Genomic DNA, 111,592 nt, shown 5'->3' on the forward strand with positions numbered 1-111,592 from the left:
GCCGGCCTCCGCCGCGGCGCGCATCACCGAGGTGCCCTCGGGCACGGTCACCGGTAGGCCGTCGATCTCGACGGAGACCGTGGCCGGGCCCGGTCGCTCCGGTGTTCCGAAGTCGGGTTCCTTGAGGAGCGTCATACCGTGCCCTCCGTCCTCGTGTTCACGGGGTGGATGTCCAGGAGCGTGCGCCCGCCCAGGAAGTCGTCGGGGAAGTGGGTGAGGGCGCTGCGCACGGGCATCGGGGTGAGCCCGCCCATCGCGCACAGCGAGCCGTCGGTCATCAGGTCGCAGAGGTCTTCGAGCAGGGCGAGGTTCTCGTCGCGGTGCGTACCGGCGACGATCTTGTCGATCACCTCGACACCGCGTACGGCCCCGACCCGGCAGGGCGTGCACTTGCCGCAGGACTCCTCCGCGCAGAACTCCATCGCGAAGCGGGCCTGCGCCGCCATGTCCACGGTGTCGTCGAAGACGACGACCCCGCCGTGCCCGAGCATGGCGCCGGCCTCGGCGAACGCCTCGTAGTCCATGGGCAGGTCGAACTGCGACTCGGGCAGATACGCGCCGAGCGGCCCGCCGACCTGGACGGTCCGCACGGGGCGCCCGGTGCGGGTGCCGCCGCCGTAGTCCTCGATCAGCTCGCGCAGGGTGATGCCGAACGCCGTCTCGACGATGCCGCCGCGGGCGATGTTGCCGCCGAGCTGGAAGACCTGGGTGCCGCGGGAGCGGCCGACGCCGAGGTCCTGGTAAGCCCTCGGGCCGTCGGCGAGGACGACCGGGACGGTGGTGAGCGTCAGGACGTTGTTCACCACGGTCGGTTTGCCGAACAGGCCCTCGATCGCCGGGATCGGCGGCTTCGCGCGCACCATGCCGCGCTTGCCCTCCAGGCTCTCCAGCATGGAGGTCTCCTCGCCGCAGATGTACGCGCCGGCGCCGACGCGGACGTGCAGGTCGAAGTCGAGCGGCGAGCCCAGGATGCCCTGCCCCAACCAGCCCTGTTCGCGGGCGAGTTCGATGGCCTCGCGCATCGTGGCGACGGCGTCCGGGTACTCCGAGCGGATGTAGACGTAGCCCTCGCTCGCGCCGACCGCGTGCGCCGCGATGGTCATGCCCTCGATGAGCAGGAACGGGTCGCTCTCCATGACCATCCGGTCGGCGAAGGTCCCGCTGTCGCCCTCGTCCGCGTTGCAGCACACGAACTTCAGCTCGTCGGCGCAGTCCAGCACCGTCTTCCACTTGATGCCGGCCGGGAATCCGGCGCCGCCTCGGCCTCGCAGCCCCGACTCGGTGACGGCGGCGACGACATCCGCGGGGGCCATGGCGAGGGCGGCGCGGAGTCCCTTGAGGCCGCCGTGCTCCACGTAGTCCTGCGGGGAGAGCGGGTCGGTGACGCCGACTCTGGCGAAGGTGACCCTCGTCTGCCGTGCCAGCCAAGGGAGTTCGTCGACGAGGCCGAGCCGCAGCGGGTGCCGCGCGCCGTCGAGCAGGCCGGCCGCGAGGAGGCCGTCGACGTCCTCGGGGGCCACGGGGCCGTAGCCGACGCGGCCCTGTGGGGTGACCACCTCGATCATCGGCTCCAGCCACAGCATGCCGCGCGATCCGTTGCGTACGACGTCGATCGCGAAGTCCCCACGAGTGGCGGCGCGTTGGAGAGCGGCGGCCACCTCGTCCGCGCCGACGGAGCGGGCCGCCGAGTCGCGGGGAACGTAGACCGTCGCGGCGACGTGGGATGCGCTGTTGCCCGCGGGGGAAGCGTTGTTGGCGGCGGGGGAAGCGCTGTCGGTGGAGTGGGAAGCGCTGTCGGTGGCGCGGGAAGCACTGTCGGTGGAGTGGGAAGCGTTGTTCATGATCAGACCGTCCCGTCGAGGATCGAGCCCAGGCGGGCCGGGCCCACTCGTCCGTACAGCCGTCCGTTCGCCTCCACGGACGGTCCCAGCGCGCAGTTGCCCAGACAGAAGACCTGCTCGACGGTGACCGAGCCGTCGGCCGCGGTCTCCCCCAGGGGGAGTCCGGCTTCGCGCGCGTAGCTCACCAGGCGGTCGGCGCCCAGGGCTTGGCAGGCCTCGGCGCGGCAGATGCGCACCGTGATGCGGCCCGCCGGTTCGCGGCGGAAGTCGTGGTAGAAGGTCACCACTCCGTGGACGTCCGCCCGGGAGAGGTTCAGTTCGTCGGCCAGCACCGGGATCGCCTCCTGCGGCACATGGCCCAACTCGGCCTGTACGGCGTGCAGTACGGGGAGCAGCGCGCCACGGTGTCCCCGGTGGTCGGCCACCGCCTTCCGGACCACGCTCTCGACCGTCACGTCACTCCCGCTGGTCGTCATGATCGCTTCGCCTTCCGTGACACGGGTCCCCGGCGAGGGTTGCAGGAGACTGAGACAATACCCCATACAGGCTTCTGTATACAGACGACAGTCGCGGTGAACCGTCTGCTGCAGGCCTGGCGGACCTCCAATCCACAGGTCACGCCATGTTGCATACCAAAACCTGTATCCTGAAGCCGCTGTCGGCCCTCCCCGGCGGCCGATCCTCTCGGCGGCAGAACAGGACAACCATGCGCGAGGCACTCACAGCCGCTGCGACCCGGCGCGTCGCCCGCCCGGCGCCCCTGCGCCAGGCCGTGTACGACGCCCTGACCGAGCTGATCGTCAACGGCTCCCTCAAGCCCGGCCAGCATCTGGTCGAGGCCGAACTCGCCGAGCACCTCGGGGTCAGCCGCCAGCCGGTGCGCGAGGCCCTCCAGCGGCTCCAGACCGCCGGCTGGGTCGACCTGCGTCCCGCGCAGGGCGCCTTCGTGCACTCCCCCACCGAGGAGGAGGCCGCCCAACTCCTCGGCGTCCGCGCGGTCCTGGAGACCTACTCGGCGCAGCTCGCCGCACAGAACGCCAAGCCCGAGGACGTCGAGCGCCTCTGGGAGTTCCACCAGGAGGGCGTCGACGCCCTCGCCGAGGGTGACGTCGAGCGGCTGGTCGCCGCCAACACGGCCCTGCATTCCTTCATCACCTCCGTGGCCGCCAACGACGTACTGGCGGAAATGCTCGGGCAGGTGGGCCAGAAGGTGCGCTGGTACTACACCCCCATCGCCAAGCCCCGCGGCAAGGAGGCCTGGAACGAGCACGCCCAGCTCATCAAGGCCCTCGCCAAGGGAGACGCGGACCGGGCTGGCGAGGTGATGCGCAAGCACGCCGAGCGCACGGCCGACTTCTACCGCAGGCAGTCCGCCGCCAAGTCCGGGCGGGACTGACACAACTCACCGCTTCCCTCGGGAAGTTCAGGACGGCGCCAAGGAGGCGGCCGGTCGGGGGGTCGTGACGCCGACGACCTGCGGAGCCTGAACGCCGGCGCTCCCGGCGGCCCGTAGCTCGCGCAGCCACGGCAGGACCGTACGCCTCAGGATGTCGAGCCCGGCGCCGTCCGCGCCGAGCATCGCGTCGGCGGGGACGAGGACCGGGTCGGCGAACACCGTCGACGTCCCGCTCCCGCACGGACCCGCACCGCCCGGCCGGGCCGGCACGAACAGGTCCGGGGCGTGCGCCGGAACCCCCCACAGCGTGAGCCCGTCGAGCCTGTCCCGCGCGGCGAGCGGCCGGGAGGACCACACATAGCTGTCGGCCTCCCCTGCCGCCACCACCCGGTACTTACGGGCCCGCAGCGCGACGACATCACCGGAGCGGACGGCAGTGGAGTGCGGCGCGAGAAGGCCGCCCTCCCCGAACGCATCCGTCTCCCCGAACGCATCCGTCTCCCCGAGCGCATCCGTCTCCGCGAGCGCTCCCGTCTTCACGAGCGCATCCGCCTCCCCGAGCACATCCGTCTCCCCGAACGCTTCGGTCTCCGTGAGGGCGAGACTGCTCAGATGACGGCCCGCCGCGATCTCCGCGCGCACCCAGGAGCCGCCGTACGCCTCGATGACGGCGACCGCCGCGTAGTGGGACTGGAGGACGGCCGCCGTGGCCGGGCAGACGCGTGCCGTACGGGCCACCACGTCCGCGGCCTCCGGCAACCCCTCTCCCCCGCCGCCGTACGCGGTGGAGACGGTGAGCCCCAGCAGTCCGGCGCGGCCGAGGGCCGTCACCGCACCGCGGGGGAACCTGCCCCGCACACCGGTCAGTTCGGCGGCGGGGGCGATGACACTGGTCAGGATTTCGGAGAGAGCGGTGCGGTAGGACACGGGGCGACCCCCTTGGGTGGCCAGTGGGTGATCGTGACGATTGTATACAGTATTCTGGATGCGTGAGCGGGTCAACGGGCCGAGGCGGCCTGACCGTCGATCTCCCGTAGCAATCCCGTCCGCACGTCGAAGACGAAGCCGCGCACGTCGTCCGTGTGCCGCAGGAACGGCGAGGTCCGCACCCGTTGCATGGACTGGCGTACGTCCTGGTCGACGTCCCGGAAGGACTCCACGGCCCAGGCCGGGCGCTGGCCGACCTCCATCTCCAGCTCGGTGCGGAAGTCCTCGGTGATCGCCTCCAGACCGCAGCCGGTGTGGTGGATCAGCACGATGCTGCGGGTGCCCAGCTTGTGCTGGCTGATGGTGAGGGACCGGATCACGTCGTCGGTGACCACACCGCCCGCGTTGCGGATGGTGTGACAGTCACCGAGCTCCAGGCCCAGCGCGGCATGCAGGTCGAGACGGGCGTCCATGCACGCCACGACGGCCACGCCCAGGACGGGGCGGGCGTCCATGCCGGGATCGGTGAACCCGTCGGCGTAGTCCCGGTTCGACTTCACGAGCCGGTCGGTGACCGCCATCAGATCACTCCCTGCGACTTGAGCAGCGGCAACTCGTCCCGGGTCAGGCCTAGTTCACGGACGTAGACGTCTTCGTTGTGTTGGCCGAGGAGGGGGGAGGGGGTGATGCGGGTGGGTGAGTCGGAGAGTTTGAGGGGGTTGCCCACGGTGGTGTAGGCGCCGCGTTCGGGATGCTCGACGGTGACGATCATGTCGTTCGCGGCGAGTGAGGCGTCCTCGATGATCTCCCTGGTGGACAGGATCGGCCCGCACGGAATGTTGTGGCCGTTCAGCTCCTCCAGCACCTGCCACTTCGGCAGCGTGCTCGTCCATTCCTCGATCAGCTGGAACATCTTCGCCAGCTTCGGCAGCCGCGCCTGCGGCGTCGCCCACTCAGGATCATCCGCCAGCTCCGGCCGGCCGATCAGCTCGGCGATCGGCTTCCAGCCGACCGGCTGGACGATGACATACACGTAGTCGTTGGGCCCGCCCGGCGCACACCTGACCGCCCACCCCGGCTGACCCCCACCCGAGGCGTTCCCGGAACGCGGCACCTCGTCACCGAAGTCCTCATTCGGATACTCCGCCAGCGGACCGTGCGCCAGACGCTGCTGATCGCGCAGCTTGACCCGGCACAGGTTCAGCACCGCATGCTGCATCGCCACATTCACCCGCTGACCCCGCCCGGTGCGCTCCCGCTGCAACAACGCGGCCAAAATCCCCGCGACCGCGTGGATGCCGGTCCCGGAATCCCCGATCTGCGCCCCCGTCGCCATCGGCGGCCCGTCCGCATCACCGGTCGTCGCCATCGACCCGCCCATCGCCTGCGCCACCACCTCATACGCCTTGAAGTCCACATACGGACCGGCCCCGAAGCCCTTGATCGACGCGTACACGATCCGCGGATTGATGCTCTTGATCCGGTCCCACGTGAACCCCATCCGGTCCACCGCCCCCGGCCCGAAGTTCTCCACCAGCACATCCGACCCACGGATCAGCTCGGTCAGGATCTCCCTGCCCCGCTCGGTCTTCGCGTTCAGCGTGATGCTGCGCTTGTTGCAGTTGAGCATCGTGAAATACAGGGAGTCCACATCCGGCAGATCCCGCAACTGGCCCCGGGTGACGTCCCCGCCCGGCGCCTCCACCTTCACCACGTCCGCTCCCAGCCACGCCAGCAGCTGCGTCGCCGACGGACCCGACTGCACATGCGTCATGTCCAGGACCCGGACGCCCTCAAGAGCCATCGTCATGCTCGCCACCCATCCCTCTTCGTTTTGCATATTGCATACCGGCAGAGTGTTGTGTGTGCCGCTGGCGGGGGGGGCCCGGGGGGGGGGGGCGCCCGCCGCCGCCGGCATTCGGCGACAGCGGGTCATCCGGGGCGTGTACGGGGTGGGGCGCGCCCCCCCCCCGCTTCTGTTTGCCTTTGGCCAGCGGGGGGGGGGGGGGGGGGGGGGGGGGGGGGGGGGGCCGGGGGGGGGGCCCCCCCCCGCCGCGTCGGCCTTACGGCATCAGCTGGTACTCCGGGAAGTTTCCGGGCAGGCGCTCGTCCGCCGGGCCCTGGGTCACCGCGCGCACCAGCAGCTCACCGCCGACGAACGCGCCGCGCCAGGACGCGCCGAAGCCGCCGAACAGCTCGTCGCGGTCGCCACGGGAGCGTGGCTTGCCGTGGCCGATCTTGAAGGCGCGGATCTGGGGTGCGAGCCGGTCGAAGGTCGACTGGTCGTCCGTGGACAGGGTGGCGACCAGGGCGCCGTTGGAGGCGTTCATGGCGGCCAGCAGCTCGGCCTCCGTGTCGACCAGGACGATGGTGTCGACCGGGCCGAAGGGTTCCGCGTGGTGCAGCGGGGAGGACGGGGGCGGGTTGAGGAGGGTGACGGGCTGGACGTACGCCGAGGTGTCCTGGCCGGGCAGGAAGCGGGCGTCGGCATGCGAGCCGCGGTGCAGCGGGACGGCGCCGCGGCTGATGGCCTCGGCGATCTGGTCGTGCAGCTCCTTGGCCTTGGCCGCGTTGATGACCGGGCCGAAGTCCAGGGCCGGGTACGGGTCGTCGGCGTGGGCGACCGCCAGCGGGTGCCCGACGCTGAGCGAGCGCACGGCCGGGAGGTACGCGGCGAGGAACGCGTCGAACAGCTCGCGCTGGACGACGAAGCGCGGGTATGCCGTGCAGCGCTGCTTGCCGTAGTCGAAGAGCTTCGGGATGACGGCTGTCAGCGTGTCCCAGTCCGAGTAGTTCCAGATGCCCCAGGTGTTGAGTCCCTCCTGTTCGAGGATGTGCCGCTTGCCGAGGTCGGCGACGGCCGTGGCGACTGCGGCGCCCGTGTCCCGGCCGCCGACGAAGGAGACGCAGCCGATCTCGGGCGCCTTGACCAGTGCCTCCGACAGCTCACCGCCGCTGCCGCTGACGAGGGTGACGGGGATGCCCTCGCGGGCGGCGAGGGCGCAGGCCAGGGTGAGGCAGGCGACGCCGCCGTCGGTCGGGGTCTTGGCGATGACCGCGTTGCCCGCCAGTGCTTGGACCAGCAATGCGTGAACGAGCACGCTCATCGGGTAGTTCCAGCTCGCGATGTTGGACACCGGGCCGTCCAGGGGTGCCCGGCCCGCGACCATCGGCTCGATGCCGTCGACGTACCAGCGCACCCCGTCGATGGCCCGGTCGACGTCTGCTTGGGCGAGCCGCCAGGGCTTGCCGATCTCCCAGACGAGGAGGAGCGCGAGCAGTTCGCGGTGCTGGGTGAGGGCGTCGAGGGTGGCCGCGACGCGGACGCGGCGCTCGACAAGCGGGACGTGCCGCCAGGCGCGGTGCTGGTCCAGGGAGGCGCGGACGGCTTGGTGGGCGGCGTCGCGGTCGAGGCGGGGCGGGCCGGCGATGGGGCTGCCGTCAACCGGGCTGGTGCCGGGCAGGGCCCGGCCGTCCGCCTGCCAGCCGGCGTTCCAGAGGTTGAGGACGCGGTCGTCGCGGAACGCCTCGGGGGCGACGGCGAGGCAGCGCTGCCAGGCGTCGTCCCAGGTCGTGCCGGACTTCACCACGAGGGGGGTGGAGTTGAGGGTGGGTGTCATGCGGTGTCTCCGCTCTCGGTGCACAGTCGGGGGCGGGGGGGTGATGCCTGCCGGATCGCGTGGGAACGCGTGTCCGCGCGGCCGACGGCCGCTGGTGCGGGGAGATTGCGGTGGCGCCGGATGTGCGCCCCGCGGTTACTCCGTTGTTCCCGGCAGGGTCTCCGTGTCAACCACTGAGTGGTGCCAGGTTCCAGCGTGGGTGGTGTCAGGCGCCGGTTTCCAGCCGGGCGAGCACAAGGCGGGCCGTCTCGGTCGGGGTGTTTCCGACCTTGACACCGACCGCCTCCAGGGCCTCCTTCTTCGCCTGCGCGGTGCCGGAGGAGCCGGACACGATGGCGCCCGCGTGGCCCATGGTCTTGCCTTCGGGCGCGGTGAAGCCGGCGATGTAGCCGACGACCGGCTTGGTGACGTGGTCGCGGATGTAGGCCGCGGCCCGTTCCTCGGCGTCTCCGCCGATCTCCCCGATGAGTACGACGAGTTCGGTGTCGGGGTCGTCCTGGAAGGCGGCCAGGCAGTCGATGTGGGTGGTGCCGACGACGGGGTCGCCGCCGATGCCGACACAGGTCGTGAAGCCGATGTCGCGCAGCTCGTACATGAGTTGGTAGGTGAGCGTGCCCGACTTGGACACCAGGCCGACGCGGCCGGACCTGGTGATGTCCGCGGGGATGATGCCCGCGTTGGACTGGCCCGGAGTGATCAGACCAGGGCAGTTGGGACCGATGATCCGGGTCCCCTTCTCCTTCGCATACGAGATGAAGGCGACGGAGTCGTGGACGGGGATGCCCTCGGTGATGACGACGGCCAGCCCGATGCCGGCGTCGGCGGCCTCGGTGACGGCCGACTTGGCGAAGGCGGGCGGCACGAAGACGACGGTGACGTCGGCCCCGGTCGCGCGCATGCCCTCGGCGACCGACCCGAAGACAGGGACGGCCCGCTCGTCGAAGTCGACGGTCCGCCCGGCCTTGCGCGGGTTGACACCGCCGACGATGTTCGTGCCGGCGGCGAGCATGCGCCGGGTGTGCTTCATGCCCTCGCCGCCCGTCATGCCCTGGACGAGGACCTTGGACTCCTTGGTGAGAAAGACGGCCATGTCCCGCTCCTTCAACTGGTGTTGGCGAGTTGGGCGGCGCGGCGGGCGGCACCGTCCATGGTGGTGGCCTGCTGGACGAGAGGGTGGGCGCGGCCGTCGAGGATCGCACGGCCACGGGCGGCGTTGTTGCCGTCGAGGCGCACCACGAGCGGCTTGGTCAACTCGACCGCGTCGAGGGCCTGCACGATGCCGTCGGCCACCGTGTCGCAGGCGGTGATCCCGCCGAAGACGTTGACGAACACCGACTTCACGGCGGGGTCGGAGAGGATGACGGACAGCCCGTCGGCCATGATGCGGGCCGAGGCACCGCCCCCGATGTCGAGGAAGTTGGCGGGCCGGGCACCGCAGCCGGCGACCACGTCGAGCGTCGACATGACCAGGCCCGCGCCGTTGCCGATGATGCCGACCTCGCCGTCCAGCTTGACGTAGTTGAGGCCCTTCGCGGCGGCGGCAGCCTCCAGCGGATCGTCGTGCGCGATGCTCTCGTCGCCCCAACGGGCCTGCCGGAAGCGTGCGTTGTCGTCGAGCGTGACCTTGCCGTCGAGGGCGAGGATCTGTCCCTGCCGGGTGCGCACGAGCGGGTTGACCTCGACGAGGAGGGCGTCCTCGCGGACCAGAACCTGCCACAGCCGTACGAGAACGTCGACGGTCCGGTCCGGCAGCCCGGCCGCGTCGGCGATCTCCTGCGCCTTCGCCGAAGTCACGCCCTCCACAGGGTCGATGTGGATGCGCGCTACCGCCTCCGGCCGGTCGGCGGCCACCTCCTCGATGTCCATGCCGCCCTCGGCGGAGGCGATGGCGAGGAATCGCCCGACGGCGCGGTCGAGGACGTACGAGACGTAGAACTCCGCCTCGATGTCGACGGGTTGGGCCAGCATGACCTTGCCGACCGTGTGCCCCTTGATGTCCATGCCGAGGATCTGACGGGCCGTCTGCTCCGCCGCGGGCGGATCGGCGGCGAGCCGCACTCCTCCCGCCTTGCCCCGGCCCCCCGTCCTCACCTGCGCTTTGACGACCACGCGGCCACCGAGTCCGCGGGCGATCTCGCGGGCCTCCTGCGGCGAGTCGGTGACCTCCGCCCGCGGCACCGCAATGCCGTGCTCTTGGAAGAGTCCCCGCGCCTGATGCTCGTACAGGTCCATGATTCGGCTCCCGTCTTAAAAGTGGTGCACGACCCCTGGACATCACCCATCGGATGCGGGATAACAATCTTCATACAGTATTCGTCGACTGTATGCAATGTGCCAAGCGAGGTGACCGTGACAGCGAAGGCTCTTGAAGGCGTCCGCGTCCTGGACATGACGCACGTGCAGTCAGGCCCGTCGGCGACGCAGTTGCTGGCGTGGCTGGGAGCGGACGTGGTCAAGCTCGAAGCACCGGGCGGCGACATCACCCGCCGGCAACTTCGCGACCTCCCGGATGTCGACTCCCTCTACTTCACCATGCTCAACTGCAACAAGCGCAGCATCACGCTCAACACCAAGACCGAGCGCGGCAAGGAGATCCTGACCGAGCTGATCCGGCGCTCCGATGTGCTGGTGGAGAACTTCGGGCCGGGGGCGGTGGACCGGATGGGGTTCACGTGGGACCGGATCAAGAGCATCAATCCGCGGATCGTGTACGCGTCGATCAAGGGCTTCGGGGAGGGGCCGTACACCGGGTTCAAGGCGTATGAGGTGGTGGCGCAGGCGATGGGCGGGTCGATGGCGACGACCGGTGATGCGGACGGGCCGCCGATGGCGACGGGGGCGCAGATCGGGGACTCCGGGACCGGCATCCACGCGGTCGCGGGGATTTTGGCCGCGTTGTTGCAGCGGGAGCGTACCGGGCGGGGTCAGCGGGTGAATGTGGCGATGCAGCATGCGGTGCTGAACCTGTGCCGGGTCAAGCTGCGGGATCAGCAGCGCCTGGCGCACGGACCGCTGCCGGAGTATCCGAATGAGGACTTCGGTGACGAGGTGCCGCGCTCCGGGAACGCCTCCGGTGGGGGTCAGCCGGGGTGGGCGGTCAGGTGTGCGCCGGGCGGGCCCAACGACTACGTGTATGTCATCGTCCAGCCGGTCGGCTGGAAGCCGATCGCCGAGCTGATCGGCCGGCCGGAGCTGGCCGATGATCCTGAGTGGGCGACGCCGCAGGCGCGGCTGCCGAAGCTGGCGAAGATGTTCCAGCTGATCGAGGAATGGACGAGCACGCTGCCGAAGTGGCAGGTGCTGGAGGAGCTGAACGGCCACAACATTCCGTGCGGGCCGATCCTGTCCACCAGGGAGATCATCGAGGACGCCTCACTCGCCGCGAACGACATGATCGTCACCGTCGAGCATCCCGAACGCGGCGCCTACACCACCGTGGGCAACCCCCTCAAACTCTCCGACTCACCCACCCGCATCACCCCCTCCCCCCTCCTCGGCCAACACAACGAGGAGATCTACATAGGTGAACTCGGCCTGGGTGACGAGGAATTGCGTCTGCTGAAGACGGGCGGGGTGATCTGACGTGACGTGAGTGAGCGAGGGGCCGACCGACGGTGCGCGTCGGCGAGGCCCCGGGACCCGTGTGCGCACGAAAGGCATTTGGACAGGGGGCGCTGGCCAGATCTTTCGACGCAAGGAGTCTTGACCAAGATGACAACCATCGACTATTCGGCGTCCGTCCCGTATCGGGAGGTGACGGACCGCAACGGCCGCGTGTACCGCATCGGGGAGACCGATGTGGACATCATGGGCCGCAAGCGCAGGTGGATGGTCATCCTGCCGTGGGTGGGCATGATGGGCATCAGCTCCGCCGAGTACGCGTTCACGTCGGCGGAGGACACCCTCCACGACGCGCATCTGTGGAGCAGCGGCCACATCTTCTGGCTGATGGGCGTCTGGGTGTTCTTCCAGGCTGCCGTGGCCTTCCCCGCCGGCCAGCTGCGCGAGAGCGGCAGACTCCCGGCCCGTACGGCGATGATGCTCGGCGCGGTCGGCACGATGCTCGGCTATCTGTCGCTGGCGTTCGCGCCGAACGTGCTCGTGGCCTACTTCGGCTTCGGCATGTGCAGCGGTATCGGCGCCGGTCTCGTCTACGCGACCTGCGTGAACATGGTCGGCAAGTGGTATCCGGAGCGCAAGGGCGGCAAGACAGGCTTCGTCAACGGCGGTTTCGCGTACGGCTCGGTGCCCTTCGTGTTCCTGTTCACCTCGTACATGGACCTGAGCAACTACCAGACCGTGCTCGCCAGCGTGGGCGTCGGACTGTGCCTGGTCGTGGCGTCGGCCGGCTGGTTCTTCAAGGACCCGCCGAAGAACTGGTGGCCCGCGCACGTCGACCCGCTGAAGGTCACCGACGACCCGAAGATCCGCCGGGCGCTGGAGAAGAACCCGCCGTCCCCCAAGCAGTACACCCCGAAGGAGGCCTCTCGTCAGCCCGTTCTGTGGATGATGTGGTTCTGCCTGCTGTGCACGGCCGGCATCAACATCTTCGGTATCGCCTTCCAGGTGCCGTTCGGCAAGGACATGGGCTTCGCGGGCGGGATCGTGGCCACCGCCATGTCGCTGAAGGCGATCGTCAACGGCACCGGCCGTGGCGTCATCGGCTGGATCTCCGACCGGTACGGGCGCCGCAACACGTTGATCATCGTGTGTCTGGTGCTGGGCACCGCCCAGTTCGGTGTGCTGGTCTCGGGCCAGATGGGCAGCATGCCGTTCTTCCTGTTCTGCTCCATGGTCTCCGGCTTCGGCGGCGGCGCGATCTTCCCGCTGTTCGCGGCCATGACGGCGGACTACTTCGGTGAGAACAACAACGCGTCCAACTACGGCATGGTCTACAGCTCGAAGCTCATCTCCGGTCTCGTGGGCTCCGGAATGGGTGCGGTGGTCGTCGACGCATGGGACTACGAGGGCGCGTTCGTCCTGGCCGGCTCCATCGGCCTGTGCTCCGCCGTGCTCGCCGTGTTCCTGAAGGCGCCCGGCACGCCGAGGACCAGCCGCGGTATCGCCCCCAACCCCCAGCCGCTCGGCGAGGAAATGGCCTGACACGCGTCCTCTGAAACGAATGGCCTGACACGGAGGAATTGCCCAGCAATGACGGCGGACCCCATCGCATCGAACGACTCGACCACCTCCCCCGACGCCGCACACCGTCCCTACCGAGAAGTGACCGACGCGCACGGACGGGTTTTCCGCGTCGGTGAGACCGACCGGGACATCCTCGGTCACTCCCGCAAGCTCATGGTGTATCTGCCGTGGATCGCCATGATGGCCATCAGTGTCTTCGAGTACGCGTACGGCTCGGCGGAGGACACCCTGTCCCACGCCCACGGCTGGACGCAGAGCAACACCTTCTGGATCCTCAGCGTCTGGATCTTCTTCCAGGCCGGCGTCGCCTTCCCGGCGGGCTGGCTGCGCGAGAAGGGCCTGCTGACGGCTCGCAAGGCCATGTACGCCGGTTCAGGGCTGTGTCTGGTCGGGTTCCTCGCCCTGTCGCACCTGAGCAACGTCTGGCTGGCGATCCTGGGCTTCGGCGTCGTCGGGGGCATCGGCGCCGGGCTCGTCTACGCGACCTGCATCAACATGGTCGGCAAGTGGTTCCCCGAACGCCGGGGAGCGAGGACGGGGTTCGTCAACGGCGGCTTCGCGTACGGGTCGCTGCCGTTCATCTTCATCTTCAACTACGGCTTCGACACCGCGAACTACCACCGGGTCCTGGACCTGATCGGCTGCTACATCATGATCGTGGTCTTCGGGAGCGCCTTCTTCTTCAAGGACCCGCCGAAGAACTGGTGGCCCGCGGACATCGACCCGCTGACCTACGCGGGCAACGGGAAGAACGCCACGAGTCTTGCCAAGAACCCTCCGGCGGCACGGCAGTACGCGCCCAAGGAGGCCATCAGGACCGGCATGCTCCCGCTGATGTGGGTCCTCATCGTGATGACCGCGGGAGTGTCGATCTTCGGCATCTCCTTCCAGGTCGACTACGCGAAGGAGGTGGGCTTCGGCCCGCTGGTGGCGGCGTCCTCGATGGGTGTCATGGCGGTCATCAACGGCATCGGCCGCGGTGTCGTGGGCTGGCTGTCCGACAAGTGGGGCCGCAAGCAGGCCCTGGTGTTCGTGATCGTCGTGCTGGGCCTGGCCCAGTTCGGCGTGATCTGGGCCGGCGACATCAGGAGCGAGTCGCTGTTCCTGTTCTTCGCGTTCCTCTCCGGCTTCGGCGGCGGCGCCTTCTATCCGCTCTTCGCGGCGCTGACGCCGGACTACTTCGGGGAGAACTTCAACGCCACCAACTACGGTCTGGTGTACAGCGGCAAGCTGATCAGCGGCCTGTTCGGCGGCGGCCTCGGCTCCATGGTCGTCGCGGCCTGGGGGTACGACGGGGCGTACGCCCTGGCCGGCGCCGTGTCCATGGTGGCGGCGGTGCTCGCCCTGCTGCTGCGGCAGCCGGGCCGGACGCCGGTGCCACAGCCGACACCCGTGGCATAGCGGCAGCGGCACGCGCGCGTGAGGAGGCCCTCCCCGGATCGGACATCGGGGAGGGCCTCCTCATGCACCGCCGTCGTCCCTCAGCACTTCTCGCGCAGGGAGTGCAGATAGGCGCTGGAGCGGCGGGCGAAGGTGAACGACTCGGTGGGCTGGTCGTGTTCGGCCTGCCAGTGGTGGGCCAGGCGCTCGCCGCGCAGCCGGGTCACGGCGGAGATGAAACGCTGGTAGTCGATGTCGCCGTCGCCGACGTCGGTCATGCGGTAGCCGTAGGTGTCGGCCGGATCGCTGACACCGTCCTTGACGTGGAACAGCGGGTAGCGGTGCGGCTGCTTGAGGACGTAGTCCAGCGGCTCGAAGGGGGCGGGGCTGCCGTCGGGGCGCTTGGAGAAGCGGAACTGGCCCGAGTAGGCCCAGAAGATGTCCATCTCCAGGAACACCAGGTCCGGATCGGTCTCGGCGAGCAGCACGTCGTAGAGACGGACCTTGGGGTTGTCGGTGGCGAAGGAGAACTCCTCGGAGTGGTTGTGCTGGTAGAACTTCATGCCGCGCGCCCTGGCCGCCGCGCCGTAGGTGTTGAACTCCTCCGCCGCCCGCTTCCAGGCGTCCACGGTCGAGCCGTAGCGGAACGGGCCGGAGGCGGTGCCTATGTGCTTCAGGCCGAGGGCCTGGGCGTCGTCGAGGACCTTGGTGAGGTTCTGGGCGAAGGTGTAGGCGTTCGGGTCGTCGGAGTAATAGCCGACGTGGCTGCCGATCGGGTTCAGGCCGTGGTCCCTGGCCAGCCGCCTGAGCTGGGCGAGGGTGATGGGACCGGCCGAGCCCTGGGTGTATCCGGCGAACTCGACCTCGTCGTAGCCGTACTTCTCGAGTTCGGCGAAGACGGGGGCGAAGCCGAGGGTGGAGACCTTGTCGCGGAGGCTGTAGAGCTGGATGCCCAGCCGGCCGGGCGGCAGGACGGGACGGCCACGGCCGGCGGCCCCGAGTTCGGCTGCGGCTGCGGTCGCCGGGGTCGCGGCGGCGCCGAGCAGTGCGGCGGCTGTGGCGCCCGCGGCCACACCGAGCATGCCTCGTCTGCTGAGGCGGTGGCCGAGCTCGGGGTCGGGCTGGGACATGCGGCTCATGTCTGGGTCTCCTCGGGGTCGGAGGGCGTTGTCAGTGGCGGGTGCTTCACTGGTGACCAGTCAGGAAAGTCCGGCCAGTCGCAGCAGGAGTGACTTCACGTCGGTGGCCGCGACGCGGTCGTCGACGGCTCGGGGGGTGGAGCAGATGAGGAGCGGACCTTCGTCGTCGCTCGCCGGAAGGCGGCCGTGGCTGCCGCGAATAGGCGAGGGGTCCAGGGGCACGACCGCCATGCGGTAGCGCAGGCCGAGTTTCTTGCGGGCCAGTGCCCCGGCCGCCTTGACCTTGACGTACGGGTCGAGGGGATCCATGAAGAGTTCGACCGGGTCGTAGCCGGGTTTGCGGTGGATCTCGACGAGTCGCGCGAAGTCGGGCGCGTGGTCGTCGTCGAGCCAGTAGTAGTACGTGAACCAGGCGTCCGGCTCCGCGACGGCGACGAGCTCGCCCGCGCGCGGATGGTCGAGGTGATGGGTCTTCTTGCCCTCGTCGTCGAGGAGCTGCTCGATGCCGGGGAGGTCCGCGAGGGCGGCCCGGGTCGCCTCCAGGTCCTCGGCTCGTCGTACGTAGACATGGGCGATCTGATGGTCGGCGACCGCGAAGGCGCGGGAGGCCATCGGGTCCAGGTACTCCATGCCGTCCTGGGTGTGCACCTCCAGCAGTCCGGCGCGGCGCAGGGCGCGGTTGATGTCGACGGGCCGGTCCGCGCGTGTGATCCCGTACTCGGACAGCGCGACGACGGTACGGCCCTGCGCGCGGGCGTCGTCCAGGAGCGGGGCCATGGCACGGTCCAGGTCGGCGGCCGCCTTCAGGGAGCGTGGGTCGTCCGGGCCGAAGCGCTGCAGGTCGTAGTCGAGGTGCGGGAGGTAGCAGAGGGTCAGGTCCGGGTCGCGGGTGGCCATGATGTGGCGGGTCGCGTCGATGATCCACTGGCTGGAGACCAGGTCGGCGCCGGGTCCCCAGAAGTGGAAGAGCGGGAAGGTGCCGAGTTTCTCGGTGAGTTCGTCGTGCAGGGCCGGGGGCCGGGTGTAGCAGTCGGGTTCCTTGCGGCCGTCGGAGTAGTAGATCGGCCGGGGGGTGACGGTGAAGTCGGTGTCGGCGCCCATGGCGTACCACCAGCAGATGTTGGCGACGGTGTAGCCGGGGTGGGCGCGGCGGGCGGCGTCCCAGAGCTTGTCGCCGGTGACCAGCCCGTTGTGCTGACGCCACAGGAGTACGTCGCCGAGGTCGCGGAAGTACCAGCCGTTGCCGACGATGCCGTGCTCGGCGGGGTGGGTGCCGGTGAGGAACGTGGACTGGGCGGCGCAGGTGACGGCGGGCAGGACCGTGCCGAGGGCGGCGTGGGAGCCCGCCTGGGCGAGCCGTTTGAGGTGGGGCATGTGGTCGAGGAGGCGAGGGGTGAGGCCTACGACGTCCAGGACGAGGAGGGGGGTGGGAGCCGGGTCGGTCCGCTCGGTGCTCCGGGTGCTCATGGCAGCTCCTTCAGGCCGAGGCCGGTCAACAGGTCGCGGGCGAGGGTGAGTTCGGCGGCGATGCCGTCGGCGAGCTGGGTGCGGGCGCGGGGGCGCAGCTCGGGCGGGAGTGCCTGCCAGGTGTAGGTCTCGACCTCCAGGTGGCGGGTGAGCGGGTGCGGGCCGCCCACCAGCCGGGTCAGCGTGTCCTTCAGGACGGGGAGGGTGGAGGTGAGGGGCGCGGCGGGGGCCGCGTGCAGCGGGACGTGGAAGTGGGCACGCCAGGGTGCGCCGTCGGGGAGCGCCTCACCGGCGAGGGCTTCGCCGAGGTCGTCGGTGCCGCGCAGGCCGGCGGCGGTGGCGGTGCGGGTCTGGTGCAGGAAGCGGGGTTCGTCGAAGGCGGCGAGGGCGGCGCGGACCTCGGGGAGATGGGGGTGCTCGGCGTGCAGGGCGGCCGACAGCTGGGACTTGACGATGGTGACGCCGGCCGTGGTGAGGGCGTCGACGGCGGTGTGCGGGTCCTCGAAGGAGGTGGCGAGGTGACAGGTGTCCACGCAGATGCCGATGCGGGGGTGGGCGATCGCGGTGAGCGGGGCGAGGGCGTCCCGGGTGGTCTCGACCACGCAGCCGGGTTCGGGTTCGAGGCCGACGCGGAGGGAGCGGCCGGTCAGCTCCTGGAGGGCGTCGAGGCGTTCGGCGAGGGTGCGCAGGGCCTTCTCGGTGCGGCCGGCGTCGTGGGCGGTGCGCCAGGCGAGCGGCAGGGTGGAGATGCTGCCCTCGGTGACGTCGTCGGGGAGGAGTCCAGCGAGGACCCGGGCGAGGGCGGTGGTGTGCTCCAGGCGTTCGGGGTCGGCCCAGTCCGGTTTGTAGACGCGGTACTTGACCTCCCCGGCGCCGAACCCTTCGTACGGGAAGCCGTTGAGGGTGACGACCTCCAGGCCGCGCCGGTCGAGTTGGGCGCGCAGGGTGCGCAGGGCGGCCGGGTCGGAGTCGAGGGTGCGGGCGGCGTCCGCGGCCAGCCACAGCCCGATGCCGAGCCGGTCGCGGCCGAGGCGGCGGCGGACGGGTTCGCAGTGGTCGCGGAGCTGGGTGAGGACGCCGTCGAGGGTCTCGGCGGGGTGGACGTTGGTGCAGTAGGTGAGATGGACGGTGGAGCCGTCGGGGTGGCGGAAGCGCATGCCCTACTCGCCCCCACGCAGGATGGAGTTGCCCTCATGGGTGGCACCGGCGGCCGGGGTGCCCTCGGAATCGAGGGCGAGGCGGCCGCTGATCCCGTAGAAGGCGACCGGGTTGCGCCACAGCACCAGGTCCACGTCGTCCTCGGTGAAGCCGTTCGCGAGCATGGCGTCGCCGACCCTGCGGGTCTTGAGCGGGTCGCTTCTCCCCCAGTCGGCGGCGGAGTTCACGAGCACCTTCTCGGAGCCGTACCGCTTGAGGATCGCGACCATCCGCTCCTCGTCCATCTTGGTGTCGGGATAGACGGAGAACCCGAGCCAGCCGCCGCTGTCCTTGGCCTCTTTGACGGTGGTCTCGTTGAGGTGGTCGAGCAGGACGTGCTCCGGGGGCAGCGCGGACTCCCGGACGACGTCGAGGGTGCGGCGCAGACCGGCCAGCTTGTCGCGGTGCGGGGTGTGCACGAGGGCGGGCAGCGCGTGGTCGGCGGCGAGCTGGAGCTGGGCGGCGAGCGCGGTGTCCTCCGCGGGGGTCATGGAGTCGTAGCCGATCTCGCCGACGGCGACGACCTGGTCCTTGACGAGATACCGGGGCAGTTCGTCGAGGACGGGCACGCAGCGCGGGTCGTTGGCCTCCTTGGGGTTGAGGGCGAGCGTGCAGTGGTGGGCGATGCCGTACTGGGCGGCGCGGAAGGGCTCCCAGCCGAGGAGGGCGTCGAAGTAGTCGAGGAAGGAAGCGGGCGAGGTGCGGGGCTGGCCGAGCCAGAAGGACGGTTCGACGACGGCGCGGACGCCTGCGGCGTGCATGGCCTCGTAGTCGTCGGTGGTGCGGGAGGTCATGTGGATGTGGGGGTCGAAGATGCGCATCAGGACTCCTCGCCGTCGGTGCCGCGCGGGCCGGGGGCGGTGGCCGGTGCGGGTGGGGTGGCCGTGGGGTCGGTCAGGGTCAGCACCCGGTGCAGGTCCGCGGGCACGGATCGGCCCGCGGCGGTGCGTTCGGCGGCGTAGTCGCCGAGCATGCGGGCGAGTTCGGCGTCGGCGTGGGCGCGCCGCTCCAGGTCGGCCACCGCCGCGACGGGAACGCCGGTGAACAGGCACTTCAGTACGGCGTGCCGCCACTGGTGGGGGTCGAGGTGCCGGGCGGTGTAGGGGCCGACGGCGGCGGCGACGAGCCGGGTGTCGTTGGTGCGCAGGGCGTCCTCGACGAGCGGGAGCGCGTCCGGGCCCGGCACGAGGTGGGGCAGGGCGTGCAGGACGGCGCGGCGTTCGGCGGCGGTGCCCTGCTGGTAGACGCGGGTCAGGGCGGCGGCGTCGGCGCGGGCCGCGTGCAGGATCAGGACGCGGGCGGCGTCGGCGTGCTCGGCACCGCAGCGCCGCCCCGCCTCGGCCAGCCGCAGCTCCCACACGGAGATGGGGCCGTGCGTGCCGGGATGGGTGCCGGCCTCGTCGAGGGCCTGGTCGAGCCAGGCGCGGGCGCCTCCGGTGAGCTGGGAGTCGAGGCGGCGGTGGAGGTCGGCGGGGTGGATGCGGGCGAGGTCGTCGCCGTCGACGGCATGCACGGGGCTGTCGTTGTCGACGCCGTGTGTGGGGCTGTCGGTGTCGCCCACGGAGCTGTCGCTGGTGGCGGTGTCCGCAGGGTTCATGGGGCTGATGCGGCTCATGGGGTGCTCCCTTCTGGGGTGGCGGAGGGATCGCCGGGACGTGGTGCGCGATCGGGGGACGCGGTGGGGCGGGCTGCCGCGCGGAGGAACGGGAGGGACTGTTCGGCGTAGTGGGGGCCGGCGTGGGAGTGGCGGGGCAGTTCGACGACGGTGAGGCCTCGGTAGCCGGTGTCGGCCAGGGCGGCGAGGACGGGCGGGAAGTCGATCTCCCCGTCCCCGAAGGGGAGGTGTTCGTGGACGCCCCGGCGCATGTCCTCGATCTGGACGTGGCGCAGCCAGGGGGCGGCGGCGCGTACGCAGGCCTCGGGAGGGAGGGGTTCGAGGCACTGGCAGTGACCGATGTCGAGGGTCAGGCCCAGCGGCTCCGGGTCGTCGAGCAGCCGGCGGAGCCGGTGGAAGTCGGCGAGGGTGGCGAGGAGATGGCCGGGTTCGGGTTCGACGGCGAGCGGCATGCCGGCGGCGGTCGCGGCGTCCAGTACCGGGGTCAGCGCCTCGGCGAGCCGCTTCCATGCCAGGTCGGTGTCGGTGCCGGCCGGGGTGATCCCGCTGAAGCAGTGCACGGCGTGGGCGCCCAGGTCGGCGGCGACCTGTACGGCACGGACGAGGAGGTCGACACGGCGGGCGCGGTCGTCGGGGTCCGGGTCCAGGAGGGACGGGCCGTGCTTGCGGCGCGGGTCGAGGACGTAGCGGGCCCCGGTCTCCACGGTGACGCCCAGACCGAGTGCCCCGAGGCGCCGGGCGACGCTTCGGGTGCGGGCGGCCAGGTCGGGGGCGAGCGGGTCCAGGTGCATGTGGTCGAGGGTCAGACCGACGCCGTCGTAGCCGAGGTCGGCGAGCAGACCGAGGGCGTCGTCGAGACGGAGGTCGGTCAGGCCGTTGGTGCCGTAGCCGAAACGGAGAGGGGTGCGGGGCCGGTGGGCGCCGGGGGCGGGGCGGGTCATGTGACGCTCACTTTCCTCGCGAACTTCCTTCCGAGCGGGGCGAGTGCGGCGACGAGGAGGGCACCGGTCCGGGCTCCGGAGCGGGCGGCGAGAGCGGCCTGGAGGGGAATGGTGGCGCGGATGCCGCTGCCGACGGCGCGTTGGGTGAGTGGGGGTGAGGGGTTGAGGGCGGCGTGGAAGTAGGGGCGGACTACGGTCGCGGCGTACGCGGCGGAGAGGGCGGTGCGCAGGGCGGTGGTGCCAAAGGTGCTTAGGGCAGTGGCTGGAGTGGCGGTCCCTGGGGCGGTGGCGGGTGGGACATGGAGGGCGGCTTGGACGACGCGAGCGGGTACGCGGCGGGCCGGCGCCGCGCGCATGCCACGCAGGGCGCCCCCGCCCCCGCGCGGGACAGCGACGTCGGCCGCGGCACCGAGCAGTCGACGGCCGGCGGCCAGGGCGGTGTCGGTGAGGGTTGATGTCGTGCGGGGGATCAGGTCGGCGTCGATCGCACCCGAGGCCGTGGTGCCCGGCAGGCCGAGGGTGGTTGCTCTCCCTCGGTCTGCCGGGAGACGCGGGGTGATCAGTCGGGTGAGAAGGGCGGTTGCGGCCAGGGCGGCCAAGGGCGGCAAGGGTGAGCCGTCTCGGGTCTCCTGGCGGGAGACGGTGGTCACCGCGAGGGTGTGGGTGCCGAGCAGGGCCGCTGAAGGGACGGCCTCGCGGGTGTGGCCGGTCGTGGCCGCGGCGCCCAGGAGCAGGTCGAGGCCGCGGGCCGTGGCCATGGCGGCCGGGCCCGCGGGGGTGTGCTTCAGGGCGAGGTCGTAGGCCCACACGGTGGTGGCCAGGGGTGCGGCCACCGCGAGGGCGGGGCGGCCGGCGCGGGCGGCGAGGGTCAGGCCGGCCGCCGTGAGGACGCAGGCGGCCGTCAGTGCCTCGGCCGGTCGGATGCGACCGGAGGGGATCGGCCGGTGGGGGCGTTCGACGGCGTCCTCCGTCCGGTCCGCCCAGTCGTTGAGGGCCATGCCGGCCTCGTACAGACAGAGGGAGGAGCCGATGGCGAGCAGGGTGCGGGAGTTGGCGTGCGCCGAGGTGGCCGCCGCGCCGGCGAGGACGTCGCCGGGGACGGTGAACAGGGCGGGCAGCCGCAGGAGTTCGGCCCAGGCACGGGCACGCCCCGACCGCCGGGAACGCACGGCTCGCCCCGGCTTCACTGCGCCCCTCCCCGCAGCCCGGCTCGGCCCGGACCGTCCTGTCCGTACGCATCACCGGGTCTGCCGAGGCTGCCGGAACCGCCCGGCTCACCCTGTCCGCCGGAACCGGCCGACCTCTTCTGTGCGTCAGAGCCCTCGGCCCGTCCCAACCGTCTCGCCCACCCCACCAACGCCTCGTACTGCTGCGCCAGCGCCGCCGGCCCCTCGCCCACCGGGTCCTTGAAATAGAAGCCGAGGTCGGTCAGGGGGCCCGACAGGCCCGCCTCGTGGGCTCGGGCCGTGAGGCGGGCCAGGTCCAGGACGAGGGGGGCCGCGAGGGCGGAGTCGCAGCCCTGCCAGATGGTCTGGAGGACCATGCGGGTGCCCAGGAAGCCGTCGAAGGCGATGTGGTCCCAGGCCGTCTTCCAGTCGCCGAGCGCCGGGACATCGTCGATGTGGACCTCGCCCTCCGGGGCCGTGCCCAGGGTGTCGGCGAGGACCCGTTCCTTGCCGGCGTTCTTCGCCGCCGCGGCGGCCGGGTCGGCGAGGGCGGCGCCGTCGGCGCCGCCGAGCAGGTTCGTCCCGGACCAGGCCCGTACGTCCAGCGCCCGCTGGGTGAACATCGGCCCGAGGACGGAGCGCAGCAGCGTCTGTCCGGTCTTGCCGTCGCGGCCCGCGTACGGGAGTCCGCTTGTCGCCGCCAAGGTGGCAAGTGCCGCGTGGTGCAGGCCCGTTGAGGGAGTGAAGTTGACGTAGGGGCAGCCCGCGCGGAGCGCTGCGGCCGCGTAGAGGGAGCTGGGCGGCAGCTCGTGGTCCGCCGGTGCCGGCTCCGTGGACGCCACGTTCACCACCACGGCGCGCGTCAGCCCACACCGTCGTACGAAGTCCTGGATGTCCGCGGCGAAGGCGGCGATCAGCTGGGCATCGGTCCGGTGGTCGCCCGGGACCGGTCCGCCCGGCCTGATCTCCGCGTCGGCGGTGGCGAGTTCGGTGGCCACGGCGGCGGGGAGGCCCGGCGGGAGGACCCCTCCGGTCGCGAGTGCCTCGGCCCGCTTCGGGAGCGGGCAGTCCACCGTGTCGTGGCCGCCGAAGACGAGGGCGGACAGCGGCGGCAGGCCGCTGCCGGCGAAGGCGGGTGTCTCGGTGACCAGCCCGGTCGGCGGGTGCAGGCCCGCGGTCACGGCGGCGGCCCCGGCCACGACGGTGGTGGCGACGGAGCCGCGCGCACCGATCAGCCAGACGCCGACCCGGGATGAGGAAAGGGGCGCGGACATGGGCAGCCTCCTTGTCGTACGCGTCACCGGTGAAACCCCCGACGGGGAAGCCCGGTCCGGAGGGTGGGAAGACGGCGGGCGGGGGTCCGGCGTCCCCCGCCCGCCGCCGCTCAGTCGCCCGGCGCGGCCTGCGCGGCCTTCACGGGCAGTTCCTTGATCCGGACGTTCCGGAAGGACACCTGGTCGTCGGCTCCGTGGTTCTGGATGCCGATGTGTCCGTCACGCAGGCTCCGGGCCGGGTCGGTGTTGGTGAAATCGTTGATCCTCACGCCGTTGAGCCAGACGCGGAGCCGTTCGCCCTCCACGCGGATCTCGTACGTGTTCCACTCCCCCGGCGGGTTCAGGGCGCGGTCGCGCTTCTTTAGGTCGGCGGACCGGAAGCCGTAGACGGAGCCCGTCGTCTTCTCGGGGACGTCCGTGGCGTCGATCTGGATCTCGTAGCCGTTGTTCACGGCGGACCACGGGTCGTCCGAGGGCGGGAAGCCCACGAACACACCGGAGTTGTCGTCGCCGGCCATCTTCCAGTCGAGCTTCAGGGAGTACGAGGTGAAGCCCGACGCGGCGTACCAGAGCATCCCCATCCCGCCCGACGAGGTGAGCGTGCCGTCGTCGGAGAGGGTGAAGGAGCCCGGACCCGCCTGCTGCCAACCGTCCAGCGAGGTGCCGTCGAACAGCGGCCGGTAGCCGTTCTCCGGGCGGCAGTCGGCATGGGCGGCGCCGATCGCGTAGCGGATTCCTCCCGCGAGGTGTTGGCGGAACAGCGGGTCGGCGTACGACTCCTTGGTGTGGCCGCCGCCCGTGTAGAAGGCGCGTCCGCCTTGGTAGTTCTGGCACCAGGCGATCGGATGGTCGCCGTTCATGGTGCCGCCGGTGTACGAGGACTCGTCGAGGGAGGCGAGGACGTGGGCCTTCTCCCGGGGGTTGGAGCGGTAGTTGTACCACTCGTCGGTCCGGTTCCAGGTCCGTGCCAGGCCCGAGGTGGCGGGGTGGGCGCGGTCCTCGACGGTGACCGTCGCGGGCTGGATCGCGGGGTGCGACTGGAAGTAGGCGCCGGCGAGCCCGCCGTAGAACTCCCAGTCGTACTCGGTGTCGGCGGCGGCGTGGATGCCGACGTAGCCGCCGCCGTGCCGGATGTAGCGCTCGAACGCGGTCTGCTGGGCGGCGTCGAGGACGTCGCCGGTGGTGGACAGGAAGACGACCGCGTCGTAACGGCGCAGGTTGCGGGAGGTGAAGGCGGCGGCGTCCTCGGTGGCGTCGACGGTGAAGCCGTTGGTCTCGCCGAGCTGCCGCACGGCCGCTATGCCTTCGGGGATGGAGTCGTGCCGGAAGCCGGCGGTCTTGGAGAAGACCAGGACTCGCTTGCCGTCGTGGCCGCCCTGTGAGGCGGCCGGTCCTGAGACACAGCCCAGGAGCACCGCGGCCCCCGCAACTGCCGTCGCCGTACGTGTGGTTGCGCGCATCGCGTGTTCCTCCTCAGGCGTGCCGGGATACACCTTCATCCCGGGCCGAGTTGACGAGCAGTCAGTTGCCGAAGGCCGCGTCGAAGGAGGTGGTCGGGGGCTCGAAGTCGTACGCCTTGAGACTGCGCAGCGCTTCGGGGGCGCCCTGGAGGCGGTCCATGCCGGCGTCCTCCCACTCCACCGAGATCGGCCCGTCGTAGCCGATGGAGCGCAGCATCCGGAAGACGTCCTCCCAGGGCACGTCGCCGTGTCCGGCGGAGACGAAGTCCCAGCCTCGGCGCGGGTCGCCCCAGGGCAGGTGCGAGCCCAGCCGGCCGTTGCGGCCGTCGAGGCGCTTGCGGGCCTCCTTGCAGTCGACGTGGTAGATCCGGTCGCGGAAGTCGTACAGGAAGCCGACCGGGTCCAGGTCCTGCCACACGAAGTGCGAGGGGTCGAAGTTCAGCCCGAACGCGGGCCGTTGGTCGACGGCTTCCAGGGCGCGCCGGGTGGTCCAGTAGTCGTAGGCGATCTCGCTGGGATGCACCTCGTGGGCGAAGCGCACGCCCTCGGCGTCGAAGACGTCCAGGATCGGGTTCCAGCGGGTGGCGAAGTCCTCGTAGCCGCGCTCGATCATCGCCTCCGGGGCGGGCGGGAACATCGCCACCAGATGCCAGATCGCCGACCCGGTGAACCCGATGACGGTGTCCACCCCGAACGCGGCCGCGGCCCGTGCGGTGTCCGCGATGCGGGCCGCCGCCCGCTGCCGCACCCCCTCCGGATCGCCGTCGCCCCAGATGTCGCCCGGCAGGATCGCCTGGTGCCGTTCGTCGATGATGGCGTCACAGACCGCTTGACCGACCAGGTGGTTGGAGATCGCCCAGCACTTCAGACCGTATTTCTCGAGGAGTTGGTGGCGGGACTTCACATAGCCGGGATCGGCGAGCGCCTTGTCGACCTCGAAGTGGTCGCCCCAGCAGGCGAGTTCGAGGCCGTCGTAGCCGAAGTCACGGGCCAGACGGCAGACCTCCTCCAGGGGGAGGTCCGCCCACTGGCCGGTGAAGAGCGTGAACTGGCGCGGCATAGGGGAAAACCCTCCTCAGACGGTGATGGGCGTGTAGACGGAGTTCTTCTGCGCGCTCTCCTCCACGGCGGCGAGGACCCGCTGCACCTGGAGGCCGTCCGCGAAGGACGGGTCGGGGCGGCGGCCCTCGGCGACCGCGTGGACGAGGTCGCGGGCCTGGTGGACGAAGCTGTGCTCGTAGCCGAGGCCGTGGCCCGGCGGCCACCAGCCCTCCAGGTAGGGGTGGTCGGGCTCGGTGACGAGGATGCGGCGGAAGCCGGCGTGCGCGCCGGGTTCGGTGCCGTCGTGGTACGAGAGTTCGTTGAGGCGTTCCAGGTCGAAGGCCAACGCGCCTTTGTCCCCGTTGAGTTCGATGCGCAGGGCGTTCTTGCGACCGGTGGCGTAGCGGGTGGCCTCGAAGGTGGCGAGGGCGCCGGAGGTGAAGCGGCCGGTGAACAGGGCGGCGTCGTCGACGGTGACCGGGGCGGTGCCTCCGGCCGACACGGCCGACAGTCCCTTCACTGCGCCGGCCGGCAGGGGCCGTTCGTGCACGAAGGTCTCGGTGATCGCGGACACCCCGGCCAGCCGCTCCCCCGCCAGGTACTGGGCGAGGTCGACGATGTGCGCGCCGAGGTCGCCGAGCGCGCCGGAGCCGGCGTACTCCTTGCGCAGCCGCCAGGTGAGCGGGAACTCCGGGTCCACGAGCCAGTCCTGGAGGTACACCACGCGCACGTGCCGCAGTTTTCCGACGCGGCCCTCGGCGATCATGTTCCGGGCGAGCGCGGTGGCGGGGACCCGGCGGTAGTTGAAGCCGACCATGGCCAACTGGCCGCGCCCATAGGCCTCTTCGGCCGCCCGCGTCATGGTCTCGGCCTCCTCGACGGAGTTCGCCAAGGGCTTCTCGCACAGCACGTGCTTGCCTGCGGCGAGGGCGGCGACGGCGATCTCGGCGTGACTGTCGCCGGGGGTGCAGATGTCGACGAGGTCGACGTCGTCGCGGGCGATCAGCGCCCGCCAGTCGGTCTCGGCCGCCGCCCAGCCGTGTTTGTCGGCCGCCGCCCGCACGGCGTCCGGGTCGCGCCCGCAGATCGCGGACAGGACCGGCTGCCGGGGCAGGTCGAAGACGTGTCCCGCGGTGCGCCAGCCCTGGGAATGGGCGGCGCCCATGAAGGCGTAACCGACCATGCCCACGCGGAGCGGCGGCTTGTCGGCGCCTTCTCCTTCTGACTGCTGCGGCTGTGCCATGCGCAATGTCCTCCTCGTCGTCGTGGCGCGGTGGGGGGTGCGGTCCGCCCGGCGGAGTCGTCCGGTCCGCCGGGCGGAGCGGCTCACTTGAAACCGGTGGACATGTACTGGTCGACGTTGGACTTGTCGACGACGGCCGAGTAGAGCGTGATCGACGCCGGGATCTCGAACTCGGCGAGGCCGCCGACGCCCTTGCTCTGGCCGAGGGCGCGGGCGAGGTCGATCGCGGAGGCGGCCATGGTCGGCGGGTACAGGACGGTCGCCTTGAGGACGCCGTCGTCCTTCTTGATGGCCTGGAAGGCGGACAGGGCGCCCGCGCCGCCGACCATCAGGAAGTCGTCGCGGCCGGCCTGCTCGATGGCGCGCAGCGCGCCGACGCCCTGATCGTCGTCGTGATTCCACAGCGCGTCGAACTTCGACTGGGCCTGGAGGAGTTGGGCCATCTTCGCCTGCCCGGACTCCACCGTGAACTCGGCGGCCTGGCGGGCCACCTTCTTGACGTTGGGGTAGTTCTTCAGGGCGTCGTCGAAGCCCTTGGTGCGCTGCTGGGTGAGCTCCAGGTTGTCGAGCCCGGCCAGCTCGATCACCCGGGCGTCCGACTTCCCCTTGAGCTTCTCGCCGATGTAGTGCCCGGCGTTGAGGCCCATGCCGTAGTTGTCGCCGCCGATCCAGCAGCGGTAGGCCTGGGGGGAGTTGAAGATGCGGTCGAGGTTGATGACGGGTATCCCGGCGCGCATCGCCTTCAGGCCGACCTGGGTGAGGGCCTTGCCGTCGGCGGGCAGGATCACCAGGACGTCGACCTTCTTGTTGATGAGGGTCTCGATCTGGCCGATCTGGGCGGCGGTGTCGTTGGAGCCCTCGGTGATCTCCAGCGTCACGTCGGAGTACTTCTTCGCCCGGCTCTTGGCGTTGTCGTTGATGGCGTTGAGCCAGCCGTGGTCGGCCTGCGGGCCGGCGAAGCCGATGGTGACGGCCTTGCCGGGCTTGTCGTCGGCGGCCGGCTGGTCGTTCGCGGCCGGTTCGTCGCCGGAGTCGTTACTCGTGCAACCTGCGAGGACGGCACCCGCGGATACGGCGGCGGCCCCGAAGAGCAGTCCTCTGCGTGTGGGGAGCTGTGTCATGGCGGTGAACCCTTTCCTCAGGTCGTGCTTGCGGTACGGCGCTGGACCAGCACGGCGGCGACGATGATCGCGCCCTTGGCGATCTGCTGGACGTCGCTCTGCAGGTTGTTCAGGGCGAAGATGTTGGTGATCGTGGTGAAGATCAGGACCCCGAGCACGGAGCCGGTGATGGTGCCGCGGCCGCCGCTGAGCAGCGTGCCGCCGATGATCGCGGCGGCGATCGCGTCGAGCTCGTAGAGGTTGCCGTTGGTGTTCTGGCCGGAGCCGGACAGGATGATCAGCAGGAAGGCGGCGATGCCGCAGCACAGTCCGGACAGCAGGTAGAGGTAGAGGCGCTGGCGGCGGACGTCGATGCCGGCGAGGCGGGCGGCCTCCGCGTTGCCGCCGACGGCGACCGTGCGGCGGCCGAAGGTGGTGCGGTTGAGGACCAGCCAGCCGATGACGGTGACGACGGCGAAGACCATGACGAGCGGCGGGATGCCGAGCACGTACGCGTCGCGCAGACCGAGGTCGAGGACGGAGTCGACGGTGACGATCTGGGTCTTGCCGTCGGTGATCTGCAGGGCGAGGCCGCGTGCCGAGGCGAGCATGGCGAGGGTGGCGATGAACGGGACCATCCCGCCGTACGCGATGAGCAGTCCGTTGACGAGGCCGCAGCCGAGGCCGACGAGCACGGCGGTGAGGAGGATGCCGCCGAAGCCGTACTCCTGGGTGGCGACCGTGGTGGCCCACACCGAGGCGAGGGCGACGATCGCGCCGACGGACAGGTCGATGCCGCCCGACATGATCACGAAGGTCATGCCGACGGTGACGACGCCGATCACGGAGGCCTGGGTGAGGACGAGCTGGAGGTTGCGGGTGTCCAGGAACTCGTCCGGCTTGGTGATGCCGCCGACCAGGATCAGCGCGGCGAGCACTCCGAGGAGGGACAGGGTACGGACGTCGGCGTGGGCGAACAGGCCACGCCAGACGGGGGGTTGACCGGCCGACGGCACCTTGCCGGTGTCGTCCCGGGGCGGGGAGGCATGCTGCGTCATGACGCCGGACTTCCTTCCATGACGAGGTCGAGTACGCGGTGTTCGTCGAGCTCGCGGGCGGGGGCGCTGTGGACGACGCGCCCCTCGCGCAGCACCAGGACACGGTCGGCCAGGCCGAGCACCTCGGGGACCTCGCTGGAGACCAGCAGCACGGCCAGGCCCTCGTCGGCCAGCCGGCGGATCACGGCGTACAGCTCGGCGCGGGCGCCGACGTCGACGCCCCGGGTCGGCTCGTCCAGCAGCAGGACCTTGCAGCCGCGCAGCAGCCAGCGGGCCAGGACGGCCTTCTGCTGGTTGCCGCCGGACAGGGTGCGCACCGGCACGGCGGGGTTGTCGGGTCGCAGCGACAGTTCCCGGGTGGCGGCCCGGGCCGCGCCCCGCTCGGCGCTCCGGTCGAGCCAACCGCCGCGCGAGAAGCGGGACATGGAGGAGACCGAGACGTTGCGGGTGACGGACTCCAGCATCAGCAGCGCCTGCGCCTTGCGTTCCTCGGGGGCGAGCCCGAGTCCGGCGCGGACGGCGGCGCGCACGCTGCCGGTCTTCAACGGCCGCCCGCCGACGCTCACTTGCCCGGCCGAGGGCTTGCGCGCCCCGTAGATCGTCTCCAGGATCTCGGAGCGTCCGGAGCCGACCAGTCCGGCGAGTCCGACGATCTCCCCGGGATGCACGGTGAGGTCGAGCGGCTCGAACTCGCCCTCCCGGGCGAGCCCGCGCACCTCGAGGACGGGGGTGCCCTCGGGGGCGGCGGCGGGCCGGTCCGGGAAGACGTACTCGACGTTGCGGCCCGTCATCAGGGCCACGACCTCGCTGGTCGGGGTCGTCTTCGCGGGCAGCCCGCCCGCGACGGCCCGGCCGTCCTTCAGCACGGTCACCCGGTCGCCGATGCGCCGGATCTCCTCCAGCCGGTGGGAGATGTAGACGACGGCGACGCCGTCGGCGGTGAGGTCGCCGACGATGCGGAACAGGTTGTCGACCTCGTCCGGGTCGAGGGCCGCGGACGGCTCGTCCATGACGATCAGCCGTACGTCGTGGGAGAGGGCGCGGGCCATGGAGACGATCTGTTGCTGGGCCGCCGACAACTCGCCGACCAGGCGCCCGGGATCGATCTCCGCGTGCCCGAGCCGCTTCAGGAGCTGGGCCGTCGAGGCTCGCGCGCTCCTCCTTCGCACGACGAAGCCGGCGGCCGTCGGCTCATGGCCGAGGTGGACGTTCTCGGCCACGGACAGGTGCTCCACCAGGTCGAGTTCCTGGTAGATGGTGGCGATGCCGAGGCGCATGGCGGCGATCGGCGAGCGCAGGGTGACCGGCTCGCCGCGCCAGCTGATCACGCCGTCGTCGGGCTGGTGGGCACCGGCCAGCACCTTGATGAGGGTGGACTTCCCGGCCCCGTTCTGACCGAGGAGGCAGTGCACTTCACCGGCCTGGACGTCGAGGTCGACGCCGTCGAGGGCCCGGACTCCGGGGAAGGACTTGGTGATGCCGGACATGGTGAGCAGCGGAGGTTCTGGTGCCATGCGGATTCCCCTTGGCGGGCGTGCGGGCCGGTTTCAGGGCAGGGCGAAGCAGCGGGTGCGAGGGCAGGGCGAGGCAGCGAGTCGTACGGAGTGACGCGCGACGAGGTGGATGGCGAGTCGTACGGAGTGACGCGCGACGAGGTGGATGGCGAGTCGTACGGAGTGACGCGTGACGAGGTGGGTTACGCGGGCGAGAACAGGTGGTCGCTGATCAGCCGGGCCGCGCCGATGACTCCGGCGGTGGGGCCCAACTCCCCGAGAACGATGGGCAGGTTGCCGGTCGCGAGCGGCAGCGACTGGCGGTAGACCTGGGTGCGGATGGCGGCCAGCAGGGTGTGGCCGAGGCCGGTCACGCCGCCGCCGATCACCACCAGGCCGGGGTTGAAGAAGCTGACCAGGCCGGCGATGACCTGGCCGGTGTGGTTGCCGCCCTCACGGATCAGGTCGAGGGCGGTGGCGTCACCGGCGGCGGCCGCCGCGGCGACGTCGACGGCGGTCAGGGTGCCGTTGGTCTCCAGCCGGCCGGCGAGTTCCGCCGACCGCCCCTGCTGGGCCGCCTCCACGGCGTCCCGGGCGAGCGCGGCGCCGCTGAAGTGGGCTTCCAGGCAGCCCCGGTTGCCGCAGGCGCAGGGCCGCCCGTCGGGCACGGCCTGAATGTGCCCGATGTCGCCCGCGCTACCGGTGACACCCCGGTGGACACCCCCGCCCACCACGATGCCGCACCCGATACCGGTACCGATCTTCACGCACAGGAAGTCACCCACGGAACGCGCGACACCCGCATGCTGCTCCCCCATCGCCATCAGGTTCACGTCGTTGTCGACCATCACCGGACAGCCCAGCTCCTGACTGAGCGCCTCCCGCACCGGGAAACCGTCCCAGCCCGGCATGATCGGCGGCGCCACCGGCACACCCTCCGGGAAACGCACCGGCCCCGGAACACCGATACCGGCCCCGTCGAAACCCTCCGCAAGCCCGGTGGCCTTCAACTTCGCCGCCATGGACAGGACCTGCTCGAACACCGCGACCGGACCCTCACGGACATCCATCGGCTGGTTGAGATGACCGAGGATCTCCAGCTCCGCATTGGTGACGGCCACGTCGACCGAGGTCGCACCGATGTCGACACCGAGGAAACGCAGCCCCGGGTTGAGCCGGATGTTGTGGGAACGGCGGCCACCGCGCGAGGCGGCGAGCCCATCGGCCACCACCAGGCCCGTCTCCAGCAGCCGGTCCACCTCCACGGCCAGCTTCGACCGCGACAGATCCACCAGGTCGCCCAACTGCGCCCGGGAGTTGGGACCCCCGTCGCGCAGCAGCTTGAGCAGCCGGGCCTGATGCGTGTTGGCGGGACGTGCCGTCATACGTCTCACTTGCCCCTCCCCGCCTCGACCGGCCGACTGCCGTCGTGCTTTCGAGGGGAACGTAGCAGCGGCTGCCGTACCTGGGAAGAAGCTGTGCACGAATTGATGTCGACTTCTTCCACTCACAGGACAAAGAAAGGGTGCCGGGCCGTCCGGTGCGGCCCGGCACCGCGTCCCTCATACGATCTGATCATCATCGACACAGGGGGACCACATGAACTCCGCAGTGGAGGAACCGGACCGCAGGGTCACGACGCTCGAGCTCTTCTTCGACCTCGTCTTCGTCTTCACCCTCACCCAGCTCACCGTGCTGCTCGCCGGTGACCTGTCCTTCGCCACGGCCGCTCGCGTCGCGCTCATCTTCCTCGTGCTGTTCTGGATGTACGGGGCCTACGCGTACCTCACCAACCAGGTCCCGCCGGACCGCCCGTCACGGCGGCTGGGGCTCATGCTCGGCATGGGCGGGTTCATGGTCTGCGCGCTGGCGGTCCCCCGCGTCTTCGACGACACCGGCGTGGTCTTCGGGCTCGGCTTCCTGCTGGTGGTCGTCGTACACACCGCGCTCTACACCCGCAGCCACGGCCGGGACTCGATCTGGTACGGCGTCCCGAACGCGCTGGCCGGCGTCTCGGTGACGGTCGCGGGCCTGCTGGACGGTTTGGCCGCGGACGGGCTGTGGGTGCTCGCGCTGGCGTTGCAGTTCGTGACGCCGTACATCGCCGAGCGCGGTCCCGGCCGGGCCGACGGCCGCACTCCCGAGGCACTGCGTGCCCAGCTCGGCAGCCTGAACCCCGCGCACTTCGTGGAGCGGCACGGGCTGCTGCTCATCGTCGCGTTCGGTGAGTCCGTCATCGCGATCGGCATCGGCATCGGCGATCTGCCGCTCACGGCGGGCCTGTTCGGCGGCGCGTTCCTGGCACTCGCCCTGGCGACCGCGCTGTGGTGGACGTACTTCGTCCGGGACGAGGAACGGGCGGAGGAGGTCTTCCGCGCCACGCCCGCGGCGGCCCGTTTCCGGCTGGCGATGAACGCGTACTACTACGCCTTCCTGCCGATGCTGCTCGGCATCGCCTTCCTCGCGGCGGGCGTGAAGAAGACCCTCGGCCATCTCACCGAACACCTCCACACCGGCCCGGCGTTGGCCCTCGCGGGCGGCGTCGCCCTCTTCCTCGCCGGTGACGTGGCGTTCCGCGCGACCCTGCGCCTGCACCCCGTCCGCTTCCGCGCGACGGCAGCGCCGGTGGCCCTGGCGGCGGCACTGCTGGGTGTGCGGACGTCGGCGGTGGTCGAACTGCTCGCCTTGGTGGCGCTGTTGGTGACGATGCTGGCGGTGGAGGCACGGTGGGGCGAGAGGGACCGGGAGCCGGCACGGATCGGGGTGAGGGCCACGCCGACTCCGGACTGAGGCCCCACCGACCCGGACGGGACTGGGGGCGCACCCGACCCCGGACGGAACTGAGGGCCCGCCCGACCCCCGACGGAACTGCGGGCCACTCGCCCCCGGACGGAACTGCGGACCCGCCCGACCCCGGACGGAACTGAGGGCCCACCCGACCCCCGACGGAACTGAGGGCCCGCCCGACCCCGGACGGAACTGCGGGCCACCCGCCCCCGGACGGGTCTGCGGCCCCACGCGCCCTCGGACGGAACTGAGGGCCCACCCCGCCCCGGACGGGACCGAGGACCCACCCAACCCCTGACCTGCGCCTCAAAACTCGACGTGGGGAGGGACCGGTCCCACCCCTCCCCAACTCCCGGCCTACGCCTAGGACTTCGCGCGGGCGTGATACGAGCGGCGGGTGTGCTCCGTGTGTTCGCGCATGAGGCGGCTCGCCAGCGCCTCGTCCCGTGCCTCGATCGCGGCGATCAGTTCGCGGTGCTCGATCCAGGACTGCTGTCCGCGCTGCCGCGCCACCGGCGTGTAGTACCAGCGCACCCGCCGGTCGACCTGGGCGGCCAGCTCCGCGAGGACCGTGTTGCCCGCCAGCCGCATGATCGTGGCGTGGAAACGGGCGTTGAGGACGACGGCCGCGTCCACGTCGTCCGCGGCGACGGCCGCGAGGCCCTCCGCCAGGATGTCCCGCAGGGCCGCGACACCGGCACTGTCCGCGTCGACCGCGGCGAGCCGGGCCGCCTCGGCCTCCAACAACGTGCGTACGGTGAGGAGTTGGTCGGCCTCTTCGTCGGTGGGCTCGTGCACGAACGCGCCCTGGGCGGGCCGCAGATCGACCCACCCCTCGGTGTTCAGCCGCTGCAGCGCCTCGCGCACCGGCTGACGCGAGACGCCGAGGTGCCCGGCGAGCTCGCTCTCGACGAGATGCTGGCCGGGCTGGAGAGCCCGGGTGGTGATGAGTTCGAGGAGTGCCTCGTAGACACGGTCGCGCAGCGGGCCGGGACGTTCGAGCTTGGGCACCGCACCCTGTGGCAGGCCAGTCGTCGACAACATCGGTCCGTCCCTCCGGGCAGCGCGGGCACTTGCAGCCGAAAGCCAGTATGAATTGGCTTTCGTCTACAGTCTACGGCGCCTTCCTGTCATGAGCGCCTCACGGGCACCGCACGACCTGCCCCGCGTACGACAGGTTCCCCCCGAACCCGAACAGAAGCACCGGGTCCCCGGAGGACAGCGCCCCCTGCTCGACCAGCTTGGAGAAGGCGAGCGGAATGCTGGCCGCCGACGTGTTGCCCGACTCGGCGACATCGCGGGCCACGACCGCGTTGACGGCGCCGATCTTCTGGGCGAGAGGCTCGATGATCCGCAGATTGGCCTGGTGCAGCACGACCCCGGCGAGGTCCTCGGGCGCGAGCCCCGCCTTCTCGCAGGCCTTGCGGGCGATCGGCGGCAGCTGGGTGGTCGCCCACCGGTACACGCTCTGCCCCTCCTGGGCGAACCGCGCGGGCTGCCCCTCGATGCGCACCGCGTGCCCCATCTCGGGCACCGACCCCCACAGCACCGGCCCGATGCCGGCCTCGTCGCCCGGCGGGCAGGCCTCGACGACCGCGGCCCCCGCCCCGTCCCCGACGAGCACACAGGTGGTGCGGTCGGTCCAGTCGGTGACCTCGGACATCTTGTCGGCGCCGATGACGAGCGCCCGTGTCGCCGCCCCGGCCCGCACGGTGTGGTCGGCGGTGGCGAGCGCATGGGTGAAGCCCGCGCACACCACGTTGACGTCCATAGCGGCCGGCGAGGGGATGCCGAGCCGGGAGGCGACCCGGGCGGCCATGTTCGGGGACCGGTCGACGGCCGTCGACGTCGCCACCAGGACCAGGTCGATGTCACCGGGCACGAGCCCGGCGGCGGCGAGCGCCTTGGCGGCGGCGTGCGCGGCCAGCTCGTCGACGGGCTCGTCGGGCCCGGCGATGTGCCGCGTACGGATGCCCACCCGGCTCCTGATCCACTCGTCGCTGGTGTCCACCATGCCCGCCAGGTCCTCGTTGGTGAGTACCTTGGCGGGCTGGTAGTGCCCGACGGCGGCGATACGCGAGCCGTTCATTGGGGGTCCCCCTCGTGAAAACTTGGGTAGCGGGATCCACCAGTCTGGTGAGTGACTCACCGGTACGGCGTCAGGTAAGGCGACAGGAATCGGGCGCCCGGGTTGTCGGCTTCTGTCAGGCCCTCGGACGCCCGAACAGCTACCGAACAGTCACCCGGTGAACAGCTGCGTCGCCTTCTGTACGAGCTCGTACACCCCGTAGGCGAGCGGCACCCCCACCCAGAGCCAGGCGAAGGCGATCAGCGGCCGCCGGTCAGGCGGACTCTGCGGACTGCTGTCGTGCTGCGACATCGGCGGCCTCCCTCGGTGCGGGGATGTGGTGACGGGAGTGGACGGGCCGGACCAGCTCGTTGGCGACGAACCCGACCGCCAGCAGCCCGATCATGATGAACAGGGACAGGGTGTAGAGGGAGGAACCGCTCTTGCCGGCCTCCTCCTGCCGGTCGGCGATCCAGTTCACGATCAGCGGCCCGAGCACACCGGCCGTGGACCAGGCGGTGAGCAGCCGTCCGTGGATGGCGCCGACCTGGTACGTCCCGAAGAGGTCCTTCAGATAGGCGGGGATCGTGGCGAAGCCACCACCGTAGAAGGACAGGATCACCAGCGCGCAGAGCACGAACACCGGCTTGGACGAGTCGCCGACCAGCGCGATGAGCAGGTACATCAGCGCACCCACGCCCAGGTAGAGGCGGTAGATGTTCTTGCGGCCGATCAGGTCCGAGGTGGACGACCAGCCGATCCGGCCCGCCATGTTGGCCGCCGACAGCAGCGCGACGAAACCGGCCGCGGCGGACGCTGACACCGTTGTCGAACTGTCCTTGAAGAAGTCCGTGATCATCGGGGCGGCCTTCTCCAGGATGCCGATGCCCGCGGTCACGTTCATGCAGAGCACGACCCACAGGCTCCAGAACTGCGGGGTGCGCACGGCACTGCGCGCCGAGACCTGCGGCCCGGAGGTGACGCTGGGCGCCCCCTCCACCGGCTTCTCGGTACGCGGTACGCGTACGAGCAGCACGCCGAGGGTCATGAAGACGGCGTACGACAGGCCGTGCACGAGGAACGCCAGCGCGATCCCGGAGCTGTCGGAGCCGAACGACTCCAGCATCTGCGCCGACCAGGGCGAGGCGATCAGCGCGCCGCCGCCGAAGCCCATGATGGCGATGCCGGTGGCCATGCCGGGCCGGTCCGGGAACCACTTGATCAGGGTGGAGACGGGCGAGATGTAGCCGATGCCGAGGCCGATGCCGCCGACGAAACCGTAGCCGAGGACGATCAGCCAGTACTGCTCGGTGGCCGCGCCCAGCGCGGAGAGCAGGAACCCGGACGAGAAGCAGATGAGCGCGACGGTCATGGCCCAGCGCGGCCCGTTGCGCTCCACGAGCGTGCCGCCGAAGGCGGCGGACAGGCCGAGCATGACGATGCCGAGCTGGAAGGGCAGGGCGCTCTGGGTGCCGCTCAGACCGAGGGCGGACTCCAGAGGCGGCTTGAACACGGACCAGGCGTAGGCCTGACCGATGGAGAGGTGGACCGAGAGGGCGGCGGGGGGAACGAGCCAACGGCTCCAGCCGGCCGGTGCGACAGGGGGACTCATGATCCCGGACAGTAGGGAGATACACGGGAGTTGAGAAGGCGGCACGTCGACCGTATGCGATGAGCGGTATGCGGGGCGCGCCGAACGGTCGGGGCATCCGGTGTCCGGGCGCGGTCGCGCGGCGGTCCACCGCCGCGCGAACCCTTGCCGCCCTGGGTTACATACTGTAGACAATATGTCGTCGACATACTTCGACGGTTCCGCGGTACACCCTCGACCGAACGGAGCTCCCCAGCATGAAAGTCGCAGTCCTCGGCGCCGGAGCCATCGGCGCCTACGTCGGCGCCGCCCTGCATCGCGCAGGTGCCGACGTGCACTTGATCGCCCGTGGACCGCATCTCGCGGCCATGAGGCGACACGGTGTCCAGGTGCTCTCTCCCCGCGGTGACTTCACCGCGAAGGCGCACGCCACCGACGACCCGGCCGACATCGGCCCGGTCGACTACGTCTTCCTCGGGCTGAAGGCCACCTCGTACGCGGCGTGCGGGCCGCTCATCGAGCCTCTTCTGCACGACACGACCGCCGTCATCGCCGCCCAGAACGGCATCCCCTGGTGGTACTTCCACCAGCACGGCGGGCCCCACGACGGGCGCCGGCTGGAGAGTGTCGATCCCGGCGGAGCGGTCAGTGCGGTGCTCGCCCCGGAGCGGGCCATCGGATGTGTGGTCTACGCGGCCACCGAGCTCGAAGCCCCGGGTGTGGTGCGGCACCTGGAAGGCACCCGCTTCTCCATCGGCGAACCCGACCGCAGCGTCTCCCCCCGCTGCAAGGACTTCAGCGAGGCCATGCAGGCCGGCCTGCTGAAATGCCCCGTCGAACCCGACCTCCGCAACGACATCTGGCTCAAACTCCTGGGCAACATCTCCTTCAACCCCATCAGCGCCCTCGCCCGCGCCACCATGCGCGAGATGTGCCGCCACCACGGCACCCGCCATGTCATCGAGACGATGATGGAGGAAACCCTGGCCGTCGCCGCCGCCCTCGACTGCCACCCCGACATCACCATCGAACGCCGCCTGGCCGGCGCCGAAAAGGTCGGCGACCACCGCACCAGCACCCTCCAGGACCTCGAAGCCGGCAAACCCCTCGAACTCGACGTCCTCCTCACCGCCGTCCTCGAACTCGCCGGCCTCACCCGCACTCCCACCCCCACCCTCGCCACCATCCACGCCCTCAGTGACCTCCTCGCCCACCAGACCGCCGCATGAACGAACACCGGCAGAAGACGTATCCGCGGCTCACGCATCCGCTTGTGCGGGACGCGCGGGACGCGGAGTTCCGCCGGGCGAGCTGGGACGAGGCGCTGGACCGGGTGGCGCGCGGGCTGCGGCGGCATCGCGGGGCGTTCGGGATGCTCTCGTGCGCCCGGGCGACCAACGAGACGAACTATCTGGCGCAGAAGTTCGCCCGGGTCGTGATGGGCACCCACACCATCGACTCCGGCGGCCGCGGACGTCACACCGCGAGCGTCGCGGGGCTGGCGGCCGCGTTCGGCGCGGGGGGCGGGACATCGTCGTACGAGGAGATCGAGCGGACCGATGTCGTGGTGCTGTGGGGCTCCGACGCCGGGGTGGCGGACCCGGTCTTCTTCCAGCATGTGCTGAAGGGTGTGCAGGCCGGCGCCCGCCTGTACGTGGTCGACCCGCGGCGGACGTCCACCGCGGAGTGGGCGGAGGGCCGGCTCGCGCTCAACGTCGGTACGGACATCGCGCTGGCGCACGCGATCGGGCGGGAGATCATCCAGGCGGGCCTGGTCGACGAGACGTTCGTCGGGCGGGCCACGAGCGGCTTCGAGGAGTACCGGGCGCTCGTGGAGCCCTGGACACTGTCGCTCGCACAGAAGGTGACCGGCGTACCTGCCCCGGCCATAAGGGAGTTGGCGCACGCGTACGGCCGGGCCGAGCGCGCCCAGCTCTGCTGGACCCTCGGGGTCACCGAGCACCGCAACGGCACCGACAACGTCCGCGCACTGATCGACCTCGCCCTGCTGACCGGCCATGTGGGCCGCCCCGGCTCGGGACTTCAGCCGTTGTACGGCCCCGGCAACGTCCAGGGCGTCGTCGACATGGGTGCCGTACCGCATCGTCTGCCCGGCTTCCAGGACGTCCGCGACCCGGACGCGCGGCTGCGCTTCGAGTCGGCGTGGGACACCGTCTTGCCGGCGCAGCCCGGGCTGGACCTGGCGGAGATGTTCGAGGAGATGGAGACGGGCGGGGTGCGTGCCGTGTACTGCGTCGGCGAGGACCCGGCGCGCTGGTCCGAGGGCGATGGCGGGCGGGCGGTGCGGCGTCTGAAGGCGCTGGACTTCCTCGTCGTGCAGGACGCTTTCCGCACGAGCACGGCCGAGCTGGCGGACGTCGTGCTGCCCGCGGCCTCGGGCCGGGCGGAGTCCGAGGGCACCACCACCAACGGCGAACGGCGGGTTCGGCGCATACGCAAGGCCGCCGAGCCGCCCGGGGAGGCCCGCGCGGACGTCGACATCATCCGCGACCTGGCCGGACGCCTCGGACATGTCTGGGCGTACGCCGACGCCGAGGCCGTCTGGAACGAGCTGCGGTCGGTGTCGCCGGACCACTACGGGATGACGTACCGGCGCCTGGAGGAGCACGACGGCCTCCGGTGGCCCTGCCCGAGCATCCGCGATCTCGAACCGCCGTATCCGCACGGCAGGTTGTGGGAGGCCGACCCGGCCCGGCGGGGCAGGCGCGCGCCGTTCGGGCTGGTGCCGCAGGTCCCGCCGGCCGACCTCACCGACGAGCGGTTCCCGATCCGCCTCACCACGGGCCGACGGCTCGACTCCCCTGTTCCGGGCGGGAGTACGCCGTCCCCGTCGCGCCTCGGGGCGTGCGTCGAGCTGTGTCCGGAGGACGCCGAGCGCTATGGGGTGGTGGTCGGCGAGAAGGTGCGGATCACCTCGCGGCGCGGCTCCCTCGTCGCATCCGTGTGGATCGACACCGCGCTGCGACCGGGGCTCGCCTTCACGACGCTGGGTCTCCCCCACGGGACGGACGCCGATCGGCGGACGCCGGCGGCCCGCTGCCCGATCGCGGGCGCCGCCGAGTACCGGGCGACGGCGATCCGCGTCGACAAGCTCCCGCTCGTCACCTCTGTGGGGTGACGCGACTGTGCACCTGCGCCGCAAACAGCATCGACGGCTCACCGTGGCACCTGGCCGAGGCGTACGGGCTCGCCCCCGGCCACCCCCTGCTCTCGGTCACCCTACGGCCCGCGCCCTGCCCGCCGACCCTGCGCATGCAGGACAATGAGATCGTGAAGGTCACTTCCCCGCACGACGGCCCGGCGACCCGCGGCCATCTCCGCGCCAAGGGCCGCTTCGGCCACCAGTACATACAGAACCGGGACTGATCAGCCATGGGACGAGTCACGGAACGACGCAAGGTGATCCGCATCCGCGACGGGGCGGTCTCCACCCGGCCCGACACGCTCGTCGCCGAGGAGCCACTGGAGATCCGGCTCAACGGCAAACCGCTCGCGATCACCATGCGCACCCCCGGCGACGACTTCGCGCTCGCCGCGGGGTTCCTCGTCAGCGAGGGGGTCCTGGCCGAGCAGAGCGACCTCCAGAACATCGTGTACTGCGCGGGCGCCACGGTCGACGGCTCCAACACCTACAACGTGGTCGACGTGCGGACCGCGCCCGGCGTCAAGATCCCGGACATCACCCTCGAACGGAACGTGTACACGACCTCGTCCTGCGGGCTGTGCGGCAAGGCGAGCCTGGACGCGGTGCGGACCACGGCGCGCTGGCCCATCTCCGACACTCCCCCGGTCCGGGTCGACCCCGAACTGCTCGCGAGCCTCCCCGACCGGTTGCGCGCGGCACAGCGGGTGTTCGACCGGACCGGGGGTCTGCACGCCGCCGCACTGTTCAGCGGAGAGGGGGAACTGCTGGACATCCGGGAGGACGTCGGCCGGCACAACGCGGTCGACAAACTGGTGGGGCGGGCGTTGCAGAGCGGCGGGCTGCCGTTGTCACAGGCGATCCTGCTGGTGTCCGGGCGGGCCTCCTTCGAGCTGGCGCAGAAGGCCGTGATGGCGGGGATCCCGGTGCTGGCGGCGGTCTCCGCCCCGTCCTCGCTGGCCGTGGACCTGGCCGCGGAGACGGGGCTGACGCTGGTGGGGTTCCTGCGGGGCCGGTCCATGAACGTGTACGCGGGCGAGGAGCGCGTCGCCCTCCGGGCCGCGTCGGCCCAAGGGTGAACCGGGGGGCGGTCAGGACGCCGTGAAGTGGACCTCCGCCGAGTGCACCACCGTGCCGAGGCGGGGGAAGTCCAGCCGTACCGACGCGTCGTGCTCCGCCGCCGTGAGCGCCGCCATCGCGTTCTCGACGAAGACCAGGTCGTAGCCGAGGTCCCCGGCGGCCCGGGCCGTGGACTCCACGCCGAGGTTGGTGGCGATGCCGCCGAACACGAGGGTGGTGACGCCCCGTTCGCGCAGCCGCTCGTCCAGATCGGTGCCCTGGAAGCCGCCGATGGTGCGCTTGACGACCTCGATGTCGCCGTCCCCGGCCAGGCCGGCCACCAGCCCGCTGCCGGGCGGCTGTTCGGGGACGCCGGGGCGCTCGACGCGGACGAGGACGACATGGGCGCCCGCCGAGCGGAAGGCGGTCGCCAACTCCTGGGCGGTGCCGAGGACTTCGGTGCCCTTGCGGGGCTCCAGGGGCAGCGCGACGATCCGGTCCATCAGATCGACGAGGACGAGGGCGCTGCGCGCGGGGTCGAGCGCGAGGGGTGCGGTCATGACGGAACGTTATCCGCCGTCAGCCCTCCGTACCGGAAATCCGGATCAACAGGCCGATGAAATGGTGGCGTTCGGCCGCCCGCGGAACACCGCCCCATGGACCACATGAGCGCCGGCCACTAACGTCCCGTGGGTGCCCCACGACGTACGAGCACGACAGCGGACGGGAACGGGGCTCGGTCTGGTGCTGGCCCTGGTTCTCGGGGCCGTGCTGCTCACGGCCCTGCCCGAGGACGAGGACCGGCCGGACACGCGCGGCTGCGTGCCGCGTACCGTCGGATCGTGGTCGCCGGACGAGCCGCTCACCTCCGAGTTCGCCCGGTACGGCGACGACGCGACCCGCGCCGACGACTGGACCGGCGGCGACGGCACCCACTCGGTGCGGCTGCCGGACGGGCGGGTGCTGTGGCTGTTCTCGGACACCTATCTCGGGCAGGTGTACGCGCCGCCCAACCCGGTCGGGGAATCGTACGCGTGGCGGGACACCGCGGCACCGCTGGTGCGCAACTCGGCGGTGCTGATGCGGGACGGGCGGCTGGAGAGCACGCTTCCGGCGCCGCTGTTCCCCGACCCCGGGCCGAATCAGTGGCGTTGGCCGGTGGCGGCGCGGGTGGAGCCCCGGTCGCCGGGGTCGTCGGAGCAGGTGCTGCGGGTGGTGCTGTGGGTGCGCACGGCGGCGGCCGCGCCGTGGATCTACGGGACGCCCACGGCCACCGAGGTGGCCACGCTGTCGCTGCCCGACCTGCGGGTGGAGTCGATCGTCAAGGTGCTGGACCAGCAGCTGGTCCCCGACCCGTCCCGGCGGGTGCTGTTCGGTACGACGCTCGTCGAGCAGGGCGGGTGGACCTACGTCTTCGGTGGCGACGACGGCCAGGCGGCGTCCCGGCCGGTGTCGTCGGCGTACGCGGCACGGGTCCCGGACGGCAGGCTCGGCGAGCCGGGGGCCTGGCAGTACTGGGACGGTTCCGACTGGCGGGCCGGGGCGAGACCGGCCGCGGTGCTCGGCGACGAGCGCAGACGCACGGGCGTGGGCAGCGCGTTCTCGGTGGTGCGGGCGGACGGGACGTATGTGCTGTTCACGATGGCGGCGGGGACGGCGGGGCTGACCACCGTCACCTCGTACTGGGCGTGCGCGCCGAGCGGGCCCTGGCACGGGCCGACGAAGGACTTCACCCCCGCGCTGCCGGAGGGGCAGGTGGCGGCCTACAACCCCCAGGTCCACCCGGCCCTGGGCGGCGGCCGGCTGGTGCTCAGTTACGACGTGAACTGGCTGGACCCGTCCGCCGCGGCGGCACAGCTCAACCGGAACGTGTCCCTGTACCGACCGCGGTTCGTGACGCTGCGGTTGAAACCCGTGCCGTGACGCCCGGCTCGGGGTCGTGGGCGCGGCGCTTGGCGATGACCGCGCAGACCATCAGCTGCATCTGGTGGAAGAGCATCAGGGGCAGCACGGCGAGCGAGGCGTGTGCGCCGAACAGGACGCTCGCCATGGGCAGTCCGGAGGCGAGGGACTTCTTGGAGCCGGCGAACTGGATGGCGATCCGGTCCTCGCGATCGAAGCGCAGCGCCTTGGACCCGTACCAGGTCAGCGCGAGCATCACGGCGAGCAGCACCGCCTCGACGGCGAGCAGTCCGGCCAGCCTGAGCGGGCTGACCTGGTGCCAGATGCCCTGGACCATGCCCTCGCTGAACGCGGTGTAGACGACGAGGAGGATCGAACCGCGGTCGACGAGGCCGAGGACCTTCTTGTGCCGGGTGACGAAGCCGCCGATCCAGCGGCGCAGCACCTGCCCCGCGACGAACGGCACCAGCAGCTGGAGCACGATCTGCACCAGCGAGTCGGCCGAGAAGCCGCCCGCACTGCTGCCGAGCAGGGCCGCGGCGAGCAGCGGCGTGATGACGATGCCGACGAGGGAGGAGAAGGAGCCGGCGCAGATAGCGGCGGGCACGTTGCCGCGGGCCATGGAGGTGAAGGCGATCGAGGACTGGATCGTCGAGGGGACGAGGGTGAGGAAGAGCAGGCCCTGGTAGAGGGGCTGGGTCAGCAGGACCGGGACGAGGCCGCGGGCGGCCATGCCGAGCAGCGGGAAGATCACGAACGTACAGGCGAGGACCGTGACGTGCAGGCGCCAGTGCTTGAGGCCGTCCAGGGCTTCGCGGGTGGACAGGCGGGCGCCGTACAGGAAGAAGAGGAAGGCGATGGCGGCCGTGGAGGCGCCGGACGCCACGTCCGCACCCGTGCCGCGCGCCGGAAGGAGGGCGGCGAGGCCCACCGTCCCGAGGAGCAGCAGGATGTACGGGTCGATCGGCATCCGACTCGGCCGGCGCAGGCGTTTCACGGTGCTCCACATACTCGTCGTGCTGTCGGCGGTACCGGGGCCGTGCGACCCCCCTCCATCGTCCTCCTCCCTCCCCTGATCGGGAATCCTTCATACCGCTCTGACTGTCATCACGTCTCGCGATAACGTGGGCGCCATGTACGACCCTTCCCAGTTGCGTACGTTCCTGGCGGTGGCGCAGACCCTGAGCTTCACCCAGGCCGCCCGGCGGCTGGGGCTGCGACAGTCCACCGTGAGTCAGCACGTACGGCGGCTGGAGGACGCGGCCGGGCGGCAGTTGTTCACCCGGGACACCCACTCGGTGGAGCTGACGGAGGACGGCGAGGCGATGCTCGGCTTCGCGCGCCGCATCCTGGAGGTGCACGAGCAGGCGTCGGCGTTCTTCACGGGTACCCGGCTGCGCGGCCGGCTGCGCTTCGGGGCGTCGGAGGATTTCGTGCTGACCCGGCTGCCGGAGATCCTGGAGCGCTTCCGCCACGACCATCCCGAGGTCGACCTGGAGCTGACCGTGGAGCTCTCGGGCACGCTGCACGAGCAGTTGGCGGCCGGGAAGCTGGACCTGGTCCTCGCCAAGCGCCGCCCGGAGGACCCCCGTGGTGAACTCGTCTGGCACGACCGCCTGGTGTGGATCGGCGCGGAGCGCCTCCGCCTCGACCCGGACCGCCCTGTCCCCCTGATCGTCTATCCGCCCCCCGGCATCACCCGGGCGCTCGCCCTCGAGGCGCTGGAGCGGCAGGGCCGCGAGTGGCGGATCGCGTGCACGAGCGGCAGCCTCAACGGCCTGATCGCGGCGGCCCGCGCCGGACTCGGCGTGATGGCCCACTCCAGGGGCCTGATCCCGCCGGGGCTGGTGCGCGTGCCGGAACGCTCCGGCCTGCCGGAACTGGGCCGCGTCGACTTCGTCCTGGTCCACGGCCATCGCCGTACGACGTCCCAGGGCGCGGCGGACGCCTTGGCGGCGGCGGTCCTGACGAGCGGGGACCGGCTGCACCGAGGCTAGGTCTCGCCTAGGGCTTGGCGTACGTCAGCTGTTTCACCTGGCGCAGGAACGGTGTCACCTCCACGTGCCGGACGCCGTCGAGTTGGCCGACGGGGCCGCTGAGGTAGGCGTAGAGGGCCGCCGTGTCCCGGACGACGACGGTGACGAAGAGGTTGGAGGGGCCGGCCGTGGCACTGGCGAAGGCGACCTCGTCGTGGGCGGCGAGGGCCTGGCCGACCGAGTGCAGGGCACCCGGGGCGGTCGTGATCCACAGGACGGCGGCGCGGCGGAAGCCGAAGACCTCGGTGTGGTACTCGAGGTCGATGTAGACGGCGCCCGAGGCGAGCAGCGCCGCCAGCCGGCGTTTGACAGCGGACTCGGAGCGGCCGGTGGCGCGCTGGAGTTCGGGGTAGCCGGCGCGGCCGTCGCGTTCGAGGACGGCGAGGAGGGGTTCGTCGTCCGGGTCGATCCGGGCCGGTCCCGGGTCGGGCTCCGGGTGCGCGCGCAGCGCGGCGATCTGCTCGTCCGTGAGCAGGCCGAACTTCTTCGACCAGCCGCTGGGGCCGCCGTAGAAGCGGTGGAGCAACTGGTGGGCGCGGATGTCGACGACGCTCGGGGTGCGGGGGAGCTTGCCGAGCAGGAGTTCGTCGTGGTCGCCGGGGCTGCGGGGCCGGGTCATGCAGACGATCTCGGTGCCTCCGGAGGCGAGGCCGATCCAGCCCGTGTCGGGCCGTTTGGCGAGGGCCTCCGAGATGGCAGCGGAGCTGTCGGGGGCGCAGCGGAAGCGCAGCATCCACTGGTCCTGGCCGAGCCGGTATCCGTCCCGGATCGCCACGACCCGCAGCCCCGCCTCGGCGCTGAGCCGGCGGAAGCGGCGCGCGATCGTCTGGTCGGAGACCCCGAGCACCGTGCCGAGCCGGCTGAAGGAGGCCCGGCCGTTGACCTCCAGCCCGGCCAGCAACTGAAGGTCCAGCCGGTCGAGTGTGGAGTATTCCGTCTCCAGCATGCCCAATCCTGTCGAGTTCCGGCGCTTCGCTGCCCCCTACTGCCGCGATAGGCCGCGCCGAGTCCATCGTACGGAGGCACACGCATCCCACCGGCGAGGAACGGACGAGGAGTTGAGGACATGCGTACTTGGGGGCCGCTGACGGCGGTGTGTCTGGGCACGTTCATGTTGTTGCTGGACGTGACGATCGCGATCGTCGCGCTGCCGGACATGGCGGCGGCGCTGCACGCGTCGCTGAGCGATCTGCAGTGGGTGATGGACGCCTACGCGCTGGCGCTGGCCGCACTGCTGCTGGGGGTGGGCGCCGCGGCTGATGTGCTCGGGCGGCGGCGCGTGCATGTGACCGGGGTCGTGGTGTTCGCCGGGGCCTCGCTGCTGTGCGGCCTGTCGTCCGGCCCGACGATGCTGGTCGCCGCGCGGGCGCTGCAAGGGGCGGGCGCGGCGGCGACGCTCGCCACGACGTTGCCGCTGCTGGCGTCGGTCTACCAGGGGCGGCGGCTGTCGGTCGCGCTCGGCACCTGGGGCGCGGTGGCAGGCGCGGCGTCCGCGGTGGGCCCGGTGCTGGGTGGACTGCTGACGGACGGGCCCGGCTGGCGGTGGATCTTCTACGTCAACCTGCCGGTGAGCGTGGTCGCGGTGTGGCTGACGCTGCGCGCGGTGCCGGAGTCGCGCGGGCGGGCCGGACGGCGGGTCGACTGGGCGGGGACGGTGACGTTCGCGGCATTCGCGGGCGGGGTGACGTACGGGGCGGTGCGCGCCGGGTCGCTCGGCTGGGGCGCCACGGGCACCCTCGTCTCCTTCGCGGGCGCGGCCCTCGCACTGGTCTGCTTCGTGGTCGTGGAGGGGCGGGTCGCCGATCCGCTGATCGATCCGCGGCTGTTCCTGAAGCCGGCGTTCTCCGGGGTGATGGCGGGCGCGTTCGCCTTCAACGCGGCGGCGTTCGGTGTGATGGCGTACACCTCGATCTGGCTGCAGACCGTGCTGGGGATGTCTCCGGTGCGCGGCGGCCTGGTGTTCCTGTGGCTGTCGCTGGCCGCGTTCGTGGTGGCGGCGGCGGGCGGGCGGCTGCTGCACGGGGTGCCGGCCCGGTTCACGGTCGGGGGCGGGCTGCTGCTGATCGGCGCCGGGCAGTTCTGCATGGCGTTCCTGGACGCCGGTTCGACATCGACGGCGCTGATCCCGGGGCTGCTCCTGGTGGGTGTGGGTACGGGCCTGGTGGCGCCCTCGGTCGCGGGGGCCGCGCTGGCGACGGTGGAGCGGGAGCGGTCGGGCATGGCGAGCGGCGCGGTCAACACCTTCCGGCAGTTCGGGTACGCGCTCGGCCTGGCCTTCTTCGGCACGGTGCTGACCTCCCGGATGGCGGACGCGCTGCCGCGCGACGCGGCGCACGCGCTGGCGGGCGGCGGAGCGGGCGCGCTGCGCGGCACCTTCCCGGAGCACACGCTGCGGGCCGCGTTCGCCTCGGGGCTCAACACGGCGGCGGTGACGGCCGGCGCGGTGGCGGTGGTCGGCGGCGTGCTGGTCCTGGCCCTGCTCAGGACGCCGGGCGCGGTGCGCACGGGTGTGACGAAACCGGCCGCGACGACGCTGACGGAAGAGAAAGCGACACAGCGGAACTGATCGTTCCGACGGGACGGGCACGGGGTGGCCGGGTCGTACAGATTCGGTGGAGATTACGGCCCCGAAACTTACGCAACCGTCAGTTTTCTGTCCGACCCTTCCCCATGTGAGCGCATTTTCCGGCGCTGACCAGCCGCTACCTGAACGTCGGTCGATTCCGCACCCCCTCCCGCCCCGTCGGCGGGTGGGGTAGCTTTCACGGCGCTGTGCGGAGCGTCGAACCAATGTCGAGGGAGCGGGGTTTGCGCGAGTTCACCAACCCTCCGTTGGCGTTGGCACCCCCGGTGGGCGGATTGGCCGACGTGGTGTTCGACCATGCCCAGGAGGACCCGCTGCGCGTGGCGCTCGGCCGCAAGGACGAGTCCGGTCAGTGGCGGGACGTGACCTCGGCCGAGTTCCGCGACGAGGTGCTCGCCCTCGCCAAGGGACTGCTCGCCCGTGGCATCCGGTTCGGTGACCGGGTCGCGATCGTCTCCCGCACCCGCTACGAGTGGACCCTCTTCGACTTCGCCCTGTGGACGATCGGCGCCCAGGTGGTGCCGGTCTACCCCACCTCGTCGGCGGAACAGTGTTTCTGGATGCTCTACGACGCCGAGTGCACGGCCGCGATCGTGGAGCACGAGGACCACGCGATGACCATCGCCACCGTCATCGACCGGCTGCCGCAGCTGCGCGAGCTGTGGCAGCTGGACGCGGGCTGTGTGCAGGAGCTGTACGACGCCGGCGCCCATCTCGACGACGACGTGGTCCACCGGCACCGGCAGGCGGTCACCCCCGACTCCGTCGCCACCATCATCTACACCTCCGGCACCACCGGCCGCCCCAAGGGCTGTGTGATCTCGCACGGCAACTTCATGTACGAGGCGGACACCGTCATCGAGCGCTGGGAGCCGGTGTTCCACTCGAAGAAGGGCGACGAGGCCGCGACCCTGCTCTTCCTGCCGCTCGCCCATGTCTTCGGGCGGATGGTGCAGGTCGCCGCGATCCGCGGCCGGGTCCGCTTCGGCCACCAGCCGCAGATGAACGCCGCCGCGCTGATGCCCGACCTCGCCGCGTTCAAGCCGACGTTCTTCCTCGGGGTGCCGTACATCTTCGAGAAGGTGTTCAACGCCTCGCGCCGCAAGGCGGAGAAGGAGGGCAAGGCGGGCGCCTTCGAGAAGGCCGTCGACATCGCGGTGAAGTACGCCGACGCCATGGAGGCGAAGGCCTGGGGCATCGGGCCCGGCCCGTCGGCGGGACTGCGCATGCAGCACCAGCTCTTCGACAAACTCGTCTACTCCAAGATGCGCGCGGCGATGGGCGGCCGCATCAGACAGGCGATGACCGGCGGTTCGGCCATGGACCGCCGGCTCGGCCTGTTCTTCGCGGGTGCGGGCATCCACATCTACGAGGGCTACGGCCTCACCGAGTCGACGGCCGCCGCCACCGCGAACCCGCCCGAGCGCACCCGCTACGGCACCGTCGGACAGCCCATCCCCGGCATGACCGTGCACATCGCGGACGACGGCGAGATCTGGCTGCGCGGCGCCAACGTCTTCCAGGGCTACCTCAACAACCAGAAGGCCACCGACGCGACCCTGCACGACGGCTGGCTCGCCACCGGGGACCTGGGCTCCCTCGACGAGGACGGCTACCTCACCATCACCGGCCGCAAGAAGGAGATCCTGGTCACCTCCGGCGGCAAGAGCGTCTCCCCGGGCCAGTTGGAGGAGCGCGTCCGGGACCATCCGCTGGTCTCCCAGTGCATCGTCGTCGGCAACGACCGCCCGTACGTCGCCGCCCTGGTCACCCTCGACCAGGAGGCCGTCGAGCACTGGCTGGCGATGCGCGGCAAACCGCGGATGACAGCGGCCGAACTGGTGCGGGACGCCGATCTGGAGACGGAGGTCCGGCGGGCCGTGGTCGCCGCCAACACCCTGGTCTCACAGGCCGAGTCGATCCGGACCTTCCGCATCCTGGCCCAGCCGTTCACCGAGGAGCACGGCCTGCTGACGCCGTCGCTCAAGCTGAAGCGCAAGGCCATCGAGAACGCGTACGTCAACGAGGTCGAGGCCTTGTACAGGGCTTGAGGCCGATTCCGGGATATTTGGTGAGATTCCGTCATCTACCGCCCGATTCCGTCGTCAGGAATGCATCACGGCTCGTGATCGTTGACGATGGGAGTACCACCTGACGACAACCGTAAGGATCAAGAGCTCGTGAGCAGCAAGGTCCCCCCGATCATCCTGAACAACGGCGTCGAGATGCCCCAGCTGGGCTTCGGCGTCTGGCAGGTGCCGGACGACGAGGCGCAGCAGGCGGTCGCGACCGCCCTGGAGGCCGGGTACCGCAGCATCGACACAGCGGCGATCTACGGCAACGAAGAGGGCACCGGCAAGGCCATCACCTCCTCCGGCATCCCCCGCGAGGATATTTTCGTCACCACCAAGCTGTGGAACGGCGACCAGGGCTACGACTCCACCCTGCGCGCGTTCGACACCTCCCTGGAGAAGCTCGGCCTCGACTACGTGGACCTGTACCTGATCCACTGGCCGCTGCCGGCCCGGGACAAGTACGTCGACACCTACAAGGCGTTCGAGAAGCTGCACGCCGACGGCCGGGTCCGCGCGATCGGCGTCTCCAACTTCTACCCGGAGCACCTCCAGCGGCTCATCGCCGAGACCTCGGTCATCCCGGCGGTGAACCAGATCGAGCTGCACCCGCACCTCCAGCAGCACGCCTCCCGCGAGTTCCACGCGGAGCAGGGCATCGCCACCGAGGCCTGGTCCCCGCTCGGCCAGGGCAAGGGCCTCCTGGAGGTCCCGGCGATCGTCGCCATCGCCCAGAAGCACGGCCGCACCCCGGCCCAGGTGGTCCTGCGCTGGCACCTCCAGCTCGGCAACGTGGTGATCCCCAAGTCCGTGACCCCGTCGCGGATCAAGGAGAACATCGAGGTCTTCGACTTCAGCCTGGACACCGAGGACCTGGCCGCGATCAGCGCCCTCAACGAGGACCGCCGCATCGGCCCGGACCCGGCGACGTTCGACATCGGCTGAGGCCATGCACCGGGGAAGGCCCGGACGGGACGACCGTCCGGGCCTTCGTCATGCCCGCGTGCGGCTGGTCACCGTGGCGTAGGCGCTGACCAGGATCAGCGCACACCCGCCCCACTGCGCGAACGTCGGCCGCTCCCCCAGCACCACGGCACCCAGCACCAGCGCGCCCACCGGCGTGAGCAGCAACAGCACCGCGCCGACATGGCTCGGCAGGTGCGGGGAGTTGAGGGCGACGAGGAGCCAGCCGATCATGCCGCTGCTGACCGCGGCCACCGCCAGCCAGCCGAGGGCGGCAGCAGGCGGGGTCAGGTCGAGGGCGCCCCAGGCCCAGCCGCCGAGGGCGGAGAAGACGGTGGCGGACATCACGACCACGGTGTACGTCGTCACCACATGGCCCTCGAACCCGCCGCGGCGCAGCAGGAAGAGAAAGCCGGAGTAGCTCAGCGCGGCCAGCACCGCATGGACGGTGCCCGCCGTCGGGTCGCTGCCGCTCGCGCCCTGCTCGAACAACCCGCCGGTGAGCACCACCCCCGCGCCCAGCACCGGCAGCCAGAGCAGGAAGCGGCGCGGCACGTGCTCGCGGTCCACCGCCCATGCCAGCAGCGGCACCACCACGACCTGCACGTTCACCAGCACGGTCGACAGCCCCGCGCCCACCTCGGTGATGGCCCTGGACCACAGCAGCATGTCCCCCGCGAACAGCGCGCCGCCCGCGACGCCGTACAGCAGCCGGCGCCGGGGCGGCGGACCCTCGCGGCGGTACTCCGGCAGGGACAGCAGCACCAGGACGGGCATGCAGAGCAGACAGCGGTACACCGAGGCGGTTCCGGCATCCGCGTCGGACAGCTCGATGCAGACCGGCGACAGCGACAGCACCACCGCCCCGACCGTCTGCCCGGCGCGCGGCCCGCCGGGGAGCCGGGCCGTGAGCGGCTGCTCCCGCGCGGCTTTGGTGCCGGTGCTGGTACGTGCCATGGCGCGGGATCCCTCCGACGGACACGGGACCGCCCGCCTACCCGTCCCCCCGTAACGCATGCATCGGCCACCGACCGGCGCTCACCTCAGTTGGGCTGCCCGATCGGCCGTACGACGACCGTGTTGACGTCGACTCCCTCGGGCTGCCGGATGGCCCACACGACCGAGTCGGCGATCTGGTCCGCGGTGAGGAGATGGCCCGGCGGGAGGCTGCCGTAGCTGTCCCAGAACGGGGTCTCCGTCCGGCCGGGCGCGATGTGGGTCACGCCCACCCCCCACTCGGTGACCTGCCGCCGGGTGTTCTCGGCCAGCCCGGTCACCGCCCACTTCGTCGCCCCGTAGATGTTGCCCGGCCCCGGCACGAAGCCGGCGACACTGCCCACCAGGACGATCCGGCCGCGGGTCTCCTTGAGGGCGTCGATCGAGGCGCGGATCAGCAGGGCCGGGCCGAGGACGTTGGTCAGCACCATCTCGGTCCAGCCGGACGGGTCGCCCTCGGCGACCGTGTCGTGGGTGGCGAAACCGGCGTTGGCGACGACCGTGTCCAGCCGGCCGAAGGACTTGAGTGTCGTGTCGACCGCCGCCTGGACGTCCCCGTACTCGGCCGCGCTCCCGACGATCGTCAGCAGGCCGTCAGGATGGCCGAGTTCCTCGGCGAAGCCCCGCAGCCGCTCCTCGCCGCGGCCGGTGACGGTGACCCGGTGTCCCGCGTCCAGCAGTTGCCGCGCGACCGCGGCGCCGATGCCGCTGCCGCCCCCGGTGATCAGTGCGACCGGTGCATCACTCATGACTACCCCCTGTTTTCGGTGAACGCCGGGCAGTAGATCACTTGGAGCGTTCTCGAAGTCAAGGGCCGGAGGCGGCGGAGAGGCGTCAGACCGGACGGACCGCCGTGTGCACCGTGCGAGCCGTCAGGACGAACACGTCCGGGCGGTGGTGCAGGCTCGCCTTGTCGTCGGGGTCGACGAGCCGGTCGAGGGTGGCGCGGTCGTCGGCGTCGAGGCGCTCACCGAGGATGTCCCGCATCCGGGTGAAGGCGGTGACGGCGCACCGGCGGGCCCGGTCGGTGGTGGGGGCGGGCAGGTCGAGGAGGAAGCTGCGGGTGCCGGTCGGCCGCAGCCCCACGGACGTCATCAGCGCCGCCCAGTCCTCGATCTCGTCGACCGAGCCGGGCAGCGCGGCCCGCATCTCGGTGAACCACTCCTCGTGCACCGCGTCGAGCCGGGCCTGGAGCCCCGGCCGGCCGATGCCGATGTCGCGCGGCAGATACCGGGTGGGCAGGCTGCCCTCCAGCAGGGCCAGGGTGCCGCCGGGCGCGAGCCGCGCGGCGAACGCGGCGAGGGCCGCCTTCTGGTCGCCGAGGTGGTGCAGGCTCCAGCTGGCCCAGAGCAGATCGGCGGGATAGTCCAAGTCGTCGAGCACCTCGGGCAGTTCACCGGCGAGCGTGCCGAACCGGTCCGCGACGCCGAGCCGCCCGGCCCGCTCCCGGGCCCGCTCGAGAAGCGGCTCCGACCCGTCGACGGCGACGATCCGGGCGCCGGGAAAGGTGTCGGCGAGCAGACACGACACGACCCCGGGCCCACTGCCCGCGTCGACGACGAGCCCTGGCTCGGTCTGCCGCTTGGCCAGCCAGGCCATGGCGTGCTCGTACAGCGGCGTGTACAGCTCGGCCTGGTCCTCCAGCATCGGGGCCATCTCGGCCCAGTCGATGTCGGTGTGGTCGTGGTGGGCGTGCGCGTGCTGGTGGGTGTGGTCGTGCGCCATGGTGGTCAGCCTCTCGTCCGTGTGCGGCCAGCGTGCGCCGACGCACCGGGAGGAGGCCAGTAGCGTTGCCGGGACGGCAAAAAACGGGACACGGATGATGCCGCCGGGGCCTGTCGGAGCTGCACCGACAAACCCCGGCGGCGACGGACGCCCCTGAGGGGCGCGGGGAACTGCGCGATCAACCACACTCAACCCGCGGCCCCCGAACCACCGTTACGGCAACGGCGGGTACGCGTTCTGCATCAGCTGCTGGAACTGTGCCGAGAACCAGTGGCCGCTCAGCGGCGCGTTCGGCAGCGCACCGGACATGTGGTTGTTGTTGCGCGGGTTGCCCGTGTACGTCGGGTCGCACATCCGGTCGAAGCCCTTGCCCTCGTCGTTCGGGATGGCGCTGCTCGCGCCGTCGGACTCGCCCGGGGGCTTGATCCAGACGTAGGCGTCGATCCCGGCCGCGGGACTGGCCTGCGGACGCTCACCCAGGCCGGCGCCGGACTGGTTGCACCAGTTGCCGGTGTTCAGGCGCCGGTCGATACGGCCGCCGTCGACATAGGTGTCCACATCGGTCTTGGCGCCGGGACCGGTCGGCCGGGCGCTGCCGCCCCACCCGTTGCGGGAGGTGTCGATCAGCATGCCGACGCCCGAGGGGAAGCCCTGGCTCACGGCCTCCTGCCGGAAGGCCTGGGCGTAGGAGAGCTCGTCGACGTAGCGGTTCCAGTCGACCCACTTCGACTCGCGCACGGACTTGCCGTTCACGGAGTCGTTGATGGTGTAGTACGGCTCCTTGAGCGCGCTGTAGTTGGCGGTGTTGGTGATGAAGCCGTGGACGTCGTTCACCGTGGCGCCCTCGGCGGTGGCCGCCTGCTTGATCGTCTGGACGGTCGCCGAGAAGTTGTCGTCCCAGCCGAGCCAGCCGTGGTGCCCGGCGTCCACGTAGTTGTAGACGTTGGGGACGTCACCGAGCTTGTTCAGCGCGTAGCCGACACCCTTGATGTAGTTGCCGTTGGACTTCATCGTGTCGCAGTTGGGGGTGGCGGTGTTGCGGGGCGAGACGTTGGTGACGAGGTTCGGCAGGGAGTCGAGCTCGACCGTGGTGACGATCCGCAGCGAGGCGTACTTGGGATCGGCGAGGATCGCGGCGATCGGGTCGATGTACTGCGTCTTGTACTTGTCGATGTCCGTCGGACCGAACTCACCGTTGGAGGCGAGCGCGGCACAGTCACGGCCCGGCAGGTCGTAGATCACCAGCTGGACGGCGAGTTCGCCGCTGCCCTTCTGCTTCAGGGCCTCGTCGAGGTGGGCCCGCAGACCCATCTTCCCGCCGGCGCCGTTGATCGCGGCCACCCGGTCCAGCCATACGCCGGTGGGCTGGTTGGCGATCCGGCTGCCGCCGGGCTCGGAGGCGGCATTGGCGGACCACTCCGGGTTCACGTACACCTTGGCGCCGGAGTACGGATTGTCGACGCGGCTGCCGGTGCCGGGGTCCGGCGGGTTCGTGGGGCCGCCGCCACCGTCGTCGACGTTGCAGGTCACACCGTCGAGGGTGAAGGTGGCCGGGACGGCGTTGGTGCCGCTGTAGGTGCCCTGGAAGCCGAAGCTGGTCGAACCGCCGGTGGGGAGCGTGCCGTTGTAGCTCTCGTTGAGCGCGGTGACGGCCGTGCCGCTCTGGCTGACCTTGGCGTTCCAGCCGCTGGTGACCTTCTGGTTACCGGCGTACGACCACTTCACCGCCCAACTCGACTTGGCGGCACCGTTGTTGGTGATCGTCACGTTGGCGGTGAAGCCGGTGCCCCAGTCGTTCTGCACCTTGTAGTCCACGGTGCAGGGGATCGCCGAGATGCCGACGTCCCCCGGGTAGGCGGCGACCGCGGTGCCGGAGGCGCCGGCTACCAGGGCCATCGCTGCGAGGAGCGCAGTTCTGGTACGACTCATGAGTGCGGGTTTCCTTCTCGGTTGCGGGTGTCAGCCGTTCAGGGCGCGCAGATGGTCATGCAGCCCGATCCGTCGATACAGGCCGAAGGGGCGCCGGAATACGCCGAGTTGATGTGGGACAGGTCGAGCCGGCACTCGGCGTGCGGCGAAACGCGTCGCGGCACCCTGACGGACCCGACGAGGGTCACGGCGCCGGCGACGGCTAAAAGTACTGAACGCGGGGGGTGTCGCATGAGCGACTCCTTGCAGATCAGCGGGCCGTGACGGCCGCGTCGACTGATGGAATCGCTCCCACTGGTGCCACCGAAGCTAGCGCCAAGTGACGTTAAAGAACAGATGCGTCACTTGACTTTCCTCAACCACATTCATCGAATCTTTTCGACTCTTCAAGCACCTTGACCCCTCACCCCCTCGTCTCCACTATGGGAGCGCTCCCACTGGTTCAAGCCTTGACTTCTCCGAGCCGCAAGGAGGAACCAGCACATGGCACCGAGAAGGAGACGCCGGACTGCCCGGCGTTTATGGACGGCTGTCGTGGCCGCGCTGGCGCTGCCGTTCACGATGCTGAGTACGGGTTCAACTCCCGCACAGGCAGCAGCAGTTCAGTGCAGCGTCGACTACAAGACCAATGACTGGGGTTCCGGCTTCACCACGGACGTGACGATCACCAACCGCGGTACGGACCCCATCAGCGGCTGGACGCTGACGTACGCCTACGCGGGCAACCAGAAGCTCTCCAACGGCTGGAACGGAACCTGGTCCCAGTCCGGTCAGAACATCACAGTGAAGAACGCCGCGTACAACGGGACCATCGCGGCCGGCGCCGCGGTCTCCACCGGCGCGCAGTTCAGCTACAGCGGCACCAACGCCGCGCCCACGTCGTTCGCGGTCAACGGGACGACCTGCGTCGGCGCCCACCAGCCGCCGATCACGGTGCTGACCAGCCCGGCCGCGGGCGCCGTCTACACCCAGGGCGATGCCGTCCCGCTCGCGGCGACCGCCGCGGCCGCGGACAACGCGACCATCAGCAAGGTGGAGTTCTACGACAACACCACGCTGCTGGGCACCGACACGACCGCGCCGTACTCTCTTTCGGTCTCAAGTTTGACCGTGGGCAGTCATTCCCTGCTGGCGAAGGCGTACGACAGCCTGGGCGCGTCGGCGGAGTCCACCCCGGTCGGCATCACGGTCGCCTCGGGTCCCGCCGTGGTGGCCTCGACCACCCAACTCGCCGTCCAGCAAGGCAAGACGGCCACCTACGACGTCAAGCTGTCGACCCAGCCGTCCGCCAACGTGACCGTCACGACGGCACGGGCGAGCGGCAACTCGGGCCTGTCCGTGACCGGCGGGGCTTCCCTGACCTTCACCCCGTCGAACTGGAACACGGCCCAGAAGGTGACCATCACCGCCGACTCCTCGGGCACCGGCGCGGCGACCTTCGAGTCGTCGGCCACGGGCCACGCGAAGGCGGCGGTGACGGTCACCCAGATCGCCGCGTCGAAGGAGTACGACGCCCGCTTCCTGGACCTGTACGGGAAGATCACCAACCCGGCGAACGGCTACTTCTCACCCGAGGGCATTCCCTACCACTCGGTGGAGACGCTGATCGTCGAGGCGCCGGACCACGGCCATGAGACCACGTCGGAGGCGTACAGCTACCTCCTGTGGCTCCAGGCCATGTACGGCAAGGTGACGGGCGACTGGACCAAGTTCAACGGCGCCTGGGATCTCATGGAGAAGTACATGATCCCGACCCACGCCGACCAGCCGACCAACTCCTTCTACAACGCCTCCAAGCCGGCGACCTACGCGCCCGAGCTGGACACACCGAACGAGTATCCGGCGAAGCTCGACTCGTCGGTCTCGGTCGGCTCCGACCCGATCGCGTCCGAACTGAAGTCGGCGTACGGCACGGACGACATCTACGGCATGCACTGGCTCCAGGACGTCGACAACGTCTACGGCTACGGCAACGAGCCCGGCAAGTGCGAGGCGGGCCCGACGGCGACCGGGCCGTCGTACATCAACACCTTCCAGCGCGGTGCGGAGGAGTCGGTGTGGGAGACGGTGCCGCAGCCGACCTGCGACCAGTTCAAGTACGGCGGCAAGAACGGCTACCTGGACCTGTTCACCGGTGACTCCTCCTACTCCAAGCAGTGGAAGTTCACCAACGCCCCCGACGCCGACGCGCGGGCCGTGCAGGCCGCGTACTGGGCGGACGTCTGGGCGAAGCAGCAGGGCAAGGGCAGCGACGTCTCCGCGACCGTCGGCAAGGCCGCGAAGATGGGCGACTACCTGCGCTACGCGATGTACGACAAGTACTTCAAGAAGATAGGGAACTGCGTCGGTCCGTCGGCCTGCGCGGCCGGCACCGGCAAGAACTCCTCGATGTACCTGCTGTCCTGGTACTACGCATGGGGCGGAGCGACGGACACCAGCGCCGGCTGGGCCTGGCGCATCGGTTCCAGCCACGCGCACAGCGGCTACCAGAACCCCCTGGCCGCCTACGCGCTCAGCTCGTTCGCCGACCTGAAGCCCAAGTCCTCGACGGGCGCGGCGGACTGGAACACCTCGCTCACCCGGCAGCTGGAGTTCTACCGCTGGCTGCAGTCGAACGAGGGCGCCATCGCGGGCGGTGCGACGAACAGCTGGGCGGGCCGCTACGCGACCCCGCCGGCCGGGAAGTCCACCTTCTACGGCATGTACTACGACCAGCAGCCCGTCTACCACGACCCGCCGTCCAACCAGTGGTTCGGCTTCCAGGCGTGGTCGATGGAGCGGGTCGCCGAGTACTACCAGCAGACGGGGAACGCGCAGGCCAAGGCGGTCCTCGACAAGTGGGTCGACTGGGCGCTGTCCAAGACCACGATCAACCCGGACGGCACCTACCAGATCCCCGCCACCCTCCAGTGGTCGGGCCAGCCCGACACCTGGAACGCCTCCAGCCCCGGCTCCAACAGCGGGCTGCACGTCACGGTCGCCGACTACACCAACGACGTCGGCGTGGCCGCCGCGTACGCCAAGACCCTGACGTACTACGCGGACCGCTCGGGTGACACCGAGGCCGCGACGACGGCGAAGAAGCTCCTCGACGGCATGTGGGGCAACTACCAGGACAGCCTGGGTGTCGCGGTGCCGGAGAACCGGGCGGACTACAACCGGTTCGACGACGGCGTCTACATCCCGTCCGGCTGGACCGGCACGATGCCGAACGGCGACGCGATCAACTCCTCGTCCACCTTCGAGTCCATCAGGTCCTTCTACAAGAACGACCCGGCCTGGTCGAAGATCCAGGCGTATCTCGCGGGCGGCGCGGTGCCGTCGTTCACGTACCACCGTTTCTGGGCCCAGGCGGACATCGCCCTGGCCATGGGTTCGTACGCGGAGCTTCTCGAATAACCAGTCCCCGCTAAGGGCTCCGCGTACATCGCCGGGTGGCCCCCTCCCGCACTGGGGGCCACCCGGCACCTCTCACCCTGCGCAGAAAGCGCTTGCCCCCGCACGCCCATCCCGTCCTCCCCCTCCGCTCCACCCCCACATCCCGGAAAGGACACCCCCGTGCGAAGAACCCGCATCCTCACGGCCGTCCTCGCTCTCGCGGCCGGCCTGCTGGCGGGCACCCCGCCCGCGCTGGCGGCCGGCAGCGCGTCGAAGGTGACGCTCGCCGCGGACACGTACAGCTGGAAGAACGCCCGCATCGACGGCGGCGGTTTCGTCCCCGGCATCGTCTTCAACCGCTCCGAGAAGAACCTCGCCTACGCCCGCACCGACATCGGTGGCGCCTACCGCTGGCAGGAGTCGAGCAAGACCTGGACGCCGCTGCTGGACTCGGTCGGGTGGGACGACTGGGGACACACAGGCGTGGTCAGCCTGGCCTCCGACGCGGTGAACCCGGACAAGGTGTACGCGGCCGTCGGGACGTACACCAACAGCTGGGACCCGGGGAACGGCGCGGTCCTGCGCTCCTCGGACCGCGGCGCGAGCTGGCAGAAGGCCGATCTGCCGTTCAAGCTGGGCGGCAACATGCCGGGCCGCGGCATGGGCGAGCGGCTGGCGATCGACCCGAACAAGAACAGCGTGCTGTACCTGGGCGCGCCGAGCGGCAAGGGCCTGTGGCGGTCCACGGACTCCGGCGCGAGCTGGGCGCAGGTCACCAACTTCCCCAACGTCGGCAACTACGTGCAGGACGCGACCGACACCTCCGGCTACGCCAGTGACAACCAGGGCATCGTCTGGGTCACCTTCGACGAGAAGACCGGTACGTCGGGCAGCGCGACGCAGACGATCTACGTCGGGGTCGCCGACCTGCAGAACTCGGTGTACCGCTCGACGGACGGCGGCGCGACCTGGTCACGCCTCGCCGGTCAGCCCACCGGATACCTGGCCCACAAGGGCGTCCTGGACGCGACGAACGGCTATCTCTACCTCGCCTACAGCGACAAGGGCGGCCCGTACGACGGCGGCAAGGGCCGGCTGTGGCGGTACGCGACGGCGACGGGCACCTGGACGAACATCAGTCCGGTGGCGGAGGCGGACACGTACTACGGCTTCAGCGGCGTGACGGTCGACCGGCAGCACCCGGCGACGCTGATGGCGACGGCGTACAGCTCGTGGTGGCCCGACACGCAGATCTTCCGCTCGACGGACAGCGGCGCCACATGGACCAGGGCCTGGGACTACACCTCGTACCCCAGCCGCTCGAACCGCTACACGATGGACGTCTCCAGCTCCCCCTGGCTGACCTGGGGAGCGAACCCGTCGCCTCCCGAACAGGCGCCGAAACTCGGGTGGATGACGGAGTCGCTGGAGATCGACCCGTTCAACTCGAACCGGATGATGTACGGGACGGGTGCGACGATCTACGGCACGGAGAACCTCACCAACTGGGACTCCGGGAGCCAGTTCACCATCAGGCCGATGGTGCAGGGCCTGGAGGAGACGGCGGTCAACGACCTCGCCGCTCCCCCGTCGGGTGGGGCGAAGCTGTTCAGCGCACTCGGTGACATCGGCGGCTTCCGGCACACGGACCTGACCAAGGTCCCGTCGATGATGTACACCCAGCCGAACTTCACCACCACGACCAGCCTGGACTTCGCGGAGACGAACCCGAACACGGTGGTCCGCGTCGGCGACCTGGACTCGGGCCCGCACATCGCGTTCTCGACGGACAACGGTGCCAACTGGTTCGGCGGGACCGACCCTTCGAGTGTGAGCGGCGGCGGCACGGTCGCGGCGGCGTCGGACGGCAGCCGCTTCGTGTGGAGCCCGGCGGGCGCGGGCGTCCAGTACACCACGGGCTTCGGCTCCTCCTGGTCGTCATCGTCGGGCATCCCGGCGGGCGCGACCGTGGAATCGGACAGGGTGGATCCGAAGACGTTCTACGGCTTCAAGTCGGGCAAGTTCTACGTGAGTTCGGACGGGGGCGCGACCTTCACGGCCTCCTCCGCCACCGGCCTCCCTTCCGGCGACAGCGTCCGCTTCAAGGCGCTGCCCGGCACGAAGGGGGATGTGTGGCTGGCGGGCGGCGCGAGTGACGGCGCGTACGGCCTGTGGCACTCGACGAACGGCGGCACGACGTTCACCAAGCTCTCCAACGTCGAGCAGGCCGACGCGATCGGCTTCGGCAAGGCGGCGACGGGTGCGTCGTACCAAACCCTGTACACCAGCGCGAAGATCGCGGGCGTCCGCGGCATCTTCCGCTCCACGGACCAGGGTTCGACCTGGACCCGCATCAACGACGACGCCCACCAGTGGGGTTGGACGGGCGCGGCGATAACGGGCGACCCGAGGGTCTTCGGCCGGGTCTACATCTCGACGAACGGCCGAGGCGTCATCTACGGCGACACGAGCGGCGGAGACGACGGTGGCGGCGGCACGGACCCGACGCCCACGCCCACCGGCGCCTGCGCGGTGACCTACAAGATCACCAACCAGTGGTCGGGCGGCTTCCAGGCAGACATCCAGCTCAGCAATACGGGCTCAAGCGCCTGGAACGGCTGGACACTGGGCTGGTCCTTCCCCAACGGCCAGACGATCACCCAACTCTGGAACGCCGACCACACCCAGTCGGGCACGACAGTGACCGCGAAGAACGTCACATGGAACGCCAACGTGGCGGCAGGCTCCTCGGTGAGCTTCGGCTTCACGGGGAGCTGGTCGGGGACGAACGGAAAACCGACGTCGTTCAAGATGGGCGACCAGACCTGCACGGTGAGCTGAGCCTCAGGGCGTGTGCCGGTCAGGCACACGCCCCACGTTCAGCCCAGGCTGGCGGCGAGTTCGCCGTTCTCGGCCTCCTCGGCCGTCAGCTGCAGGGTGCCTCGGTGCGACACCTCGACCTTGTAGAACTTCTCCCCCTTCGGCACACCGTCAATGGCGACGCCGAAGGTGCAGGTCGTGCCGTACTCGTCTTCCTCGCTGTCGCCGAGGGCCCCGGTGGCGACGACATCTCCGCCTGCCCCGTACACGGTCACGGACGTGCCTTCCGCGATGTCGTCGTAGCCGCTGTCGTACTGGCCCCGGCAGCCGTCGTCACCGTCACTGACGACTTCGTCGGTGAGCGTGAAGCTGCCTTCGAGCGTGAACGTCTCCGGCCCGCCGGAACCGGCGGCTGTGATCGCCCACACGCCGCCGACCACAGCCGCACCGAGCACCAGACCGATCAGACCGGAAGCCAACGGGCTGGGCCGTCGGCCTGTCGTCGCCGCCGTCGGGGCGACGAAGGGTGTCGGCGCAGCCAGTGGCACGGCGGACGGCGGGCCGGGCGGCATCGGCGGCAGGTCTTCGTGAGTCATCTTCCCCCCACATGTGCATGGAGTGTGGAGGTTATCCGCCACGTCAGGCCGATCCCGCTCCGCCGGTTGAAGATTCACCGGTTCGAGATCCGCAGCCTCATGGGGTGCACACCGCCGGCCGCGGCGCCGTAGTCATCGTCGCCACCCGGCACCGGAAGGTTGCCGCTCAGCCGGCGTACCGCGCCGCCAACTCCCTGACCGTCGCGGCGAGTCGCTCACGCAGCTCCGGCGGCTCCAGCACCTCGACACCCGCGCCCATCGACAGGAACTCACCGACCGCGCGGTCGATCGACTCGATCGGGACCCTGGCCTGCCTCCAGCCGTCGCCGTCCACCGGTCCGTACGGTGTCGCCCTCGCGTGCGTCACCCCCGGCGCCAGCCGCACCAACGCCTCCTCCCGGTACAGGCGTTCGTGGAAGTCGCGCTGGTACGCCCTCCAGTACGCGGGCAGATCGAAGTCGTCGGGGCGGCTGAACTCCTCGTCGGACGTGGCGAGTTCGAGGATCTGGTCCACGCGGAACGTACGCGGCCCCGGCCCCGCCACCACGTACCAGCGTCCCGCCTTCAACACCAGCCCGTACGGCTCGAGGCGTCGCTCCACATCCGTCGGCCGGGCCCAGCGGCGGTACCGCACATGCAGCACCCGGCCGTTCCAGACCGCGTCCGCCACCGTCGGCAGGTGCGGGGTGTCGTCGGCCTCGGCGTACCAGCCGGGCGCGTCCAGATGGAACCGCCCGCTGATCCGGTCGGCGTGGGCACGCAGCTCCGCCGGCAGGGCGGCCCGCACCTTCAGCTGGGCGGCCGCCAGCACGGACCCCAGCCCCAGCTCGGCGGCCGGACCGGGGGCGCCCGCCAGGAAGAGGGCCTCCGCCTCGTCGGCCGTCAGGCCGGTCAGGCGGGTGCGGTAGCCGTCGAGGAGGCGGTAGCCGCCGGCATGACCCGCGTCGCCGTACAGCGGGACCCCGGCCGCGCTGAGCGCCTCCACGTCCCGGTACACCGTGCGCACCGAGACCTCCAGCTCCTCCGCGAGCTGGGCGGCGGTCATCCGCCCCCGGGTCTGGAGCAGGAGCAGGATCGAGACGAGGCGACTTGACTTCACTGACACAGGATGTCAGGGAAGTCGCCCTACCGTCCCTCCCATGAGCTTCACCGAGAAACTGCTGACCGTGCCGCCGCCCGTCGAGGTCGCAGGCCGGTACATCAAGCGCTACCACGTCACCACCGACCCGGCCGGCATCGCGCCCGACGTCGAGAAGGCGGCGTACGAGATCCTCCCGGAGCTGCTGCCGGAGCCGGACGGCACTCCGCCCGCGGCCTTCGTCGTGCTGCACCGGGGCGAGGACACCGGCGCCTATCTCAACGTCTACAGCTGGGTCTGGGACAACGTGCTGCACTTCCGGGGCGCCGCGGCCGGGCAACCCGCCCTGGGATGCCCGGACATCGACCCGACCCACTTCATCAGGCCCGAACTGCCCTGGATCGGCTGCGTCTGGGAACTGCCGCCGATCCTGCACGAACGGGACGCCTGGGTACGGCACCTGCTCGCGCCCGAAGTCCCGGACCTGGCCGCCTACGTGGCCGACTCCCTGCCCGCAGGAACCACAGGAGACCGCCCATGAGCAGCCCGCACGACTTCGACTTCCTCCACGGCGACTGGCGGGTGCTCAACCGCCGCCGCACCGACTTCCTCGACCCGGACAGCGACTGGGAGGAGTTCCCCGCCACCAACCGCTGTTGGCCGCTGTTCGACGGCGCCGCGAACGTCGACGAGATCGACATGCCGCATCTGTCGGCGAAGGGCGCGACCCTGCGGCTCTTCGACCGGGAGAGCGGGCGGTGGTCGCTCAACTGGGCGTCCAGCCGCACCGGGACGCTCTTCCCGCCGGTCGTCGGTCAATTCACCGAAGGACACGGGGAGTTCTACGGCGACGACACGCACGCCGGCAAGGACGTGCGGGTGCGGTTCGTGTGGTCCGACGTGTCCGACGCCGGCGCACGCTGGGAGCAGGCGTTCTCCCTCGACGGCGGCGGCACCTGGCTGACCAACTGGGTCATGGAGTTCACCCGGGCTTCCTGAACGCCCGCAGCGCGAAGACGGGGTCGGCGCGCGGCCGGTCCTGGTCGGGCAGGGCTTCCAGGCGTATGGCGAGTTCCTCGGTGCGCGGGTCGCCGGGCGGCAGCATGGTGAACCAACCGCGCCGCAGGTCGGCGGCGGTGCGCCGGGGACTGCGGCCCTGCCCGAGGCCGGTGAAACGGGCCCGCCCGGCGGCGACCAGGCCCTGCGCGGCGGCGTACGACTCCACCCGGCGCGCGGCGTCCGGGGCGGGCCGGCGCGGGCGTGGGGCGAGGACGGCGTCGACGTCGCTGCCGACGTCGTGGGCGGCGGCCTTGTCGACGGTGGTGACGTACACGCCGCCGGGCCGCAGCACCCGGGCGCACTCGGCGACGATGCTGCGGGCGTCGTCCGGGTCGTGGATGAGGTGCAGCAGCCACACGCTCGTCACCGCGTCGAACACCCCGTCGGGGAACGGCAGTCGGCGGCTGTCGCCGAGCACGATCGCGCCGGGCAGCCGCGTCGCCGCCACGCGGGCCATGCCGTACGTCAGGTCGGCGCCCGTCACCCGCAGCGCGGGCCGCGTGGTCGCGTACCGGCGGGTGACGATGCCGGTGCCGCAGGCCACGTCGAGGAGGCGGCGGGCATCGGGCGGGACCAGGCCGAGCACCGCGTCGGCGGCCGCGGCGGCGCGGGGTTCACCGCCGCGGGTGGCGTCGTAGGCGTCGGCTTCCTTGTCGTAGTCCAGCACGCCGTCACTGGGCTCCGTGGCCGGGGGCCAGCGCCGCCACCCGCTGGGCGAGCTCGAAGTCCTTCTCCGTGACGGCGCCGCCGACACTGTGGGTGTTCACGCTCAGGGCGACCGTGTTGTAACCGAGGGTGAGGTCGGAGTGGTGGTCCAGCTCTTCCTGGACCTGGGCGATGTGGACGACCATCGCGGTGGCCGCGAAGTGCGAGGACAGCCGGTAGGAGCAGGTGAGGCGGTCACCGTCGACCGACCAGCCCGGCAGTTCCGCGAGCCGGTCCTCGATCTCCTTCTGCGACAGCGGTTCGACGGCCATGACGTCGCTCCTTCCTGGACTGCGGGTGCGGTGGGGGTGTTCTCTCAGCGTGCCACAGGCGGGGCGCGGAACGCCTGGTCAGAAGGGACCGCGCCGTCCGATCGCGCCGGATTTCTCTTCGCGGGCGCCCCCGGCCTTCGTCTACGGTCGTCGTATGACCACCACCACTGCCGACGACCGGGCCGTGGGCCCGCTGCTGCGGGCCTGGCGGGAGCAGCGTCGGGTCAGTCAACTGGAGCTGGCGCTGCGGGCCGACTCCTCCGCGCGGCACATCAGCTTCATCGAGACGGGGCGTTCGCGGCCGAGCGAGGAGATGGTGCTGCGGCTGGCGGAGCACCTGGACGTGCCGGTCCGGGAGCGCAACGCGCTGCTGCTGGCGGCCGGTTACGCCCCGCGCTATTCGGAGACCCCGCTGGCGGCCCCCGAGCTCGACGCCCTGCGGGACGGCATCGAGCGGCTCATCCAGGGCTACGAGCCCTACCCGGCACTGGTGTTGGACGCGATGTACAACGTGGTCGCCGCCAACCGCGGCATCCTGATGCTGCTCGACGGCATCCCGGAGTTGTTGCTCGCACCCCCGCTCAACGCCATGCGGCTGACTCTGCACCCGGAGGGCCTGGCGCCCCGCATCCGCAACCTGCGAGCCTGGCGCGGGCATCTCCTGGAGCAGATGCGGCGGCAGGTCGCCCTGCGCCGCTCCGAGCCGTTGCGGGCGCTGTACGAGGAGGTGGCGGCGTATCCGCTCGCCCACGACAACGACGAGGACGACGAGAACGACCACGGCGAGGATCTGGAACCGCCCGCCTACTTCGCGCTGCCGATGCGGATCGAGCACGAGGGCCGGGTGCTGTCGTTCGTGTCGTCCATCTCCACCTTCAACACCCCCATGGACGTGACCGTCGCCGAACTGGCCATCGAGACGTTCCTCCCGGCCGACCCGGCGACGGTCAAGTACCTTCAGGGGTTCGTCTCCTGACGCGCCCTCAGGGCGGCGTGCTGGAGGGCGGACAACTGGGCTGTGGACGTGGCGGATCAGCCTCCGTCGAGGTGGGCGCGCGGCGCGGGAGAGGTGAACCCGGGTTCCGGACCGGAGTGCGCCGCCCCGGAACCCGGTGACTCCACCATCCCGCGCCCGCCCTGAACGGTCGATTACACGCGGGGGAATTGCGTCCCCCACACGCGGACCGACGCCCTCCACCACCCGGCGTGGCCAAGGCCCTCCAGTGCGCCCCGCGTGGCGAGCGCCTCACCACCGATCACGTGAGACTGACAGCGGAACATGACACACTGCCTCGGATACTTCGGCGCGTAGGGGAGGCGTGGCGTGAGTGAGCGGCGGCCTGCGCCCACGGTGGGCCAGGTGGTGCTCGGCAAGCGGCTCCAGGAGCTGCGCGAGGCGGCCGGGTTGAAGCGCGAGGAGGCCGCGAAGGTCCTGCGCGTGGCTCCGGCGACGGTGCGGCGCATGGAAATGGCCGAGGTCTCCCTGAAGATCCCGTACGTCCAGCTGCTGTTGTCGACGTACGGCGTCTCCGCGGAGGAGGCGGACGCGTTCGTCGCGCTGGCCGAGGAGGCGAACCAGCCGGGCTGGTGGCAGCGGTTCCACGACGTGCTGCCGGACTGGTTCAGCCTGTACGTGAGCCTGGAGGGCGCGGCCCGCATCATCCGCTCCTACGAGCCGCACTTCGTGCCGGGCCTGCTCCAGACCGAGGCGTACGCGCGTGCCGTGATGGAGGCGGGGACGATCGCGCAGGCCGGCCCGGACACCGTCGAGCGGCATGTGGCCCTGCGGATGACCCGCCAGCAGCTCCTGGAACGCCCCGACCCGCCCCACCTGTGGGTGATCATGGACGAGACGGTGCTGGCCCGGCCGGTCGGCCACGGCGGTCAGGTCATGCGGGAACAGCTGGACAAGCTGCTGGAGTTCGCCGAACGCGACCGGATCACGCTGCAGATAGCCGAGTTCGCCGCGGGCCCGCACCCGGGGACGTACGCCCCCTTCTCCCTCTTCCGCTTCGCCGAGCCCGAACTGCCGGACATGGCGTTCACCGAGTATCTGACCGGCGCCCTGTACCTGGACTCCCGCAAGGAGGTCTCCCTGCATCTGGAGGTCCTGGACCACATGACGGCGCGCGCGGCGTCGGCCGAGCGCACCAAGAAGATCCTCAGGGAACGCCGCGCCGCCTACTGAGCCCTTCGAGCACCGAGGAGAGACCGCCGCATGACCGGACCGGAAGCCGCGCCCAGCATCCTCGACACCACCCGGCCCCATCCGGCCCGCGTGTACGACTGGTGGCTCGGCGGCAAGGACAACTACCCGGTGGACGAGGCGCTGGCCCGCCGGATCCTCGCCTCGGACGGCACCGTGGTGCGCGGGGCGCGCGCCAACCGCCGGTTCATGCACCGGGCGGTCCGGACGGCCGCCGAGGCGGGCGTCCGCCAGTTCCTCGACATCGGCACCGGCATCCCGACCGAGCCGAACCTCCACCAGGTCGCCCAGGAGGTCGCCCAGGACGCGCGCGTCGTGTACGTCGACAACGACCCGATCGTCCTGCGCCACGCCCAGGCGCTCCTGCGCAGCACCGCCGAGGGCGCCACGAACTACGTGCACGCCGATGTCCGCGCCCCGGACACCATCCTGCGCCTGGCCGCGCAGACCCTGGACTTCTCCCGCCCGGTCGCGCTGTCACTGGTGGCGCTCACCCACTACCTCGGCGAGGACCCGGACGGCGACGACGTGTACGGCCTGCTGGAGCGGTACGTCGCCGAGCTCGCCCCCGGCAGCTACGTGATCCTCTCCCAGGTCACCCCCGACCTGAGCCCGGAGGCCGTCGGGAAGGCCGCGGAGCACTTCCGGGCGAGCGGTACGCCGTTCCATCCGCGCTCGCTGGCCGAGTTCTCGCGTTTCTTCGCCGGTCTGGAGCTGCTCGGCCCGGGCGTGATCCCGGTGACCGGCTGGCGGCCGGAGCCCGTCGACGTCGAGGCCCAGGCGGAGGGCGTCGTACCGGTGTACGCGGGGGTGGCCCGCAAGCCCTGACCCGTCGTACGCGCACCCGTACGGGTGCCGTGAACAGGTGCGTTCCCGCCCTGGCCCCTAGCTTCGGAAGCACGGGCCAGCAAGGGAGCGCATGTGACCGACACCCAGATACCGCCCACCGAGCCGGGTGCGGCGCTGCTGAAGGCCGGGCGTTTCTTCCGGCCCGGCACGCCCGCGCCCGACCTGCACCGCATCGAGCTGACCGGCGGGCGCGAGGCGGACGCCTTCTACCGGGACCGGTGGAGCCACGACAAGGTCGTGAACTCCACCCACGGCGTGAACTGCACGGGTTCCTGCCGGTGGAAGGTGTACGTCAAGGACGGCATCATCACCTGGGAGACGCAGCAGACCGACTACCCGAGCGTCGGCCCGGACCGCCCCGAGTACGAGCCGCGCGGCTGCCCCCGGGGGGCCGCGTTCTCCTGGTACACGTACTCCCCCACCCGGGTTCGCTACCCGTACGTCCGCGGTGTCCTGCTGGAGCTGTACCGCGAGGCGCTCGCGAGGACCGGCGACCCGGTGCTGGCCTGGCAGGACATCCAGAACGACCCCGAGCGCCGCCGCCGCTACCAGCAGGCCCGCGGCAAGGGCGGCCTGGTCCGCGCGACCTGGGACGAGGCGGTCGAGATCGTCGCCGCCGCCCACGTCCACACGATCAAGACGTACGGCCCCGACCGCATCGCCGGTTTCTCCCCCATCCCGGCGATGTCGATGGTGTCGCACGCGGCCGGAGCGCGCTTCCATTCGCTGATCGGCGCCCCGATGCTGTCGTTCTACGACTGGTACGCCGACCTTCCCGTCGCCTCCCCGCAGGTCTTCGGCGACCAGACGGACGTCCCGGAGTCGGGCGACTGGTGGGACGCGGCCTACCTGATGATGTGGGGCTCGAACGTCCCCGTCACCCGCACCCCGGACGCGCACTGGATGGCCGAGGCCCGCTATCGGGGCCAGAAGGTGGTCGTGGTCGCCCCCGACTACGCGGACAACGCCAAGTTCGCCGACGAGTGGCTGCACCCGCACCCCGGCACGGACGGGGCGCTGGCCCTGGCGATGGGGCACGTCATCCTGAAGGAGTTCTTCGTCGACCGTGAGACACCGTTCTTCACGGACTACGTCAAGAAGTTCACCGACCTGCCGTTCCTGGTGACGCTCACCGAGAAGGACGGCGCGCTCGTCCCCTCGAAGTTCCTGCGCGCCACCGACCTCGGCCAGGAGGGCGAGGGCGCGGAGTGGAAGACGGTGGTGCTGGACGCGGCGAGCGGGCGCGCGGTCGTCCCGAACGGCTCCCTGGGCTTCCGCTGGACCGACTCGGGCAAGGGCCGCTGGAACCTCGAACTCGGCGCGATCGAACCGACGCTGACCCTGCACGGCCAGAACATCGCGACCGGCGTCGAGGTCCTGCTCCCGCGCTTCGACACCGAGGGCGGCGAGCACGGCCAGGGCCGCGGCGACGTCGTACGCCGTGGCGTACCGGCCACCCGGCTCGGTGGTCCGGACGGTCCGCTGGTGACGACCGTGTTCGACCTGCTGCTCGCCCAGTACGGCATCGAGCGGGCCGGCATGCCCGGCAGTTGGCCCGCTTCCTACGAGGACGCCGAGGCGCCCGGCACCCCGGCCTGGCAGGAGGTGCACACCTCGGTACCGGCCGCCAAGTGCGTCAAGATCGCCCGGGAGTTCGCGCGGACCGCCGAGCGCTCCAAGGGCCGCTGCATGATCCTCATGGGCGCCGGCACCAACCACTGGTTCCACTCCGAGACCATCTACCGCGCCTTCCTGGCCCTGCTCCAGCTCACCGGCTGCCAGGGCCGCAACGGCGGCGGCTGGGCACACTACGTCGGCCAGGAGAAGTGCCGCCCGGTCACCGGCTGGGCGACGCTGGCCGCCGCGTCGGACTGGTCGCGGCCACCGCGGCAGATGATCGGCACCGCGTACTGGTTCCTCAACACCGATCAGTGGCGCTACGACCACTTCACCGCCGACGTGCTGTCCTCGCCGCTCGGCGAGGACCGGTTCAAGGGCATGACGGGCGCCGACTGCCTTGCCCAGTCGGCGCGTTCGGGCTGGATGCCGTCGTACCCGACCTTCGACCGCAACCCCCTGGAGCTGGGCGAGGTCTTCGGCGACCCGGTGGCCAAGGCGGTGGCCGAACTCCGCGCGGGCACCCTCAACTTCGCCTGCGAGGACCCGGACGCCCCGCAGAACTGGCCGCGCGTGCTGACGCTGTGGCGGGCCAACCTGCTCGGCTCGTCGGCGAAGGGCGCCGAGTACTTCACCCGGCATCTGCTGGGCACGCACTCGTCGTTGAGCGCCCGGGAAGCGGAGCCGCACGAGCGGCCCAGGGACGTGAAGTGGCGGGAGGAGGCCCCCGAGGGCAAGCTCGACCTGCTGCTGTCGCTGGACTTCCGGCAGACCTCGTCGACACTGCTGTCGGACGTCGTCCTGCCGGCCGCGACCTGGTACGAGAAGCACGACCTGTCGTCCACCGACATGCACCCCTACGTGCACTCCTTCACCCCGGCCGTGGACCCGCCCTGGCAGGCCCGCACCGACTTCGACACCTTCAAGGCGCTGGCCGACCGGCTCAGCGAGATGGCGGTCCTGCACCTGGGCACCCGCAAGGACCTGGTGGCGTCCCCGTTGCAGCACGACACCCCGGGCGAGACCGCCCAGCCCGGCGGGGTGGTCCTGGACTGGAAGCGCGGCGAGTGCGATCCGGTGCCCGGGAAGACGATGCCGAACCTGACGGTCGTCGAGCGGGACTACACGATGATCGGCGCCAAGTTCCGTGCCCTCGGCCCGCTGGTCGAGCAACTGGGCCTGCCCTGCAAGGGCATCGCCCTCAAGCCGGACGAAGAGGTGCGGCACCTGGCCGAGCTGAACGGCACCGGCTACGCGGGCCGCCCCGCGATCGACACCGCCGTGAAGGCCGCGAACACCATCCTCGCCCTGTCCGGCACCACCAACGGCCGCCTCGCCACCCAGGGTTTCCACACCCTGGAAGCGCGCACCGGGCAGGAGATGGCCCATCTGGCCGCCGAGCACGAGGGCAAGCGCATCACCTACGCCGACACCCAGGCGGCGCCCGTCCCGGTCATCACCTCGCCGGAGTGGTCGGGCAGCGAGTCCGGCGGCCGCAGGTACACGGCGTTCACGCTCAACACCGAGCACCTCAAGCCCTGGCACACCCTCACCGGCCGCCAGCACTTCTTCCTGGACCACGACTGGATCCACGAACTGGGCGAGGCGCTCCCCGTCTACCGGCCGCCCCTCGACATGAACAAGCTGTTCGGGGAACCACAGCTCGGCCCGGACGGGCAACGGGAGGTGACGGTCCGTTACCTCACCCCGCACAACAAGTGGTCCATCCACTCCGAGTACCAGGACAACCTGTTCATGCTGGCCCTCTTCCGCGGCGGCCAGACCATCTGGATGTCCCCGCAGGACGCGGACGCGATCGGGGTGAAGGACGACGACTGGATCGAGGCGGTCAACCGCAACGGCGTGGTCGTCGCCCGCGCGGTCGTCTCGCACCGGATGCCGGCCGGCACGGTCTACATGCACCACGCGCAGGAACGCACGGTCAACGTGCCGACGACGGAGGCCACCGGCAAGCGCGGCGGCATCCACAACTCCCTGACCCGGCTGATCCTCAAGCCGTCCCATCTCATCGGCGGCTACGCCCAGTTGAGCTGGGCGTTCAACTACCTGGGCCCGACGGGCAACCAGCGCGACGAGGTGACGGTCATCCGCCGCCGCAGCCAGGAGGTGCAGTACTGATGCGAGCGATGGCACAGATCGCGATGGTCATGAACCTCGACAAGTGCATCGGCTGCCACACCTGCTCGGTCACCTGCAAGCAGGCGTGGACCAACCGGCAGGGCATGGAGTACGTCTGGTTCAACAATGTCGAGACCCGCCCCGGGCAGGGCTATCCGCGCCGCTACGAGGACCAGGAGAAGTGGCGCGGCGGCTGGGAGCTGAACAGACGCGGCGCGCTGAAGCTGAAGGCGGGCGGCCGCTTCCACAAGCTCCTCGGCATCTTCTCCAACCCCAGGCTCCCGGAGATCAAGGACTACTACGAGCCCTGGACCTACGACTACAAGAACCTCACCGACGCCCCGCTCGGTGACGACTTCCCGGTGGCGCGGCCGGTGTCGCAGATCGACGGCAAGCCGATGAAGATCGAGTGGTCCTCGAACTGGGACGACAACCTCGCGGGTGCCCCTGCCTACGGCGACCTCGACCCGATGGTCGAGCGCACCCGCCAACAGGCGGCGGAGAAGGTGAAGTTCGAGTTCGAGCAGACCTTCATGTTCTATCTGCCGCGCATCTGCGAGCACTGCCTCAACCCGTCCTGCGTGGCCTCGTGTCCGTCCGGCGCGATGTACAAGCGGGCGGAGGACGGCATCGTCCTGGTCGACCAGGACCACTGCCGGGGCTGGCGGATGTGCGTGACCGGATGCCCGTACAAGAAGGTCTACTTCAACCACCGCACCGGCAAGGCCGAGAAGTGCACCCTGTGCTATCCGCGCGTCGAGGTGGGACTGCCGACGGTCTGCTCCGAGACCTGCGTGGGCCGTCTGCGCTATCTCGGCGTGATCCTCTACGACGCCGACAAGGTGACGGCCGCGGCTTCCACTCCCGACGAAAAGGGGCTCTACGAGGCCCAGTTGGGTGTCTTCCTCGACCCGGACGATCCCGCGGTGCAGCGAGCCGCCGAGGAGGCGGGGATCTCGTACGACTGGATGGAGGCGGCCCGCCGCTCCCCCGTGCGCGCGCTGATCAGCAAGTACAAGGTCGCCCTGCCGCTGCATCCCGAGTACCGCACGATGCCGATGGTCTGGTACATCCCGCCGCTGTCACCGGTCGTGGACGCGCTCACCGAGACCGGGCACGACGGCGAGGACGCGAGCAACCTCTTCGGCGCGATCGACACGCTCCGCATCCCGCTGGAGTACCTCGCGGAGGTCTTCACCGCGGGCGACACCGCACCCGTGCGGGCCTCCCTGGAGAAGCTCGCCGCGATGCGCGCCCACATGCGGGCGATCAACCTCGGCGAGGAGCCCGATCCGCGGGTCACCGAGGCGGTCGGGATGAAGCCGGACGAGATCGAGGAGATGTACCGGCTGCTGGCCATCGCCAAGTACGAGGACCGGTACGTGATCCCGACCGCCGCCGTGGGCGACGCCCGCCGACTGGAGGAGTCGGCGCTCCCGGAGGGGTGCAGCCTCGAATACGAGGGCGGCCCGGGTATGGGCGGCGACGGGCCGTTCGGCCAGGACTCCGGGCAGCGCAAGCTGCTGCCGGTGGTGTCCGTGGAGAACTTCCACGGACTGCGCCGTCGCCAGACGTCCGACGACCCCGCCGACGCCGAGGAGGTCTGATGCCGTCGTACGCCGTGCTCTACCAGGCAGCAGCGCTCTGTCTGACGTACCCCGACGACGACTTCCGCGCCCGGCTGCCGCTGCTGCGCGAAGCGGCCCCGCAGCTGCGGGAGTTCACGGACCACGCGGCGGTGACCCCGGCGCAGGAACTGGCCGCGCACTACGTCCAGGTCTTCGACTTCAAGAACCGGCACAGCCTGTACCTGAGTTGGTGGCAGGACGGGGACACCCGGCGGCGCGGCATGTCGCTGGTCCGCTTCAAGGACGTCTACCGGGCCGCGGGCCTCGAGTTCACCGGCGAGGAGCTGCCCGACTTCCTGCCCGCGGTGCTGGAGTTCGCGTCCCGCACCGGAAACACCGACCTGCTCACCGAACACCGGGACGGCCTGGAGCAGTTGCGCTCCCGGCTCACCGCCTTCGGGACCCCGTACGCGTCCGTCCTGGACGCCGTATGCGCCACACTGCCCACTCACACCGGGGTGCGCCGATGACCACACTCCTCTGGGGCGTGCTGCCGTACGTCGCCGTCGCCCTGCTCGTCGCCGGGCTCGTCTGGCGCTACCGCTACGACAAGTTCGGCTGGACGACGCGCAGTTCGCAGGTCCACGAGTCGAAGCTGCTCAACATCGCCTCCCCCGCCTTCCACTACGGCATCCTCTTCGTGCTGGCCGGTCACCTCGTGGGGCTGTTCATCCCGATGTCGTGGACGGACAAGGCGGGGATCAGCGAGCACACGTACCACCTGTTCTCGCTCTACGGCGGCACCGCGGCCGGCGTCCTCACCGTCGCCGGGATCGTGCTGCTGGTCTACCGACGGCGGACGCGGGCCCCCGTCTTCCGCGCGACCACCGCCAACGACAAGCTGATGTACCTGGTGCTGCTCGGCGCGATCGCGCTGGGCATGATCGCCAAGCTGACCCACGCCTCCGGCGACGGCTACAACTACCGTGAGTCCATCGCCCCTTGGGCGCGCAGCCTGTTCACCCTCCAGCCGGACATCGACCGCATGCACGGGGTGCCGGTGCTGTACCAGGTCCACGCGGTGATCGGGATGGCGCTGATCGCGTTCGTGCCGTACAGCAGGCTGGTCCATATGTTCAGCGCGCCGGTGCAGTACCTGTTCCGGCCGTACGTCGTGTACCGCAGCCGCGACCCCAGGCAACTGGGGCCGCGGCCGGAGCGGCGGGGCTGGGAGAAGACGGGGTCGTAGGGCTCAGGCGGCCCCGCCCTTCTGCTCCTTGTCGTCGTCGACGATCTCCGCGTCCACCACGCCCTCCTCGTCGGGAGGCGTGGTGGTCTGCTGTTCGGTGGCGGTCGGCTCCGACTGCTGGGCCTGCGCGTACATCGCCTGGCCCACCCGCTGGCTGACGGTGGCCAGGTGCTCGACGCCGTTGCGCAGGGCCGCCGTCTCGGCGTTCTGCTCCAGGAGCGTCTTCAGTTCCGCGATCGCCGCCTCCACCTCCGACTTGGTCTCGGCGGGGACGCGTTCGTCGTTCTCGCGGAGGAACTTCTCGGTCTGGTAGACGAGTTGCTCGGCCTGGTTGCGGGTCTCGGCTGCCTCCCGGCGCTTGCGGTCCTCCTCCGCGTACTGCTCCGCGTCCCGCATCATGCGGTCGATGTCGTCCTTGGGGAGGGCCGAGCCGCCGGTGACGGTCATCTTCTGCTCGCGGCCGGTCGCGAGATCCTTCGCGGAGACGTGCATGATCCCGTTGGCGTCGATGTCGAAGGCGACCTCGATCTGCGGAACGCCACGAGGGGCGGGCGGCAGGCCGGTGAGGTCGAAGACGCCGAGCTTCTTGTTGTAGGCGGCGATCTCGCGTTCGCCCTGGTAGACCTGGATGCCGACCGAGGGCTGGTTGTCGGTGGCGGTGGTGAAGATCTCCGAACGCCGGGTCGGGATCGTGGTGTTGCGCTCGATGAGCTTCGTCATGATGCCGCCCTTGGTCTCGATGCCCAGGGACAGCGGGGTGACGTCGAGGAGCAGGACGTCCTTCACGTCCCCCCGGACGACACCCGCCTGGAGCGCGGCGCCGAGGGCGACGACCTCGTCCGGGTTGACGCCCTTGTGCGGGTCCTTGCCGGTGAGTTCCTTGACGAGGTCCGTGACGGCGGGCATCCGGGTCGAGCCGCCGACGAGGATGACGTGGTCGACCGCGGCGAGCTTGATGCCGGCGTCCTTGACGGCCTGGTGGAAGGGGGTCTTGCAGCGGTCGAGCAGGTCTGCGGTGAGCTCCTGGAACTGAGCTCGTGTCAGTTTCTCGTCGAGGTGCAGCGGGCCTTCGGCGGAGGCGGTGATGTAGGGGAGGTTGATCGTGGTCTCCGACGAGCTGGACAGCTCGATCTTGGCCTTCTCGGCGCCCTCGCGCAGGCGTTGCAGCGCCATCTTGTCCTTGCCGAGGTCGATGCCGTACTGCCCCTGGAACTTCTTCACCAGGTGCTCCACGACCCGCTGGTCCCAGTCGTCGCCGCCGAGATGCGTGTCGCCGTTCGTCGCCTTGACCTCGATGACACCGTCGCCGATCTCCAGGAGCGACACGTCGAAGGTGCCGCCGCCGAGGTCGAAGACGAGGACGGTCTGCTCCTCGCCCCGGTCCAGGCCGTAGGCGAGGGCGGCGGCGGTCGGCTCGTTGATGATCCGCAGCACCTTCAGGCCCGCGATCTCGCCGGCCTCCTTGGTGGCCTGCCGCTGGGTGTCGTCGAAGTACGCCGGGACCGTGATCACCGCGTCGGTGACGTCCTCGCCGAGGTAGGACTCGGCGTCCCGCTTCAGCTTCTGCAGCACCCGCGCCGACAACTCCTGCGCCCGGTAGCGGGTGCCGTCGACCGACCCCTGCTCAGGGAAGCGCCAGTCGGCGTCGCCCATGTGCCGCTTCACGGACCGCGCGGTCCGCTCCACGTTCGTCACGGCCTGCCGCTTGGCGACCTCCCCGACGAGCACTTCCCCGTTCTTGGCGAAGGCCACGACCGACGGTGTGGTCCTGGCCCCCTCCGCGTTGGCGACGACCGTGGGGTCGCCGCCCTCCAGGACGGCCACCACGGAGTTCGTGGTCCCCAGATCGATCCCGACCGCGCGTCCCATCGCTGTCCCCTTCCGCCAGGGCACTTCCCGGACTCCAGCACAAAACTTGAGTGGGCTGTTGTCAATGCCGCGTCCCCCGAAAGCCGTGCACCCCCAAAGCCGGGTACCCCGAAATGGCGGATGCCGCGCCCCCCAGGGGGACGCGGCATCCGGGCACGTGCGGCTGTCAGGCCAGCTTCGCCGACAGGGTGATCGGCACGGCCTTGAGGGCCTGGCTGACCGGGCAGTTCACCTTGGCCTCCTCGGCCGCGGCGACGAAGGCGTCCTGGTCGATGCCGGGGACGGTGCCCTCCACGGTGAGGTGGATGCCGGTGATGCCCTCGCCCGGCTGGAAGGTGACGTCGGCGGAGGTGGTGAGCTTGGTGGGCGGGGTGCCGGCCCCCGCGAGGGCGTGCGAGAACGCCATGGAGAAGCAGCTGGAGTGGGCGGCCGCGATCAGCTCTTCGGGGCTGGTCTTGCCGTTCGCCTCCTGGGCGCGGGAAGCCCACGTCACCGGCTGCTGGGCGATGGCGCCGGAGGAGTCGAAGGAGACGACTCCGCTGCCCTCGAGCAGGTTGCCTTCCCAGACGGTGTGTGCGGAGCGCGTGGTAGCCACGGTCATTCCTTTCATGTGGTCCCGGTTCCGGGGTGTGGACCCCATCCGATCACATTCGGGCTTACCGCACCCGCCTAAGCGGCCCGCTGTTCGTCCTGGCGTTCCGGCAGCGGGACCTGGGGGCCGTCCGACTCGTCCAGCCACCGGCGCAGGACGCGGTGGACGTGTTCGGCGCCGACGAGTTCCTCCTCGCCGTCGACCGGTGCGGAGAGGGCCACCGGCGACAGCAGGAACGGCCGCCCCTGCGCGCCGCCGAGGCCGCCGTGCGAGCCGATCTGCTCCTCGAACGCGAGCACCTCGCCCTCGCCCGGGTCGTACCAGGAGTTGACCATGATGTCGGCGGTGTGCGCGAAGCCGTGCGTGCGGCGTACGGCGTCGGCGGCACCCGGCCCGAAAGCGGCCAACGGGCCCGGATTCCCGTCCAGTTGATCGACCGGGATCTCGGTGCCGAACGGCCCGAGCACCACCCCGCCGTGCTCCTCGCTGCGCACGAGGAGGAAGCCGATGCCGGGATGGTTGGCGAGCGTCGTCAGCAGCGCCGGGTGGCGGGCGTCGATCTCCTCCTTGCTCATCCGGTGCGGCACGTCAGGGAAGGAGACCAGCCCGAGGTTCCCGGACGCCAGCACGAGCGGCTCCGAGCTGCGCCGCGCGGGGCGGTGCTGCTCGCGGCCCTCCTCGACCGGCCGGCGCAGGGCGGCGCGGACGGCCGCGCGGGCCTCGGCCCCGCTGTGGGTGCGCTGCGCCTTGCGCGGCACGGGCAGTCCGCAGCCGGCCCGCACCAGGTCGCCGAGGGTGAGGCCGTAGCGGGTCCGGAAGGTCTCGCCGGGGCTCTGGCCGTGGTCGGACAGGACGACGATCCGGTACGGACGCGGGGCGTGTTCGGCGACGTTCTCGATCAACGCCAGGGACCGGTCGAGGCGTTCGAGGACCTTCTCGGCGTCCCGGCTCATCGGCCCGGAGTGGTGGGCGACCTCGTCGTAGGCGACCAGGTCGGCGTAGACGGCGGTGCGTCCGGCGAGCATGTCGCCCATCACCGCGGCGACCACGACGTCCCGTTCGACGACGGTCGCGAAGGCGCGGATGAAGGGGTAGAGCCCGCCGCGTCTCACGCGCGGGCGGACCCGGTGGACGCGGCCCCGGGTCGACTGCCCGATCTCCCGCCCGACTTCCGCGACGAACGACAGCGCGGTGCGCACGGCGTTGGCCGGGTCGGAGAAGTACGCGAAGTAGCCCGCCCGGGACCGGGTCTCGCGGCTGCGGCGACGGGTGGCGATGGACAGCACGAGCGCCTGCTCGTCGGCGCCGCCGCTGAAGAGGTTCCCGCGGCTGGCCCCGTCGAGGCTGAGGAGCCCGCCGTCACCGGTGCGTTCGACCGCCCGGCGCTGGAGCTCGGCGGCGCTGGTGGGGCGGTTGCAGACCATCACCTCCCTGCTGTCCTTCTCGTACCAGCGGAAGGCCGGCACGTCCTCGTTGCTCCCGTGCAGGATGCCGAGCTGGCTGGCGCCGGTCTGGCTGGACCAGTCGGTGCGCCACGGGGTGAGCCGGTGGGAGCCGGTGTCCAGCCAGCGGGCGAGGGTCGGCATGACGCCCGTACCGACGGCGAACCGCAGGACGTCGTACCCGACGCCGTCCAGCTGGAGGAAGACCACCCCAGGGGCGGACGGCGCGGCCGGGCCGCCTCTGCGGCGGCGGTCGGCGAGCCGGTACAGGCGGCGCCGGTAGGCGTCGTCGTCCCGCACGGCCAGGGCGGCGCCGGTCGCGGAGGCGACCGCCGACATCACAGCGGCGACCACCACCGCGGTCTCCCACGCGGCCGCGCCCCGCTCGGTCGGGTTCAGCCGCAGCGCCAGCAGGAGCAGGAAGCCGTTGAGGACGAAGACGAGCAGCCCGAGCACCAGGGCGGGCACGAGCAGCAGAAGGCGTACGAGGAGCGGCCAGACCAGCGCCGACAGGACACCGAAGGCACCCGCGCCGAGGGCCGCGGTGACGGCGATGTCGGTGGCGCTGTCGCCGTCCGCGGACCTGAGCTGGAAGTCCGGCAGGATGCCGGCGAGGACGAGCATGGTGATCGTGGAGACCGCCCACACCGCGACACTCCGCCCCGCCTGACTGGCGACCCGCCGCCAACGCCCGCCTCGCACGCCCCGCACACCTCACGTCCCCGGCCCGTCGTCGGTGCGGGCCTGTACCCACCCTGTCACAACGGACGGAGGTTCCCCGGAGTCTCCCCGGGGCGGGCCGGTGACCGTCCCGCGGGCAGCCGGGCGGCGACCACCGGCCGTCCCGCCGGGAGCCGCGGCGGCTACCGGCCGTCGTACCCGGCCGTCGGCATCGACAGCCGGCGGTGGATGCTGGCCTTCATCTGGGCGTCGTACGACGGTTCCGCCGACCCCACCGTCTCCACGCGCACCCCGCGGCGGGCGCACTCGGCGAGGAACTCCTCGGTGGAGGAAAGGGCGCTGTCCAGGACCCGGCGGCTGGGCGCGACGAAGAGGTCGGTCTCCGGGCGGACGCCGTCCCAGAGCACGCAGTGGTCGGGGCGCAGGCCGCGCACGAGGAGTTCCCGGCTGACGGTGTAGCCGCGCTCGGCGGCCCAGCGGGCGCACATGGCGTGCTGGCTGCGGGAGTCCACCAGGAAGGGGTCGGCCTCCAGCTCCTCCAGCGGCGTCAGACTCGCGATCGCCGTGACGCGGACCGGTCCCATGGCGTCCCCCTCACCTCCGGGTTTCGCCGCCGACCCTACTCCTGCCCGTAGGCTTCGGGGAGTCGCGCGAAGGAGGCAAAGAGGTGCCGGTGGAGATCACCTGGTGGGGGCACGCCACCTGCACGCTCCAGGACTCGGACGTCCGTGTGCTCACCGATCCCCTGTTCGCCCGCCGGCTGGCCCATCTGCGCCGCCGTCGGGGCGCGGTGCCGCCGCCCGGCGCCTGGCGCGCGGACGTGGCGCTCGTCTCCCATCTGCACTCCGATCATCTGCACATTCCGTCGTTGCAGCGGCTGTCCCCGGGCACGCGCCTGCTCGTGCCCCGGGGCGCACCCCGTGCGGTGCCCGGGCTCCGCCGGCTCGCCCACCTCCAGGTCACCGAGGTGGCGCCGGGCGACGAGACGGTGATCGGGGACGTGGTCGTCCGGACGGTCCCGGCCCGGCACGACGGGCGGCGGCTGCCCGTGGGCCCGCATCGCTCCCCCGCGCTCGGCTACGTCGTCGAGGGCGAGGCGCGCACCTACTTCGCCGGGGACACCGGCCTGTTCGACGACATGGCGAAGGAGGTCGGGCCGGTCGACGTGGCGCTGCTGCCGGTGGGCGGCTGGGGGCCGTACCTCGGTGAGGGGCACCTGGACCCGGGGCGCGCCGCGGAGGCGCTGGCCCGGCTGGACCCGGCCAGCGCGGTGCCGGTGCACTACGGCACGTACTGGCCGATCGGGATGGACGCCGTGCGCCCCCATGAATTCCATGCCCCCGGCGCCGAGTTCGTGCGGCTCGCCGCCGCGCGTGCGCCCGGTGTGGCGGTGCATCTGCTGGAGCACGGGGAGAGCGTGCGCCCGGAGGTGGCCCGGTGACGGTGACGTGGCTGGCCGCGGCCGTCAGGACCGTGCCGCCCGAGTCGACGCAGCAGGCGCTCGGGTATCCGTCGCTGTTCCTGCTGGTGCTGATCGGCGCGCTGGTGCCGGTGGTGCCGACGGGGGCACTGGTGAGTTCGGCGGCCGTGGTGGCGTTCCATCAGACGGCGCCGTTCTCGATGGCGCTGGTGTTCGTGACGGCCTCGCTGGCGGCGTTCCTCGGGGACATGGCGCTGTACTGGCTGGGGCGGCGCGGGATGAAGTCGAAGAACGGGTCGCGGTGGCTGGAGGCGATCCGGTCCCGGGCGCCGGAGGACCGGCTGACGCAGGCGCAGGAGAAGCTGGCCGAGCACGGGGTGGCGGTGCTGGTGCTGTCCCGGATGGTGCCGGCGGGCCGGATTCCGGTCATGTTGGCGTGCCTGATGGCGAAGTGGCCGCTGCGAAGGTTCGCCCGGGGCAATCTGCCGGCGTGCCTGGCGTGGGCGGTGACGTACCAGTTGATCGGGATTCTGGGCGGGTCGCTGTTCGACGAGCCCTGGGAAGGTGTGGTGGCGGCGATCGTGCTGACGGTCGCGGTCAGCGCGGCGCCGAGTGTGTGGCGCCGGGTGCGCAGGACCGCCAGGGCCTAGGTTCTGTGTGCGCCAGCCGTGACGAGGAGTTCCGCGGTCGCCGGGTGCGGGCCGTGGTTCGCCCACTCCAGCGGTGACCAGCCGGTCCCGTGGTCCTCACGGAGGTTCGGATCGGCGCCGTGCGCCAGCAGTTCGCGTACGGTCTCGAGGTGGCCCCAGCAGGCGGCCGCGCACAGCGGCGTCCCCTGCGAGCCGTCGCCCGCACTCTCCGTGTCGGGGGCGGCCCCGGCGCGCAGCAGCACGCGCGCGACCTCGGCCTCCCCCTGCACGGACGCCAGATAGAGCGGGGTGGCGCCGTCGTCGTACGGTCGCTCCGCCTGCGCTCCTCGCTTCAGCAGCGCCCGCACACGGACGGCGTCCCCCGCCAGGGTCGCCTCGAAGAGCTGACGGGAGAACTTCTTGTGCTGTCGCCGTTTCATGGCGGGCGAGGCTAGCGATCACAAGGACCGCGCGGCCACCGAAATTCGGCTCAGGCTCGCTCCAGCACCCGTGAGCCGCCCACCGGCAGGTCCCACAGGTCCTCCCGCGCGAGTCCCGCCTTCTCCCAGGCCGCCCGGACCCGCGTCAGCGGCTCCAGCACCGGCTCCGCGGACAGCACGAACGTGCCCCAGTGCATGGGGGCCATCCGTCGCGCCCCGAGATCCTGGGCCGCCCGCACCGCCTCCTCCGGGTCGCAGTGCACGTCGCTGAGCCACCAGCGGGGGTCGTAGGCACCGATGGGCAGCAGGGTCAGGTCGATGCCGGGGTAGCGGCGGCCGATGCGGGAGAACCAGTGGCCGTAGCCGGTGTCGCCGGCGAAGTGGACCCGCTGCCCGTCCGGGGCCGTGAGGACCCAGCCGCCCCACAGGCTGCGGCAGGTGTCGGTGAGGGTGCGCTTGGACCAGTGGTGGGCCGGGACGAAGTCGAAGCGGACGCCGTTCAGTTCGGCCGCCTCCCACCAGTCGAGCTCGGTGACCTGGGTGAACCGGCGGCGCCGGAACCAGCCGGCCAGCCCCGCGGGCACGAACACCGGGGTGTCGCGCGGGAGTCGGCGCAGCGTCGGGGCGTCCAGATGGTCGTAGTGGTTGTGGCTGATGACGACCGCGTCCACGCGCGGCAGCGCGCTCCAGGCGATGCCGACGGGGGTGATCCGCGCCGGGGTGCCGAGGATGCGACGGGACCAGACAGGGTCGGTCAGGACGGTCAGGCCGCCGATCCGGATGACCCAACTGGCGTGCCCCGCCCAGGAGACGGCGACGGTACGGGCGTCCACGCGGGGCAGCGGCGCGGGTTCGAACGGGAGCCTCGGGATGTCGGCGAGACCCTCCCGGCCGGGCCGCACGGAACCCTCGCGGGCGAACCGGGCCATGGCCTTGAGGCCGGGAAGCGGGGCGGTGAGCCGGTCGTGGAACGTACGCGGCCAGAACCGGCGCTCGCCGAGCGGGCGGGGTTCGGCGAGCGGCGGGAAGGGCGGTGCGAAGGAGGATGCGGCCGCCGGAGCGTCGGTTTCCGGGACGGTGGTGGCGGCCGTCGGAGCGTCGGGTTCCCGCACGGTCGTGCGGGAACCGGCTGCGCTCGAACCGGCCGTACTCGTGGACTGCTGCGTCATCGAGGAGGCTCCCATCGCTGAGCGTCGTCGCGGAGATCGTCGAAGACCGACTTCAAAGTGATCAACGCACGGTGCACGTGTGGCAGTTCCAACGGTGTGGTCGAACTGAGGCATTCCTCGAGTTCCCCGTCCGTCCCGGCGAGCAACGCCCCGGTCGACAGCCGCACCCGCAGCGCCCCCAGGTCGTCGCCGAAGCGATGGCCACCGGGGGCCGGCATCCCGAGCCGGGCGGTGAGGAACTCCTCCAGGTCCTGGGCGTCACCGACGCCGTGCGCGCCGAGCGCGGAGCGCAGCGGGCCGAGGTCGACGTAGAGGTGGCGGCCGGCCTGCGGGGGCCGGGCCAGGGCGCCGACCGAGACGACGGCGGTGTATGCGGCGGCGGCCACGCGCGCGTGCAGGCGTACGGCGGCGGCGACGCGGTCGGTCACCGGCTCCGGTTCCGGCAGCGCGTAGCAGGCCGCGGCGGCCACCGGGGCGGCCACCCGGGCGCCGAGGGCGGTGAGCACGTCGAGCACGCGCGCGTGGAGGCCGTCTCCGGCGTCCCCTTCGGGGAAGCGGGCGATCGCGGCGGGCCAGCCCGGCGGCAGCAGCGCGCCGGCGAGGTCGGTGACGACGGTGACCCGGTCGGGCAGCATCTCGGCGGGGCTCAGCCACATGGTGTCGTGCGGTGCGTGCACGGTGTCGCGCCAGGTCTCGTCACTGATCAGGTGCAGGCCCTCGTCCGCGGCGGCCTCCACGGCCTCGTGCAGCACCTCGGGCGGCGCCACGGTGGCGGTGGGGTCGTCGGCCACGGACAGCACGAGCAGCCGCGGGTCACCGCCCTCGTCGCGGACCCGGCGCACGGTCTCCAGCAGGGCGTACGGGTCCGGGACACCGCCGCACTCCGCCGGTGTCGCCACATGGAAGACGGGCCTGCCCAACAGGCGTGCGTACGGCGCCCACCAGGCCGCGCAGGGCCGGGGTACCAGGACGTCGCCGCCGAGGGCCGCGGTCAGCGCGAGCAGCAGGGACGGGGCGCCGGGGGCCGCCACGACACGCTCGGGCCCGGCGGACAGTCCCCGCCGGGCCCAGTAGCCGCACGCCGCGTCCAGCAGCCCGGAACCGCCCCCGACGGGTTCGCTGCCGCCCCGCGCCGCCGCCGCGGCGAGCACGGCCGACAGCTCGGGCAGCACGGGCAGCCCGTCGTCCGGCAACGGCGGGCCGTAGCGGACCGGGCCGTGGCCTTCGGGGTCCGTGCGCCGCATCCGTACCTCCGGGTGAGCCGCTGTGTCGCGGGGCCGTGGGCTGGGTCCTGTCCTTCCGGCGGGGGCGACGGGGGCGTGCGCCGCCACGCTTCGCGTACCCAGGGTGGCGCACGCCGATGTGGTCCCGCTCGAGTTGCGCCGGTCACACCGACCCCGGGAACCGCCTCACGCCTCCCCGCGGGGCGCCCTGCGGCGCAGCCGGTACACGGCACCCCCGAGGGCGCCCGCGATGAGCACACCGCCCGCGACCAGCGCCGGCACGGAGTCGGTGAAGGTCCCGCCGGTGCCGGCGTGCACGCCCCGCTGGACCGGTGCGCTGGTACTGGCGCACGGCTCGGCCCGCGGCTCGGTGCAGCCGTGTCCGGTGCCGCCGCCGTCGGTCACGTCGAACGTCGCGCTCCACGGCCTGCCCTGCGCCCCGGCCGCCGCCGGGCACGTCCCGTCCACGGTCCACGCCGAGTCGTCGCCGTAGTCGTCCGCGGGCGCGATCCGCGCGGTCCCCCGATAGGCGGGCCCGGCAGCGGCATCGTCGTTCCCGGGCACGCGCTGGAGCTGCACGGCCTCTTCGCCGAAGGCCTGGGAAGTGGCCTCGATGGTGGCGGGCGCGGTACCGCCGACCGGGTCGCAGGAGACCGAGACGGTGACGGTGCCTTCGGGCTCGACACTGGCGGGACTGACCTCGGCGGCCGGGTCCGCGAGCGCGACGGGCACGACACCGCCGAGAGCGGCACCCGCCACAACGAGGACGGACAGGGCACGCACGGTGCGGCGCATGAGGGGGGCTCCTTAGACCGCGGACAGATCACTGCGTCCATCACAGCCCGCCCACGCGCAGGACGCGCGCGCCAGAGCCCCATTAGCGGGACAGATAGACGCCGACCGGGTGAAACCCGCACCCGGCACGACATCCGCACCCCTACGGTCTACGTCCCGTCCTTCAACACCTGCTCCCGAACCAACCCACAACACCGGCTGATCAGCCGGGACACATGCATCTGCGAGATCCCCAGCTGCTCGGCGATCCGACTCTGGGTCATGTCCCCGAAGAACCGCATGTACAAGATCGCCCGTTCCCGCTCGGGCAGCGCGGCGAGCCGCGGTGCGACCGACTCCCGGTCCACCACCGTCTCCAGCGCGGGGTCCGGCGATCCCAGCGCGTCGCTCAGCGAGTACCCGTCCTCGCTGCCGGGCAGCTCCGCGTCCAGCGACAGCGCGGTGAAGCTCTCCAGCGCCTCCAGTCCGGTCAGCACGTCCTCCTCGCTCATCCGCGCGTGCTCGGCGATCTCCGCGACGGTGGGCCGGCGGCCGGGGATGGTCTGGGAGAGGTCCTGGCTCGCGAACCGCACCCGGTTCCGCAGTTCCTGCACCCGGCGTGGCACGTGCAGCGTCCACATGTGGTCGCGGAAGTGGCGCTTTATCTCGCCGGTGATGGTGGGCACGGCGTAGCTCTCGAAGGCGTTGCCGCGCTCGGGGTCGTAGCGGTCGACGGCCTTGACCAGGCCGAGGGCCGCGACCTGGCGCAGGTCGTCGAAGCTCTCGCCGCGGCTGCGGAACCGTCCCGCGAGCCGGTCGGCCATGGGCAGCCAGGCCTCGATGATCTCGCCGCGCAGGGTCTCGCGCTCGGGGCCGTCGGGCAGTCCGGCCAGTCGGCGGAAGGCGTCCGCGGTGTCGGGGGCGTCGTCATGCGGGTGATGCTTCGCGCTCGTACGCATGGCCATGATGCGTAGCAACTCCCTTGGTGGTGAGCCGGGTTGCGCGGTCACCGCGGGAGGCCGCCCCGGACAGGCACAGCCGTGGCGGCGCGAGGGCCGCTCCCACGGACGTGCCTCCTGTCCGAAGCACTGACAGTGCGCCTGCCCCCGGCCCTCGCCCGCAAACCGGGGCGCAGGTTTTCCCGGGGCCCCTGGGGTGACTCGGAAGGCGCTGCCTGTGCATTTCCGACGTCCGGGAGGTTTTCTCCATGAGCACCAAGGTCTCCGACCACATCCTCGAGCGGTTGCGCGAATGGGGTGTGGAGCATGTGTTCGGCTATCCCGGCGACGGCATCAACGGCCTGCTCGCCGCGTGGGGCCGGGCCGAGAACCAGCCGCGGTTCGTGCAGTCGCGGCACGAGGAGATGTCGGCGTTCGAGGCCGTCGGTTACGCGAAGTTCAGTGGTCGCGTCGGAGTGTGCGCGGCGACGTCGGGGCCCGGTGCGATCCATCTCCTCAACGGCCTGTACGACGCGAAGCTGGACCATGTGCCGGTGCTGGCGATCGTCGGCCAGACGCACCGCACCGCGATGGGCGGCTCGTACCAGCAGGAGGTCGACCTGCACACGCTGTTCAAGGACGTCGCCTCGGAGTTCGTGGAGACGGTGACGGTCCCCGAGCAGCTGCCGAACGTGCTGGACCGGGCGCTGCGCACCGCGTACGCCCGCCGCTGCCCCACGGCGATCATCCTCCCGGGCGACGTCCAGGAGCTCGACTACTCGCCGCCCACGCACGAGTTCAAGATGGTCCCGTCCAGCCTGGACCGCAGTTCGTGGACGGCCGTGCCGTCCGAGGAGTCCCTGAACCGGGCCGCCGAGATCCTCAACTCCGGTGACAAGGTCGCCCTGTTGGTCGGCCAGGGCGCGGCCGCGGCGCGGGCGGAGGTGGAGCGGGTCGCCGAGCTGCTCGGCGCGGGCGTCGCCAAGGCGCTCCTCGGCAAGGACGTGCTGAGCGACGAACTCCCGTACGTCACCGGCTCGATCGGGCTGCTCGGCACGCGTCCGTCGTACGAGCTGATGCGGGACTGCGACACCCTGCTGACCATCGGATCGTCTTTCCCCTACACGCAGTTCATGCCGGAGTTCGGCAAGGCGCGCGGGGTGCAGATCGACATCGACCCGCACATGGTCGGGATGCGTTATCCGTACGAGGTGAATCTCGTCGGCGACGCGAAGGCGACGCTGGAGCGGCTGATCCCGCTGCTGAACCGCGAGGGGCGCGGGCGGCAGTGGTACGACACGGTGTGCGACAACGTGCGGCGCTGGCGTGAGGTGATGGGGCGGCGGGCTCAGCTGTCGGCCGACCCGATCAACCCGGAGTACGTGGCCGCGGCCCTGGACCCGCTGCTGCCCGGCAACGCGATCGTGTCCTCCGACTCGGGTTCGGCGGCCAACTGGTACGCCCGCCATCTGACGATGCGGCCCGGCATGCGTTCCTCGCTGTCCGGCACGCTGGCGACGATGGGGTGCGGGGTGCCGTACGCCATCGGCGCGAAGTTCGCGCATCCCGACCGTCCGGCGATCGCGCTGGTCGGGGACGGGGCGATGCAGATGAACGGTCTCGCGGAGCTGATCACGGCCGCCAAGTACAAGGACCTGTGGGAGGACCCGCGGCTGGTGATCGGGGTGTTCAACAACCACGATCTCAACCAGGTGACCTGGGAGATGCGGGCGATGGAGGGCGCCCCGTCCTTCCTGCCCTCGCAGGAGCTGCCGGACGTGCAGTACGCCGCGTTCGCCCGTTCGCTCGGGCTGACCGGCATCCGGGTGGAGAAGCCCGAGGACGTCGAGGCGGGCTGGCGTGCGGGCCTCGAGGCGGACGGGCCCGCGGTGATCGAGTTCCTCACCGACCCGGCCGTACCGCCGATCCCGCCGCACGCGACCTGGGAGCAGATGGAGGCGACGGCCGCGTCGATCCTCAAGGGTGACGCGGACCGCGGGTCGATGATCAAGCAGGGGCTCAAGGCGAAGGTGCAGGAGTTCCTGCCGGGCCGGGACAAGAAGTAGCAGGCCCTGCCCGAACCCGGGCCGGGACAAGAAGTAGCAGGCCCTGCCCGGACCCGGGCCCCCTAGCCGAACAGCGCCTGGATGTCCGGCTTCTTGTCGCCGAAGAGGCCGTCCTGTTCGCCGAGGGAGGCCAGCTTCTCCAGGGAGGCCGTGTCGACCTCGGCGGGCCAGGCGGGCAGGGTGAGCGTGTCCAGCAGGCCCGCGTCGATCTTGGTGTAGGCGGTGAGGATCTGCCGCGCCTCGTCCGGGTGCTGGGAGGCGTACTTCAGCGACTCGGCCATCGCCTCGGTGAACTTCTTCACCAACTCGGGGTTGCGCTGGGTGATCTGCGTGGAGGTGAAGTACGTCGCCACGGTCAGTTTCGGGTCGGTCTCGGCGAACGGGGACGCCACGCTACGGGCGCCCTGCTGTTCGGCGATGGACTTCGCCGGGTCGCCCATCCAGGCGGCGTCGACGCGTCCGCCGTCGAGGGCGGCGGGCATCTGGTCGAAGGGGAGCTCGACGAACTTCACCTTGTCGGGGTCGCCGCCCGCCTTGCGCACGGACTCCCTGACCGTCGTACTCCCGATGTTCTGAAGGGTGTTGACCGCGACGGTGTGTCCGGCCAGGTCCTTCGCCGACTTGATGGAGCTGTCCTTCTTGACGAGGACACCGGTGACGTCGGCGCCGACCTTGCCGTTGGAAGCGGCCCCGTTGACCACGGACTTGACCGGGACGCCCTTCGTCTGGGCGATCATCAGCGACGTGGTGTTGCTGAACCCGAACTGGAACTGCCCGCTCACCACGCCGGGGATGATCGCGGCGCCGCCCTGCGCGGTCACGGTCTTCAGCTCGATGCCGCGGTCGGCGAAGAAGCCCTTCTTCTGTCCGAGGTACAGGGGGGCCACGTCGATGATGGGAATGATGCCGACGGTCACCTGCGTGGTCTTGCCCCCGCCGGCCGGCGAGGCGGCGCCGCTGCCGGAGTCGGAGGACCCGCAGCCGGCGGCGCCGACGAGCATCGCCGCGGTGAGAAGTCCGAGTGTGCGCCGCCGTTGCATGGGCTCCCCCTGGAGACTCGGACGGTCGAACCACCAATGGTGCGCAGATTCTTGACGCCCGCAATCTACACGCCCACCTTGGCCGTGTCAGTCCCCTGGACCGAGGTGACCGAGCGGAGTTCAGCTCTCTTGCGGCTCCGTGAGCGGCACCAGCTCCCTCACCTCGTCCCGCTGCTCGGGCAGCAGCAGCTCCTCGTAACGGCCCAGTGCCAGCACCACGCCGAGCATGACGAACGGGATCAGCACAGCGAACATCGCCATGACGGTTCCTTCCCCGGGATCGCGTGGGGGGCGTTGGGGGGGCGCCCGGCGGGTCTCCCCGGAACCGGAGCACAAACCCCCGTGTCGGCGGCGCGTGCTCGGGTACGCGGTCGCCACCCCCGAACATCTGGAGGGAGAGTCATGCAGCGAGGCAGCGACCGACTCAGCCGCCACCGCGACGACGAGATGAAACACGAGCTCCAAGGGCTGCTCCGATCCGGGCACCCCACCCGCACCGAGGAATGGCACGACCCCGAGCCGACCGCCGACGACGATCCCCAGCTGGCCGGCGGCCCGGTGACACCGGGCGGCGCCTCTGTGGGCACGGTCCGCCAGGAGCTGGCCCGCCATCTGACCCGCAGCGCCTTCCCGGCACCCCCACGCCACCTGGCCGGCACCCTGCGCCGGGCCTACGCGCCGGACACGCTGGTGGAGGCCGTGGAGCAGCTCCCGTCGGAGCAGCGCTACGGCACCGTCCAGGAACTGGCCGAGGCGCTGGTGCGGGAGGAGACGTAGCACGCCACGAGACCTACGGGTCGGAACGGCCGCGGTGGCCCCGTGGGCCGGAAACGCCGGAAACGGAGGAAGGTCCCCAGTGATGGCTGAATTCGTGAGGGACGTCATGACGCCGGGGGTGGTCGCGGTCCGCCCCGACGCCTCGCTCGTCGAGGCGGCGCAGCTGATGCGGGCGCAGGACATCGGCGATGTCCTGGTGGCCGACGGCCAGGAGGTCGTCGGGATGCTCACCGACCGTGACATCACGGTACGGGCGGTCGCCGAGGGCGCCGATCCGCTGACGACGAGCGTCGGCTCGGTGTGCAGCGCCGAGCCGGTGCTGGTCGCCCCGCAGGACCCGGTGACGGCCGCGGCGGCGCTGATGCGGGCGCATGCCGTGCGCCGGCTGCCGGTCGTCGAGGACGGGCTGCCGGTCGGCATGGTGAGCCTGGGTGATCTGGCGGAGGCGGAGGCCCCCGACTCGATCCTGGCCGACATCAGCCGAGCCGACCCGGACAGCAGGCCGGGCACCTATGGCGGAGCCGAGCCCATGGGCGGCAACCCGCCCGGCTCCCGGCCCGCGGCACCCGGTCGGGGTGGCCTGTGAGCCGCGACCAGGTTGCGCAGGTCAGCGCCTACGGCAGCGCCGTGGACGTACGCGAGGCCACCACCCGGTATCTGCTCTACGGACTGCTGCCCAGCTGGTTCGTGCCCGGTCTCGCCGACTGGGCCATGCACCGTCGGACCCGTATCGAGGACACCGCGGGCACCAAGGAGTCCCTGATCCACTCGCTGATGATGGCCGAGGTCGGCATCCCGATCGCGGCCACCCTGCGCTACGAGGTCAACCCGGCACTGCTCGCCGTGCAGTTGGGCGGCGCCGCGGTGCACGAGGCCACCGCGCTGTGGGACGTACGGACCGCCGTGCGCAGCGAGCGCGAGGTCAGGCCCATCGAGCAGCACATCCACAGCTTCCTGGAGTCGCTGCCGTTCGGTGCGCTGGCCGCCCTGATGTGTCTGCACGCCGACCAGGTGAAGTCACTCCTGCGCGGCGGCCGGGGCGATCCGGACGCCTGGCGGCTGGTGCCGCGCCGCCCGCAGCTGTCCCGCGGCTACATCGCGGGCATCACGGCCGCGATCGGCGCCTGTGTGCTGCTGCCGTACGGAGAGGAACTGCTGCGCTGCCGGCGTGCGGCGAAGCGGAGCAAGAAGCGCGCGAAGAGCGACGAGGCTCACTGGCGTGCCGCAAAGGGACGTTGAGGCACCGCTCACAGGACGTGCCGCGAACAGCCGTTGAGGCATCGCTGAGACGGCGTGTCACGAAAGGACGTGGAGACATCATGCGCATCGCATTCCTGACCGCACCCGAAGGCGTCGAGCAGATCGAGCTCACCGACCCGTGGCAGGCCGCCGTGGATGCCGGGCACGAACCCGTGCTGGTGTCGACCAAGTCCGGGGAGATCCAGGCGTTCGAGCACCTCGACAAGGCGGACACCTTCCCCGTGCAGGAGGTCGTGGGCGAGACGTCCGCGGACTCCTTCGGCGGCCTGGTGCTGCCCGGCGGGGTCGCCAACCCGGACTTCCTGCGGACCGACGAGAAGGCGGTCGGTTTCGTACGGGACTTCTTCGACCAGGGCCGCCCCGTCGCGGCGATCTGCCACGCCCCGTGGACGCTGGTGGAGGCGGACGTGGTCCGGGGCCGGGTGCTGACCTCGTGGCCGAGTCTGCAAACCGACATCCGCAACGCGGGCGGCAGCTGGGTCGACGAACAGGTCAAGGTCTGCGATCACGGCCCGAACAAGCTGGTCACCAGCCGCAAGCCGGACGACCTGAAGGCGTTCTGCGAGACGTTCCTGGACGTCTTCGCGAAGGAGGCCGCCTGATGACGGACCGCAAGCAGCAGCAGCGCGACGGCTTCCGGGCGGACGACCCCACGGCCGGCCCGCTCACCACCGACCAGGGCGTGGAGGTCGACCACACCGACGACTCCCTCGCGGCCGGGGAGCGCGGCCCGACCCTGATGGAGGACTTCCACTTCCGGGAGAAGCTCACCCGCTTCGACCACGAGCGGATCCCGGAGCGGGTGGTGCACGCGCGGGGCGCGGGCGCCTACGGATACTTCGAACCGTACGAGTCCTGCGCGGAGTTCACCCGCGCGGCCTTCCTCCAGGACCCGGCCGTGCGCACCCCCGTCTTCGTGCGGTTCTCGACCGTGCAGGGCCCGAAGGGCTCCGCGGACACCGTGCGGGACGTGCGCGGCTTCGCCACCAAGTTCTATACGTCCGAAGGCAATTACGACCTGGTCGGCAACAACTTCCCGGTCTTCTTCATCCAGGACGGCATCAAGTTCCCCGACTTCGTGCACGCGGTGAAGCCGGAGCCGCACAACGACATCCCGACCGGCGCCTCGGCCCACGACACCCTGTGGGACTTCGTGTCGCTCCAGCCGGAGACGCTGCACGCGATCATGTGGCTGATGTCGGACCGGGCGATCCCGCGCAGCTACCGCATGATGCAGGGCTTCGGCGTGCACACCTTCCGGTTCGTGAACGCGGAGGGGCGCGGCACGTTCGTGAAGTTCCACTGGAAGCCGAAGCTCGGCGTGCACTCGCTGGTGTGGGACGAGGCGCAGGAGTGCCAGGGCCGCAACCCGGACTTCAACCGGGGCGACCTGTGGGACGCGATCGAGGCCGGCGAGTACCCGGAGTGGGAGCTCGGTGTCCAACTCGTGCCGGAGGAGGACGAGTTCGCCTTCGACTTCGACCTGCTGGACGCCACGAAGCTCATCCCGGAGGAGCAGGTGCCGGTGCGGCCGATCGGCCGGATGGTGCTGGACCGCAACCCGGAGAACTTCTTCGCCGAGACCGAGCAGGTCGCCTTCCACACGGCCAACGTCGTGCCCGGCATCGACTTCACCAACGACCCGCTGCTCCAGGCCCGCAACTTCTCCTACCTGGACACCCAGTTGATCCGGCTCGGCGGCCCCAACTTCGCCCAGCTGCCGGTGAACCGGCCGGTGGCACCGGTGCGGACGAACCAGCGGGACGGGTACGGGCAGAGCAGGATCCACAGCGGTACGAACTACTTCCCGAACTCCCTCGGCGGCGGCTGCCCGGCCCACGCGGGCGCCGACGGCCACGCCTACACGCACTACGCGGAGCGCGTGGACGGCGCCAAGATCCGCCGTCGCAGCCCGAGTTTCCAGGACCACTACAGCCAGCCGGCGATGTTCTGGCACAGCATGGCGCCCTGGGAGCGGCAGCACATCGTGGACGCCTTCCGCTTCGAGCTCGGCAAGGTCGACGCGATGAGTGTGCGGACCCGTACCGTCGAGCAACTCGCGCATGTGAACGGCGAGTTGGCGGCCGCAGTGGCCCAGGGCATCGGCGTTCCGGAACCGGCCCCCGCCGAGGCGGCCCCGAACAAGGTGCTCTCCCCCGCGCTGAGCCTGGAGTCACTGCGCGGCGACGGCTCGATCCGCACCCGGAAGATCGCGGTGCTGGTGGCCGACGGCGTCGACGGCGAGCAGGTGACGTCGGTGAAGGAGGCGCTGACCGCGGAGGGCGCGATCGTCGAGGCGCTGGCTCCGCGGGACGGCACGGTCACGGGCGCCGACGGCGAGCCGTTCACGGTGGACCGCGCGCTGCCGACCGTCGCCTCCGTGCTGTACGACGCCGTCGTGCTGCCCGGCGGTCCGGTGGGTACCCCGCCGACCGTCTCCGACCAGGACGTGATGCGCTTCGTACGGGACGCCTACCGGCACGGCAAGCCGGTGGGCGCGCTCGGCTCGGGGGTCGGGGTGGTGACGGCCCTGGAGCCGGAGGGGGTGCAGCTGTCCGCGGAGTTCCACCAGGTGGTCGCCGACCAGGGCGTGGTCACGGACACCTCCCCCGGCCCGGCCGGCGAGGAGTTCCTGCGGGCCTTCACCGCCGCGGTGGCGTCCCACCGCCACTGGGACCGCCCCCCGGCCCACCACTAGGCCCCACCCGACGGCCCGGGTCGCCGGCGGTGTCCCGGGCCCGCGCCGGCCTCGGCCCGGGCCTCACCCGCGGACAGGTCAGACGTGGGGTGTCTCGGCGGATCCGCGGCCCCGTTCCCGGGCCCCCGCCCGCGTGCGGCCCGCGGCGACCGGGCGTTGCGGGTTGCGCCGCAGGTACTCGCCCTCCAGCTCGGCCATCCGGCCGTTGTGGGCGCGCAGCGCGTCGCTCGACGCGTGAAGCAGGGTGTCGTGGCGCGTGCGGTGGATGTTCTCCAGCTCTTTCATGAGCTGCTGATCGTCCAGGCGGCGGGGGTCGACTCCGGTCATGGCGGTGTCCCACTCTTCGTGTTCGTTCATGGGGTTCGGGTACCCGCCCGTTGAAGCACTACCGAAGCACTACTGAGCACTACTGAGCACTGCCTCCGAGCGGAATCCGGGAGAGAACCATGGATCTCGCCTATCTGCACCCACTCTACGAACATCCGGGCCCCTGGGCCTCCGTGTACGTGGACACCTCCCGGCACGCGGAGGACACCGCGCACGCGCTGCGTCTGACGGCCGCCGCGATGTCCCGCGAGCTGGCCGGACAGGGCGCGGACGACGCCACCTGCCGGGCCGTGGAGGGCGCGATCGAGGATCTGCGCCACTCCCCCGACCGGTACGGCAGGGCCCTCTTCGCCCGGGCGGGCGAGGTGGTCCTCGATCCCGTGCTGGCGCAGGCCCCGCCGGGCGGCAGCACGGCCCACTGGGCGCCGCTGCCCCGTACGACACCCCTGCTGGAGCCCGCCGGGGAGAACCCCGTGTGCGTCGTCGCCTACGTCAACCGCAAGGGCGCCGACTTCGAGCTGCGCAGTGCGCTGGAGCGGCGGCCGGCCGGCGCGGTGGTGGGCCGGCAGTGGCCGGTGCACCGCACGAGCAGCGTGGACTGGTCCGAGCGGCACTTCCAGCTGAAGGTGGAGAACACCTGGGAGCACAACGCCGCGGAGATCGCCGACGCGCTCACCGTCTGCCAGGAGGAGACCGGCGCCGACCTGCTGGTGCTCGTCGGTGAGCCGCGCGAGCGGCGTGAGGTGCACGATCGGCTGCCGCAGCGGATCAAGGACCTGGTGGCGCAGACCGAACACGGCACCGGCAGCCGGCTCCTGGACGACGAGGTCGAGCAGATCCGCACCGCTCATGTGCGGCGGCGGGCGGAGGCGGAGCTGGAGCGCTTCCTCGGGGCCCGCACCCCGGACGAGGAGGGCCGCGCCGGTGCCGTCGAGAGCCTTCCCGCGCTGGTGGAGGCGGCCCGTGAGCACCGGATCGCGGAACTCCTGATCCGCCCGGAGGGCCCCGACCTGCACCGGGACGTGTGGGTCGGCGAGGACCCCGACCAGCTGGCCGTGCGCCGCACGGAGCTGAAGATCCTCGGCGAGCAGAACTCGTGGGCGGCCCGCGCGGACGACGCCCTGATGCGGGCGGCGGCCATGACGGACGCCACCGCGCTCGCGCTCACCGAGCCGGGCGACGAGGTGCTCCCGGGCGGCCTGGGCGCCCTGCTGCGCTGGAAGTGACCGCCCCGGTGGACTACCGCGCCCGCTCCACCCGCCGCTCGTCCCACACCGGCTCCGGCGTCTCGCGGACGCGGCCGTCGCTGCCGAAGACCAGATAGCGGTCGAAGGAGCGGGCGAACCAGCGGTCGTGGGTGACCGCGAGCACCGTGCCGTCGAAGGCCTCCAGGCCCTCCTGGAGGGCCTCGGCGGACTCCAGGTCCAGGTTGTCGGTGGGCTCGTCCAGCAGCAGCGCGGTGACGCCCTGCAGCTCCAGCAGGAGGATCTGGAAGCGGGCCTGCTGGCCGCCGGAGAGGCGGTCGAAGCTCTGCTCGGCCTGGTTCGTCAGCTCGTAGCGGCGCAGCCGGGACATCGCCGCGCCCCGGTCCTGGGAGTGCTCGGTCCACAGGATGTCGAGCAGCTTGCGGCCCAGGAGCTCGGGGTGCGCGTGCGTCTGGGCGAAGTGCCCGGGCACGACCCGCGCGCCCAGCTTCCACTGCCCGGTGTGCGCGACCTCCTCCCCGGCCAGCAGGCGCAGGAAGTGCGACTTGCCGGAGCCGTTGGAGCCGAGGACGGCGACCCGTTCGCCGTAGAAGACCTCCAGGTCGAACGGCTTCATCAGGCCGGTGAGCTCGAGTCCCGCGCAGGTGACGGCCCGTACGCCGGTACGGCCGCCCTTGAGGCGCATCTTGATGTCCTGCTCGCGCGGCGGTTCGGGCGGCGGCCCGGCCTCCTCGAACTTGCGCAGCCGGGTCTGGGCCGCCTGGTAGCGGGAGGCCAGCTCATGGCTGATGGAGGCCGCCTGGCGGAGGCTCAGCACGAGCTTCTTCAGCTGGGCGTGCTTCTCGTCCCAGCGGCGCCGCAACTCCTCGAAGCGCGCGAAGCGTTCCCGCCGCGCCTCGTGGTACGTGGCGAACCCGCCGCCGTGCACCCAGGCGTCGGCGCCCGCGGGCGAGGGCTCCACCGAGACGATCTTCTCCGCTGCGCGGGCGAGGAGTTCGCGGTCGTGGGAGACGAAGAGGACCGTCTTGCGGGTCTCCTTCAGCCGCTCCTCCAGCCATCGCTTGCCGGGCACGTCGAGGTAGTTGTCCGGCTCGTCGAGCAGGAGCACCTGGTCGGTGCCGCGGAAGAGCGCCTCCAGCACGAGCCGTTTCTGCTCGCCGCCGGAGAGTGTGCGCACCTCACGGAACTGCGCCTTCTCGTACGGCACCCCGAGCGCGGCCATGGTGCACATGTCCCACAGCGTCTCCGCCTCGTACCCGCGCACCTCCGCCCAGTCGGCGAGGGCCTGCGCGTACTTCAGCTGGGCCGCCTCGTCGTCGACGGTCATGATCAGGTGCTCGGCCCGGTCGACGGCCTGCGCGGCCTCCCGGATGCGGGGCGACGCGACGGACACGAGCAGGTCGCGCACGGACGTCTCGTCGCGTACCGAACCGACGAACTGGCGCATGACGCCGAGGCCGCCGCTGACGGTGACGGTGCCGCCGTGCGGCTTCAGCTCGCCGGAGATCAGGCGGAGCAGGGTGGTCTTGCCGGCGCCGTTGGGCCCGACGAGGGCCACGGCGGCCCCTTCGCCCACGCGGAAGGACACGTCGCCGAGCAACGCCCTCCCGTCAGGGAGGTAGTACTCGAGGTGCGCCGCTTCCAGATGTCCCATGAGGCCGCATTGTGCGGGCCCGGGCGCACGCCGGGCAAACCGATATCCGACCCGCCGGGGACCGTGGCCCGGCCTCGGGGGCGGTTACTCGATCTCCTCGAGGGGCCTGCCCGCCGGTCCGGCCTCGCTGCCCGGGCCGGTGGCCCCGACGGGGGCGCCCTCCCAGGTCAGGGCCTTCCAGCCGTCGGAGGGCGAACCCTCCAGGATCACCACGCCGGTGTTGTCCAGGGGGCGGGCGGCGGCGAAGTCCATGTCGACGTTGTCGGCGCGGGCCGCGACCCACATCCGGATCGCCGCGCCGTGGCTGACCATGGCGACGGTCCCGGCGCCGCTGCCGGCGGCCTCGGCGATCACGGAGTCGTAGCGGGCGAGGGCCTCCACACCGTTCTCGCCGCCGGGCATGCGGCGTTCGACGTCCCCGGCCGACCAGGCGAACACGGTCTCCATGTACGTCCGGCCCGCCTCGGAGAACCCGTCCAGCATCTCCAGGTCCCCGGCGGAGATCTCCCGGATGCCGTCGCGGACCAGGACGTCCAGGCCGCGGGCGGCGGCCAGCGGAGCGGCGGTGAGCTGGGTGCGGACCAGTGTGGAGGCGTAGAGGGCCTCGATGTCCTCGTCCGCGAGGGTCTCGGGCAGCGCGGCCGCCTGCCGCTCGCCGAGCGGGGTCAGAGCCGCGCCGGGTATCGCGGTGTCGAGGAGGAAGTCGACATTGGACGGGGTCTGGCCGTGCCGGACGAGGAGCAGGCGCATGCGGTGAGCCTCCGTTGTCGTGACCGCTCCGGGACAAGAAACGGCCACCTCAGGGTACCCGCAGCGCATGACCCCTGACGTGGACCTCACCGCCCCGAAGCCCGGCCGGCACGCCGTGCGCGACGCGCTGCTGGCCCTCGACTGCCGGCTCTTCGAGTTCGCCGCCGAGCGGAACTGGCCGCTGGCCGAACCCGTCCTGCCGCGGCTGAGCCGCAGCGCGAACCACGGTGTGCTGTGGTTCGCGGCCGGCGCCGTGATGGCGGCCAGCCGCACCCCGCGCGCCCGCCGGGCCGCCGCCCGCGGCCTGGCCTCGCTCAGCCTGGCCTCACTGACGATCAACACCCTGGGCAAGCGGTCCGTGCGCCGCCCCCGGCCCGTCCTCGACCCGGTGCCGCTGGTACGGCGGCTGAAGCGGCAGCCCATCACCACGTCGTTCCCGTCCGGGCACGCCGCGTCGGCGGCCGCCTTCGCGACGGGCGTCGCCCTGGAGTCGCCGTCCTGGGGCGCGGCGGTGGGGCCGGTCGCCTGGTCGGTGGCGCTGTCCCGCGTCTACACCGGGGTGCACTTCCCGAGCGATGTGCTGGCGGGCGCCCTGCTGGGGGCGGGCGCCGCGTTCGCCGTACGGGGTCTGGTGCCGACCCGGGCGCAGCTCGGTACGCCGGCCCGGCCGCGGGCGGAGGTGCCCGCGCTGCCCGAGGGCGAGGGGCTGGTGATGGTGGCGAACAGCGCGGCCGGGACCGCCGAGCGGGTGCGCGCGCTGCAGGCGGCGCTGCCACAGGCCGAGCTCGTCGAATGCCGGCCCTCCGACATGCGGGCGGAGTTGGAGAAGGCGGCCACGCACGCACGCGTGCTCGGCGTGTGCGGCGGCGACGGCAGTGTGAACGCGGCCGCCGAGGTCGCCCTGCGGCACGGACTGCCGCTCGCGGTGCTGCCCGGCGGCACGCTCAACCACTTCGCCTACGACCTGGGCGTGGAGGGCGTCAACGACCTGGGCCGGGCGGTCCGCGGCGGCGAGGCCGTGCGGGTGGACGTGGGCCGCTTCCGCAGCGCCGGGACCCAGGGCATCTTCGTCAACACGTGCAGTCTTGGGGTCTATCCGGAGCTGGTGCGGGTGCGGGACCACTGGTCGAAGCGGATCGGCGGCTGGCCGGCCGGGGTGCTCGCGGCCCTGCGCGTGCTGCGCGCCGACCGGCATCCGCTGGAGGCCGAGTTCGGCGGCCGGACCCGCCCGCTGTGGCTGCTGTTCGTCGGCAACGGCACCTACCACCGGGTGGGCCTGGCGCCGGGCCGCCGCCTCGACCTCGCGGACGGGCAGCTGGACGTGCGGGTCGTGCACGGCGGCCGGCGCCCCGCGACGCGGCTGCTCGCCGCGGCCCTCGCCGGCCCGCTGACCCGCTCCCCCGCCCACGCGGCCGTCCAGGTCGGCCGGCTGCGCCTGACGGGTGTGGCGCCGGGCACGCTCCTCGCCTACGACGGTGAAGTCACCGAAGTCACCGACGAGGTGACGCTGGAAAAGCTCCCCGAGGCACTCACGGTGTACCGCCCCCTGCCCGATAGCTGACTCTCCGTCAGTCCACATAGCAAAACGCGGGTCTCATCATTCGACATGCGCGCGTACGGTGAAGGCGTACCGATCAGCCGGTACCGGCACCGCGTCGAACAGGGGAGTTCAGCCATGTCGAAAGCCAGGTCCAAGCCACAGGAGACCGCCGTCTACACGCACGGACACCACGAGTCGGTGCTCCGCTCGCACACCTGGCGCACCGCCGCCAACTCCGCGGCATACCTGCTCGGTTCGCTGAAGCCCCACATGAGGATCCTGGACATCGGCTGCGGCCCGGGGACCATCACCGCCGACCTGGCGGAGCTGGTCCCCGACGGCCATGTCACCGGCGCCGACCACGCCGCCGGCGTCCTGGACCAGGCCCGCGCCACGGCCGCCGCACGCGGTCTGACCAACGTGGACTTCACGGTCGCCGACGTGCACGCCCTGGACTGGCCGGACGACACGTTCTGCGTGGTCCACGCCCACCAGGTGCTCCAGCATGTCGGGGACCCGGTGCAGGCGCTGCGCGAGATGAAGCGGGTCACCAGGCCGGGCGGCTTCATCGCCGTCCGCGACTCCGACTACGCGGCCATGACCTGGTACCCGGCGTCGCCGGGGATGGACGACTGGCTGGACCTGTACCGGCGGGTGGCCCGCGCCAACGGGGGCGAGCCGGACGCCGGGCGCCGGCTGAAGTCATGGGCGCTGCGGGCGGGCCTGAGCGACATCACCGCGACCTCCGGCACCTGGACCTTCGCGACCGCCGAGGAGCGGGCGTGGTGGAGCGGTCTGTGGGCCGACCGCACGGTGGCGTCGGCGTACGCGGAGCGGGCCACCGAGGGCGGGCACGCCACGGCCGGGCAGCTGGCGGCGATCGCGGGCGCCTGGCGGGAGTGGGGCACGCGGGAGGACGCGTGGTTCAGCGTGCTGCACGGCGAAATTCTGTGCAGAAAGAGTGCCTGAATCTCCGTTTTCGGGAAACCCGGAATGCAGGAGGTTCACATTATGGTTGCCATTCTTCTGGTACTGCTTCTGGCATTGATTCTGTTCGGTGCCGGATTCGCAGTGAAGATTCTCTGGTGGATTGCACTGGCGGTACTGGTTCTCTGGCTGCTGGGATTCCTGATGCGGGGCACAACCGCAGCCGGAGGCCGGGGCCGCTGGTACAGGTGGTGAGTTAGTCCCGCGGCAGCAACGGTCCCAGCGGCCCGAGGTCCAGATTGAGGTCCTCGGGCCGCAGTCCGTAGCGCTCGCGCAGCTCGGTCATGCGCTCGTCGAGCAGCATCAGGGTCAGCCCGATGCGCTCCTCCTGCTCCTCGGTCAGCCCTCCGTCGTCGAAGCGGCGCAGCGCCTGGCGTTCCATGAGCTGGCGCAGCAACTCCACGACGGTCAGCACGAGTTTGACGAGGTCGCGTTCGACGGTGTCCGGTTCGAGGTCGAGCCGGTTGCGGGCACGGGTCACGTCAACTCTCCCCAGGGTGAGGGAACTTGCTCGTTCACGGAGCTGATCAGGGCATTGAGGTCGATGCGGACGAGGTCGACGTCCGCGATGCGCAGGGTGATGTCGCCCGTGATGACGACCCCGCCGGCCAGCAGCCGGTCGAGCAGGTCCACCAGGGCGATCTCTCGGCGTTCGACGACGGTCAAGGCTTCTCCCCCGCAAAGGAATAGGCGGCCCACGGGCCGGTGAGTTCCACTCGGAAATCGGTTGTCTCGTCCTTCGTCCGGTCGACGAGTTCCACGAATTCCTCGGAACGGGACCGCGGCACCAGATAGGCCGCATTCAGCACGTTGCGGCCCGCCGTGCCGGAGAGCGCGGCGTTCTGCGGCGGATGCAGCCGTGCATCCTCGGCGACGGCGGAAAGCGTTTCGTGCAGCCGGGTCGCGAATTCCTCGGCGCGCTGCCACAGGTCCTCGTGGGCGCGCACACTGGAGCGCCGCTGCCGCAGATAGTCCCGGCCCGTCGCGGGCTTCGCGGCCGGTGCGCCGGCGTCCGCGGGCCGCTCGTCGGCGTAGAGCTTCACCCCCCACTCCACCCGCCCTTCGAGCCGGTCGAGGGTGCGCCGGAAGTCGGCCTCCCTGGCCTGGAGCATCGTGCGGACGCCGCTGTCGTCGCGGAAGACGGTCGCGAGGCGCAGCGGCAGCGGGGTGGTGACGACGGTGAGGGCGTCGATCACGCCCTGGTGGGCACGGGCCGTCGCCGTCAGCCAGTCCAGGTCCTCCAGACGGGACCGGAGCGGCTCCTCCGCGAAGTCCCGCTCCGGCACATGGCTGACGACGGCGACGAGGCCGTGGTGGCTGAGCAGTCTGGGCGGATCACCGGCCACGCCGGTCAACTCGGCCTGCAACGGCGTGCCGAAGGGGCGGCAGACGGCGTACACATAGCGCAGCCCGGTCATCAGGCCTCCTTCTCCTGACCCCGCCCGGGCTCGAGCTGCGCGATCCGCTCGCGCAGCTCGGCGTTCTCCCGGGCGAGCTCCTTGCGACGGGCGCCGGAGGACAACGCGGGGTCGTCCTCCCACCAGTCGATGCCCATCTCCTTCGCCTTGTCGACGGACGCGACGATGAGCCGCAGCTTGATGGTGAGGAGTTCGATGTCGAGCAGGTTGATCCGGATGTCACCGGCGATCACCACACCCTTGTCGAGCACCCTCTCCAGGATGTCCGCGAGGTTCGCGCCGCCGCCGTCGCGACCGTAGGGGTCGGGCAGCCGGCCGGGGGTCGTCATCGACGGCTCCCGCCCTCGGCGTACTCGTACTCCTCCTCGTCGGCCCCTTCGCCCTCGTCCTCGTACTCGCCCTCGGGCTCCTCGGACTCCTCAGGCTCTTCCTCGGGCTCTTCCTCGGGCTCTTCCTCGTCCTCGTACTCCGCCTTCTCGTCCTCCTCCTCGGCGTAGGGGCCCTCCTCCTCAGCTTCCTCTTCCTCGCCCTCGTACGCCTCCTCGTCGCCCTGCACGTCCTGCTCGTCCTGCTCGTCCTGCTCTGCGTCCCGCTGCTCGTCCTCCTCCTCGGCCACCGCGTCCTCGTGGCTGCGGACGACCTCGCCGTCGCGGATCTCGCCGCGCCAGCCGTCCTCCGCCTCGCCCTTGAGGGTGACGTAGCGGACGTAGTTCTTGAGGTCGAGACGGGCCCGGCGGCCCTGGGCGCGCCAGATGTTGCCGGTCTTCTCGAACAGGCCCTTCGGGTAGTACTCGATCACCAGCAGCACCCGCGTCAGGCTGTCGCCGAGCCGGTGGAAGGAGACGACACCCTTCGTGGTGCCCTTGGCACCCTCCGACGTCCAGGCGATGCGGTCGTCGGGGATCTGCTCGGTGGTGTGCGCCTTCCAGCTGCGGTTGGACCAGAAGACCTTCAGCTGCCAGTCGGAGGTCGTGTCGTCGGCGCGGTTCGCGCTCTTCACGCCCTTGGCGAAGGTGCTGAAGTCCTGGAACTGCGTCCACTGGTCGTATGCCGTGCGCAGGGGGACGCCGACATCGACGTACTCCATGATCACGGTCGGCTTCTTGCCCGCCCCGCCCTTGCGCTTGCCCTTGCCGCCCCCCAGGTTCTGCAATGCGCCCATGACGTTCTCCTTGGCGCGGGAGGCGCCCACCTCCAGGGCGGAGCGCAGCGGCCCCTTGCCCTCGGCGATCTTGCGGCCGCCGTCGAGGGCGAGCTTGGTGAAGCCGGGGCTGTTGCCCTCGGCGATGTCGTTCAGTTTCAACGTGGTCTGGCCCAGCTTGCGGCCCGCGCCGATCAGCAGACGCTGGGCCTGAGCGGCGAGGAACTCCTGCGCCTCGGCCTTGAGCCGGTCGGCGGCCTCGCTGTGGGCGACCCCGCTGAGCGGGCTCGCCTTCGCGGCGCCGCCCGCGGCCGAGGCCGCGGATCCGACGGTGTCGGTCATCGGTCACCGCCTCCCTTCGACACACGAGAGCGGGCGCCGCGGGCCGAGGCCGTCTTCTTGGCCGCGGTCTTCTTCGCGCCGGCCGTCGCCTTCTTGGCGGGGGCCTTCGCCGCGCTCTTCTTGGCGGGTGCCTTCTTGGCGGCCGTCTTCTTCGCGGGCGCCTTCTTGGCCGCCGCCTTCTTCCGGGGCGGCTCGGGCTCGTCCCGCTCGGCCTCGGGCTCGTCGCCGCTCTCCTCGTACGCCTCGTCCTCGTCGTACTCGTCGGTCTCCCTGTCGTTCTCCTCGTCGTCGGCCTCGTCCTTCCCGGACCCGGCGGCCGAGCCGTCCGGCAGGGCGCCCGCGAGCTGGTCGCGCACCTGGGCGGTACGGCCGTGCAGACGGTCGGCGAGGGCGTCGAGCTGCCGCTCGACCATGGCGCCGGAGGCCGCCTTCCCGACCCCGCGCAGGTCCTCGCGGAGCTGGTCGCCGATCTCCTTGAACTGCGGGTTGTCCCGCAGCTGTCCGGAGACCAGGTCCGCGAGCGCCCGCGGGCTCAGCTGCATCCGTTTGCCGGCGACCAGGGTGCCGACGGCGAAGGCCAGTTTCATCTTCTTGGTACGCCCGAGGACGTATCCGGCCCCTACCGCGAGGCCCAGTCCCACTCGGTTCATCAACTCGTCCAGTCGTTGGTTGCCGCGCTCGAGCGCGAGCCGGTCTCCAGCCGGTCGAGGAGCTCGTCCTCCTGCCGGTCGAACTCCTCCTCGTCGATCTCGCCCGCCTCCAACCGCTCTTCCAGGCGGGCGAGTTCGGCCCGGACCGTGGCCGGGTCGTAGTAGATGCGCTCTGCCTCGCTCAGCACCTGTCTGATGACCCAGGCGCTTCCGCGTACGGGCGCGAACGGCAGCAGCAGCACCTCGCCGATGAGTCCCACGCCCTCACCTCACTCTCCGGAGCTCTCGGCGCCGGCCGTGGTGCCCGCGGGCTCGGCGGAGCCGGGCTCGACGAAGCTGTACGGCGGCAGCGGGCCGTTGACCCGCAGTTCGAGGTGGGGATGGCTCTTGCGGACCTGCTCGACCGAGGCGAGGAAGGTCTCGGCCTCGTCGCGGGCCACCAGGAACGACACGTTGGCGAGCCAGCCGCTGGACTCCGGGCCGTTGCTCACCGCCGCGGCGGTCGTCTCCAGGGCCTGCTGCACGTCGGCCGCGTCCTCGACCTCGCGCGCCTTGACCGCGGCGACCACCATCTCGCCGAGCCGCAGCTTCTCCTCGTAACTGCCGCCGCCCGCCTTCCGGTTGGCCTCGGTCAGGGCCCGCAGCTCGGGGTTCTCGGCCATCACCCGATGAAGCACCGCCTCCTCGTCGTGGGTGGCCTTGACGTTGTACTCGACCTTGCCGTCCAGGGCCCGGAGGCGTTCCTTGTAGTGCTCGGCGCGCTCGGCGAGCACCGAGGTGACGGTCTCGTCGTCGGGCGCCACGCTGCCGAACCGCATGGGCAGCACACAGCCGTCCGCGCCGGCCGCGGCGAGCACGTTCTGGTGGGCGAGCAGGTCCTTGCGCTTGGGCCGCAGCCCCTCGGGCGCGTCACTGACGACGGCCGCCAGACCGCTCTCCTCGAGGACGCGCACGGGCAGCTGCGGGTCGCCGACGCCCACCGTGTCCTCGGGCAGCGAGGCACGGGAGCCGTCGATGATGCCGTACACGTACGTGCTCACTCCTGCTCCTCCTTCCTGCGGGCCGCCGTCGACTTACGGGCGCGGGGCCGCTGCTGCTGTTCGGGCTCGCCCTCCTCGCGCGCCTGCTTGAAGGCGTCCGAGATGGTCTGCGCGGCGCCGGACAGCGCACCCTTGGACTTGCCGCGGGCGCCGGACTCGGTGATCTCGCCGACGAGGTCGGGCAGGCCCGGGTCCTTGCGCGGCCCTGCTTCCAGGTCGAGGCGGTTGCACGCCTCGGCGAAGCGCAGATACGTGTCCACGCTCGCCACCACGACCCGGACGTCGATCTTGAGGATTTCGATACCGACCAGGGAGACCCGCACGAACGCGTCGATGACGAGACCCCTGTCGAGGACTAGTTCCAGAACGTCGTAGAGGCCACTGCTGCCGCCTCCGCCGCCGGTCTGCTGTGCCGGGACAACGGTCATGCCGACCGCGCCTCCTTCTCTGCCGTGGTTTCTGTGTCGGGTGGGACGTCGATGCGGCGGTCTACCGGCCGCCGGACCGGTGTGCGTCGGCACGTCCGCGTTCGTAGCGGCGTACGCGCCGGTAGCCGGTGAGCTGCCCGTCGGGGTCAAGGTCGACCTGGTAGCTCGCCATCAGGCTCATGGTGTCGGGCACGCGGGCGAGCTCGAGGACCTCGACCTCCAGCGACCAGCCGTCCTCCGTCTGCTCGAAGGACGACACCGACTCGGCGGCCATGCCGGTCAGCTCCGCGAGCTGGGTGCGCGCGTCACGCAGCACCTGCATGGGGCTCGGCCGGTCTTCCGCCGTGTCGCTTTCCGCCCGCTTGGGGGATTTCTGTGAATCCTGCGTGTCTGATGTGTTTTTTGTGTTCGTCATGGCCACCTCTTGCTCCGGGTGGCCGCATGTCAGCCGGTCAAACCTTTACCGGGCGTGGAGGTGGGGCCAAAGCCCGCGCGGGCGCCCGTCAGCCCCGCATCGCGTTCAGCCGGCGCCGGGCCGGTCCGAGGGCCCGGCCCTTGCTCATCACCCCGGCCCACGGGTTGGTGCGGGCCTGGTCGACGGCGTCGGCGATGGTCCAGCGGCGGGCGTCGAGGCCGGAGTCGTCCAGCTGGGACCAGGACAGCGGGGTGGCCACGGGGGCGCCGGGCCTGGCCCGGACGGTGTAGGGCACGACCGCGGTCTGGGCGTAGCCGTTGCGCTGGACGTCCAGGTAGAGGCGGTCGCCGCGGTCCTTCTTGCGGGCGGCGGTGGTGAACCGGTCGGGGTGCCCGGCCACGAGGAGATCGGCGACGTCCTTGGCGAAGTCGCGCACCTCGTCGAAGTCGTCGTGGCCGTTGACCGGCACCACCACGTGCAGCCCGCGGGAACCGGTCGTCATCAGCGCCGACGGCAGTTTCAGCTCGTCGAGCAGTTCCGCCAGCAGCGTGGCCGCCGTGCGCACCGGCGCGAAGTCCTCGCCCTCGCCGGACGGGTCGAGGTCGAAGACCATCCGGTCGGGGCGCTCGAGCCGTCCGACCCGGGACAGCCAGCGGTGCAGGGTGAGGCTGGCCTGGTCGGCGAGGTACACGAGGGTGGCGGAGTCGTCGCACACGGTGTGGCAGACCGTTCCGCCCTCCTTGGCCACCTCGACGCGGCTGATCCAGTCCGGGTAGTTCTCCGGGGTGTTCTTCTGCATGAACCGGGGGCCGTCGATCCCGTCCGGATGGCGTTCCAGCATCAGCGGGCGGCCGCGCAGGTGCGGCAGCATGAAGGGGGCGACGGCCCGGTAGTACTCGACGAGATCGCCTTTGGTGTACTCCTTCGTCTCCCCGTTGCCCGGGAAGAGCACCTTGCCGGGCCGGTGCACCTCGACCGTGCGGCGTCCGGCCCGCACCTTCCGGACGTCGTCGGTCATCGCACGATCGCCTCTTCCACCAGCAGCTTCGCGGCCGCCGCGATGCCTTCGGCGTCGATGCCCGCGGCGTGCAGCTGCTCCTCGGGAGACGCGGAACCGGGCATCGTACGCACTCCCAGGCGCACCAGGCGCGGTACGGGCCGCCCGTCGGTGAACGCGTCGAGCACGGCGTCGCCGAGGCCGCCCTCCTCGTGGTGGTCCTCGACGGTCAGCAGACAGCCGGTCTCCTCGGCGGCCCGGCGCAGGGTGAGCCGGTCGACGGGCTTGACGGAGTACAGGTCGACGACCCGGACGGCGATGCCGTCCCGCGCGAGGGCGTCGGCGGCGGCCAGCGCCTCGTGCACGGTGACGCCCGCGGCGACGACGGTCAGCCGGTCGCCGTCGGAGGAGCGCAGCACCTTGCTGCCGCCGACCGGGAACTCCTCGTCCGGGCCGTAGATCACCGGGCTCTTGCCCCGCGAGGTGCGCAGATAGCGGACGCCGTCGAGACCGGCCATGGCGGCGACGAGCCGCGCGGTCTGGTTCGCGTCGCACGGGTACAGCACGGTCGAGCCGTGCACGGCCCGCATCATCGCCAGGTCCTCCAGCCCCATCTGCGAGGGCCCGTCCTCCCCGATGGCGACCCCCGCGTGCGAGCCGACGAGATTGATGCCGGCACCGCTGATGGACGCCATGCGGGCGAAGTCGTACGCCCGGGTCAGGAAGGCGGCGAAGGTGGCCGCGTACGGCACGAAGCCGCGCGCGGCGAGCCCCACCGCGGCGGCGACCAGCTGCTGCTCGGCGATGTAGCACTCGAAGTAGCGGTCCGGGTGCTCCTTGGCGAAGAGCTCGGCGCGGGTGGAGTCGCCGACCTCGCCGTCGAGGGCGACGACGTCGCCGCGCGCGGTGCCGAGCGCGGTGAGGGCGTGTCCGTAGGCGTCACGCGTGGCGATCTCCTCGCCCAGGTCCCAGGTGGGCAGGTCGAGGTGTCCGGCGCGCACGGCGTGCAGCATGCGGGCGGCGGGCGGCTCGCGCACCTCGATGCGCAGGTCACGGGGGCCGCCGAGTTCGGCGATCGCCTCGTCGGCGTCGGGCAGCGGCTTGCCGTGCAGTCCCTCGCGGTCCTGGACGCCCTCGACGCCCTTGCCCTTGAGGGTGCGGGCGAGGATCGCGGTCGGCTGTCCGGTGGTGGACAGGGCCTCGCCGTACGCCCGGTCGACGGCGTCCACGTCGTGGCCGTCCACCTCGACGGTGTGCCAGCCGAAGGCCTGGAAGCGGCGGGCGTAGGCGTCCAGGTCGTGGCCGTGCCGGGTGGGGCCGCGCTGACCGAGCCGGTTGACGTCGACGATCACGGTGAGGTTGTCGAGATGCTCGTGGCCCGCGTGTTCGGCGGCCTCCCACACCGAGCCCTCGGCGAGCTCGCTGTCGCCGCACAGCACCCACACCCGGTACCCGGTGCGTTCCAGCCGCTTGCCGGCCAGCGCGATGCCGACCCCGACCGGCAGCCCCTGCCCGAGCGAGCCCGTGGCGGTCTCGACCCACGGCAGCCGCCGGGGCGTGGGGTGCCCTTCGAGCCGGCTGCCCAGCTTGCGGAAGGTGAGCAGCTCCTCGTCGTCGATGGCGCCGGCGGCCTTGTAGGCGGCGTACATCAGCGGGGAGGCGTGTCCCTTGGAGAGGATGAAGCGGTCGTTGCCGGGGTGGGTCGGGCGGTCGAAGTCGTAGCGGAAGTGGCGGGCGAGGAGTACGGCCATCAGGTCGGCGGCGGACATCGACGACGTCGGGTGCCCCGATCCCGCGGCAGCGGCCGCGCGCACACTGTCGACGCGCAACTGCTGACCCAGGTCGGCGAGTTCGGCGGACTTCATGAGTCTCCTTCCGTGGGGGTGTCCGGGGTGTCCGGGGTACCGGGGTGCTTGACCGGGCCCGGGGGGTCGGCGGGCTCGCCGCCGGGCTGATTCTTGGCAGGCTCGGCGCCCGGCTGATTCTTCGCAGGTTCGCCGCCCGGCTGACTCTTTGCGGGTTCGCCGCCCGGCTGATTCTTCGCGGGCTCGGCGCCCGGCTGATTCTTCGCGGGCTCGGCGCTCGGCTGGCTCTTCGCAGGATCGGCTGGCCCGGCGGCTGGTTCGGCCGCGGGTGCAGGGGCGTCTGTCGTGTCCTCCTCGACAGCCGCGCCCGGCCCCGAGGGCCCCGAGCCCACCGCGCTGCTCTCCTTCTCCCGCCGTTGCGGCGCCCCGGGCACCCGGGCCAGTTCCGGCGACGCCGTGTCCAGCGGCACCGACCAGGACCGTACGAGGCCCAACTGGACGGCCTGGCGCGGGAGTACGGCGTCCAGCAGCCAGTCGGCGGTCACCCGGACGCGGTTGCCGGGCATCGCGGCCAGGTGGTAGCCGCGGGCGACCGGCCCCGCCAGCGGCCCGGGCAGCGGCACGCCCAGCGGGTTCGCCGCGGCCTTCGTGCCGCCCAGGTCGACGACGAAGCCCAGGTCCCGGTGCCGGTACGGGCGCCGCTCACCGACGCCGAGCGAGGCGGCGACGTTGCGGGCCGCGACATGGCCGTGCCGCCAGGCGTGCTGCGCGGTCATCGGCGTGAAGGAGCCGGGCTTGTCCAGGTCGGGCACGGCCGCCGCGTCGCCACACGCGAACACCTCGGGGCTGCCGGGCACTTGGAGATACGGGTCGACGATCAGCCGTCCCCGCTCCAGGGGTTGGCCGACGCTCTCGACGAGCGGATCGGGCCGTACGCCGACGCACCACACCAGCGTGCGGGTGGTGACGAACTCCCCGTCGGTCAGCAGTACTCCGTCGTGCGTGGCCTCCTTCACGGAGGTGCCCATGCGCACGTCGACGCCCCGCTCCCGCAGCACCCGGTCGGCGGTGCGGGAGAGCCGTTCGTCCATCTCGGGCAGGACGCGCGGCGCGACGTCAAGGAGCATCCAGCGCGGCCGTACACCGTCGCGCAGCGGCTGCCTGCGCGCCTGGGCGTCGGTGTACAGCTGCCCGTGCGCGGCCACCTCGGTACCGGTGTACCCGGCGCCGACCACCACGAAGGTGCGGCGGGCGGCGCGGCTCTCGGGATCGTCGGCCGCGGCGGCGAGCTCCATCTGCCGGGTGACGTGGTCACGCAGGTACAGCGCCTCGGGCAGCCCGCGGAAGCCGTGCGCGTGCTCGGCGACGCCCGGTACCGGCAGCAGCTTGTTGACGCTGCCGACGGAGATCACCAGCCGGTCGTAGGGCAGGGTGCCGGTCTCGCCCTCGGGGTCGGTGTAGTGCACGGTCCGCCCGTCGAGGTCGATGCCCTCGGCCTCGCCGAGCACCAGCCGCACCCCGGGCAGGGTGCCCGACAGGGAGACGGTGACCCGGCGTGGCTCCAGGATCCCGGCGGCCACCTGGGGCAGCAGGGGCAGGTACAGGAAGTAGTCGGTCGGGTTGAGCAGCGTGATCTCGGCCTGGTGCCGGGTGAGCCTGGACAGGGTGCGGGCGGTCCGGTACCCGGCGAATCCGGCGCCGACGATCACGATGCGGGGTCGACTCACGGTGCGCCTCCGGGGCTGTCGCGTACCTCGGGAGCCTTCCGCGTCCCCCTGGCCAGGGCGGCCAAACGTCCGCCGGTGACGGGGGCCCGTGCCGGGTGCGACCTCCGCCGGTTTCCGCCGTCGCCGCCGGGTACCCGGAGCGTGCCGTCGTACCACTGTCCTTGGAGGTCCCCCATGCCCGAGTACGGCTACTTCCTGTCCTGCGAGGAGTTCGGTCCCGCGGAGCTGATCGAGCAGGCGCGCATGGCCGAACAGGCCGGGTTCCGCGCGTTGTGGATCTCCGACCACTACCACCCGTGGAACGACGCGCAGGGGCAGAGCCCGTTCGTCTGGTCGGTGCTCGGCGCCCTCTCGGAGGCGGTGTCGCTGCCGGTGGAGACGGCGGTGACCTGTCCGACCGTCCGCACGCATCCCGCGGTGATCGCCCAGGCCGCGGCGACCACGGCGGTCATGACCGAGGGCCGCTTCCGGCTCGGCGTGGGCAGCGGCGAGGCGCTCAACGAGCACATCCTGGGCCATGTCTGGCCGCCCGCGAGCGTACGGCTCGAGATGCTGGAGGAGTCGATCCAGATCATGCGCCGGCTGTTCACCGGCGAGGAGGTCAGCCACCACGGCACCCACTACACGGTGGAGAACGCCCGCCTCTACACCGTCCCCGACGAGCCCGTGCCCATCGACATCTCGGGCTTCGGCCCGGCGGCGACCGCGCTCGCGGCCCGGGTGGGCGACGGCTACATCACGATGATGCCGGAGGCGTCGATGGTGGAGCAGTTCCGCAAGGGCGGCGGGGGCGCGAAGCTCGTGAGCGGCGGGACGAAGGTCTGCTACGGCACGGACCGCGACGAGGCGGTGCGCACCGTGCACCGGCTGTGGGGCAACCAGTTCCTGCCCGGTGAGCTGGCCCAGGTGCTGCCCTCGCCGCGCCACTTCGAGCAGGCGCAGACCCTGGTCACCGAGGACATGGTGCGCGACAAGGCGGTGTGCGGCGACGACGTCGACGAGCATGTGGCGGCCCTGTCCGCCTTCGCCGACGCGGGCTTCGACCGCATCTACGTCAACCAGATCGGCCCCGACCAGCGCGGCTTCTTCGACTTCTACCGTACGAAGGTGCTGCCGCAGCTCACGCAGGACTGACCATGAAGCTGCACCGTCCGGCGGTGTCGGTCTACACCGTGCCCACCGACGCGCCCGAGGCCGACGGCACGCTGGCCTGGGAGTCCACGACGATCGTGAT

General features: G+C 71.2%; 104 protein-coding genes and 1 pseudogene (2 of these 105 running past the window's edge). 39 read left to right on the forward strand and 66 right to left on the reverse strand.

What is annotated here, in order from left to right; genetic code table 11:
- The 3 genes in view from fdhF to ACFUO4_RS07240 are tightly spaced (at most 2 nt apart) and all read right to left on the reverse strand, a layout consistent with a single transcriptional unit that may run on beyond the window.
- Positions 1–135 carry the 5' end (the start) of a formate dehydrogenase subunit alpha gene (gene fdhF / locus ACFUO4_RS07230; protein WP_383480676.1) on the reverse strand. 2,634 nt of this gene lie to the left of the window's left edge, so the window shows 135 of its 2,769 coding nt (coding positions 1–135); it begins with the start codon at positions 133–135; its stop codon lies off the left edge, out of view.
- Positions 132–1,841, reverse strand: a complete 1,710-nt coding sequence (locus ACFUO4_RS07235; RefSeq protein WP_383480679.1) for a formate dehydrogenase beta subunit — start codon at positions 1,839–1,841, stop codon at positions 132–134. The genes fdhF and ACFUO4_RS07235 overlap by 4 nt, the downstream gene beginning before the upstream one ends.
- A gap of 2 nt (positions 1,842–1,843) precedes the next feature.
- Complete coding sequence (locus ACFUO4_RS07240; protein ID WP_383480682.1) at positions 1,844–2,317, reverse strand: NAD(P)H-dependent oxidoreductase subunit E; 474 nt, start codon at positions 2,315–2,317, stop codon at positions 1,844–1,846.
- Between the two features lie 230 nt (positions 2,318–2,547).
- Between ACFUO4_RS07240 and ACFUO4_RS07245 the strand changes: the two genes are divergently transcribed.
- A complete protein-coding gene (locus ACFUO4_RS07245; RefSeq protein ID WP_383480685.1) occupies positions 2,548–3,237 on the forward strand; it encodes a GntR family transcriptional regulator in 690 nt (229 codons plus the stop codon).
- Positions 3,238–3,264: 27 nt separating this feature from the next.
- On the opposite strand, the gene ACFUO4_RS07250 is transcribed toward ACFUO4_RS07245, so the two are convergent.
- The 6 genes from ACFUO4_RS07250 to sucC form a co-directional block, all read right to left on the reverse strand.
- The gene (locus tag ACFUO4_RS07250) at positions 3,265–4,164 is read right to left on the reverse strand and encodes an acyl-CoA dehydrogenase family protein (protein ID WP_383480688.1); all 900 of its coding nucleotides are present in this window, start codon (positions 4,162–4,164) and stop codon (positions 3,265–3,267) included.
- 71 nt (positions 4,165–4,235) lie between these two features.
- A complete protein-coding gene (locus tag ACFUO4_RS07255) occupies positions 4,236–4,745 on the reverse strand; it encodes a beta-class carbonic anhydrase (RefSeq protein ID WP_383480691.1) in 510 nt (169 codons plus the stop codon).
- Entirely contained in the window at positions 4,745–5,974 is a 1,230-nt protein-coding gene (gene frc / locus ACFUO4_RS07260; RefSeq protein ID WP_383480694.1) for a formyl-CoA transferase, read from the reverse strand. The genes ACFUO4_RS07255 and frc (ACFUO4_RS07260) overlap by 1 nt, the downstream gene beginning before the upstream one ends.
- A 253-nt stretch (positions 5,975–6,227) precedes the next feature.
- Positions 6,228–7,784, reverse strand: a complete 1,557-nt coding sequence (locus tag ACFUO4_RS07265) for an aldehyde dehydrogenase family protein (RefSeq protein WP_383480697.1) — start codon at positions 7,782–7,784, stop codon at positions 6,228–6,230.
- 205 nt (positions 7,785–7,989) lie between these two features.
- Positions 7,990–8,874, reverse strand: coding sequence for a succinate--CoA ligase subunit alpha (sucD, locus tag ACFUO4_RS07270; protein ID WP_383480700.1), 885 nt, complete (start codon positions 8,872–8,874; stop codon positions 7,990–7,992).
- An 11-nt stretch (positions 8,875–8,885) separates the two neighbouring features.
- Positions 8,886–10,016 (reverse strand): ADP-forming succinate--CoA ligase subunit beta, encoded by a 1,131-nt coding sequence (sucC, locus tag ACFUO4_RS07275; protein WP_383480703.1) that lies wholly within the window; start codon positions 10,014–10,016, stop codon positions 8,886–8,888.
- Positions 10,017–10,133: 117 nt separating this feature from the next.
- Here sucC and frc (ACFUO4_RS07280) point away from each other — a divergent pair, with 117 nt between their 5' ends.
- The 3 genes from frc (ACFUO4_RS07280) to ACFUO4_RS07290 all read left to right on the forward strand — a co-directional run bounded on the left by frc (ACFUO4_RS07280) (position 10,134) and on the right by ACFUO4_RS07290 (position 14,330).
- Entirely contained in the window at positions 10,134–11,366 is a 1,233-nt protein-coding gene (gene frc / locus ACFUO4_RS07280) for a formyl-CoA transferase (protein WP_383482347.1), read from the forward strand.
- 129 nt (positions 11,367–11,495) lie between these two features.
- Positions 11,496–12,887, forward strand: a complete 1,392-nt coding sequence (locus tag ACFUO4_RS07285; protein WP_079309386.1) for an OFA family MFS transporter — start codon at positions 11,496–11,498, stop codon at positions 12,885–12,887.
- Between the two features lie 48 nt (positions 12,888–12,935).
- A complete protein-coding gene (locus ACFUO4_RS07290; RefSeq protein ID WP_383480706.1) occupies positions 12,936–14,330 on the forward strand; it encodes an OFA family MFS transporter in 1,395 nt (464 codons plus the stop codon).
- Positions 14,331–14,410: 80 nt separating this feature from the next.
- Here the strand turns inward: ACFUO4_RS07290 and ACFUO4_RS07295 are convergent, their stop codons facing one another.
- The 15 genes from ACFUO4_RS07295 to ACFUO4_RS07365 form a co-directional block, all read right to left on the reverse strand.
- Positions 14,411–15,448, reverse strand: coding sequence for a sugar phosphate isomerase/epimerase family protein (locus ACFUO4_RS07295; RefSeq protein ID WP_383480709.1), 1,038 nt, complete (start codon positions 15,446–15,448; stop codon positions 14,411–14,413).
- Between the two features lie 60 nt (positions 15,449–15,508).
- On the reverse strand, positions 15,509–16,915 hold the full coding sequence (locus ACFUO4_RS07300) for an alkaline phosphatase family protein (RefSeq protein WP_383480712.1): 1,407 nt from the start codon (positions 16,913–16,915) through the stop codon (positions 15,509–15,511).
- Positions 16,912–18,072, reverse strand: coding sequence for a metabolite traffic protein EboE (eboE, locus tag ACFUO4_RS07305; RefSeq protein WP_383480715.1), 1,161 nt, complete (start codon positions 18,070–18,072; stop codon positions 16,912–16,914). Before eboE ends, ACFUO4_RS07300 begins: the two co-directional genes overlap by 4 nt.
- 3 nt (positions 18,073–18,075) lie before the next feature.
- Positions 18,076–18,933 (reverse strand): TatD family hydrolase, encoded by an 858-nt coding sequence (locus ACFUO4_RS07310; protein WP_383480718.1) that lies wholly within the window; start codon positions 18,931–18,933, stop codon positions 18,076–18,078.
- The gene (locus ACFUO4_RS07315; protein ID WP_383480721.1) at positions 18,933–19,727 is read right to left on the reverse strand and encodes an EboA domain-containing protein; all 795 of its coding nucleotides are present in this window, start codon (positions 19,725–19,727) and stop codon (positions 18,933–18,935) included. Before ACFUO4_RS07315 ends, ACFUO4_RS07310 begins: the two co-directional genes overlap by 1 nt.
- Positions 19,724–20,668: a sugar phosphate isomerase/epimerase family protein gene (locus ACFUO4_RS07320; protein ID WP_383480724.1), complete on the reverse strand. Its 945-nt coding sequence runs from the start codon at positions 20,666–20,668 to the stop codon at positions 19,724–19,726. The genes ACFUO4_RS07315 and ACFUO4_RS07320 overlap by 4 nt, the downstream gene beginning before the upstream one ends.
- Entirely contained in the window at positions 20,665–21,855 is a 1,191-nt protein-coding gene (locus ACFUO4_RS07325; protein ID WP_383480727.1) for an SCO3242 family prenyltransferase, read from the reverse strand. The genes ACFUO4_RS07320 and ACFUO4_RS07325 overlap by 4 nt, the downstream gene beginning before the upstream one ends.
- Entirely contained in the window at positions 21,852–23,108 is a 1,257-nt protein-coding gene (locus ACFUO4_RS07330; RefSeq protein WP_383480730.1) for an inositol-3-phosphate synthase, read from the reverse strand. The genes ACFUO4_RS07325 and ACFUO4_RS07330 overlap by 4 nt, the downstream gene beginning before the upstream one ends.
- 110 nt (positions 23,109–23,218) lie before the next feature.
- Positions 23,219–24,568, reverse strand: a complete 1,350-nt coding sequence (locus tag ACFUO4_RS07335; protein WP_383480733.1) for a ThuA domain-containing protein — start codon at positions 24,566–24,568, stop codon at positions 23,219–23,221.
- Between the two features lie 61 nt (positions 24,569–24,629).
- Entirely contained in the window at positions 24,630–25,628 is a 999-nt protein-coding gene (locus ACFUO4_RS07340) for a sugar phosphate isomerase/epimerase family protein (protein ID WP_383480736.1), read from the reverse strand.
- Between the two features lie 15 nt (positions 25,629–25,643).
- Positions 25,644–26,852 (reverse strand): Gfo/Idh/MocA family protein, encoded by a 1,209-nt coding sequence (locus tag ACFUO4_RS07345; protein WP_383480739.1) that lies wholly within the window; start codon positions 26,850–26,852, stop codon positions 25,644–25,646.
- 83 nt (positions 26,853–26,935) lie between these two features.
- Positions 26,936–27,973 (reverse strand): substrate-binding domain-containing protein, encoded by a 1,038-nt coding sequence (locus tag ACFUO4_RS07350; RefSeq protein WP_383480742.1) that lies wholly within the window; start codon positions 27,971–27,973, stop codon positions 26,936–26,938.
- Between the two features lie 17 nt (positions 27,974–27,990).
- A complete protein-coding gene (locus ACFUO4_RS07355) occupies positions 27,991–29,010 on the reverse strand; it encodes an ABC transporter permease (protein ID WP_079309428.1) in 1,020 nt (339 codons plus the stop codon).
- Positions 29,007–30,524, reverse strand: a complete 1,518-nt coding sequence (locus tag ACFUO4_RS07360; RefSeq protein WP_383480745.1) for a sugar ABC transporter ATP-binding protein — start codon at positions 30,522–30,524, stop codon at positions 29,007–29,009. The genes ACFUO4_RS07355 and ACFUO4_RS07360 overlap by 4 nt, the downstream gene beginning before the upstream one ends.
- Positions 30,525–30,706: 182 nt before the next feature.
- Positions 30,707–31,888, reverse strand: coding sequence for an ROK family protein (locus ACFUO4_RS07365; protein WP_383482350.1), 1,182 nt, complete (start codon positions 31,886–31,888; stop codon positions 30,707–30,709).
- Positions 31,889–32,102: 214 nt separating this feature from the next.
- Here ACFUO4_RS07365 and ACFUO4_RS07370 point away from each other — a divergent pair, with 214 nt between their 5' ends.
- The gene (locus tag ACFUO4_RS07370) at positions 32,103–33,293 is read left to right on the forward strand and encodes a low temperature requirement protein A (protein WP_383480748.1); all 1,191 of its coding nucleotides are present in this window, start codon (positions 32,103–32,105) and stop codon (positions 33,291–33,293) included.
- A gap of 360 nt (positions 33,294–33,653) precedes the next feature.
- Here ACFUO4_RS07370 and ACFUO4_RS07375 read toward each other — a convergent pair whose 3' ends face one another.
- The 4 genes from ACFUO4_RS07375 to ACFUO4_RS07390 form a co-directional block, all read right to left on the reverse strand.
- Positions 33,654–34,331 carry a GntR family transcriptional regulator gene (locus ACFUO4_RS07375; protein ID WP_383482353.1) on the reverse strand — a complete coding sequence of 226 codons (678 nt, stop codon included), beginning with the start codon at positions 34,329–34,331 and terminating at the stop codon, positions 33,654–33,656.
- Positions 34,332–34,431: 100 nt separating this feature from the next.
- Complete coding sequence (locus tag ACFUO4_RS07380) at positions 34,432–35,379, reverse strand: beta-ketoacyl-ACP synthase III (RefSeq protein ID WP_383480751.1); 948 nt, start codon at positions 35,377–35,379, stop codon at positions 34,432–34,434.
- A 150-nt stretch (positions 35,380–35,529) separates the two neighbouring features.
- A complete protein-coding gene (locus ACFUO4_RS07385; protein ID WP_179143552.1) occupies positions 35,530–35,670 on the reverse strand; it encodes a hypothetical protein in 141 nt (46 codons plus the stop codon).
- Positions 35,633–36,970, reverse strand: a complete 1,338-nt coding sequence (locus ACFUO4_RS07390; RefSeq protein WP_383480754.1) for an OFA family MFS transporter — start codon at positions 36,968–36,970, stop codon at positions 35,633–35,635. The genes ACFUO4_RS07385 and ACFUO4_RS07390 overlap by 38 nt, the downstream gene beginning before the upstream one ends.
- Positions 36,971–37,206: 236 nt before the next feature.
- Here ACFUO4_RS07390 and ACFUO4_RS07395 point away from each other — a divergent pair, with 236 nt between their 5' ends.
- The 4 genes and pseudogenes from ACFUO4_RS07395 (at position 37,207) to fdhD (ending at position 41,191) form a co-directional block, all read left to right on the forward strand.
- A complete protein-coding gene (locus ACFUO4_RS07395; RefSeq protein ID WP_079311687.1) occupies positions 37,207–38,178 on the forward strand; it encodes a 2-dehydropantoate 2-reductase in 972 nt (323 codons plus the stop codon).
- Positions 38,175–40,088, forward strand: coding sequence for a molybdopterin oxidoreductase family protein (locus ACFUO4_RS07400; RefSeq protein WP_383480757.1), 1,914 nt, complete (start codon positions 38,175–38,177; stop codon positions 40,086–40,088). Before ACFUO4_RS07395 ends, ACFUO4_RS07400 begins: the two co-directional genes overlap by 4 nt.
- 116 nt (positions 40,089–40,204) lie before the next feature.
- Positions 40,205–40,336, forward strand: a pseudogene (locus ACFUO4_RS07405) (Fe-S-binding domain-containing protein); the annotation flags it as partial.
- Between the two features lie 6 nt (positions 40,337–40,342).
- Positions 40,343–41,191: a formate dehydrogenase accessory sulfurtransferase FdhD gene (fdhD, locus tag ACFUO4_RS07410; protein WP_383480760.1), complete on the forward strand. Its 849-nt coding sequence runs from the start codon at positions 40,343–40,345 to the stop codon at positions 41,189–41,191.
- Positions 41,192–41,203: 12 nt separating this feature from the next.
- Here fdhD and ACFUO4_RS07415 read toward each other — a convergent pair whose 3' ends face one another.
- Positions 41,204–41,731, reverse strand: a complete 528-nt coding sequence (locus ACFUO4_RS07415; RefSeq protein ID WP_383480763.1) for an isochorismatase family protein — start codon at positions 41,729–41,731, stop codon at positions 41,204–41,206.
- A gap of 133 nt (positions 41,732–41,864) precedes the next feature.
- Here ACFUO4_RS07415 and ACFUO4_RS07420 point away from each other — a divergent pair, with 133 nt between their 5' ends.
- On the forward strand, positions 41,865–43,094 hold the full coding sequence (locus ACFUO4_RS07420) for a DUF4185 domain-containing protein (RefSeq protein ID WP_383480765.1): 1,230 nt from the start codon (positions 41,865–41,867) through the stop codon (positions 43,092–43,094).
- Here the strand turns inward: ACFUO4_RS07420 and ACFUO4_RS07425 are convergent.
- The gene (locus tag ACFUO4_RS07425) at positions 43,030–44,043 is read right to left on the reverse strand and encodes a bile acid:sodium symporter family protein (RefSeq protein WP_383482356.1); all 1,014 of its coding nucleotides are present in this window, start codon (positions 44,041–44,043) and stop codon (positions 43,030–43,032) included. The genes ACFUO4_RS07420 and ACFUO4_RS07425 overlap by 65 nt on opposite strands.
- A gap of 163 nt (positions 44,044–44,206) precedes the next feature.
- Here ACFUO4_RS07425 and ACFUO4_RS07430 point away from each other — a divergent pair, with 163 nt between their 5' ends.
- Positions 44,207–45,070 carry a LysR substrate-binding domain-containing protein gene (locus ACFUO4_RS07430; protein WP_383480768.1) on the forward strand — a complete coding sequence of 288 codons (864 nt, stop codon included), beginning with the start codon at positions 44,207–44,209 and terminating at the stop codon, positions 45,068–45,070.
- Positions 45,071–45,077: 7 nt separating this feature from the next.
- Here ACFUO4_RS07430 and ACFUO4_RS07435 read toward each other — a convergent pair whose 3' ends face one another.
- Positions 45,078–46,055, reverse strand: coding sequence for an Lrp/AsnC family transcriptional regulator (locus ACFUO4_RS07435; RefSeq protein ID WP_383480771.1), 978 nt, complete (start codon positions 46,053–46,055; stop codon positions 45,078–45,080).
- 120 nt (positions 46,056–46,175) lie between these two features.
- Between ACFUO4_RS07435 and ACFUO4_RS07440 the strand changes: the two genes are divergently transcribed.
- The 3 genes from ACFUO4_RS07440 to ACFUO4_RS07450 all read left to right on the forward strand — a co-directional run bounded on the left by ACFUO4_RS07440 (position 46,176) and on the right by ACFUO4_RS07450 (position 50,710).
- Positions 46,176–47,675, forward strand: coding sequence for an MFS transporter (locus ACFUO4_RS07440; RefSeq protein ID WP_383480774.1), 1,500 nt, complete (start codon positions 46,176–46,178; stop codon positions 47,673–47,675).
- A 242-nt stretch (positions 47,676–47,917) separates the two neighbouring features.
- Positions 47,918–49,744 carry an AMP-dependent synthetase/ligase gene (locus ACFUO4_RS07445; protein WP_383480777.1) on the forward strand — a complete coding sequence of 609 codons (1,827 nt, stop codon included), beginning with the start codon at positions 47,918–47,920 and terminating at the stop codon, positions 49,742–49,744.
- A 129-nt stretch (positions 49,745–49,873) separates the two neighbouring features.
- Entirely contained in the window at positions 49,874–50,710 is an 837-nt protein-coding gene (locus ACFUO4_RS07450) for an aldo/keto reductase (RefSeq protein WP_079311680.1), read from the forward strand.
- Positions 50,711–50,758: 48 nt separating this feature from the next.
- Here the strand turns inward: ACFUO4_RS07450 and ACFUO4_RS07455 are convergent, their stop codons facing one another.
- The 4 genes from ACFUO4_RS07455 to ACFUO4_RS07470 all read right to left on the reverse strand — a co-directional run bounded on the left by ACFUO4_RS07455 (position 50,759) and on the right by ACFUO4_RS07470 (position 55,378).
- Positions 50,759–51,685: a DMT family transporter gene (locus tag ACFUO4_RS07455; protein ID WP_383480780.1), complete on the reverse strand. Its 927-nt coding sequence runs from the start codon at positions 51,683–51,685 to the stop codon at positions 50,759–50,761.
- An 86-nt stretch (positions 51,686–51,771) separates the two neighbouring features.
- On the reverse strand, positions 51,772–52,473 hold the full coding sequence (locus ACFUO4_RS07460) for an SDR family oxidoreductase (RefSeq protein WP_383480783.1): 702 nt from the start codon (positions 52,471–52,473) through the stop codon (positions 51,772–51,774).
- A gap of 85 nt (positions 52,474–52,558) precedes the next feature.
- Positions 52,559–53,449, reverse strand: coding sequence for a class I SAM-dependent methyltransferase (locus ACFUO4_RS07465; RefSeq protein WP_383480786.1), 891 nt, complete (start codon positions 53,447–53,449; stop codon positions 52,559–52,561).
- A gap of 213 nt (positions 53,450–53,662) precedes the next feature.
- Positions 53,663–55,378, reverse strand: a complete 1,716-nt coding sequence (locus ACFUO4_RS07470) for a glycoside hydrolase family 6 protein (protein WP_079311677.1) — start codon at positions 55,376–55,378, stop codon at positions 53,663–53,665.
- A gap of 483 nt (positions 55,379–55,861) precedes the next feature.
- On the opposite strand from ACFUO4_RS07470, the gene ACFUO4_RS07475 reads away from it, so the two are divergent.
- Positions 55,862–58,777: a glycoside hydrolase family 48 protein gene (locus ACFUO4_RS07475; protein ID WP_383480789.1), complete on the forward strand. Its 2,916-nt coding sequence runs from the start codon at positions 55,862–55,864 to the stop codon at positions 58,775–58,777.
- 159 nt (positions 58,778–58,936) lie between these two features.
- The gene (locus ACFUO4_RS07480; RefSeq protein WP_383480792.1) at positions 58,937–61,597 is read left to right on the forward strand and encodes a cellulose binding domain-containing protein; all 2,661 of its coding nucleotides are present in this window, start codon (positions 58,937–58,939) and stop codon (positions 61,595–61,597) included.
- A gap of 38 nt (positions 61,598–61,635) precedes the next feature.
- Here ACFUO4_RS07480 and ACFUO4_RS07485 read toward each other — a convergent pair whose 3' ends face one another.
- Both ACFUO4_RS07485 and ACFUO4_RS07490 read right to left on the reverse strand, forming a co-directional pair.
- Positions 61,636–62,172 (reverse strand): hypothetical protein, encoded by a 537-nt coding sequence (locus tag ACFUO4_RS07485; RefSeq protein WP_383480795.1) that lies wholly within the window; start codon positions 62,170–62,172, stop codon positions 61,636–61,638.
- Positions 62,173–62,338: 166 nt separating this feature from the next.
- Positions 62,339–63,271: a helix-turn-helix transcriptional regulator gene (locus ACFUO4_RS07490; RefSeq protein WP_383480798.1), complete on the reverse strand. Its 933-nt coding sequence runs from the start codon at positions 63,269–63,271 to the stop codon at positions 62,339–62,341.
- Positions 63,272–63,311: 40 nt separating this feature from the next.
- Here ACFUO4_RS07490 and ACFUO4_RS07495 point away from each other — a divergent pair, with 40 nt between their 5' ends.
- Both ACFUO4_RS07495 and ACFUO4_RS07500 read left to right on the forward strand, forming a co-directional pair.
- On the forward strand, positions 63,312–63,791 hold the full coding sequence (locus ACFUO4_RS07495) for a hypothetical protein (protein ID WP_383480801.1): 480 nt from the start codon (positions 63,312–63,314) through the stop codon (positions 63,789–63,791).
- A complete protein-coding gene (locus ACFUO4_RS07500; protein WP_383480804.1) occupies positions 63,788–64,249 on the forward strand; it encodes a hypothetical protein in 462 nt (153 codons plus the stop codon). Before ACFUO4_RS07495 ends, ACFUO4_RS07500 begins: the two co-directional genes overlap by 4 nt.
- Here the strand turns inward: ACFUO4_RS07500 and ACFUO4_RS07505 are convergent.
- Entirely contained in the window at positions 64,233–64,976 is a 744-nt protein-coding gene (locus ACFUO4_RS07505; protein ID WP_383480807.1) for a methyltransferase domain-containing protein, read from the reverse strand. The two genes, ACFUO4_RS07500 and ACFUO4_RS07505, sit on opposite strands and share 17 nt — an antisense overlap.
- Before the next feature lie 4 nt (positions 64,977–64,980).
- Positions 64,981–65,286, reverse strand: a complete 306-nt coding sequence (locus ACFUO4_RS07510; protein WP_079308547.1) for a 4a-hydroxytetrahydrobiopterin dehydratase — start codon at positions 65,284–65,286, stop codon at positions 64,981–64,983.
- Between the two features lie 154 nt (positions 65,287–65,440).
- On the opposite strand from ACFUO4_RS07510, the gene ACFUO4_RS07515 reads away from it, so the two are divergent.
- The 7 genes from ACFUO4_RS07515 to narI all read left to right on the forward strand — a co-directional run bounded on the left by ACFUO4_RS07515 (position 65,441) and on the right by narI (position 74,914).
- Complete coding sequence (locus tag ACFUO4_RS07515; RefSeq protein ID WP_383480810.1) at positions 65,441–66,262, forward strand: helix-turn-helix domain-containing protein; 822 nt, start codon at positions 65,441–65,443, stop codon at positions 66,260–66,262.
- 348 nt (positions 66,263–66,610) lie between these two features.
- A complete protein-coding gene (locus tag ACFUO4_RS07520) occupies positions 66,611–67,474 on the forward strand; it encodes a helix-turn-helix transcriptional regulator (protein WP_079308545.1) in 864 nt (287 codons plus the stop codon).
- Between the two features lie 30 nt (positions 67,475–67,504).
- Positions 67,505–68,320 (forward strand): SAM-dependent methyltransferase, encoded by an 816-nt coding sequence (locus tag ACFUO4_RS07525; protein ID WP_383480813.1) that lies wholly within the window; start codon positions 67,505–67,507, stop codon positions 68,318–68,320.
- A 93-nt stretch (positions 68,321–68,413) separates the two neighbouring features.
- The gene (locus tag ACFUO4_RS07530; RefSeq protein ID WP_383480816.1) at positions 68,414–72,097 is read left to right on the forward strand and encodes a nitrate reductase subunit alpha; all 3,684 of its coding nucleotides are present in this window, start codon (positions 68,414–68,416) and stop codon (positions 72,095–72,097) included.
- The gene (gene narH, locus ACFUO4_RS07535; protein ID WP_079308542.1) at positions 72,097–73,704 is read left to right on the forward strand and encodes a nitrate reductase subunit beta; all 1,608 of its coding nucleotides are present in this window, start codon (positions 72,097–72,099) and stop codon (positions 73,702–73,704) included. The genes ACFUO4_RS07530 and narH overlap by 1 nt, the downstream gene beginning before the upstream one ends.
- On the forward strand, positions 73,704–74,195 hold the full coding sequence (gene narJ / locus ACFUO4_RS07540; RefSeq protein WP_079308541.1) for a nitrate reductase molybdenum cofactor assembly chaperone: 492 nt from the start codon (positions 73,704–73,706) through the stop codon (positions 74,193–74,195). Before narH ends, narJ begins: the two co-directional genes overlap by 1 nt.
- Positions 74,192–74,914 (forward strand): respiratory nitrate reductase subunit gamma, encoded by a 723-nt coding sequence (gene narI, locus ACFUO4_RS07545; RefSeq protein ID WP_079308540.1) that lies wholly within the window; start codon positions 74,192–74,194, stop codon positions 74,912–74,914. The genes narJ and narI overlap by 4 nt, the downstream gene beginning before the upstream one ends.
- 3 nt (positions 74,915–74,917) lie before the next feature.
- On the opposite strand, the gene dnaK is transcribed toward narI, so the two are convergent.
- From dnaK to ACFUO4_RS07565, 4 genes are all read right to left on the reverse strand, one after another.
- Positions 74,918–76,783: a molecular chaperone DnaK gene (gene dnaK, locus ACFUO4_RS07550; RefSeq protein ID WP_383480821.1), complete on the reverse strand. Its 1,866-nt coding sequence runs from the start codon at positions 76,781–76,783 to the stop codon at positions 74,918–74,920.
- Between the two features lie 166 nt (positions 76,784–76,949).
- Complete coding sequence (locus tag ACFUO4_RS07555) at positions 76,950–77,378, reverse strand: OsmC family protein (RefSeq protein WP_079308556.1); 429 nt, start codon at positions 77,376–77,378, stop codon at positions 76,950–76,952.
- Positions 77,379–77,452: 74 nt separating this feature from the next.
- On the reverse strand, positions 77,453–79,528 hold the full coding sequence (locus tag ACFUO4_RS07560) for a phage holin family protein (RefSeq protein WP_383480824.1): 2,076 nt from the start codon (positions 79,526–79,528) through the stop codon (positions 77,453–77,455).
- A 152-nt stretch (positions 79,529–79,680) separates the two neighbouring features.
- Positions 79,681–80,082, reverse strand: coding sequence for a hypothetical protein (locus ACFUO4_RS07565; RefSeq protein ID WP_059195269.1), 402 nt, complete (start codon positions 80,080–80,082; stop codon positions 79,681–79,683).
- An 83-nt stretch (positions 80,083–80,165) separates the two neighbouring features.
- On the opposite strand from ACFUO4_RS07565, the gene ACFUO4_RS07570 reads away from it, so the two are divergent.
- Entirely contained in the window at positions 80,166–80,939 is a 774-nt protein-coding gene (locus tag ACFUO4_RS07570; RefSeq protein ID WP_383480827.1) for an MBL fold metallo-hydrolase, read from the forward strand.
- A gap of 2 nt (positions 80,940–80,941) precedes the next feature.
- Positions 80,942–81,568, forward strand: coding sequence for a DedA family protein (locus tag ACFUO4_RS07575; RefSeq protein WP_079308555.1), 627 nt, complete (start codon positions 80,942–80,944; stop codon positions 81,566–81,568).
- Here the strand turns inward: ACFUO4_RS07575 and ACFUO4_RS07580 are convergent.
- The 5 genes from ACFUO4_RS07580 to ACFUO4_RS07600 all read right to left on the reverse strand — a co-directional run bounded on the left by ACFUO4_RS07580 (position 81,565) and on the right by ACFUO4_RS07600 (position 86,118).
- Positions 81,565–81,987, reverse strand: a complete 423-nt coding sequence (locus ACFUO4_RS07580; protein ID WP_383480830.1) for an ankyrin repeat domain-containing protein — start codon at positions 81,985–81,987, stop codon at positions 81,565–81,567. The two genes, ACFUO4_RS07575 and ACFUO4_RS07580, sit on opposite strands and share 4 nt — an antisense overlap.
- 50 nt (positions 81,988–82,037) lie before the next feature.
- Positions 82,038–83,156 (reverse strand): MBL fold metallo-hydrolase, encoded by a 1,119-nt coding sequence (locus tag ACFUO4_RS07585; protein ID WP_383480833.1) that lies wholly within the window; start codon positions 83,154–83,156, stop codon positions 82,038–82,040.
- Positions 83,153–84,400 (reverse strand): aminotransferase class I/II-fold pyridoxal phosphate-dependent enzyme, encoded by a 1,248-nt coding sequence (locus ACFUO4_RS07590; RefSeq protein WP_383480836.1) that lies wholly within the window; start codon positions 84,398–84,400, stop codon positions 83,153–83,155. Before ACFUO4_RS07590 ends, ACFUO4_RS07585 begins: the two co-directional genes overlap by 4 nt.
- Before the next feature lie 165 nt (positions 84,401–84,565).
- A complete protein-coding gene (locus ACFUO4_RS07595; RefSeq protein WP_383480839.1) occupies positions 84,566–85,174 on the reverse strand; it encodes a hypothetical protein in 609 nt (202 codons plus the stop codon).
- Positions 85,175–85,323: 149 nt separating this feature from the next.
- Positions 85,324–86,118, reverse strand: coding sequence for an RNA polymerase sigma factor SigF (locus ACFUO4_RS07600; RefSeq protein ID WP_383480842.1), 795 nt, complete (start codon positions 86,116–86,118; stop codon positions 85,324–85,326).
- A gap of 242 nt (positions 86,119–86,360) precedes the next feature.
- On the opposite strand from ACFUO4_RS07600, the gene ACFUO4_RS07605 reads away from it, so the two are divergent.
- Positions 86,361–88,157: a thiamine pyrophosphate-requiring protein gene (locus tag ACFUO4_RS07605; RefSeq protein WP_383480845.1), complete on the forward strand. Its 1,797-nt coding sequence runs from the start codon at positions 86,361–86,363 to the stop codon at positions 88,155–88,157.
- Positions 88,158–88,219: 62 nt separating this feature from the next.
- Here the strand turns inward: ACFUO4_RS07605 and ACFUO4_RS07610 are convergent, their stop codons facing one another.
- The gene (locus ACFUO4_RS07610) at positions 88,220–89,197 is read right to left on the reverse strand and encodes an ABC transporter substrate-binding protein (RefSeq protein ID WP_383480848.1); all 978 of its coding nucleotides are present in this window, start codon (positions 89,195–89,197) and stop codon (positions 88,220–88,222) included.
- Positions 89,198–89,317: 120 nt separating this feature from the next.
- Complete coding sequence (locus ACFUO4_RS07615) at positions 89,318–89,458, reverse strand: hypothetical protein (RefSeq protein WP_383480851.1); 141 nt, start codon at positions 89,456–89,458, stop codon at positions 89,318–89,320.
- A 141-nt stretch (positions 89,459–89,599) separates the two neighbouring features.
- Here ACFUO4_RS07615 and ACFUO4_RS07620 point away from each other — a divergent pair, with 141 nt between their 5' ends.
- The 5 genes from ACFUO4_RS07620 (at position 89,600) to ACFUO4_RS07640 (ending at position 93,932) form a co-directional block, all read left to right on the forward strand.
- On the forward strand, positions 89,600–89,974 hold the full coding sequence (locus ACFUO4_RS07620; RefSeq protein WP_079308535.1) for a DUF2795 domain-containing protein: 375 nt from the start codon (positions 89,600–89,602) through the stop codon (positions 89,972–89,974).
- A gap of 82 nt (positions 89,975–90,056) precedes the next feature.
- Positions 90,057–90,560 (forward strand): CBS domain-containing protein, encoded by a 504-nt coding sequence (locus tag ACFUO4_RS07625; RefSeq protein ID WP_079308534.1) that lies wholly within the window; start codon positions 90,057–90,059, stop codon positions 90,558–90,560.
- Complete coding sequence (locus ACFUO4_RS07630) at positions 90,557–91,213, forward strand: diguanylate cyclase (RefSeq protein WP_383480856.1); 657 nt, start codon at positions 90,557–90,559, stop codon at positions 91,211–91,213. The genes ACFUO4_RS07625 and ACFUO4_RS07630 overlap by 4 nt, the downstream gene beginning before the upstream one ends.
- A gap of 80 nt (positions 91,214–91,293) precedes the next feature.
- Positions 91,294–91,836, forward strand: a complete 543-nt coding sequence (locus ACFUO4_RS07635; RefSeq protein WP_383480859.1) for a type 1 glutamine amidotransferase domain-containing protein — start codon at positions 91,294–91,296, stop codon at positions 91,834–91,836.
- On the forward strand, positions 91,836–93,932 hold the full coding sequence (locus tag ACFUO4_RS07640) for a catalase (protein WP_383480862.1): 2,097 nt from the start codon (positions 91,836–91,838) through the stop codon (positions 93,930–93,932). Before ACFUO4_RS07635 ends, ACFUO4_RS07640 begins: the two co-directional genes overlap by 1 nt.
- 78 nt (positions 93,933–94,010) lie before the next feature.
- On the opposite strand, the gene ACFUO4_RS07645 is transcribed toward ACFUO4_RS07640, so the two are convergent.
- Positions 94,011–94,289: a DUF6158 family protein gene (locus tag ACFUO4_RS07645; RefSeq protein WP_383480865.1), complete on the reverse strand. Its 279-nt coding sequence runs from the start codon at positions 94,287–94,289 to the stop codon at positions 94,011–94,013.
- 89 nt (positions 94,290–94,378) lie between these two features.
- Here ACFUO4_RS07645 and ACFUO4_RS07650 point away from each other — a divergent pair, with 89 nt between their 5' ends.
- Entirely contained in the window at positions 94,379–95,485 is a 1,107-nt protein-coding gene (locus ACFUO4_RS07650; protein WP_383480868.1) for a Vms1/Ankzf1 family peptidyl-tRNA hydrolase, read from the forward strand.
- Between the two features lie 13 nt (positions 95,486–95,498).
- Here ACFUO4_RS07650 and ACFUO4_RS07655 read toward each other — a convergent pair whose 3' ends face one another.
- Positions 95,499–97,118: an ABC-F family ATP-binding cassette domain-containing protein gene (locus tag ACFUO4_RS07655; RefSeq protein WP_079308529.1), complete on the reverse strand. Its 1,620-nt coding sequence runs from the start codon at positions 97,116–97,118 to the stop codon at positions 95,499–95,501.
- Between the two features lie 84 nt (positions 97,119–97,202).
- A complete protein-coding gene (locus ACFUO4_RS07660; RefSeq protein ID WP_079308528.1) occupies positions 97,203–97,868 on the reverse strand; it encodes a histidine phosphatase family protein in 666 nt (221 codons plus the stop codon).
- A gap of 67 nt (positions 97,869–97,935) precedes the next feature.
- Between ACFUO4_RS07660 and ACFUO4_RS07665 the strand changes: the two genes are divergently transcribed.
- The 3 genes from ACFUO4_RS07665 to ACFUO4_RS07675 all read left to right on the forward strand — a co-directional run bounded on the left by ACFUO4_RS07665 (position 97,936) and on the right by ACFUO4_RS07675 (position 100,590).
- Positions 97,936–99,429 (forward strand): bifunctional phosphatase PAP2/diacylglycerol kinase family protein, encoded by a 1,494-nt coding sequence (locus ACFUO4_RS07665; RefSeq protein WP_383480873.1) that lies wholly within the window; start codon positions 97,936–97,938, stop codon positions 99,427–99,429.
- Between the two features lie 114 nt (positions 99,430–99,543).
- Positions 99,544–100,377: a class I SAM-dependent methyltransferase gene (locus ACFUO4_RS07670; RefSeq protein WP_383480876.1), complete on the forward strand. Its 834-nt coding sequence runs from the start codon at positions 99,544–99,546 to the stop codon at positions 100,375–100,377.
- Positions 100,378–100,419: 42 nt separating this feature from the next.
- The gene (locus tag ACFUO4_RS07675) at positions 100,420–100,590 is read left to right on the forward strand and encodes a hypothetical protein (RefSeq protein WP_059195288.1); all 171 of its coding nucleotides are present in this window, start codon (positions 100,420–100,422) and stop codon (positions 100,588–100,590) included.
- A gap of 1 nt (position 100,591) precedes the next feature.
- On the opposite strand, the gene ACFUO4_RS07680 is transcribed toward ACFUO4_RS07675, so the two are convergent.
- The 13 genes from ACFUO4_RS07680 to ACFUO4_RS07740 all read right to left on the reverse strand — a co-directional run bounded on the left by ACFUO4_RS07680 (position 100,592) and on the right by ACFUO4_RS07740 (position 110,340).
- Positions 100,592–100,876, reverse strand: coding sequence for a gas vesicle protein K (locus tag ACFUO4_RS07680; protein WP_059195289.1), 285 nt, complete (start codon positions 100,874–100,876; stop codon positions 100,592–100,594).
- Positions 100,873–101,061: a gas vesicle protein gene (locus tag ACFUO4_RS07685; protein WP_030936857.1), complete on the reverse strand. Its 189-nt coding sequence runs from the start codon at positions 101,059–101,061 to the stop codon at positions 100,873–100,875. The genes ACFUO4_RS07680 and ACFUO4_RS07685 overlap by 4 nt, the downstream gene beginning before the upstream one ends.
- Entirely contained in the window at positions 101,058–101,813 is a 756-nt protein-coding gene (locus tag ACFUO4_RS07690; protein ID WP_383480881.1) for a GvpL/GvpF family gas vesicle protein, read from the reverse strand. Before ACFUO4_RS07690 ends, ACFUO4_RS07685 begins: the two co-directional genes overlap by 4 nt.
- On the reverse strand, positions 101,813–102,142 hold the full coding sequence (locus ACFUO4_RS07695; protein ID WP_079308526.1) for a gas vesicle protein: 330 nt from the start codon (positions 102,140–102,142) through the stop codon (positions 101,813–101,815). The genes ACFUO4_RS07690 and ACFUO4_RS07695 overlap by 1 nt, the downstream gene beginning before the upstream one ends.
- Positions 102,139–103,296 (reverse strand): SRPBCC family protein, encoded by a 1,158-nt coding sequence (locus ACFUO4_RS07700; protein ID WP_383480884.1) that lies wholly within the window; start codon positions 103,294–103,296, stop codon positions 102,139–102,141. Before ACFUO4_RS07700 ends, ACFUO4_RS07695 begins: the two co-directional genes overlap by 4 nt.
- A complete protein-coding gene (locus tag ACFUO4_RS07705; protein ID WP_383480887.1) occupies positions 103,293–103,946 on the reverse strand; it encodes a DNA primase in 654 nt (217 codons plus the stop codon). The genes ACFUO4_RS07700 and ACFUO4_RS07705 overlap by 4 nt, the downstream gene beginning before the upstream one ends.
- Positions 103,946–104,206, reverse strand: coding sequence for a gas vesicle protein GvpG (locus ACFUO4_RS07710; protein ID WP_079308523.1), 261 nt, complete (start codon positions 104,204–104,206; stop codon positions 103,946–103,948). The genes ACFUO4_RS07705 and ACFUO4_RS07710 overlap by 1 nt, the downstream gene beginning before the upstream one ends.
- A gap of 9 nt (positions 104,207–104,215) precedes the next feature.
- Complete coding sequence (locus ACFUO4_RS07715; protein WP_079308522.1) at positions 104,216–104,986, reverse strand: GvpL/GvpF family gas vesicle protein; 771 nt, start codon at positions 104,984–104,986, stop codon at positions 104,216–104,218.
- Positions 104,983–105,414 (reverse strand): gas vesicle structural protein GvpA, encoded by a 432-nt coding sequence (locus ACFUO4_RS07720; RefSeq protein ID WP_059195296.1) that lies wholly within the window; start codon positions 105,412–105,414, stop codon positions 104,983–104,985. The genes ACFUO4_RS07715 and ACFUO4_RS07720 overlap by 4 nt, the downstream gene beginning before the upstream one ends.
- Before the next feature lie 61 nt (positions 105,415–105,475).
- Positions 105,476–105,829 (reverse strand): gas vesicle protein, encoded by a 354-nt coding sequence (locus ACFUO4_RS07725; protein WP_383480891.1) that lies wholly within the window; start codon positions 105,827–105,829, stop codon positions 105,476–105,478.
- A gap of 88 nt (positions 105,830–105,917) precedes the next feature.
- Entirely contained in the window at positions 105,918–106,847 is a 930-nt protein-coding gene (gene ligD / locus ACFUO4_RS07730) for a non-homologous end-joining DNA ligase (RefSeq protein WP_383480894.1), read from the reverse strand.
- Positions 106,844–108,691, reverse strand: coding sequence for a transketolase (locus ACFUO4_RS07735; RefSeq protein WP_383480897.1), 1,848 nt, complete (start codon positions 108,689–108,691; stop codon positions 106,844–106,846). The genes ligD and ACFUO4_RS07735 overlap by 4 nt, the downstream gene beginning before the upstream one ends.
- Positions 108,688–110,340 carry an FAD-dependent oxidoreductase gene (locus ACFUO4_RS07740; RefSeq protein ID WP_383482359.1) on the reverse strand — a complete coding sequence of 551 codons (1,653 nt, stop codon included), beginning with the start codon at positions 110,338–110,340 and terminating at the stop codon, positions 108,688–108,690. The genes ACFUO4_RS07735 and ACFUO4_RS07740 overlap by 4 nt, the downstream gene beginning before the upstream one ends.
- A 192-nt stretch (positions 110,341–110,532) precedes the next feature.
- Here ACFUO4_RS07740 and ACFUO4_RS07745 point away from each other — a divergent pair, with 192 nt between their 5' ends.
- On the forward strand, positions 110,533–111,492 hold the full coding sequence (locus ACFUO4_RS07745) for an LLM class F420-dependent oxidoreductase (protein WP_079308554.1): 960 nt from the start codon (positions 110,533–110,535) through the stop codon (positions 111,490–111,492).
- A 2-nt stretch (positions 111,493–111,494) separates the two neighbouring features.
- Positions 111,495–111,592 carry the 5' portion of an enolase C-terminal domain-like protein gene (locus tag ACFUO4_RS07750; RefSeq protein ID WP_383480900.1) on the forward strand. 994 nt of this gene lie beyond the right edge of the window, so the window shows 98 of its 1,092 coding nt (coding positions 1–98); the start codon lies at positions 111,495–111,497; the stop codon falls past the right edge of the window.

Origin of the sequence: Streptomyces sp. NPDC057280 (assembly GCF_042668605.1) — a bacterium.
GTDB lineage: Bacteria > Actinomycetota > Actinomycetes > Streptomycetales > Streptomycetaceae > Streptomyces.

Coding starts and splice junctions, on each gene's coding strand:
- frc (WP_383480694.1), bottom strand. CDS start 5,974: ATGACGATGGCTCTTGAGGGCGTCCGGGTCCTGGACATGACGCATGTG.
- ACFUO4_RS07460 (WP_383480783.1), bottom strand. CDS start 52,473: ATGAGTGATGCACCGGTCGCACTGATCACCGGGGGCGGCAGCGGCATC.
- ACFUO4_RS07360 (WP_383480745.1), bottom strand. CDS start 30,524: ATGGCACCAGAACCTCCGCTGCTCACCATGTCCGGCATCACCAAGTCC.
- narH (WP_079308542.1), top strand. CDS start 72,097: ATGCGAGCGATGGCACAGATCGCGATGGTCATGAACCTCGACAAGTGC.
- ACFUO4_RS07525 (WP_383480813.1), top strand. CDS start 67,505: ATGACCGGACCGGAAGCCGCGCCCAGCATCCTCGACACCACCCGGCCC.
- ACFUO4_RS07605 (WP_383480845.1), top strand. CDS start 86,361: ATGAGCACCAAGGTCTCCGACCACATCCTCGAGCGGTTGCGCGAATGG.
- ACFUO4_RS07465 (WP_383480786.1), bottom strand. CDS start 53,449: ATGGCGCACGACCACACCCACCAGCACGCGCACGCCCACCACGACCAC.
- ligD (WP_383480894.1), bottom strand. CDS start 106,847: ATGACCGACGACGTCCGGAAGGTGCGGGCCGGACGCCGCACGGTCGAG.
- ACFUO4_RS07265 (WP_383480697.1), bottom strand. CDS start 7,784: ATGACACCCACCCTCAACTCCACCCCCCTCGTGGTGAAGTCCGGCACG.
- ACFUO4_RS07650 (WP_383480868.1), top strand. CDS start 94,379: ATGGATCTCGCCTATCTGCACCCACTCTACGAACATCCGGGCCCCTGG.
- ACFUO4_RS07735 (WP_383480897.1), bottom strand. CDS start 108,691: ATGAAGTCCGCCGAACTCGCCGACCTGGGTCAGCAGTTGCGCGTCGAC.
- ACFUO4_RS07655 (WP_079308529.1), bottom strand. CDS start 97,118: ATGGGACATCTGGAAGCGGCGCACCTCGAGTACTACCTCCCTGACGGG.
- ACFUO4_RS07585 (WP_383480833.1), bottom strand. CDS start 83,156: ATGACGCAGCAGTCCACGAGTACGGCCGGTTCGAGCGCAGCCGGTTCC.
- ACFUO4_RS07330 (WP_383480730.1), bottom strand. CDS start 23,108: ATGTCCGCGCCCCTTTCCTCATCCCGGGTCGGCGTCTGGCTGATCGGT.
- ACFUO4_RS07365 (WP_383482350.1), bottom strand. CDS start 31,888: ATGACGGCACGTCCCGCCAACACGCATCAGGCCCGGCTGCTCAAGCTG.
- ACFUO4_RS07565 (WP_059195269.1), bottom strand. CDS start 80,082: ATGGGACCGGTCCGCGTCACGGCGATCGCGAGTCTGACGCCGCTGGAG.
- ACFUO4_RS07690 (WP_383480881.1), bottom strand. CDS start 101,813: ATGACCGGGCTGCGCTATGTGTACGCCGTCTGCCGCCCCTTCGGCACG.
- ACFUO4_RS07670 (WP_383480876.1), top strand. CDS start 99,544: ATGTCGAAAGCCAGGTCCAAGCCACAGGAGACCGCCGTCTACACGCAC.
- ACFUO4_RS07395 (WP_079311687.1), top strand. CDS start 37,207: ATGAAAGTCGCAGTCCTCGGCGCCGGAGCCATCGGCGCCTACGTCGGC.
- ACFUO4_RS07705 (WP_383480887.1), bottom strand. CDS start 103,946: ATGAACCGAGTGGGACTGGGCCTCGCGGTAGGGGCCGGATACGTCCTC.
- ACFUO4_RS07255 (WP_383480691.1), bottom strand. CDS start 4,745: ATGGCGGTCACCGACCGGCTCGTGAAGTCGAACCGGGACTACGCCGAC.
- ACFUO4_RS07340 (WP_383480736.1), bottom strand. CDS start 25,628: ATGCCGCGCCAGTTCACGCTCTTCACCGGCCAGTGGGCGGACCTCCCC.
- ACFUO4_RS07580 (WP_383480830.1), bottom strand. CDS start 81,987: ATGAAACGGCGACAGCACAAGAAGTTCTCCCGTCAGCTCTTCGAGGCG.
- ACFUO4_RS07745 (WP_079308554.1), top strand. CDS start 110,533: ATGCCCGAGTACGGCTACTTCCTGTCCTGCGAGGAGTTCGGTCCCGCG.
- ACFUO4_RS07235 (WP_383480679.1), bottom strand. CDS start 1,841: ATGAACAACGCTTCCCACTCCACCGACAGTGCTTCCCGCGCCACCGAC.
- ACFUO4_RS07295 (WP_383480709.1), bottom strand. CDS start 15,448: ATGAGCCGCATGTCCCAGCCCGACCCCGAGCTCGGCCACCGCCTCAGC.
- ACFUO4_RS07310 (WP_383480718.1), bottom strand. CDS start 18,933: ATGCGCATCTTCGACCCCCACATCCACATGACCTCCCGCACCACCGAC.
- ACFUO4_RS07435 (WP_383480771.1), bottom strand. CDS start 46,055: ATGCTGGAGACGGAATACTCCACACTCGACCGGCTGGACCTTCAGTTG.
- ACFUO4_RS07495 (WP_383480801.1), top strand. CDS start 63,312: ATGAGCTTCACCGAGAAACTGCTGACCGTGCCGCCGCCCGTCGAGGTC.
- ACFUO4_RS07720 (WP_059195296.1), bottom strand. CDS start 105,414: ATGACCGTTGTCCCGGCACAGCAGACCGGCGGCGGAGGCGGCAGCAGT.
- ACFUO4_RS07675 (WP_059195288.1), top strand. CDS start 100,420: ATGGTTGCCATTCTTCTGGTACTGCTTCTGGCATTGATTCTGTTCGGT.
- ACFUO4_RS07485 (WP_383480795.1), bottom strand. CDS start 62,172: ATGACTCACGAAGACCTGCCGCCGATGCCGCCCGGCCCGCCGTCCGCC.
- dnaK (WP_383480821.1), bottom strand. CDS start 76,783: ATGGGACGCGCGGTCGGGATCGATCTGGGGACCACGAACTCCGTGGTG.
- ACFUO4_RS07335 (WP_383480733.1), bottom strand. CDS start 24,568: ATGCGCGCAACCACACGTACGGCGACGGCAGTTGCGGGGGCCGCGGTG.
- ACFUO4_RS07635 (WP_383480859.1), top strand. CDS start 91,294: ATGCGCATCGCATTCCTGACCGCACCCGAAGGCGTCGAGCAGATCGAG.
- ACFUO4_RS07645 (WP_383480865.1), bottom strand. CDS start 94,289: ATGAACGAACACGAAGAGTGGGACACCGCCATGACCGGAGTCGACCCC.
- ACFUO4_RS07290 (WP_383480706.1), top strand. CDS start 12,936: ATGACGGCGGACCCCATCGCATCGAACGACTCGACCACCTCCCCCGAC.
- ACFUO4_RS07370 (WP_383480748.1), top strand. CDS start 32,103: ATGAACTCCGCAGTGGAGGAACCGGACCGCAGGGTCACGACGCTCGAG.
- ACFUO4_RS07620 (WP_079308535.1), top strand. CDS start 89,600: ATGCAGCGAGGCAGCGACCGACTCAGCCGCCACCGCGACGACGAGATG.
- ACFUO4_RS07475 (WP_383480789.1), top strand. CDS start 55,862: ATGGCACCGAGAAGGAGACGCCGGACTGCCCGGCGTTTATGGACGGCT.
- ACFUO4_RS07455 (WP_383480780.1), bottom strand. CDS start 51,685: ATGGCACGTACCAGCACCGGCACCAAAGCCGCGCGGGAGCAGCCGCTC.
- narJ (WP_079308541.1), top strand. CDS start 73,704: ATGCCGTCGTACGCCGTGCTCTACCAGGCAGCAGCGCTCTGTCTGACG.
- ACFUO4_RS07625 (WP_079308534.1), top strand. CDS start 90,057: ATGGCTGAATTCGTGAGGGACGTCATGACGCCGGGGGTGGTCGCGGTC.
- ACFUO4_RS07595 (WP_383480839.1), bottom strand. CDS start 85,174: ATGCGCCGCACCGTGCGTGCCCTGTCCGTCCTCGTTGTGGCGGGTGCC.
- ACFUO4_RS07350 (WP_383480742.1), bottom strand. CDS start 27,973: ATGACACAGCTCCCCACACGCAGAGGACTGCTCTTCGGGGCCGCCGCC.
- ACFUO4_RS07240 (WP_383480682.1), bottom strand. CDS start 2,317: ATGACGACCAGCGGGAGTGACGTGACGGTCGAGAGCGTGGTCCGGAAG.
- ACFUO4_RS07390 (WP_383480754.1), bottom strand. CDS start 36,970: ATGAGTCCCCCTGTCGCACCGGCCGGCTGGAGCCGTTGGCTCGTTCCC.
- ACFUO4_RS07440 (WP_383480774.1), top strand. CDS start 46,176: ATGCGTACTTGGGGGCCGCTGACGGCGGTGTGTCTGGGCACGTTCATG.
- ACFUO4_RS07430 (WP_383480768.1), top strand. CDS start 44,207: ATGTACGACCCTTCCCAGTTGCGTACGTTCCTGGCGGTGGCGCAGACC.
- ACFUO4_RS07500 (WP_383480804.1), top strand. CDS start 63,788: ATGAGCAGCCCGCACGACTTCGACTTCCTCCACGGCGACTGGCGGGTG.
- ACFUO4_RS07695 (WP_079308526.1), bottom strand. CDS start 102,142: ATGACGACCCCCGGCCGGCTGCCCGACCCCTACGGTCGCGACGGCGGC.
- ACFUO4_RS07385 (WP_179143552.1), bottom strand. CDS start 35,670: ATGTCGCAGCACGACAGCAGTCCGCAGAGTCCGCCTGACCGGCGGCCG.
- sucD (WP_383480700.1), bottom strand. CDS start 8,874: ATGGCCGTCTTTCTCACCAAGGAGTCCAAGGTCCTCGTCCAGGGCATG.
- ACFUO4_RS07640 (WP_383480862.1), top strand. CDS start 91,836: ATGACGGACCGCAAGCAGCAGCAGCGCGACGGCTTCCGGGCGGACGAC.
- fdhD (WP_383480760.1), top strand. CDS start 40,343: ATGGGACGAGTCACGGAACGACGCAAGGTGATCCGCATCCGCGACGGG.
- ACFUO4_RS07725 (WP_383480891.1), bottom strand. CDS start 105,829: ATGACGAACACAAAAAACACATCAGACACGCAGGATTCACAGAAATCC.
- ACFUO4_RS07355 (WP_079309428.1), bottom strand. CDS start 29,010: ATGACGCAGCATGCCTCCCCGCCCCGGGACGACACCGGCAAGGTGCCG.
- ACFUO4_RS07315 (WP_383480721.1), bottom strand. CDS start 19,727: ATGAGCCGCATCAGCCCCATGAACCCTGCGGACACCGCCACCAGCGAC.
- ACFUO4_RS07660 (WP_079308528.1), bottom strand. CDS start 97,868: ATGCGCCTGCTCCTCGTCCGGCACGGCCAGACCCCGTCCAATGTCGAC.
- ACFUO4_RS07615 (WP_383480851.1), bottom strand. CDS start 89,458: ATGGCGATGTTCGCTGTGCTGATCCCGTTCGTCATGCTCGGCGTGGTG.
- ACFUO4_RS07470 (WP_079311677.1), bottom strand. CDS start 55,378: ATGAGTCGTACCAGAACTGCGCTCCTCGCAGCGATGGCCCTGGTAGCC.
- ACFUO4_RS07300 (WP_383480712.1), bottom strand. CDS start 16,915: ATGAGCACCCGGAGCACCGAGCGGACCGACCCGGCTCCCACCCCCCTC.
- eboE (WP_383480715.1), bottom strand. CDS start 18,072: ATGCGCTTCCGCCACCCCGACGGCTCCACCGTCCATCTCACCTACTGC.
- ACFUO4_RS07245 (WP_383480685.1), top strand. CDS start 2,548: ATGCGCGAGGCACTCACAGCCGCTGCGACCCGGCGCGTCGCCCGCCCG.
- ACFUO4_RS07320 (WP_383480724.1), bottom strand. CDS start 20,668: ATGACCCGCCCCGCCCCCGGCGCCCACCGGCCCCGCACCCCTCTCCGT.
- ACFUO4_RS07425 (WP_383482356.1), bottom strand. CDS start 44,043: ATGCCGATCGACCCGTACATCCTGCTGCTCCTCGGGACGGTGGGCCTC.
- ACFUO4_RS07665 (WP_383480873.1), top strand. CDS start 97,936: ATGACCCCTGACGTGGACCTCACCGCCCCGAAGCCCGGCCGGCACGCC.
- ACFUO4_RS07345 (WP_383480739.1), bottom strand. CDS start 26,852: ATGGCACAGCCGCAGCAGTCAGAAGGAGAAGGCGCCGACAAGCCGCCG.
- ACFUO4_RS07400 (WP_383480757.1), top strand. CDS start 38,175: ATGAACGAACACCGGCAGAAGACGTATCCGCGGCTCACGCATCCGCTT.
- narI (WP_079308540.1), top strand. CDS start 74,192: ATGACCACACTCCTCTGGGGCGTGCTGCCGTACGTCGCCGTCGCCCTG.
- ACFUO4_RS07590 (WP_383480836.1), bottom strand. CDS start 84,400: ATGCGGCGCACGGACCCCGAAGGCCACGGCCCGGTCCGCTACGGCCCG.
- ACFUO4_RS07600 (WP_383480842.1), bottom strand. CDS start 86,118: ATGGCCATGCGTACGAGCGCGAAGCATCACCCGCATGACGACGCCCCC.
- ACFUO4_RS07700 (WP_383480884.1), bottom strand. CDS start 103,296: ATGACCGACACCGTCGGATCCGCGGCCTCGGCCGCGGGCGGCGCCGCG.
- ACFUO4_RS07415 (WP_383480763.1), bottom strand. CDS start 41,731: ATGACCGCACCCCTCGCGCTCGACCCCGCGCGCAGCGCCCTCGTCCTC.
- ACFUO4_RS07285 (WP_079309386.1), top strand. CDS start 11,496: ATGACAACCATCGACTATTCGGCGTCCGTCCCGTATCGGGAGGTGACG.
- ACFUO4_RS07610 (WP_383480848.1), bottom strand. CDS start 89,197: ATGCAACGGCGGCGCACACTCGGACTTCTCACCGCGGCGATGCTCGTC.
- ACFUO4_RS07380 (WP_383480751.1), bottom strand. CDS start 35,379: ATGAACGGCTCGCGTATCGCCGCCGTCGGGCACTACCAGCCCGCCAAG.
- sucC (WP_383480703.1), bottom strand. CDS start 10,016: ATGGACCTGTACGAGCATCAGGCGCGGGGACTCTTCCAAGAGCACGGC.
- ACFUO4_RS07510 (WP_079308547.1), bottom strand. CDS start 65,286: ATGGCCGTCGAACCGCTGTCGCAGAAGGAGATCGAGGACCGGCTCGCG.
- ACFUO4_RS07515 (WP_383480810.1), top strand. CDS start 65,441: ATGACCACCACCACTGCCGACGACCGGGCCGTGGGCCCGCTGCTGCGG.